General features: G+C 43.1%; 98 protein-coding genes and 1 other RNA gene (1 of these 99 running past the window's edge). 71 read left to right on the top strand and 28 right to left on the bottom strand.

What is annotated here, in order from left to right; translation table 11 throughout:
* Positions 1–268: 268 nt before the first annotated feature.
* Together mepA and OCW38_RS11940 are read left to right on the top strand one after the other, a co-directional pair.
* Positions 269–1,108 carry a penicillin-insensitive murein endopeptidase gene (gene mepA / locus OCW38_RS11945; RefSeq protein WP_010440429.1) on the top strand — a complete coding sequence of 280 codons (840 nt, stop codon included), beginning with the start codon at positions 269–271 and terminating at the stop codon, positions 1,106–1,108.
* Positions 1,109–1,382: 274 nt separating this feature from the next.
* Entirely contained in the window at positions 1,383–1,691 is a 309-nt protein-coding gene (locus tag OCW38_RS11940) for a hypothetical protein (protein ID WP_010440431.1), read from the top strand.
* 40 nt (positions 1,692–1,731) lie between these two features.
* On the opposite strand, the gene OCW38_RS11935 is transcribed toward OCW38_RS11940, so the two are convergent.
* The 3 genes from OCW38_RS11935 to rdgC all read right to left on the bottom strand — a co-directional run bounded on the left by OCW38_RS11935 (position 1,732) and on the right by rdgC (position 4,559).
* The gene (locus tag OCW38_RS11935; RefSeq protein WP_004735061.1) at positions 1,732–1,986 is read right to left on the bottom strand and encodes a YfhL family 4Fe-4S dicluster ferredoxin; all 255 of its coding nucleotides are present in this window, start codon (positions 1,984–1,986) and stop codon (positions 1,732–1,734) included.
* A 34-nt stretch (positions 1,987–2,020) separates the two neighbouring features.
* Positions 2,021–3,439 carry a prephenate-dependent tRNA uridine(34) hydroxylase TrhP gene (trhP, locus tag OCW38_RS11930; protein WP_010440433.1) on the bottom strand — a complete coding sequence of 473 codons (1,419 nt, stop codon included), beginning with the start codon at positions 3,437–3,439 and terminating at the stop codon, positions 2,021–2,023.
* Positions 3,440–3,644: 205 nt separating this feature from the next.
* Entirely contained in the window at positions 3,645–4,559 is a 915-nt protein-coding gene (gene rdgC, locus OCW38_RS11925) for a recombination-associated protein RdgC (protein WP_010440435.1), read from the bottom strand.
* A 194-nt stretch (positions 4,560–4,753) separates the two neighbouring features.
* Here rdgC and phoB point away from each other — a divergent pair, with 194 nt between their 5' ends.
* From phoB to OCW38_RS11910, 3 genes are read left to right on the top strand one after another with little or no spacing between them, the layout of a single operon-like run.
* Positions 4,754–5,443: a phosphate regulon transcriptional regulator PhoB gene (gene phoB, locus OCW38_RS11920; RefSeq protein WP_004735064.1), complete on the top strand. Its 690-nt coding sequence runs from the start codon at positions 4,754–4,756 to the stop codon at positions 5,441–5,443.
* 33 nt (positions 5,444–5,476) lie between these two features.
* Entirely contained in the window at positions 5,477–6,775 is a 1,299-nt protein-coding gene (gene phoR / locus OCW38_RS11915) for a phosphate regulon sensor histidine kinase PhoR (RefSeq protein WP_010440437.1), read from the top strand.
* A gap of 17 nt (positions 6,776–6,792) precedes the next feature.
* Positions 6,793–7,749 (top strand): PstS family phosphate ABC transporter substrate-binding protein, encoded by a 957-nt coding sequence (locus OCW38_RS11910; RefSeq protein ID WP_010440438.1) that lies wholly within the window; start codon positions 6,793–6,795, stop codon positions 7,747–7,749.
* A gap of 74 nt (positions 7,750–7,823) precedes the next feature.
* Here OCW38_RS11910 and OCW38_RS11905 read toward each other — a convergent pair whose 3' ends face one another.
* Complete coding sequence (locus OCW38_RS11905; protein ID WP_016788428.1) at positions 7,824–9,335, bottom strand: Ppx/GppA phosphatase family protein; 1,512 nt, start codon at positions 9,333–9,335, stop codon at positions 7,824–7,826.
* Positions 9,326–11,431 (bottom strand): polyphosphate kinase 1, encoded by a 2,106-nt coding sequence (gene ppk1 / locus OCW38_RS11900; protein ID WP_016796701.1) that lies wholly within the window; start codon positions 11,429–11,431, stop codon positions 9,326–9,328. Before ppk1 ends, OCW38_RS11905 begins: the two co-directional genes overlap by 10 nt.
* A 200-nt stretch (positions 11,432–11,631) precedes the next feature.
* Between ppk1 and OCW38_RS11895 the strand changes: the two genes are divergently transcribed.
* The 4 genes from OCW38_RS11895 (at position 11,632) to phoU (ending at position 17,274) form a co-directional block, all read left to right on the top strand.
* Positions 11,632–13,848, top strand: a complete 2,217-nt coding sequence (locus OCW38_RS11895) for an ABC transporter permease subunit (RefSeq protein ID WP_261894169.1) — start codon at positions 11,632–11,634, stop codon at positions 13,846–13,848.
* A 123-nt stretch (positions 13,849–13,971) separates the two neighbouring features.
* Positions 13,972–15,681, top strand: coding sequence for a phosphate ABC transporter permease PstA (gene pstA / locus OCW38_RS11890; protein ID WP_010440449.1), 1,710 nt, complete (start codon positions 13,972–13,974; stop codon positions 15,679–15,681).
* The gene (gene pstB, locus OCW38_RS11885; RefSeq protein WP_010440452.1) at positions 15,682–16,500 is read left to right on the top strand and encodes a phosphate ABC transporter ATP-binding protein PstB; all 819 of its coding nucleotides are present in this window, start codon (positions 15,682–15,684) and stop codon (positions 16,498–16,500) included. It abuts the gene before it with no gap.
* Positions 16,501–16,575: 75 nt separating this feature from the next.
* Positions 16,576–17,274, top strand: coding sequence for a phosphate signaling complex protein PhoU (gene phoU, locus OCW38_RS11880; protein ID WP_009848270.1), 699 nt, complete (start codon positions 16,576–16,578; stop codon positions 17,272–17,274).
* Between the two features lie 9 nt (positions 17,275–17,283).
* Here the strand turns inward: phoU and OCW38_RS11875 are convergent, their stop codons facing one another.
* The 5 genes from OCW38_RS11875 to OCW38_RS11855 all read right to left on the bottom strand — a co-directional run bounded on the left by OCW38_RS11875 (position 17,284) and on the right by OCW38_RS11855 (position 21,385).
* Positions 17,284–17,775, bottom strand: a complete 492-nt coding sequence (locus tag OCW38_RS11875) for a hypothetical protein (RefSeq protein WP_248388172.1) — start codon at positions 17,773–17,775, stop codon at positions 17,284–17,286.
* Between the two features lie 222 nt (positions 17,776–17,997).
* Positions 17,998–18,555, bottom strand: a complete 558-nt coding sequence (locus OCW38_RS11870) for a porin family protein (RefSeq protein ID WP_010440457.1) — start codon at positions 18,553–18,555, stop codon at positions 17,998–18,000.
* 126 nt (positions 18,556–18,681) lie between these two features.
* Entirely contained in the window at positions 18,682–19,611 is a 930-nt protein-coding gene (locus tag OCW38_RS11865) for a LysR family transcriptional regulator (RefSeq protein WP_261894164.1), read from the bottom strand.
* Between the two features lie 93 nt (positions 19,612–19,704).
* Positions 19,705–20,457: a copper homeostasis protein CutC gene (locus OCW38_RS11860; protein ID WP_261895669.1), complete on the bottom strand. Its 753-nt coding sequence runs from the start codon at positions 20,455–20,457 to the stop codon at positions 19,705–19,707.
* 319 nt (positions 20,458–20,776) lie between these two features.
* On the bottom strand, positions 20,777–21,385 hold the full coding sequence (locus OCW38_RS11855; RefSeq protein WP_009848275.1) for a peroxiredoxin C: 609 nt from the start codon (positions 21,383–21,385) through the stop codon (positions 20,777–20,779).
* 209 nt (positions 21,386–21,594) lie between these two features.
* Here OCW38_RS11855 and OCW38_RS11850 point away from each other — a divergent pair, with 209 nt between their 5' ends.
* Positions 21,595–22,500 (top strand): hydrogen peroxide-inducible genes activator, encoded by a 906-nt coding sequence (locus OCW38_RS11850; RefSeq protein WP_010440478.1) that lies wholly within the window; start codon positions 21,595–21,597, stop codon positions 22,498–22,500.
* A gap of 107 nt (positions 22,501–22,607) precedes the next feature.
* Here the strand turns inward: OCW38_RS11850 and OCW38_RS11845 are convergent, their stop codons facing one another.
* On the bottom strand, positions 22,608–24,548 hold the full coding sequence (locus tag OCW38_RS11845; RefSeq protein WP_016794101.1) for a HAMP domain-containing methyl-accepting chemotaxis protein: 1,941 nt from the start codon (positions 24,546–24,548) through the stop codon (positions 22,608–22,610).
* Between the two features lie 275 nt (positions 24,549–24,823).
* On the bottom strand, positions 24,824–25,267 hold the full coding sequence (locus OCW38_RS11840) for a CBS domain-containing protein (protein ID WP_261894160.1): 444 nt from the start codon (positions 25,265–25,267) through the stop codon (positions 24,824–24,826).
* A gap of 334 nt (positions 25,268–25,601) precedes the next feature.
* On the opposite strand from OCW38_RS11840, the gene queA reads away from it, so the two are divergent.
* The 5 genes from queA to secF all read left to right on the top strand — a co-directional run bounded on the left by queA (position 25,602) and on the right by secF (position 31,264).
* Positions 25,602–26,654 (top strand): tRNA preQ1(34) S-adenosylmethionine ribosyltransferase-isomerase QueA, encoded by a 1,053-nt coding sequence (gene queA / locus OCW38_RS11835; RefSeq protein WP_010440488.1) that lies wholly within the window; start codon positions 25,602–25,604, stop codon positions 26,652–26,654.
* Between the two features lie 193 nt (positions 26,655–26,847).
* On the top strand, positions 26,848–27,984 hold the full coding sequence (gene tgt / locus OCW38_RS11830) for a tRNA guanosine(34) transglycosylase Tgt (protein WP_010440490.1): 1,137 nt from the start codon (positions 26,848–26,850) through the stop codon (positions 27,982–27,984).
* A gap of 111 nt (positions 27,985–28,095) precedes the next feature.
* Entirely contained in the window at positions 28,096–28,425 is a 330-nt protein-coding gene (gene yajC, locus OCW38_RS11825) for a preprotein translocase subunit YajC (protein WP_010440492.1), read from the top strand.
* Between the two features lie 20 nt (positions 28,426–28,445).
* Positions 28,446–30,302, top strand: coding sequence for a protein translocase subunit SecD (secD, locus tag OCW38_RS11820; RefSeq protein WP_080572723.1), 1,857 nt, complete (start codon positions 28,446–28,448; stop codon positions 30,300–30,302).
* A gap of 14 nt (positions 30,303–30,316) precedes the next feature.
* Positions 30,317–31,264, top strand: a complete 948-nt coding sequence (gene secF, locus OCW38_RS11815; RefSeq protein ID WP_016788422.1) for a protein translocase subunit SecF — start codon at positions 30,317–30,319, stop codon at positions 31,262–31,264.
* Between the two features lie 234 nt (positions 31,265–31,498).
* Here the strand turns inward: secF and suhB are convergent, their stop codons facing one another.
* Entirely contained in the window at positions 31,499–32,302 is an 804-nt protein-coding gene (gene suhB / locus OCW38_RS11810; RefSeq protein ID WP_010440508.1) for an inositol-1-monophosphatase, read from the bottom strand.
* A 181-nt stretch (positions 32,303–32,483) separates the two neighbouring features.
* Here suhB and trmJ point away from each other — a divergent pair, with 181 nt between their 5' ends.
* The 34 genes from trmJ (at position 32,484) to ureG (ending at position 64,927) form a co-directional block, all read left to right on the top strand.
* Entirely contained in the window at positions 32,484–33,212 is a 729-nt protein-coding gene (gene trmJ / locus OCW38_RS11805; RefSeq protein WP_010440509.1) for a tRNA (cytosine(32)/uridine(32)-2'-O)-methyltransferase TrmJ, read from the top strand.
* A gap of 116 nt (positions 33,213–33,328) precedes the next feature.
* Positions 33,329–33,850: a Fe-S cluster assembly transcriptional regulator IscR gene (gene iscR, locus OCW38_RS11800; protein WP_010440512.1), complete on the top strand. Its 522-nt coding sequence runs from the start codon at positions 33,329–33,331 to the stop codon at positions 33,848–33,850.
* A 27-nt stretch (positions 33,851–33,877) separates the two neighbouring features.
* Positions 33,878–35,092, top strand: coding sequence for an IscS subfamily cysteine desulfurase (locus tag OCW38_RS11795; RefSeq protein ID WP_010440514.1), 1,215 nt, complete (start codon positions 33,878–33,880; stop codon positions 35,090–35,092).
* A 33-nt stretch (positions 35,093–35,125) separates the two neighbouring features.
* The gene (gene iscU, locus OCW38_RS11790; RefSeq protein ID WP_004735094.1) at positions 35,126–35,503 is read left to right on the top strand and encodes a Fe-S cluster assembly scaffold IscU; all 378 of its coding nucleotides are present in this window, start codon (positions 35,126–35,128) and stop codon (positions 35,501–35,503) included.
* A 98-nt stretch (positions 35,504–35,601) separates the two neighbouring features.
* Positions 35,602–35,925, top strand: a complete 324-nt coding sequence (iscA, locus tag OCW38_RS11785) for an iron-sulfur cluster assembly protein IscA (RefSeq protein WP_010440519.1) — start codon at positions 35,602–35,604, stop codon at positions 35,923–35,925.
* Positions 35,926–36,009: 84 nt separating this feature from the next.
* Entirely contained in the window at positions 36,010–36,525 is a 516-nt protein-coding gene (hscB, locus tag OCW38_RS11780; protein WP_010440522.1) for a co-chaperone HscB, read from the top strand.
* Between the two features lie 22 nt (positions 36,526–36,547).
* Complete coding sequence (gene hscA / locus OCW38_RS11775) at positions 36,548–38,398, top strand: Fe-S protein assembly chaperone HscA (RefSeq protein WP_016793719.1); 1,851 nt, start codon at positions 36,548–36,550, stop codon at positions 38,396–38,398.
* Between the two features lie 20 nt (positions 38,399–38,418).
* Positions 38,419–38,757, top strand: a complete 339-nt coding sequence (gene fdx, locus OCW38_RS11770; RefSeq protein WP_010440525.1) for an ISC system 2Fe-2S type ferredoxin — start codon at positions 38,419–38,421, stop codon at positions 38,755–38,757.
* Between the two features lie 147 nt (positions 38,758–38,904).
* A complete protein-coding gene (gene iscX, locus OCW38_RS11765) occupies positions 38,905–39,105 on the top strand; it encodes a Fe-S cluster assembly protein IscX (protein WP_010440526.1) in 201 nt (66 codons plus the stop codon).
* A 206-nt stretch (positions 39,106–39,311) separates the two neighbouring features.
* Entirely contained in the window at positions 39,312–40,607 is a 1,296-nt protein-coding gene (pepB, locus tag OCW38_RS11760; protein WP_016793720.1) for an aminopeptidase PepB, read from the top strand.
* A gap of 106 nt (positions 40,608–40,713) precedes the next feature.
* Complete coding sequence (gene ndk / locus OCW38_RS11755; RefSeq protein ID WP_010440533.1) at positions 40,714–41,148, top strand: nucleoside-diphosphate kinase; 435 nt, start codon at positions 40,714–40,716, stop codon at positions 41,146–41,148.
* Positions 41,149–41,542: 394 nt separating this feature from the next.
* Positions 41,543–42,685 carry a bifunctional tRNA (adenosine(37)-C2)-methyltransferase TrmG/ribosomal RNA large subunit methyltransferase RlmN gene (locus OCW38_RS11750; RefSeq protein ID WP_010440536.1) on the top strand — a complete coding sequence of 381 codons (1,143 nt, stop codon included), beginning with the start codon at positions 41,543–41,545 and terminating at the stop codon, positions 42,683–42,685.
* 441 nt (positions 42,686–43,126) lie between these two features.
* Positions 43,127–44,062 carry a cytoskeleton protein RodZ gene (rodZ, locus tag OCW38_RS11745; protein WP_261894150.1) on the top strand — a complete coding sequence of 312 codons (936 nt, stop codon included), beginning with the start codon at positions 43,127–43,129 and terminating at the stop codon, positions 44,060–44,062.
* A 7-nt stretch (positions 44,063–44,069) separates the two neighbouring features.
* The gene (gene ispG, locus OCW38_RS11740) at positions 44,070–45,191 is read left to right on the top strand and encodes a flavodoxin-dependent (E)-4-hydroxy-3-methylbut-2-enyl-diphosphate synthase (RefSeq protein ID WP_009848294.1); all 1,122 of its coding nucleotides are present in this window, start codon (positions 44,070–44,072) and stop codon (positions 45,189–45,191) included.
* Positions 45,192–45,261: 70 nt separating this feature from the next.
* Entirely contained in the window at positions 45,262–46,530 is a 1,269-nt protein-coding gene (gene hisS, locus OCW38_RS11735; RefSeq protein WP_016784836.1) for a histidine--tRNA ligase, read from the top strand.
* Between the two features lie 79 nt (positions 46,531–46,609).
* Positions 46,610–47,224, top strand: coding sequence for a YfgM family protein (locus OCW38_RS11730; RefSeq protein ID WP_010440549.1), 615 nt, complete (start codon positions 46,610–46,612; stop codon positions 47,222–47,224).
* Between the two features lie 10 nt (positions 47,225–47,234).
* Positions 47,235–48,395: an outer membrane protein assembly factor BamB gene (bamB, locus tag OCW38_RS11725; RefSeq protein ID WP_261894146.1), complete on the top strand. Its 1,161-nt coding sequence runs from the start codon at positions 47,235–47,237 to the stop codon at positions 48,393–48,395.
* A 158-nt stretch (positions 48,396–48,553) separates the two neighbouring features.
* Positions 48,554–50,035, top strand: coding sequence for a ribosome biogenesis GTPase Der (gene der, locus OCW38_RS11720; protein WP_010440555.1), 1,482 nt, complete (start codon positions 48,554–48,556; stop codon positions 50,033–50,035).
* Between the two features lie 133 nt (positions 50,036–50,168).
* Complete coding sequence (locus OCW38_RS11715) at positions 50,169–51,071, top strand: alanyl-tRNA editing protein (RefSeq protein ID WP_261894144.1); 903 nt, start codon at positions 50,169–50,171, stop codon at positions 51,069–51,071.
* 289 nt (positions 51,072–51,360) lie between these two features.
* The gene (locus OCW38_RS11710; RefSeq protein WP_016793724.1) at positions 51,361–52,365 is read left to right on the top strand and encodes a sensor domain-containing diguanylate cyclase; all 1,005 of its coding nucleotides are present in this window, start codon (positions 51,361–51,363) and stop codon (positions 52,363–52,365) included.
* 40 nt (positions 52,366–52,405) lie between these two features.
* Positions 52,406–52,633, top strand: coding sequence for a zinc ribbon domain-containing protein (locus OCW38_RS11705; protein WP_010440564.1), 228 nt, complete (start codon positions 52,406–52,408; stop codon positions 52,631–52,633).
* Between the two features lie 295 nt (positions 52,634–52,928).
* Positions 52,929–54,215 carry an urea ABC transporter substrate-binding protein gene (urtA, locus tag OCW38_RS11700; RefSeq protein ID WP_010440568.1) on the top strand — a complete coding sequence of 429 codons (1,287 nt, stop codon included), beginning with the start codon at positions 52,929–52,931 and terminating at the stop codon, positions 54,213–54,215.
* Positions 54,216–54,450: 235 nt separating this feature from the next.
* On the top strand, positions 54,451–56,079 hold the full coding sequence (gene urtB, locus OCW38_RS11695; protein WP_010440570.1) for an urea ABC transporter permease subunit UrtB: 1,629 nt from the start codon (positions 54,451–54,453) through the stop codon (positions 56,077–56,079).
* A 10-nt stretch (positions 56,080–56,089) separates the two neighbouring features.
* Positions 56,090–57,271, top strand: coding sequence for an urea ABC transporter permease subunit UrtC (urtC, locus tag OCW38_RS11690; protein ID WP_016767140.1), 1,182 nt, complete (start codon positions 56,090–56,092; stop codon positions 57,269–57,271).
* Complete coding sequence (gene urtD / locus OCW38_RS11685; protein ID WP_016767142.1) at positions 57,268–58,110, top strand: urea ABC transporter ATP-binding protein UrtD; 843 nt, start codon at positions 57,268–57,270, stop codon at positions 58,108–58,110. The genes urtC and urtD overlap by 4 nt, the downstream gene beginning before the upstream one ends.
* A 1-nt stretch (position 58,111) precedes the next feature.
* Complete coding sequence (gene urtE, locus OCW38_RS11680; protein WP_010440573.1) at positions 58,112–58,807, top strand: urea ABC transporter ATP-binding subunit UrtE; 696 nt, start codon at positions 58,112–58,114, stop codon at positions 58,805–58,807.
* Entirely contained in the window at positions 58,804–59,751 is a 948-nt protein-coding gene (locus tag OCW38_RS11675; RefSeq protein ID WP_010440575.1) for an urease accessory protein UreD, read from the top strand. The genes urtE and OCW38_RS11675 overlap by 4 nt, the downstream gene beginning before the upstream one ends.
* 133 nt (positions 59,752–59,884) lie before the next feature.
* On the top strand, positions 59,885–60,187 hold the full coding sequence (gene ureA, locus OCW38_RS11670) for an urease subunit gamma (RefSeq protein WP_004735119.1): 303 nt from the start codon (positions 59,885–59,887) through the stop codon (positions 60,185–60,187).
* Between the two features lie 11 nt (positions 60,188–60,198).
* Positions 60,199–60,534: an urease subunit beta gene (locus OCW38_RS11665; protein WP_010440579.1), complete on the top strand. Its 336-nt coding sequence runs from the start codon at positions 60,199–60,201 to the stop codon at positions 60,532–60,534.
* 41 nt (positions 60,535–60,575) lie between these two features.
* Positions 60,576–62,279 (top strand): urease subunit alpha, encoded by a 1,704-nt coding sequence (gene ureC, locus OCW38_RS11660; RefSeq protein WP_010440581.1) that lies wholly within the window; start codon positions 60,576–60,578, stop codon positions 62,277–62,279.
* Between the two features lie 115 nt (positions 62,280–62,394).
* On the top strand, positions 62,395–62,847 hold the full coding sequence (gene ureE, locus OCW38_RS11655; RefSeq protein ID WP_016767144.1) for an urease accessory protein UreE: 453 nt from the start codon (positions 62,395–62,397) through the stop codon (positions 62,845–62,847).
* Positions 62,848–62,920: 73 nt separating this feature from the next.
* Positions 62,921–63,517 (top strand): HupE/UreJ family protein, encoded by a 597-nt coding sequence (locus OCW38_RS11650; RefSeq protein WP_010440587.1) that lies wholly within the window; start codon positions 62,921–62,923, stop codon positions 63,515–63,517.
* 41 nt (positions 63,518–63,558) lie between these two features.
* Positions 63,559–64,239, top strand: a complete 681-nt coding sequence (locus tag OCW38_RS11645; RefSeq protein WP_016767146.1) for an urease accessory protein UreF — start codon at positions 63,559–63,561, stop codon at positions 64,237–64,239.
* Positions 64,240–64,285: 46 nt separating this feature from the next.
* Positions 64,286–64,927 carry an urease accessory protein UreG gene (ureG, locus tag OCW38_RS11640; protein WP_004735125.1) on the top strand — a complete coding sequence of 214 codons (642 nt, stop codon included), beginning with the start codon at positions 64,286–64,288 and terminating at the stop codon, positions 64,925–64,927.
* Between the two features lie 121 nt (positions 64,928–65,048).
* Here ureG and xseA read toward each other — a convergent pair whose 3' ends face one another.
* Entirely contained in the window at positions 65,049–66,395 is a 1,347-nt protein-coding gene (xseA, locus tag OCW38_RS11635; RefSeq protein WP_010440592.1) for an exodeoxyribonuclease VII large subunit, read from the bottom strand.
* A 269-nt stretch (positions 66,396–66,664) separates the two neighbouring features.
* Here xseA and guaB point away from each other — a divergent pair, with 269 nt between their 5' ends.
* From guaB to OCW38_RS11610, 5 genes are all read left to right on the top strand, one after another.
* Positions 66,665–68,128, top strand: a complete 1,464-nt coding sequence (gene guaB, locus OCW38_RS11630; RefSeq protein WP_261894138.1) for an IMP dehydrogenase — start codon at positions 66,665–66,667, stop codon at positions 68,126–68,128.
* Positions 68,129–68,506: 378 nt separating this feature from the next.
* Positions 68,507–70,060 (top strand): glutamine-hydrolyzing GMP synthase, encoded by a 1,554-nt coding sequence (gene guaA / locus OCW38_RS11625; RefSeq protein ID WP_010440596.1) that lies wholly within the window; start codon positions 68,507–68,509, stop codon positions 70,058–70,060.
* Positions 70,061–70,348: 288 nt separating this feature from the next.
* The gene (locus OCW38_RS11620; protein WP_261894137.1) at positions 70,349–72,031 is read left to right on the top strand and encodes a chitinase; all 1,683 of its coding nucleotides are present in this window, start codon (positions 70,349–70,351) and stop codon (positions 72,029–72,031) included.
* Positions 72,032–72,366: 335 nt separating this feature from the next.
* On the top strand, positions 72,367–73,917 hold the full coding sequence (locus tag OCW38_RS11615) for a Na+/H+ antiporter NhaC family protein (protein WP_010440609.1): 1,551 nt from the start codon (positions 72,367–72,369) through the stop codon (positions 73,915–73,917).
* A 579-nt stretch (positions 73,918–74,496) separates the two neighbouring features.
* Positions 74,497–75,090 (top strand): acetate uptake transporter, encoded by a 594-nt coding sequence (locus OCW38_RS11610; protein WP_010440610.1) that lies wholly within the window; start codon positions 74,497–74,499, stop codon positions 75,088–75,090.
* Between the two features lie 159 nt (positions 75,091–75,249).
* On the opposite strand, the gene OCW38_RS11605 is transcribed toward OCW38_RS11610, so the two are convergent.
* From OCW38_RS11605 to OCW38_RS11590, 4 genes are all read right to left on the bottom strand, one after another.
* The gene (locus tag OCW38_RS11605) at positions 75,250–76,797 is read right to left on the bottom strand and encodes an alanine/glycine:cation symporter family protein (RefSeq protein ID WP_016767148.1); all 1,548 of its coding nucleotides are present in this window, start codon (positions 76,795–76,797) and stop codon (positions 75,250–75,252) included.
* Between the two features lie 469 nt (positions 76,798–77,266).
* On the bottom strand, positions 77,267–78,637 hold the full coding sequence (locus OCW38_RS11600; protein ID WP_016799075.1) for an MBL fold metallo-hydrolase: 1,371 nt from the start codon (positions 78,635–78,637) through the stop codon (positions 77,267–77,269).
* A 147-nt stretch (positions 78,638–78,784) separates the two neighbouring features.
* Positions 78,785–79,552 carry a 1-acylglycerol-3-phosphate O-acyltransferase gene (locus tag OCW38_RS11595; protein WP_016784816.1) on the bottom strand — a complete coding sequence of 256 codons (768 nt, stop codon included), beginning with the start codon at positions 79,550–79,552 and terminating at the stop codon, positions 78,785–78,787.
* A gap of 197 nt (positions 79,553–79,749) precedes the next feature.
* Positions 79,750–80,688: a hypothetical protein gene (locus tag OCW38_RS11590; RefSeq protein WP_261894134.1), complete on the bottom strand. Its 939-nt coding sequence runs from the start codon at positions 80,686–80,688 to the stop codon at positions 79,750–79,752.
* Between the two features lie 527 nt (positions 80,689–81,215).
* Here OCW38_RS11590 and OCW38_RS11585 point away from each other — a divergent pair.
* Positions 81,216–83,423 (top strand): DUF262 domain-containing protein, encoded by a 2,208-nt coding sequence (locus OCW38_RS11585; protein ID WP_146492993.1) that lies wholly within the window; start codon positions 81,216–81,218, stop codon positions 83,421–83,423.
* A gap of 45 nt (positions 83,424–83,468) precedes the next feature.
* Here OCW38_RS11585 and OCW38_RS11580 read toward each other — a convergent pair whose 3' ends face one another.
* From OCW38_RS11580 to OCW38_RS11570, 3 genes are read right to left on the bottom strand one after another with little or no spacing between them, the layout of a single operon-like run.
* Positions 83,469–84,368 (bottom strand): phosphoadenosine phosphosulfate reductase family protein, encoded by a 900-nt coding sequence (locus OCW38_RS11580; protein WP_146492994.1) that lies wholly within the window; start codon positions 84,366–84,368, stop codon positions 83,469–83,471.
* A 17-nt stretch (positions 84,369–84,385) separates the two neighbouring features.
* A complete protein-coding gene (locus OCW38_RS11575; RefSeq protein WP_261894132.1) occupies positions 84,386–87,742 on the bottom strand; it encodes a hypothetical protein in 3,357 nt (1,118 codons plus the stop codon).
* Between the two features lie 3 nt (positions 87,743–87,745).
* Entirely contained in the window at positions 87,746–88,705 is a 960-nt protein-coding gene (locus OCW38_RS11570; RefSeq protein ID WP_261894130.1) for a DUF4007 family protein, read from the bottom strand.
* 320 nt (positions 88,706–89,025) lie between these two features.
* Here OCW38_RS11570 and OCW38_RS11565 point away from each other — a divergent pair, with 320 nt between their 5' ends.
* Genes OCW38_RS11565 through OCW38_RS11540 form a run of 6 tightly spaced genes read left to right on the top strand, consistent with a single transcriptional unit; the run spans position 89,026 to position 97,336 of the window.
* On the top strand, positions 89,026–91,365 hold the full coding sequence (locus OCW38_RS11565) for a DUF262 domain-containing protein (RefSeq protein WP_146492997.1): 2,340 nt from the start codon (positions 89,026–89,028) through the stop codon (positions 91,363–91,365).
* An 11-nt stretch (positions 91,366–91,376) separates the two neighbouring features.
* On the top strand, positions 91,377–93,575 hold the full coding sequence (locus tag OCW38_RS11560) for a DEAD/DEAH box helicase family protein (protein WP_261894127.1): 2,199 nt from the start codon (positions 91,377–91,379) through the stop codon (positions 93,573–93,575).
* Positions 93,576–93,577: 2 nt separating this feature from the next.
* Positions 93,578–93,811: a hypothetical protein gene (locus OCW38_RS11555; protein WP_146492999.1), complete on the top strand. Its 234-nt coding sequence runs from the start codon at positions 93,578–93,580 to the stop codon at positions 93,809–93,811.
* Complete coding sequence (locus OCW38_RS11550) at positions 93,798–95,828, top strand: AAA family ATPase (RefSeq protein WP_261894124.1); 2,031 nt, start codon at positions 93,798–93,800, stop codon at positions 95,826–95,828. Before OCW38_RS11555 ends, OCW38_RS11550 begins: the two co-directional genes overlap by 14 nt.
* Position 95,829: 1 nt before the next feature.
* The gene (locus tag OCW38_RS11545; protein WP_261894122.1) at positions 95,830–96,297 is read left to right on the top strand and encodes a hypothetical protein; all 468 of its coding nucleotides are present in this window, start codon (positions 95,830–95,832) and stop codon (positions 96,295–96,297) included.
* Entirely contained in the window at positions 96,290–97,336 is a 1,047-nt protein-coding gene (locus OCW38_RS11540) for a cysteine desulfurase family protein (RefSeq protein ID WP_146493002.1), read from the top strand. Before OCW38_RS11545 ends, OCW38_RS11540 begins: the two co-directional genes overlap by 8 nt.
* On the opposite strand, the gene OCW38_RS11535 is transcribed toward OCW38_RS11540, so the two are convergent.
* Entirely contained in the window at positions 97,337–99,358 is a 2,022-nt protein-coding gene (locus OCW38_RS11535; protein WP_261894118.1) for a DNA phosphorothioation-associated putative methyltransferase, read from the bottom strand.
* 26 nt (positions 99,359–99,384) lie between these two features.
* Positions 99,385–99,912: a hypothetical protein gene (locus OCW38_RS11530; protein WP_261894117.1), complete on the bottom strand. Its 528-nt coding sequence runs from the start codon at positions 99,910–99,912 to the stop codon at positions 99,385–99,387.
* Between the two features lie 187 nt (positions 99,913–100,099).
* Between OCW38_RS11530 and OCW38_RS11525 the strand changes: the two genes are divergently transcribed.
* The 4 genes from OCW38_RS11525 to OCW38_RS11510 all read left to right on the top strand — a co-directional run bounded on the left by OCW38_RS11525 (position 100,100) and on the right by OCW38_RS11510 (position 104,764).
* Positions 100,100–100,894, top strand: coding sequence for a YeeE/YedE family protein (locus OCW38_RS11525; RefSeq protein WP_261894115.1), 795 nt, complete (start codon positions 100,100–100,102; stop codon positions 100,892–100,894).
* A 45-nt stretch (positions 100,895–100,939) separates the two neighbouring features.
* Complete coding sequence (locus OCW38_RS11520; protein ID WP_261894113.1) at positions 100,940–101,668, top strand: DUF429 domain-containing protein; 729 nt, start codon at positions 100,940–100,942, stop codon at positions 101,666–101,668.
* 82 nt (positions 101,669–101,750) lie between these two features.
* A complete protein-coding gene (locus tag OCW38_RS11515; RefSeq protein ID WP_261894111.1) occupies positions 101,751–102,578 on the top strand; it encodes a M15 family metallopeptidase in 828 nt (275 codons plus the stop codon).
* Between the two features lie 305 nt (positions 102,579–102,883).
* The gene (locus OCW38_RS11510; protein WP_102265521.1) at positions 102,884–104,764 is read left to right on the top strand and encodes an ATP-dependent zinc protease family protein; all 1,881 of its coding nucleotides are present in this window, start codon (positions 102,884–102,886) and stop codon (positions 104,762–104,764) included.
* Between the two features lie 191 nt (positions 104,765–104,955).
* Here OCW38_RS11510 and ssrA read toward each other — a convergent pair.
* Both ssrA and smpB read right to left on the bottom strand, forming a co-directional pair.
* Positions 104,956–105,322: a transfer-messenger RNA gene (gene ssrA, locus OCW38_RS11505) on the bottom strand.
* 66 nt (positions 105,323–105,388) lie between these two features.
* Complete coding sequence (gene smpB / locus OCW38_RS11500; protein WP_004735156.1) at positions 105,389–105,874, bottom strand: SsrA-binding protein SmpB; 486 nt, start codon at positions 105,872–105,874, stop codon at positions 105,389–105,391.
* Between the two features lie 119 nt (positions 105,875–105,993).
* Here smpB and OCW38_RS11495 point away from each other — a divergent pair, with 119 nt between their 5' ends.
* Entirely contained in the window at positions 105,994–106,422 is a 429-nt protein-coding gene (locus OCW38_RS11495; RefSeq protein WP_010438915.1) for an SRPBCC family protein, read from the top strand.
* 3 nt (positions 106,423–106,425) lie between these two features.
* Complete coding sequence (locus tag OCW38_RS11490; protein WP_010438916.1) at positions 106,426–106,737, top strand: RnfH family protein; 312 nt, start codon at positions 106,426–106,428, stop codon at positions 106,735–106,737.
* Positions 106,738–106,936: 199 nt separating this feature from the next.
* Here OCW38_RS11490 and bamE read toward each other — a convergent pair whose 3' ends face one another.
* From bamE to nadK, 3 genes are all read right to left on the bottom strand, one after another.
* On the bottom strand, positions 106,937–107,296 hold the full coding sequence (bamE, locus tag OCW38_RS11485; protein ID WP_010438918.1) for an outer membrane protein assembly factor BamE: 360 nt from the start codon (positions 107,294–107,296) through the stop codon (positions 106,937–106,939).
* Between the two features lie 167 nt (positions 107,297–107,463).
* Positions 107,464–109,128: a DNA repair protein RecN gene (recN, locus tag OCW38_RS11480; RefSeq protein WP_016794135.1), complete on the bottom strand. Its 1,665-nt coding sequence runs from the start codon at positions 109,126–109,128 to the stop codon at positions 107,464–107,466.
* A gap of 282 nt (positions 109,129–109,410) precedes the next feature.
* The gene (nadK, locus tag OCW38_RS11475; RefSeq protein ID WP_010438923.1) at positions 109,411–110,295 is read right to left on the bottom strand and encodes an NAD(+) kinase; all 885 of its coding nucleotides are present in this window, start codon (positions 110,293–110,295) and stop codon (positions 109,411–109,413) included.
* A gap of 143 nt (positions 110,296–110,438) precedes the next feature.
* On the opposite strand from nadK, the gene grpE reads away from it, so the two are divergent.
* From grpE to OCW38_RS11455, 4 genes are all read left to right on the top strand, one after another.
* Positions 110,439–111,020 carry a nucleotide exchange factor GrpE gene (gene grpE / locus OCW38_RS11470; protein WP_261894106.1) on the top strand — a complete coding sequence of 194 codons (582 nt, stop codon included), beginning with the start codon at positions 110,439–110,441 and terminating at the stop codon, positions 111,018–111,020.
* Positions 111,021–111,379: 359 nt separating this feature from the next.
* Positions 111,380–112,654, top strand: coding sequence for a dicarboxylate/amino acid:cation symporter (locus OCW38_RS11465; RefSeq protein WP_010438926.1), 1,275 nt, complete (start codon positions 111,380–111,382; stop codon positions 112,652–112,654).
* A 798-nt stretch (positions 112,655–113,452) separates the two neighbouring features.
* Positions 113,453–114,736, top strand: a complete 1,284-nt coding sequence (gene ltrA / locus OCW38_RS11460; RefSeq protein ID WP_140150525.1) for a group II intron reverse transcriptase/maturase — start codon at positions 113,453–113,455, stop codon at positions 114,734–114,736.
* A 272-nt stretch (positions 114,737–115,008) separates the two neighbouring features.
* Positions 115,009–115,343 carry the start of a polysaccharide lyase family 7 protein gene (locus OCW38_RS11455; RefSeq protein ID WP_010438927.1) on the top strand. 703 nt of this gene lie beyond the right edge of the window, so the window shows 335 of its 1,038 coding nt (coding positions 1–335); it begins with the start codon at positions 115,009–115,011; its stop codon lies off the right edge, out of view.

Genomic DNA, 115,343 nt, shown 5'->3' with positions numbered 1-115,343 from the left:
TTTAAGGCTCTAGACTGCGCGTCCCGGCAGAAATGCTAGGGCCTTTTTGCTTTCTGGAGCTTGATAAATTATAGAAAGTAACCTGGTCTAAATAGCTCATTACGCTTCAAAATTCATCTATACCGAGATTTTTCTGTTTTCTCTTTTCCTACTTTATAGCTTTAACCCGTCTCATTCACTGGCTAGCACCAAAAATTTAAATACGATATGCACCTAATCCTAAATGACGACTAATATAATGAGTAAGCGTCAGTAATTTAGGATTATTATGAGGTTTTTTTTCGCACTGTTTGTATTCTTTTGTTCCTTTTCTTCATCAGCAACTTCGTGGGAGAAAGAGAGTCACCCTACTAATAACTCACCCTCATCAATTGGAAGTTATGCTAATGGCTGTCTTGATGGTGCGCAGGCTTTACCTATTAATGGTTTGGGATATCAGATCATTCGTCCTCAAAGAGGGCGCTATTATGGCCATATAGAAGCTATAAGGTTTATTGAAAGGTTAGGTGGAACGACCAGCGAGAAACTCAATACTAATTTATTGGTCGGTGATATTTCACTTCCTAGAGGAGGGCGCTTTTCTTCGGGTCATTCAAGTCACCAAACTGGATTAGATATTGATATCTGGTTAAGGTTGACGAATAAAAGGCTATCTGAGAATGAACTTGCTGTCCCCAAGCCAATGAGTGTCGTGGATCTCACCAACTACAAGTTGCGTGAGTCGAATTGGACTGATGAGCATTTTCAGGTGATTCGCTATGCAGCTAGAGATGAAAAAGTAGTGCGTATATTTGTCCATCCAGTTATTAAACAAATCCTGTGTAACCAAGAGTCCTCAGATATGAAAGACAGAGCTTGGTTGGGGAAAATTAGGCCTTGGTGGGGGCACCATTCACATTTTCATGTACGCTTAAAGTGCCCCGAAGGTAGTTCGAACTGTATCGCGCAAGCAAACCCTCCAAAAGGTGATGGCTGTGGAGATGAACTTGCAAGTTGGGCTCCGAAAAATATTCCAGTCTCCCCCCCAAAAAAAGTCGCTAAGACTACTAAAAAGAAAAAAATAAAAGTGATGCCTAGTCAGTGTTTAGCTTTGATATCCAAGAAGTAATTTTAGTTACTAGGCTCAACTAGAGTGGTAATGCCATTGGTTTTCTCATTTCTAAAACTGGAGAAATGTCACACTTTTGTCTAGAGTTTATAAACACAAGATTAAGAACATCGTTTGATATTAAGAAGAACAATAATGAGAATAGTACGAGTAGTTACGAATTTGATAACGTTTGGTCAGGAATGGAGTGTTTTTGGGGTGAAAGATGCGGCTTATGTGCAGTATGCGAAATCAGAGTCTGATGCCCGTCGATAGATAATTCAAGGATAAGACTATGACTATGATTTGTGCAAAGGAATTTTCAGAATGGTTAAGACATAGATTCAGTACAGAAAATTCAGGTATTTCTATTTCAAGAGATGACATTAATCACCTGACTGGTAGACAACGCTTAGACCCGAGTTTTGTTAATGATGTCCATTATGAGTTGATGCAGTATGGAATGGCATTTGTGACAGATACCAGTAGGGAAAATTTCTATCTTATTCCTATCGCGCAATCGATAAATTGGCGAGAGAGACTTGAATATCAATTTGAAAAGGAGCTCTTTTGCAATATTTATCCAATCGGAAAATCAGGTTAAAAAAAAGGTTCAGCTTATAATAAGTTGAACCTTTTCTTTATTAGGTCAAGCCTTGAATAATGACAAACTTTTCTAGCAGCTCGTCATCAGTTTCAATATGGTTTGGGTCAGTGATGATGCATTTTGTAATGGGGCACACTGACTGACATGTTGGCTTCTCATAGTGACCTTTACACTCAGTACATAAATCAGGATCGATCTCAAAGATACTGTCGCCCATAGTGATTGCACCATTTGGGCATTCAGGATCACACATATCACAGTTTATGCACTTGTCGGTAATTAACAGAGCCATATATTATTCTCAGCAAAAGTTTCTCAAGTAAAGGTTATTTACCTGATGCGTTACGTGTATCTTGACCTGCGCTTAAGTTACGCATCAGTAAGCCGTACTCTAAATCCAAATCTGCTGGTACAGGGATAAATACAAAGTGACCGTTACCTTTTGCATCGTCTACTGCTTCAGATTTACGGTTTTCCATAACTTCTAGTTTGAAAACAATGTTACCTTTCGGTGTCATCATTTCTAGGCTGTCACCAACTAGGAATTTGTTTTTCACTTCTACTTCAGCGAGATCGCCACGGCGTTTACCTGTGAATTCACCAACAAACTGTTGAGTATCAGAGATAGAGTAACCGTATTCGTAGTTTTGGTATGAATCGTGAGTGTGACGACGAAGGAAGCCTTCAGTGTAACCACGGTGAGCTAGGCTCTCTAGTGTACCCATTAAGCTTTCGTCGAATGGTTTGCCTGCTACAGCATCGTCGATAGCTTTACGGTAAACCTGGGCTGTACGTGCACAGTAGTAGAAAGACTTAGTACGGCCTTCGATTTTTAGAGAGTGAACTCCCATCTTAGTTAGGCGCTCAACGTGTTGGATTGCGCGAAGGTCTTTCGAGTTCATGATGTAAGTACCATGCTCATCTTCAAACGCCGCCATTTTCTCTTCAGGTTTGTGTGATTCAGAAAGTAAAACGACTTCATCAGTTGGCTTACCAAGGCCTAGTGTGTTGTCAGGGCGCTCGTCTTGAACTTCAATACCTTGAGTTTCGACTTCTTGAATAGCAACGCCTGTAGGGTTAGCTTCAACGATCTGACCGTTTTCGTCTTCTTTTGCTGCTTCTGTCTTGTATTCCCAACGACAAGCGTTAGTACAAGTACCTTGGTTTGGATCGCGTTTGTTCATGTAGCCAGAAAGTAGGCAACGACCAGAGTAAGCCATGCATAGTGCACCGTGAACAAAGATCTCTAGTTCTGTTTCTGGACAGTGTTCGCGAATCTCTTCGATCTCTTCAAGTGAAAGCTCACGAGATAGGATCACACGCTCAACGCCTTGAGTTGACCAGAACTTAACGGTCGCCCAGTTTACGGCATTTGCTTGAACTGAAAGGTGGATCGGCATTTCAGGGAATGATTCACGTACCATCATGATAAGACCTGGATCTGACATGATAAGAGCGTCTGGGCCCATCTCAACAACTGGCTTAAGGTCGCGAATGAATGTTTTTAATTTAGAGTTGTGTGGCTGAATGTTACATACAACATATAACTTTTTGCCTTGAGCATGAGCTTCATCGATACCGATTTGTAGGTTTTCGTGATTGAACTCGTTGTTACGAACACGAAGGCTGTAACGTGGCTGGCCAGCGTAAACTGCATCTGCGCCGTAGGCGAATGCGTAACGCATGTTTTTAAGGCTTCCTGCCGGTGATAATAGTTCAGGTACAAATGGTTTTTGTGTAGTCATTGCTTCGTTCTCTAATCTGATCTCAAGTCAGGTTGATACCACCAAGTGATATCAAAGGGGCGCAAATTTTACGCTAAAATGAGTTTGGTTGATAGCCCTAAAGATAACAATGGTATTGCGAAGAGTGTTGTTAGGTGTTGATAAGCGGGGTGGAGAAGAAAACAAGCTCAGATATCGTCGACACCTGAGCTCTAAATCGAAACAATTAAGCGTTAGGTTGAGTTAACCCGCCTAATGATTCAAATAGGTTTGGAAGGAAAACACTGAACTCACCACAAAGTAGAGAGAAGTCTGCATCAAAACGTGCAGCTTGATCTTCACGAGGAATATCGTCGTTCTCATCTTTTAGTTCATCACTGAATTTCAGGCGCTTGATGCTGCCATCTTCAGCAAGGATGAACTCAATGCGATCTTGCCAGTTGATAAGAAGCTTAGTCACAACTTTGTTGGCTTCAATGTGGTTTTTAATCTCATCCGTTTCTAGTTCTTGTTTCTTAACTCGGACAATACCGCCGTCTTCTTGGATTGATTTTAGTTCAGCTTCATCAAGCATGGTGATTCCTTTAGGCGTATCACCTGATTTCACCCACTCTGTCAGAGTCGTTTCAATCGCTTGCTCTGGAATAGCTGGCACTACTGGTAGGCTACCCATAGTTTTACGTAGTAATGCCAATACGTCTTCAGCTTTTTTGTAGCTGCTAGCATCAACCACAATAAAGCCTTCTTTCGGCATGATCAGCGCGTAAGTGAAGTTACTGCGGCTGAAAGCTCGAGGAAGAAGGTCGATGATAATGTCTTCTTTTAGGCTATCTTTCTCTTTCTTTTTCAGAGGAGTACCAGACTCCGCTTCAAGTGTTTCTACTTTTGCATTTAATGAATCTTTGATCACAGAAGCAGGAAGCATTTTTTCTTCTTTCTTTGCACAGATTAGAATGCGGTTTTCTGATACGTGCGTCATCATATCGCCGTGTCTACCCATCGCATTTACCCAACCAAACTTCTGTTTGTCTTGGCTACCACAAGGGGTAAAACGGAACTCTTCAAGTTGTTTCTCTAGCTGATCTGCATTGAAATCAATATCACGGTTGAAGCGATAGACTAGGCAATTTTTAAACCACATAAATTTTTCTCATACCTTTTTAGAAGTGCCTCATGATATGAGATCTAAGTTGATTTGTCCCTAGCTCTGTATCAAAAGTTATAAAGTGAATTGTTTGAGACAGTTATATGAAAATTTGTTTTCAAAGGTCACAAAAGTGTCATAATTAACTCAGATAATGCAATGCGTTGATTAAATACAAAGGCTATTCAATTATGTCGAGAAGGATTCTGGTCGTTGAAGATGAAGCACCTATTCGTGAGATGCTGTGTTTTGTCCTTGAACAAAAAGGCTACCAAGCAGTAGAGGCTGAAGATTACGATACAGCGGTAAACAAGCTATGTGAACCTTTCCCAGATCTAGTATTACTAGATTGGATGCTACCTGGCGGTAGTGGGATAAACTTTATCAAGCACATGAAGCGTGAAGAGTTAACTCGCAACATCCCAGTAGTGATGCTGACGGCTCGTGGTGAAGAAGAAGACAAGGTTCGTGGATTAGAAGTCGGCGCTGATGATTACATCACTAAGCCATTTTCGCCAAAAGAGTTAGTGGCGCGTCTTAAAGCCGTTATTCGTCGTGTAACGCCAACTGCACTGGAAGATGTGATTGATGTTCAAGGTCTTAAGTTAGACCCTGTATCTCACCGCGTTACCGCAAGCGAAGGTCCGGTTGATATGGGACCTACAGAGTTCAAAATGCTGCACTTCTTTATGACTCACCAAGAGCGTGTGTATAGCCGAGAGCAACTATTGAATAATGTTTGGGGCACCAACGTTTACGTTGAAGATCGTACTGTTGATGTACATATTCGACGCCTGCGTAAAGCACTTGAGTCCGCAGGTCACGACAAGCTAATCCAAACGGTTCGCGGCGCGGGCTACCGTTTTTCTACAAAGGCTTAGTGTGGCTTCGCTACCCAGTTTACGGAGTCCTGAATGGTTGAAAAGTTAACCTGGAAAAAGCTGGCTTGGGAGCTGGCTTTTTTTTACGCACCTTGGATTTTAGTCGGATGGATATTCGGTTACTTACCATGGTTACTGCTGGCTGCTACGGTATTGCAGCTCGGCTGGCATCTACACAATCAAATGCGTTTGTCCGCATGGTTGTGGGATGAGAAGCGTCTAACGCCACCATCAGGTTCTGGAAATTGGGAGTCTCTGTTCAATGGTATATATCGTATGCAGCAGAGGCAGCGTCGCAAACGCAAAGAGTTGACTAACCTAATTCGCCGTTTCAGAAACGGTGCGGAATCTCTGCCCGATGCCGTTGTGGTATTTCGCGGTGAAGGCAATATCGTTTGGTGTAATAAGCTCGCTCAGTATTTACTGGGCTTTCGCTGGCCAGACGATTCAGGGCAACCTATTTCCAACTTAATCCGCACGCCGGACTTCATCAAGTACCTTAACAAACAAGATTTCTCAGAGCCGTTAGAAATGCCATCGCCACTCAATGTGGAACGTATGCTTGAGCTGCGTATCGTGCCTTACACTGAAGGTGAGCACTTGATGGTAGTACGTGATGTTACTCAGCTAAAACAGCTGGAAGGCATGCGTCGTAACTTCTTTGCTAACGTTTCCCACGAACTGCGTACTCCAATGACTGTACTTCAGGGCTATCTTGAAATGACGGAAGATCCAGACATGATCGTTGGACCTATGTGGCCTAAAGCCCATGGCGTGATGACTGAACAACTGAATCGCATGAACAGCCTAGTGAACCAGCTCTTAACACTGTCAAAAATTGAAGCTGCTCCGATGCATGAGTTGGATGAAGTCGTCAATGTACCGGCTATGTTGGAAGTGCTTGAAAAAGAAGCCGCAAGTCTAAGTGGCGATCGGGAGCACAAGCTAGAATTTGATATTGATAAGAGTTTACGAGTTCTAGCTGATGAAGATCAGCTAAGAAGTGCTATATCGAATCTTGTGTACAACGCAGTCAAATACACACCGCCAGGCGCTACAGTTAAGGTTCGTTGGTATCAAACTAGCCAAGGCGCATGTTTGGACGTATCAGACACCGGAGACGGAATCGAGCCACAGCACCTGCATCGACTCACAGAGCGTTTTTATCGTGTTGATAAAGCCCGCTCACGCGATACGGGTGGTAGTGGGCTTGGGTTAGCGATTGTAAAGCATGCACTTAGTCATCATGACTCGCATTTAGAAATTCAAAGTGAAGTTGGTGTTGGTAGCCGATTCCATTTCACGCTTCCAAATAGACTAACCGTGTCATGAACAATTTGATACGCAGGATGCGTTTACCCATTAGTACATTATTAGCGTTTGCTGTGGTTAATCCTAGCTATGCTGAACAGAGCGTTGAGTCGCTTCCTAATTATTCTAAGGTACCAGGTATTTCTGGGAGCTTATTATCGGTAGGCTCGGATACTTTGGCTGGTATGACAACGTTATGGGTTGAAGAATTTAAATCTTACTATCCGAATGTTAACGCTCAGGTCCAAGCTTCAGGTTCTGCAACGGCACCTCCTGCTCTAACGGAAGGCACGGCTCACCTTGGTCCTATGAGTCGACCAATGCGCCTAAGAGAAGTAGAAGCATTCGAAAGAGAGCATGGCTATAAGCCAACAGCGCTTCGAGTTGCTATCGATGCTATTGGTTTGTTTGTACACCGTGATAATCCAATTGAAGGGCTAAATTTTCACCAGATAGACGCCATTTTTTCTGAGACATTACGCTGTGGTGCGACGAAACCTCTGAACAATTGGCAAGATCTAGGCGTAGACCAACCTTGGGCAAAACATCGATTCCAACTGTTTGGGCGTAATTCCGTTTCGGGAACCTACGGCTATTTCAAGCAAAACGCATTGTGCGGTGGTGACTTTAAGAATCGAGTCAATGAACAACCAGGTTCTGCTTCAGTGGTTCAATCTGTCGCATCATCCGTCAGTGGGATAGGTTATTCAGGCATTGGTTATCGAGTCGCTGGCGTTAAATTAATTCCGATTGCAGAGCAAGGTTCGCAATTTGTTGAGCCTACTCGTGTCAATATTTTAAGCGGTGACTATCCATTGTCTCGCTTTTTATATGTATACGTGAACAAGCATCCCGATAAGCCGCTTTCTCCTGTTGAGAGAGAGTTTCTTACTTTTATATTCTCAAAGCAGGGGCAAGAGCTTGTAGAAAAAGATGGTTACTTAGCGATACCGTCTGAGTTTGCAGAGAAAGAGTTGGCAAAAGTCGGGCTCTGATTAAGGCGACTGGACGTAGAAAAAACGTATGAACAGCTTGCGAAGTCGCAGGCTGTTTTTGTGTTGAAGCTCTATCATTTAAGTATCAATGACCATCCTGCACACCCCCAGCGTTTTTGTTCTTCTCTGAGTTCATAATTAAGCAGTTGATTTTCAGCTAACCAGTTGCTGCAGGTGCCTTTTAATTCCCAATCTCCATGTAGTTCAATCGTTAGGGTGACGTCAGGGACTAGTGCTTGACTTCGCTGTCGATTGAGTAAAATTGCGAGTCTTAATATGCGGATTAGCAGCGTTATTTGTTGTGGATCAAACAGGGAAAGTTCCGGTAAATCTTGTGGCTTGAGTGCTTTTCTTTGGTAACGAACCAATGTTGAGATCAGGCGTTGCTGCTCGGTATTGAAACCGGGCATTGTCGTATGTTTGAGTAGATAAGCTGAATGGCGGTGATAGCCTTGAAATGCAATGCTTTGTCCAACCTCATGAAGCAATGCTGTCCAACCAACCAGATCATATAGCTCATTAGTGACTGTAGTAGTCACTTGAGGCTGCACTTGTTTCAATAATGCAAGAGCGAGTACTTTGACTTTCTGGCCATGGGCTACGTCAACATGGTATCGAGAGACTAGCGTTTCGGCAGTTCTTGTTCGAACATCAATATCTTTAAATCTATCCTCCATGTCATAAAGAACGCCTTCTCTCAGGGCACCATCAGAAAAATGTAACTCCTTGATGTCTAGCGTATCCATGGCTGCTGAAAGAATGGTGACACCAGCTGCAAACACTGACTTTCTCTCATCATTTAGACCTGATAGGTCTAATTTCTCAGATGATGGAAATTCACATAAGTGGTTTTTTAAATAGGACAAACGTTGCGGCGTAATGAGGCCGTCGTTAAACCCTAATTCAGTGAGTACCTCTTTGATTGATTTAGTAGTACCCGATGAACCAAAGGCGATATCCCAAGTTAAAAAGTGGAAGTCATCAACCAAAGGAGTTAATAGTTGAATAGCTGCAGAATAGGCTTCGGAGAACTGTTGCGATGAGAGCTTACCATCAGCAAAAAAACGCTGAGTGAAACTGACACACCCCATTGATAAGCTATGCGTAATCTTGGGTGTAAAGCCTTGCCCCGCAACTATTTCGGTACTTCCTCCTCCGATATCAATCACGAGCTTAGTGTTGGAGGTTACTTGTGTATGCTCGACACCATTATAGATAATCCGAGCTTCTTCTGGGCCTGAAATTATTTCTATAGGAAAGGGGAATATGGTCTTCGCTCGTTCCAAAAATTCTTTTGAGTTCTTCGCTTTTCTTAGCGTGTGTGTGCCAACCACTCTGACATCATCAATTTTAAAGTCAGTGAGCCTTTCGGCAAAGAGTGTCAGGCATGCCAAGCCTCTTTCGATAGAACTTTCGGTTATACATTGATGCTCATTGAATCCGTCGGCTAATTTGACTTTTTGCTTATGTCGACTAACCAATTGTAGGTGTTGTTCAAAAACTTGAGCGACCACCATATGGAAGCTGTTCGAACCTAAATCGATAGCTGCGATACATCTGGGGCGTTTACTTTCGATTAACTGCATGATTTGTTCTCTTGCTTGTATTTCTTACGAGCCAGTTTCTCAATATGTTTAATATAGTGGTAAGTCGCAAGCTGTGACGTTGAATCATCTAAGCGGTTAGATTGTGGTGCTAAGTAATGGTTGCTCATTGTTCGGTCAAGTCTTCGGGCTTTGTTGCAGTCGTCAAAATGAAACTCAGTGATGTCGATAATAGTTTGCTTGATCTTTGGATCTAAAATTGGCGTCGCCACTTCGATTCTACGGTCAAAATTTCTCGTCATCCAATCAGCAGAAGATATATAGACTTTGGGATTATCATTATTACCAAAGATCATTACTCTTGGGTGTTCAAGAAAACGGTCTATCACGCTAATGATCTCTATATTGTCACTGACGTTGGGGAGCCCTGGAACCAAAGAACACATACCACGAATGATCATTCTCACTTTTACGTTTGCCTGACTGGCTTGATACAGTTTTTCGATGATCTCACGGTCGACTAAGTTGTTTAATTTCAGAGTGATCGATGCTGGTTTGTCATTTGCCGCATTCTGAATTTCATTGTCGATCAACTGATAAAGACGCTTTCTGGTATTTTTGGGTGAAACAATAAGCTGCTTAAATTGTACTTTTTGATAAGGGTTTTCAATGTATCTGAATACTTGCCGAACCTCTTGCGTTAACTCTTCATTTGCAGTCAGTAAAGAGAAGTCAGTATAGACGCGAGCCGTCACTTCGTGAAAATTGCCCGTTCCAATATGAGCATAATGTTCCAGCGCTTTGCCGTTTTTTCTTTTAATGAGCAGTAGCTTGGAGTGAATTTTTAAACTTGGTAGGCCATGGAGTACTTTGACACCAGCGTCTTGAAGAGTCTTCGCCCATTGAATATTGGCTTGTTCATCAAAGCGGGCTTGCAGCTCAACCACGACCGTCACTTTCTTACCATTATGTGCAGCATCAATAATGGAGTTAAGCAGCTTTGAGCCTTTAGCTACACGATAGACATTGATCTTTATAGCCTTTACCTTCGGGTCAAATGAGGCTTGTCTAACCAGTTCCGTGATGTGGTCAAAGGTGTGATAGGGATAATGTAATAAGATATCGCGTGCTTTGATAGCTTCAAAATAGTTAGGGTAATGGTTGAATTGAGCGCATTTAATTGCTGAGAGGGGGCGATTAATTAAGTCGTGTCGATTGAGGCTTGGGAACTCAGAAAAGTGTTTGAAGTTATGATATCGCCCACCTGCAATGACGCTGTCATAATCTGATAGCTTGAGCTTTAGTCGCAAATAACTCAGCATCTTTGATGGCATTTCAGATTCATAAATGAGGCGAATTGGCAGTGCTGTGAGACGCTGTTCTAAGCCTAATGACATTGCCTCTAGTAGGCCGTTGCTTTTCTGAAAATCGTAGTCTTTTTGCAGATCGTAATCGGCATCGCGAGTCATTTTAATGGCAAAGCAGCTCAACGAATCATAATCAAAGAACCCTTTTAGCAGGTCGTCTAAACAGAATCGAACTATATTATCTAATAAGATCAAAGTTGTACGTTGTGAATCTGAAGTCTCTGGAAGTTTGACAAAACGAGGGAGTTGTTCAGATGGGATCTCTAGTAAGGCATATTGAGAAGATCTATTACGGTTGATGTCGATGGCTAAATAGCTCTGATCATCTTTTAGGGTGTTGAGCAACAAGCTATCTTCGTTTAGCAATAAAGGGGTTAAGTGCGGGAGTATTTTCTTTCTAAAATATTTTCTAACCCATTCACTTTGTTCTGTGCTGATTTGCTGTTCGTTGACCAAAAAAATACGGTTACGTGCTAGTTCCAATAATAAATCATTATAAAGTTCATGGAAGTGAACCTCTAGATCTCTGGTTTTGTTCTGCATTTGGGTCAGCAAGGTTTTGGGAACATTTGTTGACGGTGGATCTTTTAACAAGATCTTACGTTTTACATCAGCAAATCGGACTTTGTAGAACTCATCGAGATTTTTGGAGTAAATGCCCAAAAAACGGACCCTTTCGATCAATGGAACCGATTTATCTGCCGCTTCTTGCAGTACTCTTTCATTGAAAGATAACCAGCTAAGTTCTTTTGTGACATAGTCTTTTTCCATCGTTATGATTAGTCCTAGAATGCAGGTTATTGAGGCGGTATTTTAATTTAGAACAATAAGATTCACAAAAGGCACGATCTTATTTTAAGAAATAAGGTGAACAAACTTGTTATTAGTATCAGTTGTTTAACGTTACTTGTAATATAACTGTCATCTAAGGTACATATTATGTCAGTAGCTAAAAAAAGGTAGATAAACAGATGGCTTCAGCCCAATTTTCATTGAAAGAACGCGACAAAAAAAGATGGTTGAAAGATCGTCTCGTCCGTTTTTCCGTGACATGTGGCGGCGTCAGTGTTTTAGCTGCTTTGGTTTTGATCTTTGTTTACTTGGCGATGGTTATTTTACCCGTATTTTCTGATACCGGTTTAGAGACGGCTCAAGTCGTTAAAACCGTTGCTGTAGAAGAGCCTATCGCTTTATCTGTTGATGAATATGGCCAACATGCATTTACCATCGAAAAATCTGGTTTGGTACAATTTTGGGATTTAGACTCTCAAAAAAAACACTCTTACTTTGAGCGTAGTGTTGTAACCAATCCAATAGCTTTTTCTCGAAATACCCCTTCTGAAAATTGGTTTGCCTTTGCGGATGGCGCAAGCAACATGACTTTTTTCTACCCAGAGTATAGTGCGCCTGTGCTGCAAAAGGGCACAGAGACAGAGCCAAAAATAGAACAGATCACGCTCCCTGAGCCTTTTTTACACGATGAACCTGCAAATGGTGCTGTGATCGAACAATTCGCGTTTTCTAAAAGTGGACGTGATATCACCGTTATTGCTCAGTTAACAGATCAGCGAGTCCTTGTTAAGTGGTACCAGAGTGATCTTGCAGGTGCATATACTTTTAAAAAAAGCCAATGGCTATCGGACAAGCTAGGTTTACAGCAACAGCTGCTCATTACCCCTGATGGGCAAACTCTATACCTAAGATCTCAATCTGATCTCGTGATATTAAAGCGATCGGACGTTGGTTTTGATGTTCGCGAAGTCATTGATCTTAGTTTGAATGATGCGAAGCACGCCGTTAAAAGCATCGATTTATTATCGGGTGCTTACTCCCTGTTAGTAACGCATCAGGACGGACAAGTTTCCCAATGGTTTGATGTGCTGAAAGATGAACAGCGTAGTCTGACTCACATCCGCGATTTCCAACTGGCTGAAGAAGTGCAATTTATTTTGCCGGATACTTACCGAAAGGGTTTCTACAGCTTCTATAAGAATGGCACATTACAAAGCCATTATACGACCAGCGAGAAGCTCTCTCTATTTGAACGAGCATTTGATAAATCACCTACATTAGCAGCCACGTCTGCTAATGAATTACATCTGGCAACGCTAATTGACAACAAAATAAGCGTGGCTAAGGTCGACAATGAATACCCACAAATTTCGTTTTCATCGCTGTGGCAAAAAGTTTGGTATGAAAGCTATCCAGAGCCTCAATATGTTTGGCAATCAACGTCTGCCAATGATGATTTTGAAGAGAAGTTCAGTTTAATCCCTATCACTTTCGGTACCATCAAGGCGGCTCTGTTTGCCATGATGTTTGCAGTACCGGTTGCTGTACTCGGGGCTATTTATACCGCTTACTTTATGTCTCCACGGATGAGAAGAGTAGTGAAGCCTTCGATTGAACTGATGGAAGCTTTACCGACAGTTATCATTGGCTTTTTAGCTGGCTTATGGTTTGCCCCAATCGTTGAAACCCATTTAACGGCTGTATTTTCATTAATGGTGTTGCTGCCATTAAGTACGCTATTGACTGGGCTAGCTTGGTTCTGTTTACCTAAGGTGGTGACGAGTCGCTTCTCTAATGGCTGGCATGCGCTGATTTTGATACCCGTTTTGATTGTCACTGTGGTTGCGGTATTTGCTGGTGGCAGCAGCATTGAAGCTTTGTTGTTTGATGGTGATATTCGAACTTTCCTGGCTAGTTATGGCGTCGATTTTGATCAACGTAACGCGTTGGTCGTTGGTTTTGCTATGGGCTTTGCGGTCATTCCTACGATTTTCACCATTGCAGAAGATGCTATTTTCTCAGTACCTAAGCACCTGTCAGATGGATCATTAGCTTTAGGCGCAACAGCGTGGCAGACCCTGATTTACGTCGTATTACTCACGGCCAGCCCCGGTATTTTTTCAGCAATTATGATGGGGCTAGGGCGTGCTGTCGGTGAAACGATGATCGTTTTGATGGCAACAGGTAATACACCGATCCTCGATTGGAATATTTTGGAAGGGATGAGGACGTTATCGGCAACGATCGCTGTCGAATTGCCAGAATCTGAAGTGGGCGGGTCTCATTTCCGCTTGTTGTTCTTAGCTGCACTCCTGCTGTTTATTTTTACGTTCGCGGTGAACTCAGTTGCTGAGTGGGTAAGACAAAGATTGAGAGATAAATATCGTGCTCTGTAGTTTTGATGTTTTGTCTCATTGCGTGCTTGAATCTCGTTGTTTCACTAAGGACACTGAGCGTTGTGCTATTCATGAAAACGATGACAGTTTTGTTTATGTGGACAACGTTCGAGGTTGGTGGTGATGGATAAGCTAAAATCATTAATATCTTGGATTAAATCTGGCTCTCCATGGATCTGGTTAACCGGCGGTGCAGTGAGTATTAGTATGCTTTCTGTTCTTGGTTTAATGTTATTGATTGGCTGGAAAGGGTTAACTTATTTTTGGCCGGCCCCGCTGTACCAATGGCAAGTTGAGTCTAAAGATCTATCTTTGGTTGTCGACCTTGATGAAACGGTGTCAAAGCAAGATGTGCTAATTGGTCAGTTGTATGAACGAAAATACATTCCGATAGAACAGGTACCACAAGCTCATGATCTTTTATCGCCACAAAACATTTCTACTGGGTTAATACAGCGCTTAAATATCAAAGTCGCAAACAGAGAACTTTACCCTGCTGATTTTGTATCAATACTGGATGTGAATTTACTAGAGCCAACCACCCCCTCTGAATGGGCTGTGATTGAACGCAGTCGTGGTGGGTATTTCTTTGGTAAACCCGTTGGCTTTAAAACGGCTTCTGGAACCTTTTACTCGAACATTGACCAAAAGCTTGAAGACGGTTTGGCGTTTGCCGATACATTGCGTGAAGAAACGTCACGTGTTGTAAATCAAGAGATACGTAACGTTAGTTGGCAATTAGAAAATTTACGTTTAGAAAAGCGTAAGCTAGAGCTAAATGAGTCAGTGAGTGATGACTATCTTAAAACATATACAGAAACCAAACTTGAATTAAACCGTCAATTAGATGAAGCCGAATTAAAGCTGGAGCATCTCAGAACGCAATTGAATGTGGAAAGTTTGCTGGTGGAAGATATGACAGGCGAAAAGGTAGAAATACCGCTCAGTCATATACTGGATTACTGGTATCCCAATAAAATGTCTTATCCTGAAAAGGTCGGGCATTGGGGTAAGCAAGTTTGGAAATTCTTATCTGAAAATCCGCGAGACTCCAATTCTGAAGGCGGGGTTTTTCCTGCTATTTTTGGTACTGTGTTGCTTGTAATACTGATGTCGATCGTAGTGATGCCTTTAGGCGTTGTTGCGGCTATTTACCTACATGAGTACGCAAAAAGTAACGCATTGACTCGTTTAATTCGTATTGCCGTGATCAATTTGGCGGGTGTTCCATCGATCGTATATGGTGTTTTTGGTTTAGGCTTTTTTGTTTATACCATTGGCGGATCAATCGATAGCTTATTTTATGCAGAGCGTTTACCTGCTCCAACATTTGGGACTCCTGGACTGCTTTGGTCTGCACTGACTTTAGCGGTATTGACGCTTCCGGTTGTTATTGTGACAACAGAAGAAGGTTTGACGCGAATTCCTAGCTCTGTAAGACATGGCTCTTTAGCGCTTGGTGCAACTCAATTTGAGACGCTATGGCGTATTGTGTTACCGATGGCAAGCCCTGCGATTATTACGGGGTTAATATTAGCGATTGCTAGAGCTGCGGGAGAAGTTGCCCCATTGATGTTAGTAGGGGTTGTTAAACTCGCATCAAGTTTGCCTGTTGATAGTCAGTTCCCTTACATACACTTAGATAGAAAGTTCATGCATTTAGGCTTTCATATCTACGATGTTGGTTTTCAGACTTCGAATATCGAAGCGGCACGACCTTTAGTGTATGCGACTTCATTTTTACTGGTTACGGTGATCGTTGGTTTGAATTTAACAGCCATCAATATCCGTAATAACTTGCGTGAAAAATATCGAACCTTAGGACAAGATTAAATGTTCTCAATTAATGAAACCTTGGGTTACCAAGCTCCACTAGATGTTCATAACCTAACTGACGAGCAAACCGCTATCTCAATTGAAGGGTTGAATCTTTATTATAAAGAAAGCCAAGCGCTCGATGATATCTCAATGCAGATTCCTAAAGGACAAGTGACCGCATTTATCGGCCCATCTGGGTGTGGTAAGTCGACCCTATTACGCTGTATTAATCGTATGAACGATTTGGTTGAGGGGTGTAAGGTTTCAGGGAAAGTAAAACTTCATGGTAAGAATGTCTATCACCCTAAGGTTGATGTGGCTACATTGAGACGTCGTGTTGGAATGGTTTTTCAACGCCCAAACCCTTTCCCTAAGTCTATTTATGAGAATGTGGTTTACGGTTTGAGACTACAAGGCATGAGTAACAGTCGAGATCTCGATGATGCTGTTGAACGTTCTTTGCGCGCAGCTGCGCTATGGGACGAAGTGAAAGACCGATTGCATGAGAATGCCTTTGGTTTATCTGGCGGTCAACAGCAGCGTTTGGTCATTGCCCGTGCAGTGGCGATTGAACCAGAAGTTCTGTTGTTAGATGAACCGACATCAGCATTGGATCCTATCTCTACGTTGACCATTGAAGAGTTGATTAACGATCTGAAAACCCAGTATACCGTAGTGATTGTTACTCATAACATGCAGCAGGCTGCTCGTGTTAGTGATCACACTGCCTTTATCCATATGGGAAAATTGATCGAGTACTCAGATACGGATTCAATCTTTACGTCTCCATTGAAAAATCAAACAGAAGACTACATAACAGGTAGGTACGGCTAACGTTTAATCGGAGCCACTCAGAGCTAAGCCACTCTTATATCAATGGCTTGTTTCATTTCTTTTCAAGGAGCTGATATGCATTTCGGTCGTCATATTTCAGGGCAATTCAACGTAGAACTAGAGTCTATCCGTACTCATGTACTTACCATGGGCGGGTTGGTGGAGCAGCAACTTTCGTTTGCGATGCAAGCTCTCCATAAAGATGACGTGGAACTGGCCAAAAAAGTGATTCGTGACGATCACAAAGTGAATGCAATGGAAGTATCTATTGATGAGGCTTGCACTCGTATTATCGCCAAACGTCAGCCTACGGCGAAAGATCTACGTTTGATTATGGCGATCATCAAAACAATTACTGATCTCGAAAGAATTGGTGATGTTGCTTCTAAGATCGCTCAAGGCGCGATAGAGATTCCATCGACCAAAGAACAAAAGTTCCACGTATCGCTAGAGCCACTTTGTAGACAAGCGATCACTATGCTACATCAAGTCTTGGACGCATTTGCTCGAATGGATGTTGATGCTGCGGCTGAGGTTCATAAGCTTGATGACAAATTGGATGCTGAATACGAAGCGGTGATTCGTCAGTTAATGACTTATATGATGGAAGATCCTAAGAACATCCCCAACATCCTGCAAGTGATGTGGTCAGCTCGCGCGATTGAGCGAGTGGGCGATCGTTGCCAAAATATCTGTGAATACATTATTTACTTTGTGAAGGGCAAAGATGTACGCCACCTTGGTGATCAAAGCTTAGATGACGCACTGAAGTAGGTATTAACTTTAGAAGCGAATTATTGCACCGAGGTTAAGGTTGATTGTTGTGTCGTAAGGCACAAAGGTCTTATTGTGATCAAAAATATTCATATCAACACCAGCTCGTAGCCCAAGCACTGGCGTTGCTTGGTAAACGTAGGCTCCACCAAGACTTAACCCATGTGCTGTCTTCTCTTCAACTTCGCCATTGCGCGTTTTTGTTCCGTCATAACTCGCTACACCAATCTCCGCCTGAAAGCCGTGGTTCTGGTTTCTTCCAAACATATTTTGAATACCAACGCGGTACGCATCGACAGTTTCATCGTATCGATCGCTGTCATACCAGAGGTGAGAATAGCTCAGGTAAACTGCGCCTAGATTCGCCACATCAGTAATACCTGCTTGCATTCCAAAGCCATGATAAGAACCAATCTTTAGTTCTGGGGATAAATGAAGACCATTTGAAAATGCAGAGGTTGAGAATAAAGCAGAAGCTAAAAGAAGTGTTTTAAATTTCATGGTACCACCGAAGTAATTGTTTGCTCTCCTTAGCATTATGTCGCTCCATGTGTAAAACCAGTGAAGCAATTGAATAACACTCATATTGTAATATTTTAGAAAGAGTAGGCTAATTCGTATTGGTTATATCGGTGATAATGCCTACTTATTGGTACGCATGATTACTTTGCTCACAACCCAAACAGATTGTGAACAAAGTGTTTAATTGATGGAAAGCTATTCTTAGAACTTGTATCCGACAGTGAAAGATAACTGATCGATGTCATAGTCATCCATCATGATGAAGTTGAAGCGTAGGTCGGTATAAAGACCGAAATCAAAATTTGCTCTAACTCCGGTGCCTAGCAATAGAGAAGTATTGTTGTCTTTGATACTTGCACTACCGTCAGGCGTATTTAACGTGATCTTTTCCTCTACACGAGCAAAACCAATAGCACCGTATGGCTTTACATCAAAGCCATTGAGGAAGAATGCATAGCCGATGTCTGTGTCTATTTTGAAGGTTGAAACTTTAGTCTCATATCCATAGCCTTCAAAATTTTCATCTTCTTTACTCGTATCTGATGAGATATTCACACCAAAGATTCGGTTAATGTCATAACCATATTCGAGCTTTAACCCATTACCTAAATCGCTTCGAGAGAAATTTGAATCTAGATGATCGACTTCACTAGAAACAATACCGAAACCAATACGATGTCCAGAATAGTCTTTCTGAGCATAAGCTGATGAAGCAGAAGTGATTGCGATAACGGTTAGTGCTGTAGTTAGTAATTTCATATAAATAACGCTCTTAATGTTTAATTATTGCATCCTTATATTTGATTGACTCCCTGTCGATGGAGTGAATATTAAACAGTGTTATATTTTTAAGCTAAATAGGTTCTCGTATATCTGTAATAAGCATTACTTATTAATTTGTTGTAGTAGCGCATCTTTGATTACATCGAAAAGCCAGGATATGAGAGGGTTATTGCGGTTTTTAGTGTGTATGTGGCTGTAAACGCTGATATTTTTGTGTTTAGTGTCAAGATCTACATCTATAGCTCGCAGCGTTGGGTAGTTATCTATGGGGAATAGGTTGGAATGTGGCATGTACATATCTGAGTTCGCCACGACATCGATGATAGCCATCAAAATCTCGGAACGAAAGCCAATACTGTGTGGAATTGAACGTGACTCTAATATGTTGGCTGCATGGCTAAAATTGTCGTTCCAGCCAGGAGATATCATTGATGCTATTTCATAACCTGCTAACTCTTCGGGACTGACTGAAGCTTGCTTTATCGGATGATCCTTTCTTACAAATAATCGGCCGGTAATTTCCACCAGTTTTTTTACATAAATCTCTTTTGATGTAAAAGGAAGCTCGTAAGCAACGCCTAATAGAACCTCTCCTTTCTGTATATCTTCACAAGATGAGGTAGACCAACTTACAAGCTCGAGTTTTGAATTTGGTGCTTGTCTCATAAGCTCTTTATATAAGGTACCGGATAAACAAGCTAGTACTACAGGTGATAACGCTATCTTTAAGGGGTAGTCAATTTCACTTGGATTAAATCGATTGGATGCATTCACAGCGGTCATTAGGCCATCAAAGTGTGGTGTTATTTCATTGATGAGTTGCTCACTGAATGAGGTAGGTTGCAGGCCACCATGAACCTTTACGAAGAGGTCATCATTGAAGTGATATCTTAGCTTCTGTAGGGCTTGGCTGACTGCTGGCTGTGAAACAAAGAGTCGTTCCGCAGCCTTTCTGGTGTTTTTTTCTTGATAAACAATAAGAAATGTTCGTAACAGGTTTAAATCAAGAGAGCTGAATAAGTCTTTAGCCATATCTGTCCATGAAAGGTTTACTGCGTTATTAAATCTAATATACGTCAGTCAGTTAGATTAGTCAGCGTGGTTCTCTTCGATTTTTGGTAGCGACTATTGTCCTAAAGCGGTGAGGGCTGCTCTTACATCGGATATCTTATTCGCATCAGTCACGGGGATCTGATAATCATCAATATCATCACTGCCCATTTGAGCACTTGAGTTGCTTTCCATTAGGCTCGGTCTTGTCGATTTACCTGAAAGGTGAAGTGCAGGTACTTGGGTGGTGCTTTGAATCATTTTCGCATTTGTTGCGTTGACGCCAGCGCCAGCCATGATGTCGATTCTACTATCGGCCTGTTTAACCATATCTGCCAAGACATTGATGCCTTGCTCTGCATTAACAGCAAGCCCCGATGTTAGGATCCTTTCACATCCAAGTGCGATGACCTGTTCTAAGGCTGTTTGGTAGTCAGAGCTTTGATCAATAGCTCTGTGAAACGTAATCCCAAGCTTTAATGAGTGTGCTTTGTCAGCCAGTTGTTGCATTTTTGGCATATCAATACTTCCATTAGGCGCTAACACGCCAAGTACGACCCCATTCAATCCTGCACTTGCACAAGCTTCAATATCTTCAAGCATACAGAGCATATCGTCATTATCGAAAATGAAGTCGCCCTGTCTTGGTCGTATCATAGCGTAGACAGGAACGGACGAAATTTTTGCCGCTTGCTTCATCATACCGAAGCTAGGAGTTAATCCGCCAAGTGCTAGTGAGGAGCAAAGCTCAATTCGATTTGCGCCGCCAGACAGCGCGTTGTGTAGAGATTCTAAGTTATCGATACAGACTTCAATTTCGATGTTCATCATGTTTATCCGTTTAAAAAGATACTGATGAAATCATAGCAACCTAGATACGGATATGAATAGGTGGTAGCAGAGGAAAATAGGGGTAAAGTTTGTTTTTGTAACTACCTCAATTAAGTGATGCTGAGGGAGCTTAGGGGAAATGAAAGGCCGTCGAATAGATATGAAAAAAGCCCGAAGCGTTAACTTCGGGCTTTTAATAGGACTTTACTTCTTAACTGATTGGCGGTGCGCTTTGCGCTATTAGCTTATGCTTTATTTCTCTTTATAGAGAGTCTTCCAACCATTAACCCGCGTTGAGTTCGGGCTTAAGAGGTAATTACTTGCTTAGGTCGTCAGCGTGCTCAGATAGGAATGCTGCAACACCTTGTGGAGATGCGTCCATACCTGATTTACCTTCTTCCCATTGTGCAGGACAAACTTCACCGTTCTTCTCGTGGAAGTTTAGTGCGTCTACCATACGTAGCATTTCGTCGATGTTACGACCTAGTGGAAGATCGTTAACTACTTGGTGACGTACAAGACCGTCAGCATCGATTAGGAAAGAACCACGGAAAGCAACGCCTGCTTCTGGATGCTCAACATCGTATGCTTTGCAGATCTCGTGCTTAACGTCAGCAATTAGAGGGTACTTAACTTGACCGATACCGCCATCAGCGATAGCAGTGTTACGCCATGCGTTGTGAGAGAATTGAGAATCGATTGAAACACCGATTACTTCAACGCCTTTAGCTTGGAAATCTTCTAGACGGTTGTCGAAAGCGATTAGCTCTGAAGGACAAACGAAAGTGAAGTCTAGTGGGTAGAAGAAAACTACCGCTTTCTTACCTTTAGTGAATTCTGCGAAGTTGAAGTTATCAACGATCTCGCCGTTACCTAGAACAGCTGCTGCAGTAAAGTCAGGGGCTTGACGACCTACTAGTACCATTTGGAATCTCCTAAAAAATTAGTTGGCCCAACACATCTTTGTTTGGGCTCCGTTTCTACGGGACAAACTATAGTACAATCGGTACTATAGAAAAAAGCGAATTAAATAGATTAAGTTAATCGAAAAAAGCGATAAGCTTATTCTTTGCTCAGTCCTTAGGTCTGCTGACCTTTGTCCAACTTATCCTACTCATATTACAAAGTAATTTCATGAATAAATGGCCAAGTCTTAAGCAACTTTATTATCTCGTTACTCTTCACGAAACACGCCACTTCAGCGATGCTGCTGATCGCTGTTTCGTCAGTCAATCCACGCTAAGTAAAGGTATTCAAAACCTCGAAGAGCTGATTGGTTGCCCTTTGTATGAGAAAAAAGATAAAAAGAGCCCATTAGTATTTACACAAGCGGGTGAGCTGGTGGTTAAGCATGGTCGAGAGCTACTGGCGAAAGGGCAAGACCTTGTCGAGCTCGGAAACTTATGCAATGGGGATGCAATGCAAGGGCAGCTACGAGTAGGGTGTATTCCTACCATCGCGCCGTTCTTGTTGTGCGATTTAGTACAAGAAGTTAACCAACGCTTTCCACAGTTAAATTTGCTGTTACGTGAAGACACAACAACTAACTTATTAGCAGCGCTGCGTCATGGTGAGTTGGATGTTTTGATTTTGGCTTTGCCTGTCGATATCGACAACATGGAGAGCCAAGTTGTCGGGCAAGACCCGTTCAGAATGGTGATCAGTCGTAATCAAGCTGATGGCATTCGTGTTCCGATTAAATACGATGACTTGCCAGATGAGTCTGTATTTTTGCTGGAGAACGAGCACTGCTTAACCGAGCACGCGGTATCAGCGTGCAAGTTAACGGATAAAGAGAAGATAAACCCATTTACCGCCACAAGCCTACATACATTGGTACAAATGGTGGCCAATGGTTTAGGAACTACCTTTATTCCACAAATGGCGATCGATCATGGCTTGCTGGAAAATCAAAACCTAGTGGTTATTGATCCTCCTGGTCAGCAAGCGTACCGAGATATTGGTCTTGTGTGGCGACCGAGCTCATCGCGCCGTGAAACATTCCATCAGTTAGCGGATGTGGTGTCTGAGTTGTTATAAAAAACCTAGAACATCAAAACAAAAAGAGCGGCCATTTTAGCCGCTCTTTCTATTTATTTTAGAAGAAAAACGCCACAAACTGTGGCGTTGGAAATTTATTTACAGCGTTAGATTTTGAAAAAACTCAGTAAGTCTTTTTGTTTCACTGCTAATGAAGATAACTCCTCACTCGCTTGTTTGCTTTGTTCGATTCCTGAAACATTTTGGTGAACGATATCAAAGGTTAAAGAAACATTTTGTGAAATATCCTGTGTGACTCCTGATTGCTCTTCAGATGCTGTTGCTACTTGTGTATTCATATCTGAAATCAGGCCAACAGACTCCGTTATTGATGCGAATGCCGTTCTAAGCTGTTCGCTGTAATGACGCGACTCGACGGCTAACGATAGGTTAGATTGCATGAACTGGTTGGCATCTTTTGCCTGTGCTTGAAGTCGAGAGATTATCTCTTGAATATCGACAGTTGATTGTTGTGTTTTAGCGGCCAGAGAACGAACTTCATCAGCAACGACAGCAAAACCACGCCCTTGCTCACCAGCTCGTGCTGCTTCAATTGCCGCATTTAACGCAAGCAAATTCGTCTGTTCGGAAATCGAGTTGATCACTTCAATAACAGTCCCGATCTCTACCGAGTACTCTTGCAGTTGATTGACGATGTTTGATGTTTCTTCGATTGAGTCTTCAACCTTGCGAGATATATCATCGGATGCATCGAGTGAAACTCCCCCCTCTTTGACATTGGAAGTTGCACCCGTTGCCGCGTTCTCAGCACTAGCAGCGTTGTGGCTGACTTCATTCGCAGTACTAGAGAGCTCATTGATGGCAGTTGCTATTTGTTCCATTTGACTCAGCTCTTGTTGAGCGTTCCCCTCGGTTTGGCTCATTACGGCTGTTAACTCGACTGAAGCTGCTGAAACGTTGTCTGAAATTTGGTGGAATCCATCGATGATGCGACGCAGTTCTTGGCGCATTTCTAAAATGTTGGCGTATATACCCGTTTCTTTACCTGTTACTGGAATCTGTTTTGAAAGATCGCCTGAAGCAACTTCTTCGACAATCGATTGAATCTCGCTAGGCTCCCCTCCTACAACTTTCCATACGCTTCGGTAAATGGAGATTGCAATGCCAAGGGCGATAGCGATAACAATGATTGAAAGTGCACCTAAGATAAATTGAGCATTTGAAAATCGTTCAACCATGCTTGGTCCTACAGAGTCTTGTTTTGACTTTGTGGATAGTTTGATTTCTTCAATTGTTTTTGCTGCGTTGCTACCAGCAACATCAAGGGTGCCAGAAACGATGCGGTTTCGTTCATTTATCGTGTCAACGACTTCTGAAAATGTCAGACGGTAGGCTTTAAAAGCGGTATTAAAATCAGTTAAGTATCGAATTTGCTCGTTCGACATTAGTTGAGATTCTATTGTTTCCACAAGCAACGCTGCTGATGCAAATTCTTTTTCTGCTCGCTGAGCATCTTCTGTGTTGTTACTGGTCAGAAATTTAGAAGCATATAATCTTGATAGCAATACGTGTTGTTGAAGTTGTCCTGAACTGACTGCAACCTCTAAATCCTCTTCAGCAGATGCTTGAGTCATCAAGTTAGTCACTGCTTGTCGCATTTTTAAACCTGATGGGTCTAAGCTCTCTTTTACTAAGCTATTTCTAGTATTGACCAGTTGAACAACTTGGCTAAACCCTTGGCTATACTGTTTAAGCTGCTTCTCTATCGCTAAGAACTCATTTTTATGGAGGTCGTCAAGATGAGCCTCTAACACTTCATCGATCAATTGAATTGATGTAGTGATGCGCTTGTCCAGTTCTGAAGCATGCGATGCAACAGGGTCCTTTATATATTTTAATGCAGATAAACGAGCTTCCAATATGTTGGCTTGGATTCGCCCTGTGGATACGCTTGTTAATGCGAGGGAACGATAGGTGTTAAATCCATCACTCGATTGATAAAAGCGCAATGAAGCAACGACTGAAATAACCAAAATTAGCGCAAGAATTACGCCAAAACCCAAGGACAGCAATTTCTTTAAACTCATAAGTATCATTCCCAGAAAGGCAGTTTGTTTTTATTGTTAACAAATTTTTACATTATCCAAACGATAGATATATCAATAAATCCAATTAGAGCCTTACATTCTCATATATAAGAACAATAAGTGAGTTCGGTTTATTGAGAGGCTTGAACTTTGGAACTGGTCTCTAAGAAGAAATGAGGGATACAGTGAGTTTCACAGTGAATATGTGATTGTTGGACATGTAAAGAGCCTTGGATTGAAAGGCTCTAGGGGGATAGCAGATAGAACAACGTTGGCTAACTTTCGACTTCTTCCGGTTCTACTTCTTCTTGGAGTTCGAGTAGATTGATCGCTATCGTGACGAAGTCGCTATCAGTGATAATCCCTATTAATTCGTGGTCATCGACAACAGGTAAACAGCCCACTTTGTGCTTTTGCATATAAACAGCTGACTCTTTCAATCCAGCTCGCGGCTCTACCGACATAACGCTTTTGTGCATGATATCGTTGAGTGGTGTCGCAAGAGTAAATGATTGAGCTTGTGGGATGTTTTGTAGACTAGATTCTTGAGCGGCAAGAACGTCACGTTGTGTTACGATGCCTAATAATTTTCTGTCGGCATCTACAACTGGGATATGGCGGATATCAAGCGCTTCCATCATGTGCTTAGCATCGGCCAGTGAGTGTGAGCGCAATAGGGTATGAGGGTTGCGAGTCATCATATCTTCAACCTTGATCATACGAACCTCCTTCTTTTTTATTTGTTGCTATTACTATAGTTTTTTATCCAAAAAATAACTGAGATCTGACGCATTTTTGGGCGAGTTTTATGCAACTAATTCTTTAGTTTGAGGAGGTGAATCGTTAGCTTTATTTTACGCCTCTTTACAATAATCCAGTGCTGTAAACCTTGCTATTGCGGCTCGTGTGCCTATACTAGCCCGCTGCGAAATTTTTAGTCGTGTTTGTCATCAGTTCCCGGTAATGAATTACTTATCGTAACGATCGATTAGCAAGCATGATTTATTATTCGTCAACGGCACGAATCTCATCAACTAAGACAAGACTAGACACATGCAAGTTTCAGATTTTCACTTTGACCTACCAGATGAACTTATTGCTCGTTACCCTCAAGAAGAGCGTACAGCAAGCCGCCTGCTTAAATTAGACGGCAATAATGGCAACCTGACGGATGGTTCGTTTAAAGACGTTTTAGACTTGGTTGAGCCGGGCGATCTTGTCGTTTTCAATAATACTCGAGTTATTCCTGCTCGCGTGTTCGGTCGCAAGGCATCAGGCGGTAAGCTTGAAGTGTTGGTTGAACGAATGCTCGACGAGAAGAGTATTCTAGCCCACGTTCGTTGTTCTAAATCTCCTAAACCAGGCACTAAATTGTTTCTTGGTGAGAATGACGAGTATGAAGCTGAAATGGTAGCGCGTCATGATGCGTTGTTTGAAATCCATTTCACTTCCGACCAAAGCGTATTAGAAATTCTTAACAGTGTTGGTCACATGCCACTGCCACCTTACATCGATCGTCCTGATGAAGACGCAGATAAAGAGCGTTACCAGACGGTTTACAATGAGAAGCCCGGTGCCGTTGCTGCGCCAACAGCTGGCCTTCACTTTGATGACAAGCTAATGGCTGACATGAAAGCTAAAGGTGTAGAGTTTGCTTACGTGACACTTCACGTAGGTGCGGGCACATTCCAACCAGTAAAAGTTGATAATATCAATGATCATCACATGCATGCTGAGTACGTTGAGGTACCGCAAGAAGTGGTTGATGCCGTTGCTGCAGCAAAAGCTCGTGGCGGTCGTATTATTGCCGTTGGTACAACATCAGTGCGCTCACTAGAAAGTGCAGCGCAAGATGCACTGAAGAAGGGCACCGAATTAGTTCCTTTCTTTGGCGATACAGAAATTTTCATCTTCCCTGGTTATGAATATCAGTTGGTGGATTGCTTGATTACCAATTTCCACTTACCAGAATCAACACTGATTATGTTGGTGAGTGCATTTGCTGGCTACGACAATGTGATGGGCGCATACGATCACGCAGTGAAGAGCGAATATCGCTTCTTTAGCTACGGTGATGCGATGTTCATCAATAAGAAAACGAGCTAATCTAACTCGTTATAAACGATATAAAAAGAATTTACGGGTGCTAGCAGTAAGCTAGGAGTTGGACAGAGTGTCTGTCTAATCTCTCGCAGGGAATACGCGACCGCTCCTCATAGAACTCGCGAGATTGAACTTATGTTTAGCTTAAGGTTCTGAATTATCAGTCAGATTGTTTCTCTGGCATATTGGAGGCTTCGTGAAATTAAAATACGAACTTAAAAAAACAAACAGCGGCGCACGTCGTGGTCAACTTCAGTTTGAACGTGGTACCGTTGAAACACCAGCATTCATGCCAGTAGGTACTTACGGTACGGTAAAAGGTATGACGCCTGAAGAAGTGAAAGACACCGGTGCTGAAATCCTACTAGGTAATACGTTCCATCTATGGTTACGCCCTGGTCAAGAAATCATGAAGCTGCACGGTGACTTGCACGATTTCATGAACTGGAAAGGACCTATCCTGACTGATTCAGGCGGTTTCCAAGTATTCAGCCTAGGTGCGACGCGTAAAATCACTGAAGAGGGTGTTCACTTCCGTAACCCTGTAAACGGTGACAAGATCTTCATGGACGCTGAAAAGTCGATGGAAATCCAAAAGGATCTAGGCTCAGACATCGTAATGATCTTTGATGAATGTACGCCTTACCCTGCGACGCATAAAGAAGCTAAAGACTCGATGGAGATGTCTCTTCGTTGGGCTCAACGTTCACGCGATCACTTTGATAAGCAAGAAAACCCGAACTCACTGTTCGGTATTGTACAAGGTGGCGTATACGAAGACCTTCGTGATGTGTCCGTTAAAGGCCTAACAGAAATTGGTTTTGACGGTTACGCTGTTGGCGGCCTAGCTGTAGGCGAACCAAAAGAAGACATGCACCGTATTCTTGAGCACACATGTCCTCAATTACCTGAAGATAAGCCACGTTACCTAATGGGCGTAGGCAAACCTGAAGACTTGGTTGAAGGTGTTCGTCGCGGTATCGACATGTTTGACTGTGTAATGCCAACGCGAAATGCACGTAATGGCCACCTATTTGTAACTGAAGGTGTGATCAAGATCCGTAATGCGAAGCATAAAATGGATACAACACCACTAGATTCAGAGTGTGACTGTTACACTTGTAAGAACTATAGCAAGTCGTACTTACACCATTTGGATCGTTGTAATGAGATCCTAGGTGCTCGACTGAACACGATTCATAACCTGCGTTTCTACCAGCGAGTAATGTCAGACATTCGTCAGTCTATCGATGAAGATCGCTTTGAAGAGTTCGTTGCAGAGTTCTACGCAAGAATGGGGCGTGAAGTGCCACCACTAGGTAAAGAATCTTAGTATTTCTTTTTTTGCGAGCCCCATCTCTCTTCCGAGAGTTGGGGCTTGAAAATAAAGGGGTGCAACCCAATTAGACAAACAATTACGAAAATAAAATAGAGGATGTTTTAAATGTTTATTTCTCAAGCTCACGCAGCAGCAGAAGGTGCACCAGCAGGCGGCGGTTTCGAAATGCTTATCATGCTAGGTATGTTTGCTGTGATCTTCTACTTCATGATCTACCGTCCACAAGCTAAGCGTGTTAAAGAGCACAAGAACCTTATGTCTTCAATGGGCAAAGGCGATGAAGTTCTTACAAGCGGTGGCTTAATCGGTAAGATTACTAAGATTGCTGAAGACAGCGACTACGTTGCTATCGAATTGAACGCAAACAACGAAGTAGTTATCAAGAAAGACTTCGTTACAGCAGTGCTACCAAAAGGTACTCTGAAATCTCTATAAACAGCTAGAGGATCCTCGCTGTGCTAAACCGTTATCCGTTATGGAAGTATTTGATGGTGATGTTTGCCATCGCTATTGCTGCGTTATACGCACTTCCAAATATATACGGTGAAGATCCGGCAGTTCAAGTTACAGGGGCGCGCGGCGCCTCTGTAGATCTGTCTACGCTGGATGCTGTCACCGATGCTCTTGAAGCAGAGAGCCTTTCTACTAAATCCGTTGCTCTAGAGAACGGTTCCATTCTTGTTCGCTTTAACGATACAGATACGCAAATTAGTGCCCGTGATATCATCACAGAAGCACTAGGTGATGATGTTATCGTTGCTTTAAACTTAGCGGCTTCAACTCCTGATTGGCTTGAATCTATTGGTGCTGCACCAATGAAGCTCGGTCTTGACCTACGTGGCGGTGTTCACTTCTTAATGGAAGTGGATATGGATGCTGCAATGGAAAAGCTGGTTGGCCAACAAGAAGAAGCGTTCCGCAGTGAACTTCGTGAAGAAAAGATTCGTTACCGTGCAATTCGCCCATCAGGTAAAGATGCGGTTGAAGTGATTCTGCGTAACGAAGAGCAGCTTGCTGAAGCGAAATCGCTACTGCAATCTAAACACCAAGACATGACGTTCGTCGATTCTGCATCTAACGGTCGTTTTTCTTTGGTTGCAAACTTCACAGAAGCTCGTCTTCAAGAAATCCGTAACTACGCGGTAGAGCAAAACATCACTATCCTACGTAACCGTGTTAATGAACTTGGTGTAGCTGAGCCTTTGGTTCAACGTCAAGGTGCTAGCCGTATCGTAGTGGAATTGCCTGGTGTTCAAGACACGGCGCGCGCTAAAGAAATTCTTGGTGCGACGGCAACACTTGAATTCCGTGAAGTGGATAGCAGTGCTGATTTAGCCGCTGCCGCTTCTGGTCGTGCCCCTGCGGGTAGCGAAATCAAGCAAGATCGTGATGGTCGTCCAGTTGTACTTCAGAAGCGCGTTATCTTAGGCGGTTCAAGTATTACTGACGCAAGCTCAAGTGTTGATGAATATGGTCGTCCACAAGTTAACATCTCGCTAGACAGCGAAGGTGGTAGCAAGATGTCTGCGTTCTCTCGTCAGAATATCGGTAAGCTAATGGCAACGGTATTTGCAGAGTATAAAGACAGCGGTCGTAAAACGCCTGAAGGCCGAGTGATTCTAAGTAAGCACGAAGAAGTGATTAACCAAGCGACGATTCAATCTGCACTTGGCCGTAACTTCCGTATTACAGGTATCGACTCAACGGCTGAAGCTCATAACTTGGCACTTCTACTACGTGCTGGTGCATTGATTGCGCCTATCTCGATTGTAGAAGAACGTACGATTGGTCCATCTATGGGGCAACAAAACATCGATATGGGTATCATGGCGATGGTTTGGGGTATGGCTGCAGTAATGCTGTTTACACTGCTTTACTACCGAACTTTCGGTCTGATCGCGAACGTCGCTCTGATGGCTAACCTTGTGTTGATTATTGGTGTCATGTCGATGATTCCTGGCGCGACAATGACGCTACCAGGTATTGCCGGTATCGTATTGACGGTTGGTATGGCAGTCGATGCCAACGTTCTTATCTTTGAGCGTATACGTGAAGAACTTCGAGATGGACGCAGTCCACAACAAGCAATTCACCAAGGCTATGCAAACGCATTTAGTACAATCGCCGATGCCAACATCACCACACTACTGACAGCAATCATTCTGTTTGCTGTAGGTACAGGTGCGATTAAAGGCTTCGCGGTAACGTTATCAATCGGTATCTTGACTTCAATGTTTACAGCTATTGTCGGAACACGTTGTATCGTGAACCTGATGTATGGCGGCAAACGCGTTAAGAAACTGTCGATCTAAGGCTAGGAATTAATATGTTTCAGATTCTAAAAGCAGAAAAAATGATCGACTTTATGCGTTGGTCAAAGGTTGCCTTTGTATTCTCTATCTTGATGATTGGTACTGCTATCTTCACCTTAACAACGAAGTCGTTGAACTGGGGTTTAGATTTTACCGGCGGTACGCTGATTGAAGTGGGTTTCGAGCAACCAGCAAACCTACCTGACATTCGAAGTGCACTAGAAGCTGAAGGCTTTGGTGATGCTACGGTTCAGAACTTTGGTTCTGCGCGTGAGGTAATGGTTCGTCTACGTCCACGTGACGGTGTTGCAGGCGAAACGCTTGGTAACCAGATCCTGACTGCAATTAAAGATGGTACTGGTGAGCAAGTTGAAATGCGCCGTATCGAGTTCGTTGGTCCAAACGTGGGTGATGAACTAACAGAAGCTGGTGGCCTTGCTATTCTAGTTTCTCTTATCTGTATCTTGATCTACGTGTCAGTGCGATTTGAATGGCGTTTGGCTGCAGGTGCTGTATTAGCCCTAGCACACGACGTTATCATTACACTAGGTGTGTTCTCTCTAATGCAAATTGAGGTAGACCTTACTATCGTAGCAGCCTTGTTGACGGTGGTCGGTTACTCCCTCAACGATACCATAGTGGTATTTGACCGGATTCGTGAGAACTTCCGTAAGATGCGTAAGGGTGAAGCACCTGAAGTACTGAACAGCTCAATCACACAAACATTGAGCCGTACATTGATCACTTCTGGTACAACGTTATTCGTAGTTATCGCACTGTTTGTTCAGGGCGGCGCTATGATTCACGGCTTCGCAACCGCACTTCTACTGGGTATTACGGTTGGTACATACTCTTCTATCTACGTTGCATCTGCACTGGCTATGAAGTTGGGTATTACGCGTGAACACCTAATGCCACCGCAAGTGGACAAAGAAGGTGAAGAGTTTGACGAGATGCCTTAGGCCTTGGCTTAATAAGTTTCGCTAAACAAAAAAACCGCTGCCTAGTCAGCGGTTTTTTTACGTCTGTATTTTGTCGATAAGCTCAATGCAATTCATCAGCGAAGTGCGTTGTGCTCATCGCGACTAACCGCCATCTTGCTCGTAGCTCGTATCACAGATACAAAAAAGCCCCGCAATAGCGAGGCTTTGAAAATCTTCTGCTCTTAACTAAAGAGCATTAACGTAAGGTCTGAATTACTTCAGCATACCTTCGTTAGAGTTTTCACGAACGTGCTTAAGAATAGACTTAACACCACGAGCGCTTGAAGCAACAACATTACCAGACGTCATGTAGTCAGTGCCGCCAGCAAAGTCAGTCATGATAGCGCCAGCTTCACGAGCGATTAGATCGCCAGCAGCTAGATCCCATGGCTTAAGACCAAGTTCTAGGTAACCGTCAACACGACCAGCCGCTAGGTAACATAGGTCAAGAGCTGGAGAACCAGTACGACGGAAGTCAGCGCAATCTACGAATAAAGCTGAGATGATTTTCATGAAAGATTCAGAGTGTTGTTTTTGCTTGAATGGGAAACCAGTCGCTAAAACAGTACCTTGAAGGTCTTTAAGTTGAGTAACACGCATACGAGCGTTGTTAAGTTGAGCGCCAGCGCCACGTTGAGCAGTGAATAGCTCGTTTAGCATTGGGTCATAAACACAAGCAACTTCTGTACGACCGTTCATACGAACAGCAATAGATACAGAGAAGTGAGGGAAACCTTTTACAAAGTTGTTGGTGCCATCTAGTGGGTCAACGATCCATTGTACGTCAGAGTCTTTACCTTCAGTCAGGCCTGACTCTTCAGAAATAATGCTGTGCTCTGGGTAAGATGATTTGATTGTCTCAATAATCATGTACTCAGCTTCTTGAGCAATGTTAGTAACGTAATCGTTGTTACCTTTTAGAGATGTTTCGATCTTATCAGTTGTTTCAAGAGATTTAGCAATATGGTTGCCAGCTTTACGCGCAGCGCGTATCGCAATGTTTAGCATTGGATGCATATGGTTTTTCCCACAAGATGTTAAAGAACAATTTAAAGCGGCGGCGAGTATACCAAAGTTTCCGTAAAAGGGAAGTGGTTATTTTTTGAACTCTTGGTTTCACATTCCGTTAAGGGTCTGACCATTTTACTTTGCTATGTGTTAATATCTCGCGATTATTTTTAAAGTGGTGTCATATAGCATGTTAGACAATGTAAAAGTCGTTCTGGTTGGTACGTCTCATTCGGGAAATATCGGCTCAGCAGCTCGCGCAATGAAAGTGATGGGTTTGAGTCAGTTGGTTCTTGTAGACCCTCAATGTGAAGTTGACGAGCAGACCTTAGCACTGGCTGCGGGTGCAGGTGACATCGCAGAAAACGCGACCATTGTTTCTACTCTAGAAGAAGCAGTAAAAGACTGTGGTTTGGTTGTAGGCTCAAGTGCTCGTTCTCGTACGCTTGAGTGGCCAATGCTTGAGCCTCGCGAGTGTGGCGAAAAGTTTGCCGTTGAAGGTCAAAAACATCCAGTCGCATTAGTGTTCGGTCGTGAACGTACTGGCTTAACGAATGACGAGTTGCAGAAATGTCACTATCACGTGTGTATCCCTGCTAACCCAGAATACAGCTCATTAAATCTAGCGATGGCGGTACAGACTCTGAGCTACGAAGTTCGTGTTGCACACCTTGATATGGTGGCTAGCCAATATCAGCCACAACAACAAGATGACTACCCACGTCACGAAGAACTAGAAATGTTCTATGAGCACCTTGAAAAAGTGATCATTGATACCCAATTTATCTCTAAGGATAAGCCGGGTCAGGTGATGAACAAGTTACGTCGTCTATTCAGCCGAGCTCGGCCAGAGCTTCAAGAGATCAACACTTTGCGCGGTATTTTAACTTCGATTGAGAAGAGTAAATCGGGCAAATAAATCCCACACAACCTCTAAGGATGAATACTTGACTAAAATAGTCAACTAAATACTTGACCAATTTAGTCGGGTATGGGAAAATTCCAACCACATAAACAATGTGGATACGGTGTGATATGAAACTTACATCTAAAGGAAGATATGCGGTAACAGCTATGCTAGATGTAGCACTGCATTCGCAAAAAAGCCCAGTTCCTCTGGCTGATATTTCAGAGCGACAAGGCATCTCGTTATCTTACTTAGAGCAACTCTTTTCTAAGTTACGTAAAGCTGGCTTAGTTGCTAGTGTTCGCGGCCCTGGTGGTGGTTACCGCTTAGGTGCTGAAGCGAGCGACATTGCTGTCGGAACTGTTATTGCAGCAGTAGACGAATCAGTGGATGCAACCAAGTGTCACGGTCGAGCAGATTGCCAAGGTGGTAGTCGTTGTTTAACTCACACTCTTTGGCGTGATTTAAGCTCCCGAATCAGCAGCTTCTTAAATGACATTACGCTCGGTGAGCTAATGAAAGATAACGAAGTTTTAGAGATTTCTGATCGTCAAGATATCGATCTTGCGGTTAATAATGGTTTTGCACATAAAAATACGAGCACTACAACGATTAGTGCAGCACCTCACGGTGTTAATGCCCGCTCTTAGCGGTCAGTTTTTACATTGGAGTAGAAAATGAAACTGCCTATTTACTTTGACTATTCAGCTACATGCCCAGTCGATCCACGTGTTGCTGAAAAAATGGTTCAGTGCATGACGATGGACGGTAACTTCGGTAACCCTGCATCTCGTTCACACCGTTACGGCTGGCAGGCAGAAGAATCAGTAGATAATGCTCGTGAGCAAATTGCCGATCTACTAAATGCAGACCCACGTGAGATTGTTTTCACGTCAGGTGCTACAGAGTCAGACAACCTTGCTATCAAAGGTGCAGCGCACTTTTACGAGAAGAAAGGTAAGCACGTAATCACGTGTAAAACAGAACATAAAGCGGTTCTTGATCCATGTCGCCAACTAGAACGTGAAGGTTTTGAGGTGACTTACCTTGAGCCTGAAGCAAACGGCATCATTGATTTAGACAAGCTACAAGCAGCAATGCGTGAAGATACGGTTCTTGTTTCTATCATGCACGTAAACAACGAGATTGGTGTAATCCAAGATATCTCTGCAATCGGCGAATTATGTCGTTCACGCAAGATCATCTTCCACGTTGATGCGGCTCAGTCTGCGGGTAAAATCCCACTAGATGTAAAAGAGATGAAAGTTGACCTTATCTCTCTTTCTGCACACAAAGCATACGGCCCTAAAGGCATTGGTGCTTTGTACGTTCGTCGTAAGCCACGTATTCGTCTTGAAGCACAGATGCACGGTGGAGGTCACGAACGTGGTTTCCGTTCTGGTACGCTTGCTACTCACCAAATCGTGGGTATGGGTGAAGCTTTTGCTGTCGCTAAACAAGACATGCAGAAAGATTATGACCACGCACTAGCACTTCGCGAGCGTCTATTGAAAGGGGTTCAAGATCTAGAAGCAGTAACGGTAAATGGCGACTTAGATCAACGTGTACCACATAACCTAAACGTGAGCTTTGCTTTCGTTGAAGGTGAATCTCTGCTTATGTCTTTAAAAGACTTAGCGGTATCATCAGGTTCTGCATGTACATCAGCGAGTCTTGAGCCTTCATACGTTTTACGCGCTCTTGGCTTAAACGATGAACTGGCACACAGCTCAGTACGTTTTTCATTCGGCCGTTTCACTACGGAAGAAGAAATCGACTACGCGATTGCACAAATCCGTGTAGCAGTAAATAAATTACGCGACATGTCTCCTCTATGGGATATGTATAAAGAAGGGATTGATTTGAACACTGTTGAGTGGGCTCATCACTAATCTCACGGAAATAGAGGATTCGAGGTAACTATCATGGCATATAGCGAAAAAGTAATTGATCACTACGAAAACCCACGTAACGTAGGTTCGTTTGATAAAGAAGATCCAAGTGTAGGTAGCGGCATGGTTGGCGCACCAGCTTGTGGTGACGTAATGAAACTGCAAATCAAAGTATCTGCAGAAGGTATTATTGAAGACGCAAAATTCAAGACTTACGGTTGCGGTAGCGCAATCGCTTCTAGCTCACTAGTAACTGAGTGGGTTAAAGGTAAAAGTATTGATGAAGCAGCTGCTATTAAAAACTCTGAAATCGCAGAAGAGCTAGAGTTGCCACCAGTGAAAGTTCACTGTTCAATTCTTGCTGAAGATGCAATCAAAGCAGCGGTTGCGGATTACAAAAAGAAGCACTAATCGTTTCTACAACGTAATCACTTCAAAAAAGTAATATTTGGGAGCACCCTTTGTGCTCCCCCTGAGTTCTCAATTTATATAAAACACAAGGTTGTAGTATGGCCATCACCATGACAGATACGGCAGCAAGCCGAGTTCAAGCTTTCCTAGATAACCGAGGTAAAGGTATCGGGTTGCGCTTAGCGGTAAAAACTACTGGCTGTTCGGGTATGGCGTATGTACTGGAATTCGTTGACGAGCTCAACGAAGAAGACGAAGTGTTCGAGCATTCAGGTGTTAAGGTCATCATTGATCCAAAGAGCCTAGTTTACCTAGACGGTACTGAGCTTGATTACGTAAAAGAAGGCCTAAACGAAGGTTTTGAATTCAACAACCCTAACGCGAAAGGCGAATGTGGTTGTGGTGAGAGCTTCAATGTATAAACGCCTCAATCGTTGAGCGTTTATAATGAGCGAAGAATAAAATTAGGCTCTAAGTAAAGAGCCTAAACTTAGGACCACCGTTACATGAATCATTTCGAATTATTTGGGCTACCACTTCAGTTTCAACTGGATGGTAGCCTTCTTTCTTCTCAGTTTAGAGATCTGCAACGCCAATTCCACCCTGATAAATTTGCCACGGCTTCTGAGCGAGATCGCTTGCTGGCTGTGCAAAAAGCTGCGCAAATCAATGATGCGTACCAGGTGTTGAAAAATCCAGTCAGCCGTGCTGAATACCTGTTAGTTCAACATGGTGAGGATATTCGTGGTGAGCAGCAGACTATGCAAGATCCTATGTTCCTGATGGAGCAAATGGAATTGCGTGAAGAGCTGGAAGATATCGCCGACAGTTCTGATCCTGAAGATGCTTTGTTTGCATTTGAAGGAAAGGTTAGCAAAATGTATAAACAACAATTAAGCGCTATCCAACAAGAACTCGACAGCGAAGCTTGGTTAGAAGCTGCAGACCGAGTAAGAAAGCTTAAGTTTATTGCAAAATTAAAGAATGAAATCGAGTTAGTTGAAGATCGTTTGATCGGCTAGTTCGTATAACAAGGACACATCCATGGCACTACTTCAGATTGCAGAACCAGGGCAAAGCGCCGCTCCTCACCAGCACAAGCTTGCAGTGGGTATTGATTTAGGTACAACAAACTCATTGGTTGCGTCAGTGCGCAGTGGTGAGGCGAGCACGCTTGTTGATCAACAAGGTCGCAGTATTCTCCCTTCCGTTGTTCACTATCAGTCAGAGTCGTACACCACTGGTGATGAAGCGCGTGTAAATGCACAAACTGATCCTAAAAATACCATTATCTCAGTTAAGCGATTAATCGGTCGTTCACTGTCAGATATTCAACAGCGATACCCATCTCTGCCATATCAGTTTGAAGAAAGTGATAATGGCCTGCCTGTGATTAACACAGCGCAAGGAAATAAGAACCCAATTCAAGTATCTGCAGATATTCTTCGTGCACTCGGTCAACGTGCTGAGTCGACGTTAGGTGGTGAATTGGCTGGTGCCGTGATTACCGTCCCTGCGTACTTTGATGATGCACAACGTGCAGGTACCAAAGACGCAGCGCAACTTGCTGGTCTTCATGTGTTACGTCTTCTTAATGAACCCACTGCAGCTGCGATTGCTTATGGCTTGGATTCAGGTAAAGAAGGGGTAATCGCTGTTTATGACTTAGGCGGTGGTACGTTTGATATCTCTATCCTACGCCTGTCTAAAGGTGTCTTCGAAGTTTTAGCAACCGGTGGTGACTCTGCATTAGGCGGCGATGACTTTGACCATTTAATTGCGGATCATTTCCAAGAGCAAATGGGCTTGTTAGAGCTGACAGCAGAACAGAACCGTATTCTTCTAGACGCAGCAACAGAAGCGAAGATTGGCTTATCTGAAGCTGAAAGCGTTAATGTTGAAGCACTAGGTTGGTCTGGCTCATTAACTCGTGAAGAGTTCGAAGAGCTCATCAAGCCACTAGTTAAGAAAACGCTGCTTTCGTGCCGCCGAGCACTGAAAGATGCGGAAGTTGACGCGGATGAAGTACTAGAAGTCGTGATGGTAGGTGGTTCAACTCGTACCTTACTTGTTCGTGAAATGGTCGGTGGCTTCTTTGGTCGTACTCCATTAACCAGTATTAACCCTGATGAAGTGGTTGCGATTGGCGCATCGATTCAAGCGGATATCTTAGTTGGCAACAAGCCTGACTCTGAGATGCTGCTATTGGATGTTATCCCTCTGTCACTGGGTATCGAAACCATGGGTGGCTTAGTCGAAAAGATCATCCCTCGTAATACCACGATCCCAGTTGCTCGTGCACAAGAGTTTACCACGTTCAAAGACGGTCAAACTGCAATGACAGTACACACCGTGCAAGGCGAGCGTGAGATGGTTGATGACTGTCGTTCACTGGCTCGATTTGCTTTGAAAGGCATCCCGCCGATGACAGCAGGTGCTGCTCATATTCGCGTTACTTACCAAGTGGATGCTGATGGTCTACTGTCGGTTACCGCAATGGAGAAGAGCACTGGCGTTCAAGCTGAAATCCAAGTTAAGCCTTCTTACGGTCTAAGCGATAACGAAGTGGCCAGCATGCTGAAAGATTCGATGACGTTTGCAAAAGAAGACATGCAAGCGCGTGCTCTTGCTGAGCAACGCGTAGAAGCGGATCGAGTTATTGAAGGCTTAATTGCTGCGATGCAAGCCGATGGTGATGAGTTGCTGGATGAGCAAGGCAAGCAACAACTTGTTCAAGCCATTGAAGCACTGATTGAAGTGCGCAATGGCGACAATGCCGATGCCATTGAACTAGAAATTAAAAATATCGACAAAGCGAGCCAAGACTTTGCTTCTCGTCGTATGGATAAATCAATTCGTGCTGCACTGTCAGGTCAGTCAGTCGATAATATTTAATAGTTAGAGAATAGATAAACATGCCAAAGATTATTGTTTTACCTCACGAAGATCTATGTCCAGAAGGCGCTGTTTTAGAAGCAAAAACTGGTGAGACGGTTCTTGATGTTGCATTGAAGGCCGGTATTGGTATTGAACACGCATGTGAGAAGTCGTGTGCATGTACTACATGTCACGTTGTGATTCGTGAAGGCTTTGATTCTTTAGAAGAGAGCGATGACCTAGAAGACGACATGCTAGATAAAGCATGGGGCTTAGAGATGGAATCCCGCCTAGGTTGCCAAGCTAAAGTTGCTGATACGGATCTTGTTGTAGAGATTCCAAAGTACACGCTGAACCTAGCTTCTGAAGATCACTAAGAACTTGTTTTTAGTAACGGTTTCTATGGTTATAACTGTGTAATTATTATTTAGACAGCCATTACTAGAACAGCCATGTTAAGAAACAGGCCTAGAATATAGATCATAAAGGTGACAGAGCGTCGCTGATAAAAATAAGGAAGTGTTATGAGCTTGAAGTGGATTGATTCGCGAGATATCGCAATTGAACTATGTGATTTGTACCCAGATACTGACCCTAAAACGGTTCGTTTTACCGATTTGCATCAGTGGGTGTTAGACCTTGAAGAGTTCGACGACGCGCCGAACAACTCTAATGAGAAAATCTTAGAGGCTATTATTTTGTGCTGGATGGATGAGATGGATTAATCCTCTTGTCTAATGATTAGGTTGTGGGTTGGCATCAGTCCAATATAAAACGCAGCCAAGTTAACAATTCTTACTAAAAACAGCGGACCTTATGGTCCGTTTTTTTATCAAAATGACATTTTACTCCTACATAATGCTAACATCAGTGCGCTAATAAAAAATAATCAGAACCACTTAATAACGGTGGTTCATGACAAGGAGAAATCATGTCTACACAGATGTCAGTATTTTTAAGTCAAGAAGCTGCCCAGCCTCAGTGGGGAGCTAGAGCTATTTTATCGTTTTCTGAAGCAGGAGCGACAATTCATATTGGTGAAGGTCACGATTTAGGCGCAGTTCAACGTGCTGGTCGTACGCTTGACGGACAAGGTATCGCATTCGTTTCACTTCGTGGTGAAGGTTGGGATCTAGAAAGCGTTTGGGCTTTCTACCAAGGCTACCGTGGACCAAAGAAAAAGAATGCATTGGAATGGGATGCACTTTCAGAAGCTGATCAAGTAGAGCTAGAAGCTCGCATTCGTGCTACTGATTGGACTCGTGACATTATCAACAAAACCGCTGAAGAAGTGGCACCTCGTCAATTAGCGACAATGGCTGCTGAATACATCAAGTCAGTGGCGCCAGCAGGCACAGTGAAAGCGAAAATCGTTAAAGATAAAGATCTACTAACTGAAGGTTGGGAAGGCATCTACGCAGTAGGGCGTGGCTCTGAGCGTACATCAGCAATGCTTCAATTGGATTTCAACCCAACAGGCGACGAAAATGCACCTGTATTTGCTTGTCTAGTCGGTAAAGGTATCACTTTCGACTCAGGCGGTTACAGCATCAAGCCAGGTCAATTCATGACAGCAATGAAGGCTGATATGGGCGGCGCTGCAACCATCACTGGTGGCCTTGGTCTTGCAATTGAACGTGGCTTGAACAAGCGTATTAAGCTTATTCTATGTTGTGCAGAGAACATGATCTCTGGTCGTGCATTGAAGCTTGGCGACATCATTACCTACAAAAATGGTAAGACGGTTGAGATCATGAATACTGACGCTGAAGGTCGCTTGGTTCTTGCTGATGGTTTGATGTACGCAAGTGCACAAAATCCAGAATTGATCATTGATTGCGCAACGCTAACTGGCGCAGCGAAAAATGCACTAGGTAACGACTACCATGCACTATTAAGCTTCGATGATGAACTGTCTCACCAAGCGCTAACGGCTGCGAACCAAGAGAAAGAAGGCCTATGGCCACTGCCTCTTGCTGATTTACACCGTGGTATGCTGCCTTCAAACTTTGCTGATCTTTCAAACATCAGTTCAGGAGATTACACGCCGGGTGCAAGTACCGCTGCTGCATTCCTTTCTTACTTTGTAGACGACTACAAAAAAGGTTGGATTCACCTGGATTGCTCAGGTACTTACCGTAAATCTGCAAGTGATAAATGGTCGGCTGGTGCAACGGGTATGGGTGTTCGTACGCTCGCTCGCCTTCTTATCGATCAAGCAAAATAATAATAAGAATGTGCGGTATTTCGATGCCGCTCATTCAGAAACTAAGATCGAATGATCTCAGTAATTTCAGTATTTAATAACAAAAAAATGAAGTGAAGGAATCCCTATGGCTCTAGAAAGAACGTTCTCAATTGTTAAGCCAGATGCAGTTAAGCGTAACCTTGTTGGTGAAATCTACCACCGCATCGAAAAGGCAGGCCTAGAAATTATTGCTGCTAAAATGGTTCGTCTTACTGAAGAACAAGCAAGTGGCTTCTACGCAGAACACGAAGGCAAAGAATTCTTCCCGGCTCTTAAAGAGTTTATGACTTCTGGTCCTATCATGGTTCAAGTACTTGAAGGCGAAAACGCGATTGCTCGTTACCGCGAATTGATGGGCAAAACAAACCCAGAAGAAGCAGCATGCGGCACTATCCGTGCTGACTACGCTATCAGCATGCGTTACAACTCAGTACATGGCAGTGACAGCCCTGAGTCAGCAGCTCGTGAAATCGAATTCTTCTTCCCAGAATCTGAAATTTGCCCGCGCCCAGCTGAATAAGCAGACAACAGCAAGTATCAATAAAGGCTTCACTTCGGTGAGGTCTTTATTGTATCTGATGGATTGTGGGAAAAGAGGTGCAGTTAAAAGAGAGATTCCAGATACCTCGTCCCTCGGTTCTGGAATGACGAGGTTTGAGGAACTCGTGACCTGATGACTATGAATGGAAAGTTACTGAGTAAGTTTTTACGTTATTCCCGATAGCGACGGAGGAGCGTAATCGAGAATCTCGCTTTGAATTGGCCAAACGTAAGCAGGTAAATTTGGTTGTGTGAATTTTAATCACTTAAGTTTGAATGTCTTAGTAAACACAAGGTTTTACAGTACTTGTTGAAGTTGCGTAAAGCCTGTACAATTCGCGCCCTTAATTATTGTTCCGTCACTGAGAGGCATCATGACCACAGCTAAAGTCAATCTACTCGATTTTGATCGTAAAGGTCTTCGTAAATTTTTCACAGAAGAACTGAATGAGAAAGCGTTTAGAGCAGAGCAAGTGATGAAGTGGATTTATCACTTCGGTGTCGATGACTTCGAACAAATGAACAACATTAACAAAAAGTTACGTGAGAAACTTCAACGTCGTTGTGAGATTGTTGCACCTGTTGTTTCTGAAGCTCAGCACTCTACAGATGGCACAATTAAATGGGCTATGAGCGTTGGCGACCAAGACGTTGAAACCGTATACATCCCAGATGGTGACCGTGCGACGCTATGTGTATCTTCACAAGTTGGTTGTGCACTTGAGTGTAAATTCTGTTCAACAGCTCAACAAGGCTTTAATCGTAACCTAAAAGTTTCAGAGATTGTTGGTCAAATTTGGCGTGCATCTCGTGAGATTGGTCTAGAGAAAGAAACAGGTCGTCGCCCAATTACTAACGTTGTAATGATGGGTATGGGTGAACCTCTATTGAACATGAAGAATCTAATTCCATCATTAGAAATCATGCTTGATGATCTTGGCTTCGCACTGTCTAAGCGTCGTGTAACGGTATCAACTTCTGGTGTTGTATCTGGCCTTGACCAAATGACTGATAACATCGACGTAGCACTTGCGATTTCTCTACATGCACCAAACGATGCACTACGTAGCCAAATCATGCCGATCAACGACCGTTGGGATATCCAAGACTTCCTAGCGTCTGTTCGTCGTTACATTGCTTCTTCAAATGCTAACCGCGGTAAAGTAACCGTTGAGTACGTTCTATTGGATCATGTGAATGACGATATGGACCATGCTCGTGAACTTGCTGAGCTAATGAAAGATACGCCATGTAAGATTAACTTGATTCCATTTAACCCTTACCCAGGGTCACCTTACAAGAAGCCAAGTAATTCTCGTATTGATCGCTTCCAAAAAACGCTGATGGAATACAACTACACAGTAACGGTTCGTAAAACTCGTGGTGATGACATTGATGCCGCATGTGGCCAATTGGTGGGGGATGTTATTGACAGAACCAAGCGTACCAAAATGCTGAAAGCCGCCTCAGAAGCTAACCTCATTGCAGGTGGTGTGATTGAAGTAAAAGCGGTTTAAACGCGATTGGAATTTAAACAAGCCAGAAGTCTAACTTCTGGCTTGTTGCTTTTTGGGAGAGTTAATTTCCAATTTTTAGACTTTTTTCCCATGCTTTCTTACATTTTTCGTCAAATTTTGGACAAAACCATGAGCTGACGGTAAATTTTGTTTAAAGTGTTTTTGCCTTGTAATGGCATTAGCTTATGATTAACTAATCTTAAATTAATTTTAAGTGCTCGCTTGTTACTGATCATCAATATGTCTATTTAGGTTGGCTACTTGATAAACTAGCTTCCTGAGAGCGTCGTTCATAACGGTATGACCGATGTTTGTCTTTAAGGGTTGATGATTTAAGTAACAGGAAAAATTCCACATAAAGTGGGTTGCTAGATTGAGCTTAAACGACAATAAAAACATGCTCTCATCAACCTGCGATAATACTTTAGAAGTTCACTCTCTATGAACACAGAACACGACACAAAAACACCTGAAATAGTTGCACCGACTTTAGAAGCAGGAACACTGCTTAAAAATAAGCGTGAATCTCTTGGTTTAACACAAAAGCAGATCTCTGATCGCTTGAAGCTTCGCGTTACTTTGATTCAACAAATCGAAGAAAACCAGTTCGAATCTGACCAAGTGGCAACGTTTATGCGTGGCTACATTCGCTCATATGCGAAGTACGTTAATCTTGATGAGAAAGTGGTTTTAAATGCGCTTCATCATTCTGGTGACGCTCAACATCAAGAACAAGAAATGCTGAGCTTTTCTCGTAAGACCAAAACCGAAAAGCACAATAGCCGTATTATGTTCCTAACTTGGAGTATTTTCGCGGTGATTGTAGGCATGTCTTCATTGTGGTGGTGGCAGAACCAACAGCAAGACACCTTGTCTCAATCTCTGGTTAATACCGAAAGCTCAGAAGAGCTAATGGTCGATGAGTCGCTAGACCCTGAATTAACGTCATTAGAAGTGATTGAAGCTGAACAAAACACAGAGACATCTTTTGTTACTGAAAACTCTGATGATCTGACTTCTACAAATACAGCTGAAACTTCAGAAACTATTGAACTAGTTGAACAGATGGAAGAAGCACAACAAGCTGCAGACGTCGCTTCTGTTACGGCAGAATTAGAAACGGTAGCTCCAGAATCTGTGGTTAACGAGCTAGTGATGCAGTTTTCTGCCGATTGCTGGATCCAAGTGAAAGATGCTTCGGGTAAAACGTTGTCTACTGGCATCAAAAAAGCAGGCCAGACCTTAAATCTTTCTGGAGCTGCACCATATAAAGTGATTCTGGGTGCGCCTGAAGGCGTATCGATGACATTTGCAAGTGAACCTGTCGACCTTTCTGGGTATACTTCAGGCAAAGTAGCTAGAATAACCTTACCTTAGAGTTAATATGCAACACGAATCTCCTATTATTCGTCGCAAATCAACCCGTATTTATGTGGGTGATGTGCCGATCGGTGATGGTGCACCAATTGCTGTGCAATCCATGACCAACACAAGAACAACTGATGTAGCCGCGACCGTTGCTCAAATTCGAGCTTTGGAAAAAGTGGGTGCTGATATCGTTCGCGTATCTGTTCCTACTATGGATGCCGCTGAAGCGTTTAAGTTAATCAAGCAGCAAGTATCTGTTCCTTTGGTTGCTGATATTCATTTCGACTACCGTATCGCCCTTAAAGTGGCTGAATATGGCGTTGACTGTTTGCGTATCAACCCTGGTAACATCGGTAATGAAAGTCGTATCCGCTCCGTTGTTGATTGTGCTCGCGATATGAATATTCCGATTCGTATTGGTGTTAACGGCGGCTCTCTTGAAAAAGAGATCCAAGAGAAATACACAGAACCGACAGCCGAAGCGCTTGTTGAATCCGCAATGCGTCACGTCGATATCCTAGACCGTTTGAACTTTGATCAATTTAAAGTCAGCGTTAAGGCTTCTGATGTCTTCCTCGCCGTCGGCTCTTACCGTTTGCTGGCTAAGCAGATTGACCAACCACTTCACCTTGGTATCACCGAAGCGGGCGGTGCTCGTGCTGGCTCTGTGAAGTCAGCTGTGGGTCTAGGTATGCTTCTTTCTGAAGGTATCGGTGACACGCTGCGTATCTCGCTAGCGGCTGATCCTGTTGAAGAGATCAAAGTTGGCTTTGATATTCTTAAATCTTTGCGCATTCGCTCGCGTGGCATCAACTTCATTGCGTGCCCGAGCTGTTCTCGTCAAGAGTTCGATGTTATTAACACCGTTAACGCCCTTGAAGAGCGCTTAGAAGACGTTATTACCCCAATGGACGTATCAATCATCGGTTGTGTGGTTAACGGCCCTGGTGAAGCTGAAGTGTCTCACTTAGGTTTAGCCGGTAGTGCACGTAAAAGTGCCTTCTACGAAGACGGTAAGCGTCAGAAAGAGCGCTTCGACAACGATGATCTTGTCGACAAACTTGAAGCTAAGATTCGTGCAAAAGCGTCAGTGCTTGATAAAGCAAATCGCATTGATGTAGAAAACTTAGAAGATTAATACAACGCGATGGGGTGTGACTGTCTATTCGCACTAACACCTGGTCGTGAGAAATTACGGAATAAATACTGTGGCTAAAAATATCCAAGCAATTCGAGGCATGAACGACTGCCTTCCAACTCAATCACCACTGTGGCAGAAAGTAGAAAGCGCAGTTAAAAACGTGGTGAGTGCATACGGTTACAACGAAGTACGTATGCCTATCGTTGAAGAAACAAACCTATTTAGCCGTGCCGTTGGTGAAGAGACAGACGTTGTTTCTAAAGAGATGTACACCTTTGACGACCGCAATGGCGATAGCCTAACGCTGCGTCCAGAAGGCACAGCTGGTTGTGTACGTTCATGTATTCAAAATAGCCTTATCAACCGTGATGAACAGCGCCTATGGTACATGGGCCCGATGTTCCGCCACGAGCGTCCTCAAAAAGGTCGTTACCGTCAATTCCACCAATGTGGTGTTGAAGTGTTTGGCTTAGACGGTCCAGACGTTGACGCAGAACTTATCATGATGACAGCTCGCCTATGGCGTGAGCTAGGTATCGATAAGCACGTTCGCCTAGAGCTAAACTCAATCGGTTCTCAAGAAGATCGCGTAAGCTACCGCACTGCGTTAGTGGCTTTCCTTGAGCAACACATTGATGTGCTAGATGATGATTGTAAACGTCGTATGCACACTAACCCTCTACGTGTACTTGATACTAAGAACCCTGATGTTCAAGCTATCTTAGGTGACGCACCTCGACTATCTGAATATCTAGGTGAAGAATCGAAGCAACATTTTGCTGGTTTGTGTGAACTTCTTGACGCTGTTGGTATCGAATACCAAGTTAATGAGCGTCTAGTACGCGGCCTAGATTACTACAACCGTACCGTATTTGAGTGGATCACAGACAGCCTTGGTGCTCAAGGTACAGTATGTGGCGGCGGCCGTTACGATGGTCTTGTTGAGCAACTGGGCGGAAAAGCAACCAATGCAGTTGGCTTCGCAATGGGTCTAGAGCGTCTGGTTCTGATGATGGAAACGCTAGAACTAACAGAAGTTCGCCGTAGCGTTGATGTTTACATGGTTGCGGCTGGCGAAGGCACTATGATCGCAGGCATGCAACTAGCGAATCAATTACGCGACACTGTAGAAGGCGTGCGTGTGATGAACCACTTTGGTGGTGGTAACTTCAAGAAGCAATTCAAACGTGCTGACAAAGTAGGTGCCGTTGTGGCGCTAGTGCTTGGTGAGAACGAAGTTGCTGATAATACCGTTGTACTAAAAGATTTGGTTGGCGGCGAGCAAGAAACCGTGTCTCAAGCGGAAGTTGCAGAGAAAGTTGCTGCGCTAATCTAATTAGCCATTGAGCAAACGCTCATAATGAATATTAACGTCAGCACTATGCTGGCGTTTAAAGAATTAAAGAGGACAGGAAGTGGAACTTTACGATAGCGAAGAGCAACAGGTTGAAGCCATTAAAGATTGGTGGAAAGAGAACGGTAAAGCCGTAATCTTTGGTGCGGTTATTGGTTTAGGTGGTCTATTTGGTTGGCGCTATTACCAAGATTCAGTCCTTGAAGCGCGTGAAGCTGCTTCAGAAAGCTATACCTCTGTCATTTCAGCTCTTGATGCTAAGGGCGTTGATGCTCAATCTGACATTCAAGCTTTCATCGACGCAAATAAAGACGCTGAGTATTCCGTTCTTGCTGCTATGCAACTAGCAAAAGCACAAGTACAAGCGGGCGAACTTGCAGCGGCACTTGAACAGCTTGAGTGGGCAAAATCGGCAACTAAGGATGCGGCTCTAGCGCCACTTCTTACTTACCGTGTTGCACGTATCAAAGCTGAGCAAGGTGAATTTGACGCAGCATTGACTGATCTTGAAGCGATGACTGACGAATCCTGGAAAGGCCGTGTTGCTGAACTACGTGGTGATATTTCACTTCGTAAAGGCGATACAGACGCAGCATACAGTGCTTACACAGAAGCACAGCAAGCTGTTGATGCTAGCCAAACGCTTCAAATCAAACTTGACGACCTAGCTAAATAAGGCGCTTTGAATGAAGAAGATGTTTCCCAAAGCGGCGTTGTGTGCGATTGCTCTTGGCCTGTTAGTAGGCTGTGCGGGTGAAGAAGACACAGTCATTATGGCTCCAGTACCAACAGTAAATAGCGAGTTCACTCCTAAACAGGAATGGTCTACGTCAGTTGGTGATGGTGTTGGTCACTACTTTTCAAAACTATCGCCAGAACTGGCGTACGACAAAGTATTTGTTGCAAGCCGCGAAGGTTTGGTTAAAGCGCTTGATCCTGAAACGGGTAAAGAGCTCTGGAAAGTCGATCTAGAGAAAGACGTACTGGCTCGTTTATCGGGTGGCTTAACGGCGGCTTACGGCAAAGTATTTGTTGGTTCTGAGAATGGCGAAATGATCGCGTTGGACGAATCGACGGGTGAAGAGCTATGGCGTGTTTCAGTGAATGGCGAGGTGCTTGCATCCCCAGCGACTGAAAACAATATGGTACTGGTTCATACTAGTCGCGGCATGATGATTGCTCTAGACCAAGAGACCGGTGAGCAAAAGTGGACAATCAGCACTGAAGTTCCAAGCCTAACACTCCGTGGTGACAGTACGCCTATTGCTGTTTCTGGTGGTGTTTTCTGGGGTACGGCAAATGGTCGTCTAGCTGCCGCTATTGTTGACCGTGGCCAGCTTATTTGGCAACAGCCAGTAGGTACGCCAAAAGGTGCAACGGAAATTGATCGCTTAGTGGATGTTGATGCATCTCCAGTTGTTCTTGGTGGTACTTTGTATACCGTTGGTATCAATGGTCAATTGATTGCTATCGATCTTCGAGCTGGCAAGCCAATTTGGAAACGTAACTATTCGTCAGCGATTGATCTCGCGAGTGATGGCAGTCGTTTGTTTGTGGTTACCGATAAAGACCATGTGGTTGCAGTTGATGCTCGTAGTGGTACTGAACTTTGGAGCACTCCATTGTTAGAAAACCGCTTACTGACAGCACCTGCTATTATTAATGGTTATGTTGTCGTGGGTGACACCGAAGGTTATCTGCACTGGTTAGATCGTTCATCTGGTGAGTTTGTTGCTCAACAGTTAGTCGATGATAGCGGCTTTGCGGTAGCACCAATTGAATTGCCTGAAGGCTACTTAGTGACGACTCGCAATGGCGATGTAAAGAAACTAACGATTAGCCAATAAAAGCGTGATACAATTCACAGTCGGCTCCTGGTTGGTAACAGCCAGGAGCCGTTTTGTTGTTAAAAATTAATAAACCGTGTGGTTATAGGTAAGAGTTTAAACTTGCGAACAAGTGCTTACCTATAACTACATTTAGAGAAGAAATTGTAGAGGTTGTTATGGTACCTGTTGTTGCTCTAGTAGGGCGTCCGAACGTAGGTAAATCTACGTTATTTAACCGATTGACTCGAACTCGTGATGCATTGGTTGCGGATTTTCCTGGCTTAACGCGTGACCGTAAATACGGTCATGCTCATTTTAGCGAGCATGACTTTATTGTTATTGACACTGGTGGTATCGACGGTACCGAAGAAGGTGTTGAAACTAAAATGGCTGAACAGTCGCTAGCGGCGATTGATGAAGCTGATGTCGTTCTATTTATGGTAGATGGCCGTGCTGGTCTAACACCTTCAGACGTAGCGATTGCTAAGCACCTTCGCCAACTAGAAAAGCCTTCAATGCTAGTAGTAAACAAGGTTGATGGTATTGACCCTGATGCGGCAAGTGCTGACTTCTGGCAACTAGGTGTAGAAGACATGTATCAGATCGCTGCTGCGCACGGTCGTGGTGTAACAGCGTTGATTGATCTTGCTCTTAACCCATTTGCGGAAGCGCTTAAAGCTGAGAATGGCGAAGTAAGCGATTTGACTGAGTTTGAAGACGAAGAAGAAGAGCAAGTTGATTTTACTGAAGAAGAAGCGGAAGAAGAATTCAAGCGCCTTCAAGATCAACCGATCAAGCTAGCGATCATTGGCCGTCCTAACGTAGGTAAATCAACATTAACTAACCGTATTCTTGGTGAAGAACGTGTTGTTGTTTACGATATGCCGGGCACAACCCGCGACTCTATCTACATTCCAATGCAGCGTGATGAGCGTGAATACGTTCTAATTGATACTGCGGGTGTTCGTCGTCGTAAAAATATCAACGAAACGGTTGAGAAGTTCTCAGTGGTTAAAACACTGAAAGCGATTGAAGATGCAAACGTTGTATTGCTGCTTATCGATGCTCGCGAAAACATCTCCGATCAAGATCTAAGCTTGTTAGGCTTTGCATTGAACGCGGGTCGTTCAATTGTTATTGCAGTAAACAAATGGGATGGCCTAGATAACGACGTTAAAGATCGCGTTAAGAAAGAATTAGACCGTCGTTTAGGTTTCGTTGATTTTGCACGTATTCACTTTATTTCTGCACTTCATGGTACAGGCGTTGGTCACTTGTTTGAGTCTGTTCAAGAGGCTTACAAGTCAGCAACGACTCGTGTTGGTACTTCTGTGCTAACTCGTATCATGAAAATGGCAACCGATGATCACCAACCGCCTATGGTTCGTGGCCGTCGTGTGAAACTGAAATACGCGCACGCTGGTGGCTACAACCCACCTATTATCGTTATCCACGGTAACCAAGTTCGCAACTTGCCAGATTCATACAAGCGATTCTTGATGAACTACTATCGTCGTTCACTAGAGATTATGGGTACACCTATTCGCATTCAATTCCAGAACAGCGAGAACCCATTTGAAGCGAAAACAAACAAGCTGACAATCTCTCAAGAACGTAAACGTAAGCGCATGATGAGCATGGTTAAAGGTCGTAAGTAAACCTTTCCAATAGATTTGATACCCGAGCCTGTCTCGGGTATTTTTTTAAGCAAAATTCACGTTAAGCCACAAAGACACATTTTTGTTTCGCTGTGGCTTAACGAATCAGACTCGATTTCAAAAGAAGAACAATATGACCACTAGCGATTTGATTACACAAGCTGAAGCAATCCCACCAACCATTACTCAATTTTGTCATCAAGCGTGGCAACTTACGGCGAAAGCGCTGTATGTAGAAAGCGACAGCAGTAAAACTTACCTGATCACTGATGTGACGCCTTTTCATCCTGTGAGTCATATTTGGCCCGATCACCCAGCAGACCAAGGCTTCGTCAATGTTGGTAACGAGCAATATCCTGTGGGAGACTGCCTTGTTGGTGCAATAGAACAATCTACTGGAAAACTTCACATCGCAGCCGATATTCCTGTTAAACGTGATACGGAAGGCTGGGCGTTTGTGGTTGTCCACCAGCTACCTGTATTAGTTTCTATGATTAATGTTAACGACGAAGTGCTGTTGTCGGTTGATAAAGAGTACCAAGCCAGTTTGAGCCGAGGTCACAGTGCTGGCCACATTGCTTTCTTAGCGTTGAATAAAGTATTGGCTGAGAGCTACTGGCGGAAAGATGCCGACAGAAAAGATCCGCTCGGCAGTTACGACTTTAATAGCTACGCACAAGTGACTAGCTTTGTGACTCCTGAGTTGTGTACTGATAAGTATCGTTTGGGCAAAACCCTGAAGAAGCGTGGTTTGAACGTAGCAGATATGCTAACCAATATTGATGGTATCGAAGCTGACATCAATCAGATGATTAAAGGTTGGCTCGCAGATTCGACGCCAGTGGCAATGAGATTGGAAGGCGAGGCATTAACAGACTCTCGTTATTGGGAATGGCAATTGGATAGCGATACTTTAGTGTCGATTCCGTGTGGTGGTACTCACATAGATAATACTTCAGAGCTTGGGGCGTTATCGGTTAAGTTAACTCAGCTAGATGAGCAACATATTGAAATGCTAACGCATGTAATTCGATGATTTCGGTTACAGATCGAAATTACTTATTCTGTTTAACCTGTTTTTATATGTAATTATCAAAATAAATAACCATTTAAAATTGAAATGCAGCACATGTAACTTATGCTTTCGGTGTGTGGTGATATAAATATTCTTTTTGGGGTAGATCGCTGATCAAAATAGATAAAGCAAAAGATCAACCTATGATCTTCGATTGTGTGTTGTGGTTATTTAGTGTGTTATTATTAACCAACAGCAAGCTTGCATAAGAACAGGCTGCACCCGACTACACAATTGAAAGCTTTAGTGAATGGAACAACAATTTTTATTAGAAGGCCACCGAGCAGTGAATCGTTTGCTTCGAAAGCTTGCACTTGGAATGGATCGTAAGGATTTAAACCATAAGATCATTCAGCTTACAGAGCAGCTTTTTGGGCAACGTATGGCCTCAATATTACTGCTTAACTCAAAGTCGAACACTTTACACATCGAATGCGCGCCTAACTTGCCCGATTTTTATAATCAGCAGATAGAAGGTATTGGAATTGGCGTTGGTATTGGTTCTTGTGGAGAGGCTGCTGCGCTTAAGAAAGCTGTTATGGTCTCTGATATTAATACTCACTCAAATTGGGCGCCTTTCTTAACCTTGACCAATCAAGCCAACTTACACGCTTGTTGGTCGGTGCCCATCATCTCTTCGCATGGCCACGTGCTAGGTACATTTGCGATTTACAGCCGATGCATTTCAGAACCTCATGAATTTGAACTCGAGATCTTGGAGCTGCTTGCTTCTTTGTATTCAGTAGCGCTAGAGAAATACGAGCTAGAGAATCAACTCAACTTTTTTGCCAGTCATGATTCGCTGACGCATTGCTTGAACCGCCGAGCATTGTTAAGTGAAGCTAAGAAGGTTTTAGTTAAACGATGTTTTGCGGACAAAGTGATGGCCTGCCTGTTTGTTGATGTTGATAAATTCAAGTTAATCAACGATACGTATGGCCATAGCTTTGGCGATGATGTTCTGTTAGCCGTTGCAAAAGTTCTCGATGAAGCGACTACGGCATGTGCCAAGGTAGGTCGTTACGGCGGTGACGAGTTTGTAGTGTTTTCTTGCTTTGATACCGAACAAAAAGTGTCAGACTTTTATCACAGCTTAGAAAAAGCGTTGGATAAAGCTCTCTATATTAATGGCGTTCAGTTTTCAGTCAGTGTTGGGATTGCTTGTGAAAAGTCGCCTAAAGGGCTCGATCAGTTGATTGCGTCAGCTGACAAAAGCATGTATCAAATCAAGCAAGCCAAGGCGAAGAAAGAGTAGATTGCTTATTAGTACTGAAAGTAAAAAGTTAGGATTTCCTATGAGTGAAAATATCTGCCCTAAATGCCAGTCAGAACTTAGCTGGGATGGTAAATACCACTGTGAAAGCTGCCAAGATCACTTTACAAAAGTGGGCTTTTGTCCTGAGTGCAGCAGCCAATTAGAGAAGCTTCAAGCTTGTGGGGCTGCGAGCTATTTCTGCAATGGTGATTGTAACGAGCTTAAATCTAAGTCGAGAGTGAAATTCGAGTTTCAACAAGCCGAATAGTCTTACCTCTCAATGGCAAGACGATAATCTGAGGTGTTTTTTGTAGGTCTAGTATGAAAATATTGGGCCTTTTTTGTATTTAGCGAATATGCGTGTGTCATCTTGGTTCAATCTTATCGTCACTGCACCAGCATGAAACATAGTAACCTTGTCGCTATGCACTGCATTGGTGTTAACTTAGTTAAAGTACTATTAAATACAAAGGCTTAAAACTTTGTTGGTTATGTTTTAAGTTTGGCACTCTTCTTGTAACTCTGTAATTGAATAACAAAAATACAATTATGGAGTAACAATCATGAACAAGGTGTTCAATTTATCGCTAGCTGCACTGTGTACAACACTTTCATTTTCTTCTGCAACAGTGCTTGCGGCTGACGATACCATTAAAGTCGGCGTTCTACATTCATTGTCAGGCACTATGGCGATCAGTGAAACAACGCTAAAAGATACCGTTCTTATGCTCATCGACGAGCAAAACAAAAAAGGTGGCTTACTTGGTAAGAAGCTTGAGCCTGTAGTTGTTGACCCTGCGTCAAACTGGCCGTTGTTTGCTGAGAAAGCACGTGAGCTTATCGAGAAAGAAAAAGTGGATGTGGTATTTGGTGGTTGGACATCGGTATCACGTAAATCCATGCTGCCAGTTTTTGAAGAGCTAAACAGCATCCTTTTCTACCCAGTACAGTATGAAGGCGAAGAGTCCTCTAAAAACGTTTTCTACACCGGTGCTGCGCCAAACCAACAAGCGATTCCTGCCGTTGATTACTTAATGGATGAACTTGAAGTGGAACGTTGGGTGCTTGCAGGTACCGATTACGTTTATCCACGTACCACCAATAAGATCTTAGAGGCCTACCTAAAAAGTAAAGGTGTCGCAGAAGAAGACATCATGATCAACTACACACCGTTTGGTCATTCTGATTGGCAATCTATTGTTTCAGATATCAAGAAGTTTGGTGAAGCTGGTAAGAAAACCGCCGTTGTATCTACTGTGAATGGTGATGCAAACGTACCTTTCTATAAAGAGCTTGGTGCTCAAGGTGTTTCATCTGAAGACATTCCGGTGATTGCATTCTCGGTTGGCGAAGAAGAGCTATCGGGCATGGATACTGAACCTCTAGTGGGTCACTTAGCGGCATGGAACTATTTCATGAGCGTCGATACCGAAGTCAATGAAGAGTTCGTTGAAACATGGCAGTCATTCATTAAGAGTGACAAACGTGTAACGAATGACCCGATGGAAGCACACTATATTGGTTTCAATATGTGGGCTCAAGCTGTGACTAATGCGGGCACAACCGATGCCGAAGCGGTGCAAGATGCATTGATTGGTGTGTCTGTTCCAAACCTATCTGGTGGCTACTCAACCATGCTACCAAACCACCACATAACTAAACCTGTATTGATTGGTGAGATTCAAGATGATGGCCAGTTTGACATCGTTTGGGAAACCACAGGCCTTGTTGCAGGTGATGCTTGGTCTAACTACTTACCTGAATCAGCAAAACTATTCTCTAGTTGGTCTAAGCCATTCTCATGTGGTGCGTTCAACGTTGAAACTAAAAAGTGTTCTGGTGGTAACTAGAGTTATTCGCTCTTGGCTGATAACTAGTTACTGGTTATCAGCTTTCGTTACTGGGTGTTAGCTATTACCGGTAACTACTAGCTATGAATATTGAGCCTTCTCTTTAGGGAAGAGTGCTTCTGCATGGAGGCGCAACGAAAGAGAAGGCTCAAATTAGTTTCAAGTCACAACAACTATCCAAACATCCACCAAGTAAAAAATAACAATATCTAACTTGTTGGTTAAGGAAGCAGGGATGAAGAACGTATTAAACGTATTTAAGGCGCTGTTGCTCATGGCTATCAGTGCTCAGTTGGCTTTTGCTGGAATAACGGATGAAGCTAGCTTTACCAAGGCGCTAGTTGGTAAAAAAACATCGGATAAAGAGCTAGCCATCGATTGGATCATTGAGACACAAACGGAAGACGTGTCGAAGGCTATTTTAGATGGATGGTTAAACGGCAATCTCTATTACTTCAATGATAAAAAAAACGAACATTATAAACAGCTCTATCTCATTCAAAACACCAAAACAGCCACTTCAGTTCAGTCTGTATGGGATGAATCAACTCTCAATATCGACAATGCTAAGCTGTTTAAAAAGGTGCGCGTAAACAACAAACTTCGCGGGATCTTACGGGGTGAAATTGCCTCTATTGGATTAAATAGCAGTAACCCAGATGTGCGTTATCAAGCGGTTCTCGATCTACTGGGAACTAAGGATGCCACTATCATCGATCGTTTATCCGAACTTAGAGAAAATGAGACCGATGGTAAAGTCGCTGAACTAATGGATTTGTCATTAGCTATTTTTACCTCGCTTGATAACAGTGCAACAACTGAAGCTCGAGTAACATCGATTGAACGAGTGGGCGACTTTAAGCATTCAGTCGTTCTAAAAACACTGAACCAACTACTTAACGGTGAGCAAGAACCAAGCATTTTGGCTGCAACAGAGCGTGCGATGGACGATTATCAACAAAGCCAAGCTCTGTACTCAGGTGTTGAAACCGTATTCTTTGGCTTGAGTTTAGGTTCGGTATTGGTACTAGCGGGCATTGGCTTAGCGATCACCTTTGGTGTGATGGGCGTTATCAACATGGCTCATGGTGAGCTGATCATGATTGGCGCTTACACCACCTATGTATTGCAACTTCTGATGCCGAATCATATTGGTTTAGCGCTAATACTTTCTATTCCTGCAGCATTCATCGTTTCGGGCTTAGTGGGTATTGCGATTGAGCGAAGCGTGATTCGTCACCTTTATGGGCGTCCATTAGAGACCTTGCTCGCCACCTTTGGTATCAGCTTAATCTTGCAGCAAGCCGTTCGCTCTATTTTCTCTCCGCTGAACCGATCAGTGAGTACACCTGAATGGATGTCTGGTGCGCTTCAATTGAATCCTATGCTATCGCTGACTTATAACCGTCTTTACATCATCTTGTTCTGTGGCTTGGTGTTTATGGGGTTATTGATGGTTCTGAAAAAGACACCGTTAGGCCTTCAGGTTCGTGCCGTTTCTCAAAACCGTGGTATGGCTCGTGCGATGGGGATTCGATCGGAACGTGTTGATGCGATGACCTTCGGTTTAGGCTCTGGCGTCGCAGGTGTTGCGGGTGTAGCGCTTTCTCAACTGACTAACGTTGGCCCAAATATGGGGCAGGCGTACATCATTGATTCTTTCATGGTGGTGGTGTTTGGCGGGGTTGGCAACTTATGGGGCACACTAGTCGCAGGGCTCAGCCTTGGCTTATTTAATAAGATTTTAGAACCATGGGCTGGTGCGGTTCTCGCCAAGATCCTAGTACTGGTTTTCATCATTCTGTTTATTCAAAAACGTCCACGCGGACTATTCCCGCAACGTGGCCGTGCGGCTGAAGGTTAAGGACAACATCATGCAGTCTAAATCATTTGTACTTTCGGCGATGCGTGGTGACAAAGGTGGTCAACTGACCATCCTTGCCATTCTTGCGGCCGTCATTCTTATTCCGCTGGCTAACACCATGTTGCCAAGTGGACACCCGCTTCATGTTGAGACTTTTACAATCTCATTAATGGGCAAATACCTGAGTTACGCAATGTTGGCGTTGGCGCTCGATCTTGTGTGGGGCTACCTCGGAATCTTGAGTCTAGGCCATGGCGCTTTCTTTGCGCTTGGTGGCTATGCGATGGGCATGTACTTAATGCGCCAGATTGGTGACCGTGGGGTATATGGCGACCCAATCCTACCTGACTTCATGGTGTTTCTTGATTGGTCGGCGTTGCCATGGTTCTGGCAGGGCTTTGATCAGTTCTGGTTCGCCTGCCTAATGGTGGTGTTGGTACCGGGCGCATTGGCTTATTTGTTCGGTTATTTAGCTTTCCGTTCTCGAGTGTCAGGGGTGTATCTTTCTATCATGACTCAAGCGTTAACTTACGCATTGATGCTGGCGTTTTTCCGCAACGAAATGGGCTTTGGTGGTAACAATGGATTGACGGACTTTAAAGACATCATCGGTCTGAGCTTGCAAAGTGATGCAGTCAAGATAGGTCTGTTTGTTGCGACTGGTATTGCGCTAATCCTCAGCTACATCGCGTGTCGCATGGTGGTGACCAGTCGATTAGGGCGAGTGGCTTTAGCGATTCGTGATACTGAATCTCGCACTCGATTCATGGGTTACGACGTCGATGGTATCAAGCTGTGGGTCTTCGTTCTATCTGCGGTTATCGCGGGTATTGCTGGTGCTTTATATGTGCCTCAAGTCGGTATCATCAACCCGGGAGAGTTTGCTCCGCTTAACTCGATTGAGATAGTGGTTTGGGTTGCCTTGGGTGGTCGTGCCACTCTGTTTGGTGCCATCGTTGGTGCCCTGATCATCAACTACGCCAAGAGTTGGTTTACGGTTGAATTCCCAGAGGTGTGGTTATTCGCCCTAGGTGGTCTATTTGTACTTTCAACCATGTACTTCCCACAAGGTGTGATTGGCTTTGTTAGCGAGAAATGGCAACAACTGCGTAAGGCGTCGGGTTCACGAGGCAAGGGACAAGGAAAATCAGATAAGGATGATCAGTCAGAAAACAAGGAGGTGATCGTATGACCACATTTAGTAACGTTAAGGAATCGGTTCAAGCCTTCACTCGCCGAGACGAAGTCTTTGATTATCTCAAGCCTGATGTTCATCCTGCCATCGATACCCGTCATAACGTGTTGTTGTACGTGGAAGGCGTTAACAAAAACTTCGATGGTTTCCAAGCGATCAACGACCTCAATCTTTATATCAAAGAAGGCGAACTGCGCTGCATCATCGGTCCTAATGGCGCGGGTAAAACCACTATGATGGATATCATTACGGGTAAAACAAAGCCAGATACTGGTGATGTGTGGTTAGGCTCGAACATTAACTTATTGAAGATGAATGAAGCAGAAATTGCCAATGCTGGAGTTGGGCGTAAGTTTCAAAAACCGACCGTGATTGAATGTCTAACCGTTTGGCAAAACCTTGAATTAGCCATGGCGGGCGACCGCTCTGTTTGGTCTACTTTCACTGCGGTGATGTCTGGTGAGCAGAAGGACAAGCTCACCTCGGTACTTGAACTTATTCACCTAAAAGACGAAGCCGCCAACTTGGCTGGCAATCTCTCTCACGGACAAAAGCAGTGGTTAGAGATCGGCATGTTATTGATGCAGAACCCCAAGCTGTTACTGGTGGATGAGCCCGTTGCAGGTATGACTCACCAAGAGATGGATCGTACATCGGAGTTACTTAACTCACTGGCAGGCAAACACTCTGTAGTCGTGGTTGAACACGATATGGATTTCGTTCGTTCAATCGCTAGCCATGTCACCGTACTTCATCAAGGTCACGTGTTGGCCGAAGGCACCATGGATCAAGTGCAAGCTCACCCTGAAGTTAAACAAGTTTATCTCGGAGAATAGGATGCTAGAGGTTAAATCAGTTAATCAATATTACGGTGAGAGCCACACATTGTGGGATTTAGACATGCAGATCCCAGAAGGCAAATGCACGGTATTGATGGGACGCAATGGCGTTGGTAAAACGACTCTTCTGCAATGCATCATGGGGCTAGTTAAAGTCAAAAGTGGTGACATTTCGTTATCGGGTGAATCGCTTTTGAAAACCGATGCCGAAGATCGTGCTCGCCAAGGAATCGGTTATGTGCCGCAGGGACGTCAGATCTTTCCGATGCTTACTGTGCAAGAAAATCTAGAAGTCGGTTTACCGATTCGCGACAAGGGTGACCGTAAGATCCCAGAGTTTATCTTCGATATCTTCCCTGTATTAAAAGAGATGCTGCATCGACGTGGTGGCGACTTATCTGGTGGTCAGCAACAACAGCTCGCGATTGGTCGTGCGTTGGTGGTTAACCCTAAGCTATTGATCTTGGATGAACCGACAGAAGGTATTCAGCCCAATATCGTGCAAGAGATTGGCGACATCATTCGTATGCTTAACGAGAAGATGGGACTCACGGTTCTGCTTGTAGAGCAAAAGCTACCATTTGCGAGAAAGGTTGGTGATCGCTTCTGCATTCTTGACCGTGGACGTCAGGTCGCGGAAGGAGAAATGAAAGGGCTCAATGAATCCTTGATCAAGGAGTACCTGACCGTATGAGTGCTTTATTTTCTTTGAGCGAAGAAAGGGACGCTTCTCTAACCGAGGCTTTGTCTCTGAATGAAACCATTGAACAAGATATTCGAGACGGCTGGCAGGCGAGCTTAAACCTCAACTTTGTCGACCGTGGTGATAAAACCGTTTTAAAGAATCGTCAGCAGTCTGGTCCGCTTGCGGTGCAACGCCCCTTGTATCCTGATGGGGAAACGTGTCACACCTACTTACTCCATCCCCCCGGCGGAGTAGTAGGTGGTGACACTCTCAACATTGAAGCGACCATAGAAAGTGGCGCTCATGCGCTAATTACCACCCCCGGTGCCACTAAGTTTTATCGTTCTAATAATAAGTACGCCAAGCAGAAGCAGACCTTGCGAGTGAAGAAAGATGCGCGCTTGGAATGGATGCCGCAAGAGAACATTTTTTTCCCTAATGCACACGTACGTTTAGACACTGAAATTCGGCTAGAAAAGGGCGCACAGTTTTGGGGTTGGGAGATGCACTGTTTTGGGCGACCTGCACAGAATGAGGGATTTGAGCATGGTCACCTTGTAGGGAAAACAGAAATCTATCTTGATAATCAAAGGCTTCTCACTGAAGGTTTTAATTTTCATGGTGGCGATAAGTTAATGATAAATATGGGGTTACTTGATTTCTCAATGATGGGAACCTTTTATCTTACGTCAAATGAGAAGCAAGATTTAGAGTTGGTACAGAGCTTGCTCTTATCTATTACACAGCAAGCTTCACAGCAATCAGTCACATCGAAAGTGCCGAATGAGCCCACATTAATAATGGGTGCGACGCAAATAGAGGGATTGATTGTGGTGCGAGCCTTGGGTAATTGGAGTGAAGACATTCTCCAAGCCTTTGGTCAGATATGGCAAGCAACTCGCTCTCATTTGTGTGGTACGACTCCTGATTTACCAAGGATTTGGGCGACTTAGCGATTAGCCCTTTTTGTACCGAGGGCGACTTCCGGCCCTCGGTACATTTTTTAAAGCTTGCTGTGTTTGAATCCCACTTACTGCTCATGCGTTTTTGAGCACTAAGAAAACAACACTAACAGCGGGCGGCTAAATGGAATTAACACCAAGAGAAAAAGATAAGCTACTTATCTTCTGTGCAGGAATGCTGGCACAGCAGCGCAAACAAAAAGGCTTAAAACTCAACTATCCAGAATCTATTGCACTGATCAGCAGTGCCATTCTCGAAGGTGCCCGCGAGGGTAAAACCGTTTCAGAGTTGATGGATTTTGGACGCACACTTCTTACTGTCGATGACGTTATGGAGGGGATCCCTTCCATGATCCCTGATGTACAAGTCGAAGCCACTTTTCCTGATGGCACCAAGTTGGTGACCGTTCATGAACCTATCGTGTAGGGAGAAGTAAGATGGCTGGTTCCACAAAAAAATACTCAGGTTTCGTTCCCGGCAAAGTAGAAACCGCTCCCGGTGACATCACCTTAAATGAAGGTCGCGAGACAACGTCAGTTAAAGTTCAAAACATTGGCGATCGTCCTATTCAAATTGGCTCTCATTACCACTTCTATGAAGCAAATCCTTCGCTGATCTTTGATAGAGAAACCACTAAAGGCTTTCGACTCAATATCCCTGCGGGCACTGCAACTCGATTCGAGCCGGGTCAGTCGCGTAGCGTCGAGTTAGTACGTTATGCCGGTAAGTTAGAAATTTACGGCTTCCAAGGAAAGGTGATGGGCAAGCTTTAAGAGCTCCTCACGGAAATAATTAAAACAACAAAGGATTGATCATGGCGACGATATCCAGACAGGCTTACGCCGAAATGTTCGGGCCAACAGTTGGAGACCGAGTGCGTCTTGCTGACACCGATTTATGGTTAGAAGTTGAAAAAGATTACACCGTTTACGGCGACGAAGTGAAATTCGGCGGTGGCAAAGTCATCCGTGATGGACAAGGGCAAAGCCAACGTCCAAGTGCTGAGACACCGGATTTGGTGATTACCAACGCCATCGTATTAGACTACTGGGGCATCGTGAAAGCCGATGTCGCAATTAAAGATGGCCGAGTTCAGGCATTAGGTAAAGCGGGCAACCCAGATGTTCAACCGGGTGTTGATATTGTGATTGGCCCAGGCACCGAAATTTTAGCCGGTGAAGGCTCTATTCTGACAGCTGGTGGCATTGATTCACACATCCACTTTATCTGCCCGCAACAAATTGAAGAAGCGCTAGCTTCAGGTGTTACCACCATGATTGGCGGTGGCACTGGGCCAAATACGGGTACTAACGCAACCACATGTACGCCAGGGCCTTGGAACATGCACCGCATGTTGGAATCACTCGATCAATTCCCAATGAACTTTGGTTTGTTAGGTAAAGGCAATGCAAGTCAGCCAGAAGCTCTACGCGAACAAGTCGCAGCAGGTGCAGTCGGTTTGAAGTTGCACGAAGACTGGGGAACAACCCCCGCTTCAATCGATACCTGCTTAAGTGTTGCTGACGAGATGGACGTACAAGTTGCGATTCATACCGACACTCTGAATGAATCTGGTTTTGTTGAATCGACACTTGGCGCAATCGGTGACCGCGTGATTCATACATATCACACCGAAGGTGCGGGTGGTGGTCACGCTCCTGATATTATTCGTGCTGCAGGTGAACCGAATGTTCTGCCTTCTTCGACTAACCCTACACGACCTTACACCATAAACACCGTCGATGAGCATTTGGACATGTTGATGGTATGTCACCACCTTTCCCCGTCTATTGCTGAAGATGTGGCGTTCGCCGAGTCGCGTATTCGTCGTGAAACCATTGCCGCTGAAGACATTCTTCATGATTTAGGTGCGTTTTCTATGATCGCTTCGGATTCTCAAGCGATGGGGCGAGTGGGTGAAGTAATAACTCGAACTTGGCAAACCGCGCACAAGATGAAAGTTCAGCGCGGTAGCCTAAAAGAAGATTCAGACTACAGCGATAACTTCCGTCTAAGACGTTATGTCGCTAAGTACACCATCAACCCTGCGATTACTCATGGTATGTCTCATGAAATCGGTTCTATCGAAGCCGGAAAATTAGCAGACTTAGTGTTGTGGAAGCCCGCTTTCTTTGGTGTGAAACCAAGCGTGATTTTGAAAGGCGGCATGATCGCCATGGCACCAATGGGTGATCCCAATGCTTCTATCCCAACCCCTCAGCCAGTTCACTATCGCTCTATGTTTGGTAGCTATGGCAAGGCGTGTCAGAACACATCGATGTTGTTTGTTTCCAAGGAAGCCAAGGCGCAGAACATCGATAAGCAGTTGGGGCTGCAGAGTTTGATTGGCGTAGTGAGCAACTGCCGAAACATCAGTAAAGCTGACATGAAGCTTAACGATTGGATGCCGAAGATTGAGGTCGACTCTCAGACTTATCAAGTGCGCGCTGATGGCGAGCTGCTTACGTGTGAACCTGCTGAAGAACTGCCAATGGCTCAAAGATATTTTCTATTTTAATAGCTCGGCTGAAGGCTCTTATCTTAGACCTTTAGCTGAAGCTCGTGTTTTAGCTCTTGGCTGAGGGCTCTTATTTTGAACGTTATAAATCTCACAAGGAGATTGAGGTAATAGCATGATTGAACTAACTCATATTCAAGAGGAGTTAAACACGACTCCTGATGGCTTTCTAAGTCTACCGATCGATAGTCGTATTAAGAGTCGTCTTAAAGTCACACTCGATGACGGGCGCAATGCAGGGCTGTTTCTACCACGAGGTCATATCTTGCGTGGCGGTGAACAACTCTCAAGTGAATGTGGCTTGGTCGTGGAAGTGAAAGCGGCACCTGAAACCGTTTCGACTGTTTACTGTGAAGATCTGCTCCTACTAACGCGAGTGGCTTACCACCTTGGCAATCGACATGTTCCGTTGCAAGTGGAAGCTGGCTGGGTTCGTTATCAACACGACCATGTTTTGGATGAAATGGTTGAAGGCTTAGGCGCTAAAGTGACCACCGAGACACAACCGTTTGAACCTGAAGGCGGCGCTTATGGCGGTCGCTCGGGTGGTCATCACCACCATCATTAATCGAGTCATTTGAGACTCACCCATTTATAGATACAACCACGATATTAATAACTATAAACGCAAGGAACTCGCGATGAACTTTAAAACAGCTGCAGGCTTATGTACTTTCACAATAGCTTCTCTAACAACATCGACATTGGCATTGGCTCATCCAGGTCATGGATCTCACTCGGTTCATGAGTCTCACTCATTTATGTCTGGCTTAACTCACCCTGTGACAGGCATGGATCACCTGATCATGCTGATCGCTTTTGGTCTATTAATTGGCGCACTGTCATTTTCAACCAAGATCAAAGCAGCTTTGATTGGGGGTGGATTAGTATCGTTAATGCTTGGTCTTATCGCAGGCCAAGCCTTGGGTTTCTCTGTGATTGTTGAACCAGCGATCATCGCTTCTCTGTTTGTAGTTAGTTTATGTTTATGGCATGTATTCTCACCATCAACTAAGCGTGTAAACAGTGTATTAGCGGCTTCGATTGGTATGTTGTTTTTCCATGGTTACGCACACGGTGTTGAGGCGGCAAGTAATCTGACTCAGTTTGCAGCAGGCATGGGCATCAGTGCTTTGGCATTAATGGTTATCGGCACTTTGGTTGGCCGTGCGGTTTACTCTAAATGGCTGTCGGTTGGCGTGGCTTCAGCAAGCGCACTATTGATTTTAGGCGCGTAAGCTCTCGAACTTTTTGATTCTAGAAGGCAGAGAGCAAGAGTATGACCAAAACAGAAAATATCGCTATTTATCGTCTCTTTCAATTGATCAGCCCATCGTTGCCGATTGGTGGTTTCACTTATTCGCAAGGGCTAGAGCTTGCTGTAGAAGCGGGGTGGGTGACCGATCGCAACAGCATGGAACAGTGGCTCAATACCATCGTCAGTTCCAGTGTCGCGACTTTGGAATTGCCCATCTTAGAGCGCCTTTATCACGCGCTAGAAAAAGGCGAGCTCGATGAGATTGAGCACTGGTGTAACTATTTGTACTCAAGTCGTGAAACCAGTGAATTGCGAGCGGAAGAGAAACAGCGTGGACAAGCCTTGAATACTCTGTTGAAGCGTTTAGACATCGATATTTCGTTGGTGGACTCTGTTGATAGTCATCCTAACCAACTGTTGGGCATGTGTATGGCTGCTCAACATTGGGGCATTGATTTAGAAAGTCTCAAGCAAGGTTATTTATGGAGTTGGCTTGAAAACATCGTTACCGCAGGGGTCAAGTTAGTTCCTTTAGGTCAAACCGATGGTCAGTTGGCACTGATTAATATCACCAACACGTTTCCCGAGATCATTGAGAAAGCACGCACGATAGAAGATTGGATGATAGGCAGCTTTTCGCCATCAATGGCATTAGCAAGTTCACTGCACGAAACACAATACACGAGACTATTTCGTTCGTAGCGGTTAGCACGAACGATGTAGTAAAAAGAATATAAGGAAGTAGACAATGGAAAGTTATAAGCAACCCCTTCGAATTGGTATTGGCGGCCCGGTAGGCTCTGGTAAAACAGCATTGTTAGAGGTGTTGTGTAAGGCGATTCGCGACAAGCTAAACATTGCTGTGGTAACCAACGACATTTACACCCAAGAAGATGCAAAGATACTCACACGTGCTGAAGCTCTCGAACCTGACCGCATCATTGGCGTAGAAACCGGTGGTTGTCCGCACACGGCTATCCGTGAAGATGCTTCGATGAACTTAGCTGCCGTAGAGGAGCTTGCTAAGCTACATAAGAACCTTGATGTGGTGTTTGTTGAAAGTGGTGGCGATAACCTGAGTGCGACGTTCAGCCCTGAGTTAGCCGACCTTACTATCTACGTGATTGATGTTGCTGAAGGGGAGAAGATCCCACGTAAAGGTGGCCCAGGTATTACACGATCTGATCTGTTGGTTATCAATAAAATCGATTTAGCACCGTATGTTGGCGCGTCACTTGAAGTGATGGAGCAAGATACGCAGCGCATGCGTCCAACCAAACCATACGTGTTCACCAACCTAAAAGAGAGCCAAGGTTTGGACTTCATCATCAACTTTATTGTGACGGAAGGTATGCTGACTATGAAGGAGCCTTCTACGACTGAGTCGTGAATCATGAATAGGGAGTAGAGTTTAAATCCGTTCGCTTTCTAATTTATTAGACACAAAAAAGCCCTGTCGATTATCGATAGGGCTTTCTGATTTTAAAGGGCTTTTAACGTTCGAGTCGAATCTAAAGCTCGCTCTTAGCGACTCTTGTTGTCACTTGTGATTCAATCACGCCATCTTCAACTTGAGTGGTGATCACTTCACCTGGTTCGACATCGTTAATTGATGACACGGTATTGCCCGATGTTGAATGGGTAATGCTGTAGCCTCGCTTCAAGGTTGCCAGTGGGCTCACTGTCTCTAACTTCTCTGCAGCCATGGCTAGCTGGTGGCGAGTGGTTAGCAGTGTTTTATCCATCGCATCCAATAGCTTCTGTTCTGAGCGTTGTAGATGCAACTTCTGTTCGCCAAGGCGCTTCACTGGCGAGTTCAACTGAAGCTGATGTTGTTTACGTTCAACACGCTGTGCATGCTGCTTTAGGTATTGAGCCATACCACGACGTAAGCGCATGTCTAAGTCATCAAGCTGCTGACTCTGTTTTTGCAGTTGGTAGCTAGGGTGTTGTTTCTCTAAGCGGTATTTCAACGTTTGAGTTGATTGCGCTTGTTTGATTAGTACATGACGAATTGCACTGACTAAGCGAGCGCGTTTAGAGACAAAAGCTTGTTCTTTATGACTGTTATCACGGCTAACCAGTTCGGCTGCTGCTGACGGTGTTGGTGCACGCATATCTGCGACGAAATCAGCTATAGTGACGTCAATTTCGTGGCCAACTGCGCTGATAATCGGGATCTGGCTTGCTGCAATTGTGCGAGCAACGATCTCGTTATTAAAGCACCATAAGTCTTCTAATGAACCGCCGCCACGACCCACGATCAACACATCACATTCATTGCGTTCGTTAGCTCGTCCAATCGCTTGAGCTATCTGAATTGCAGCCTCTTCGCCTTGAACCATGGTTGGGTAAACCACAACCGGTAATGAAGGATCGCGTCTTTTCAGTACATCAAGGATGTCAAACAGTGCAGCACCGGTTTTTGAGGTGATCACGCCAACGCGCTTTGGGTGTTCAGGAAGCGGTTGCTTGCTTGATTGAGCAAATAATCCTTCTGCGGCGAGGTTCATCTTAAGCTTTTCAAACTCTTGTTGAAGCTTACCATCACCTTCTGGCTGCATGCTTTCGATGATTAGCTGATAGTCACCACGCGGCTCATAAAGAGACAGACGTGCTTTGACTAAAACTTGATTACCGTTCTGAGGCTTAAAAGTCACACGACGGTTATTGCCACGAAACATAGCGCACTTAACTTGAGCGCGAGAGTCTTTAAGGGTGAGGTACCAGTGACCAGAGACAGGTGCTGAGAAGTTTGAGATTTCACCAACGAGCCAGACTATCCCCATTTCGTTTTCTAATAGGAGACGAACCTCTGAGTTGAGGCGAGAAACAGTAAAGATGTTTGGATTAGTCATAGAAGCACTATCTTTCCTTGAAGGAAGGTCTTTCTTGGAATCTCACAGGGCGTGAGTATGGAAGATAGCGGCAATATAATACATAGCAAGGGGGTAAATGCAAATTAAAAATACAAAAATGTGTAGCCAAGCGATTTCGTTGGCCGTATAATCCGTCCGCAATATCTAATCCAAATGCAGTTTAATTTTCCTTAATTGGCTGCCCTCATTAGGCGAAACGATGAGATTGGATTGTTTCTTTTTACTCCTATTATTGTGAGATATTGCAAATGCTAAGAATTGCCAAAGAAGCGCTGACATTCGACGACGTACTGCTAGTGCCAGCACACTCCACCGTTCTCCCTAATACAGCTGATCTTCGCACTCAGCTGACGAAGAATATTTCCCTAAACATCCCTATGATCTCTGCATCGATGGATACTGTGACAGAAGCTCGCCTAGCGATTGCACTGGCACAAGAAGGCGGAATCGGCTTCATTCATAAGAACATGTCTATTGAACAGCAAGCTGAAATGGTTCGCCAGGTTAAAATTTACGAAGCAGGTGTGGTTTCTCACCCTGTTACTGTAAACCCTGACGCGACAATCGCTGATGTTGTAGCTCTTACTCAAAAACACGGCTTCGCTGGTTTCCCTGTTGTTACTGAAACAAACGAACTTGTTGGTATTATTACTGGCCGTGACGTTCGCTTTGTGACTGACCTTTCTAAGAAAGTTGACGTAGTAATGACACCTAAAGCTCGCCTTGCTTCTGTTAAAGAAGGTGCAACTCGTGAAGAAGTTCAAGAGAAAATGCACGAAGCGCGTGTTGAGAAAGTTCTTGTTGTAAATGATGACTTCCAACTTACTGGAATGATCACTGCAAAAGATTCCCACAAAGCAGAACGTAAACCAAACGCTTGTAAAGATGAGCGCGGCAGCCTACGTGTAGGTGCAGCTGTTGGTGCTGGTGCTGGTAACGAAGAGCGCGTTGCTGCTCTTGTTGAAGCTGGCGTAGACGTTCTACTTATCGACTCTTCACACGGTCACTCTGAAGGCGTACTTAACCGTATCCGCGAAACTCGTGCTGCCTACCCTGATCTACAAATCATCGGTGGTAACGTAGCAACTGGCGCTGGCGCTCGTGCTCTTATCGAAGCTGGTGTAAGTGCAGTTAAAGTGGGTATCGGCCCGGGTTCAATCTGTACGACTCGTATCGTTACTGGTGTTGGTGTTCCTCAAGTAACAGCAATCGCAGACGCAGCTGAAGTAGCAAACGAATACGGTATTCCAGTAATCGCAGATGGCGGTATCCGCTTCTCTGGTGATATCTGTAAAGCGATCGTTGCTGGCGCATCTTGTGTGATGGTTGGTTCAATGTTCGCGGGTACTGAAGAAGCACCGGGTGAAGTTATCCTTTACAACGGTCGTTCTTACAAGTCTTACCGTGGTATGGGTTCTCTTGGCGCTATGTCTCAAGGTTCTTCTGACCGTTACTTCCAATCTGACAACGCTGCAGACAAGCTTGTTCCAGAAGGGATTGAAGGTCGTATCGCATACAAAGGTCGTCTAAAAGAGATCGTTCACCAACAGATGGGCGGTTTACGCTCAAGCATGGGCCTAACGGGTTCTGCAACTGTTGAAGATATGCGTACTAAAGCTGAGTTTGTTCGTATCTCTGGTGCGGGCATGAAAGAATCTCACGTACACGATGTTCAAATCACGAAAGAAGCACCTAACTACCGTTTAGGTTAATAATACGTCCAAACGTTTGAATAATGTGCTGATTTAGTCGGCACATTAATATACCAATCGTAGTAAATAACGGGTCATCCTAGCTTGTTAAAAAGCTCGATAACTTCGTTAGAATTTTTGATTGTAGAATAACTACTTATCAGAACTCTTTGTCGAATAGAGCAGCCTTGTTCTCAAGCTTTTTTCCTGCGCTATTCCTGAACACTTACTTACTGTGATTGGTATTATATCTACCGCTTGTTTTGTTTAGAGAGTGATTCTCACAAAACATCGCCTTACAGATAACCTACGAAAACGTTTGCTTTATTTCTTGAAGAGTTAATCAGAGGTGAGTAAACTCGCCTCCGTTTTATCACATAGCCAATAAGACTACTTACAATGACTAAAAATATTCATGACCAACGTATTCTAATTCTGGACTTCGGTTCTCAATACACACAGCTAGTTGCTCGTCGTATTCGTGAGATCGGTGTTTACTGTGAACTTTGGAGCTGGGACGTAGAAGAAGCGGATATTCGTGAATTCAATCCAGACGGCATTATCCTATCTGGCGGCCCTGAAAGTGTAACGGAAGAGAATTCTCCACGTGCACCTCAGTACGTATTTGATTCAGGTGTTCCTGTCTTCGGTATTTGCTACGGCATGCAAACTATGGCTGAGCAACTTGGCGGTAAAGTAGCGACGTCTACTGAACGCGAGTTCGGCTACGCAGCTGTACAAGTGACTGGCGAATCAGCACTTTTCGCTGACCTTGAGACGACTCAAGATGTTTGGATGAGCCACGGTGACAAAGTGGTTGAGATCCCTGCTGATTTCACAAAGATCGCTGAAACAGACACTTGCCCATACGCTGCAATGGCAAATGAAGATAAGAAGTACTACGGCGTACAATTCCACCCAGAAGTAACACACACTAAGAACGGCCTAAAAATGCTTGAGAACTTTGTTCTTAATGCATGTGGTTGTGAAGGTCTGTGGACTCCAGCTTCAATCATTGAAGATGCAGTTGCACGTATTAAAGAACAAGTAGGTGACGACGAAGTTATCCTTGGTCTTTCTGGTGGTGTTGATTCATCAGTAGTAGCAATGCTTGCTCACCGAGCGATCGGCGACAAACTAACATGTGTATTTGTAGATAACGGCCTTCTTCGTTTAAACGAAGGTGAGCAGGTTATGGAGATGTTCGGCAATAAGTTTGGCCTAAACATCATCAAAGTAGATGCTGAAGAGCGTTTCCTTAACGCTCTTGAAGGCGAAGCTGAACCAGAAGCGAAACGTAAGATCATCGGCCACGTATTCGTAGATATCTTCGATGAAGAATCTAAGAAACTGAAGAATGCTAAGTGGCTTGCTCAGGGTACTATCTACCCAGACGTAATCGAGTCTGCTGCATCTAAGACAGGTAAAGCACACGTAATCAAATCTCACCACAACGTTGGCGGCCTTCCTGATGATATGGAAATGGGCCTTGTTGAGCCTCTACGTGAGCTGTTTAAAGATGAAGTACGTAAGATCGGCTTAGAGCTTGGTCTTCCATACAACATGCTTTACCGCCACCCATTCCCGGGTCCAGGTCTAGGTGTTCGTGTACTTGGCGAAGTGAAGAAAGAGTACTGTGATTTACTGCGTCGTGCTGATGCTATCTTCATTGAAGAGCTTCACGCTGCTGACCTTTACCACAAAGTATCTCAAGCATTCACGGTATTCCTACCAGTACGTTCAGTTGGCGTAATGGGTGATGGCCGTAAGTACGATTGGGTTGTATCTCTACGCGCAGTAGAAACTATCGACTTCATGACTGCTCACTGGGCACACCTACCATACGACTTCCTAGGTAAGGTTTCTAACCGTATTATCAACGAAGTTAACGGCATTTCACGTGTTGTTTACGATATTTCTGGTAAGCCACCAGCAACTATCGAGTGGGAATAATCTTTTAGAGATTTAACCAGCTTTGATTAAGATCTTAAGCCTCGAACTCAGTTCGGGGCTTTTTTCTTTTTGATTCAGGGTATTAAAGAGCCATATCTAACCTCTAGAAACCAAATGGGTTGGAAATTAGATATCAGCTCAAGAAACCATGAGACGCTTTGTTGTATGAGCTATATATCAAAAATATCACTCGCAATTTTTATAAATTCATACAGCAACGGCTATGGTATTTCGCGTGTGAAGCATACTCTTTGATGGACTTATTAAGGACAGATAAGAGAATCCATCATGTTAAAAATCAAATATCTGGCGACAGTGCTCGGCTGCACATTGGCTGCGCAAAGTCATGCGTCTTTGAATATCCAACCTGATCCGCAAAACCCGAATGGTTACCTTGTTGAAAAGTCGGCATTACAAGCTGCTGAACAAGCGAAAACATCCGATCCTATGTATGCGATCTGGTCGCAGGCCCTTCAAACTCGCCCGAACACAATCGTTGAAGCGATTGAACCCGGTTCCCCCTCTAATCCTGAAAACGTAAAACGAGTCGAACGTGTATTCCCTCAATCTGAATGGAACTTCCTCACTCAGATGGCTGCACCAGAATACACCTACACTCGTTTCTTACGTGCGATTGGTAAATTCCCCGCTTTCTGTGGAGAGTACACCGATGGTCGTGACTCCGACGCTATCTGTAAAAAATCCATTATCACGGCCTTTGCTCATTTCTCACAAGAGACGGGTGGCCACATCGCGATAGACAACACCTCTGATAACCCATTAGCGCTAGAAGAGTGGCAGCAAGCGTTGGTACATGTTCGTGAAATGGGCTGGTCTGAAGGCCAAGAGGGCTACACTACGGGTTGTGGTCAGAACGATTGGCAAAATGCTCGCTGGCCATGTGCCGCGGGGCAGGGTTACTTTGGGCGAGGTGCCAAGCAGCTTTCTTACCATTTTAATTACGGTGCGTTCTCTGAAGTGATGTTCGATGGTGATGCAACGGTGTTACTGAATAATCCGGGCTTAGTCGCTGATTCTTGGCTGAACTTGGCTTCTGCTATCTGGTTCTTCCTTACTCCTCAAGCACCTAAACCAGCAATGCTGCACGTTATCGACCGCACTTGGACGCCATCTCAGCGCGAATTAGATGCGGGCATTGGTTATGGGTTTGGTACCACGATCAATGTGATTAATGGTGGTATTGAATGTGGGGAGCAGAACAAAGATAAAGGCCAACCGGTTAACCGTATTCGTTATTGGGAAGGGTTAGCAGCGCACTACGAGATCCCTGTAGAAGCGGATGAAGCCAATACATGTTGGCAGCAAACGCCTTACGGAAGCTTGAACCTTAACGGTGCGACGGATGTGCTGTATACCAACTGGGATGGCAACTGGAAATATTACGCAGACCGCCCAGAAGGCTACTCATTTGAATGTGAGTTGGTTGGATTCCAAACGGCATATTCAGCGCTGGTGGCTGGCGATTACGAGAAGTGTGTGACCAACTTTTATGGTTCTCATGCGAGCTGGCCTGAAGTGAAAGTGGTCGACAAGCTTGATCCGGTAGATCCTGGTACTGATCCCGGTGGTAACGGTTGGAGTGCGACGAAGGTTTATAACGCGGGTGACCAAGTGACTCACAACGGTGCAACCTACGAAGCGAAATGGTGGACACAAGGGGATGACCCTGCCAATGGTGGCCCTTGGAAGTTGCTTACTGGAGATCCGACACCACCCGTTGTCACAGACCCGTCGCCAGTCGATCCAGTTCCGGTAGAACCAACACCGGTTGAGCCGCCTGTCGTCGTTGACCCATCGGTATTTATTACATGGCAAGCAGGTGTCAGCCAGGTGAGTAATGGTGAAAAGGTGACACATAACGGCAAGTGTTTCGTAGCTAAAAACGGTCCGGGTGTTTGGGAAAGCCCCGTACAGTCGAATTGGTTCTGGGATGAAATTAGTTGTCAGTGATCTGTCATTATTAATCAACCTCTGCTTTAGATTGGCTTACTAAGCTGACCCGTGTTGTTCAAAAGCCGAAAGTTATGACTTTCGGCTTTTTTATTGCGCCTTCTCACCATGAGAGTTGAGAAGCCACACTATCCACACTATCAAACACTGAGTTGAATAATGACTCCTACTTTCTTTCATTAAGGAAATCGTTTCAGGTAGGTTGCTCTGCACTCTCGTTAATAAGAGGATTATTTAACTAGTTATGAAATAAAGTTCTGTACAAATGACTCTTGTGAATTTATATTCATTTTTTAATTATATTTATTCTTCTATTTTAGGGTTAAGGTGTACCTATGGAACAGACAGATATCACGTCACTCATCCCCATTGTGATTACTTTGGTGTTGTCATTGGCGACAAGGAATGTAGTGATCGGCCTTTTTGCTGGCGTATTGAGTGGTGTAGCAATGCTCACCGGTATGTTTAGTGAACTTAATCCTCTTGATACGTTTGGCACTATGGTGAAAGGCTATCTGGTACCTCAACTGACCGATAGCTATAATGCAGGTGTGATTATGCTTTTGATTTTCATCGGCGGTTTTGTTGCTTTGATGGAAAAGTCCGGTGGTGGTGTCGCATTCGCAAAGCGGGTGACTCAGTGGGTAAGCAATAAATGCCAAGCTCAAGTGTCTGCTTGGTTAGGTGGAATTGTTATATTTTTCTCAGACTTAGGCACTCCTTTAATTGTCGGCCCTGTTTTTCGTCCCCTTTTCGATAAACTGAAACTTTCAAGACAGAAGCTAGCATTCATTATTGACTCAACCTCCTCTCCCGTCGCGATTCTTATCCCTTTTATTGGCTGGGGTGTTTATATCATGGGGTTGATTCAAAAAGAGTTTACCGCTTTGAATGTCAACATGTCGGATTGGGATGCTTTCATCGGCGCGATTCCTTTTCAGTTCTACGCTTTCTTAGCGATCTTTATTGTTCCTTTAGTTTCTTTTAAAGGTTTAGACTTCGGACCAATGGCAAAGGCAGAGCGTGATTGCCAAGCGGGTCTTTGTTCTGGTGCGAATAATGAGTCGTTGAATCCTTTCTCGCATAAAAATGCAAAAGCATCTTTTGTTTGGGCACCGCTACTCGTGATGGTCGTTGTATTGTTCACCATGTTGGTTCCGCAAGGCTTCCCGTTCCAAAAGGTTGCAGGTTCGTCATTCAGAGCGGCTTTATCATCGGCTTATTTTTTTGCTGCGATTACCTTGATCTCGCTAATGGCTTATTACGGTGTAAGAAAATTGTCTGATGGTGTTTCGGTGTATTTAAAGGGCATGGGAAATATGATGCCTGTAGCGATCATTCTTGTATTGGCATGGGCGTTAAGCACCGTCGGTAAAGAGTTAGGCGCCGCGGCTTATATTGCAGAACAAGCACAAAGTGGCTTTCCTTACTGGTTAGTGCCTGCCGTCGCTTTTTTGTTGTCGGCGATTATTTCATTCGCAACGGGATCGTCGTGGGGAACCTTCGCGATTATGATGCCATTGGTTATTCCAACCGCTTTTGCGATTGATGCGCCTTTACTAGTGGCAATCGGTGCTGTGTTGTCGGGAGGTTTGTTTGGGGATCACTGTTCACCGATCTCTGAAACAACCATTCTTTCTTCAACTGGCGCAGGGTGTGATCAATTTGAACACTTTAAGACTCAACTTCCTTATGCGTTGATGAATGGCTCTATCGCATTGGTGAGCTTTGTTGTGGCAGGCTTTACGGGAAGTACATGGGTTGTGCTAGGAGCTCTGATTGCTCAGCTTATCCTTGTGACTCTGTTAGCCAAGTACGATGCGAGTAAAAACACTTCTTCAGAAGTTCAACCTCAAGTGTCTGAATCTAAAACACAACAAGCGTAATTTAAGATTACAGAAGAGGGCGAGATTCCAGATATCTCGTCCCTCGATTCTGGAATGACGATCCAATGAGTAGATACGGGATGCGAGTAAACGAGTAACGAAAAGCTCGCCATCTGTTGCCTACGTTTGCTATTAAGGGTGCGCTTACTCAAATCTAAAGACTCTTTTCGCATCCCCATCTCGTTTATCGTACCTAAAAAAACCTCGTCATTCCCCACAGTAAGTAACGAACGTGACAGAGGGCTTTTGTGTGCCGCAAGTGCTCATATCGAAGAGTAGATTCCAGATATCCCGTCCCTCGATTCTAGAGTGACGTAGCACCAGGCTTTGTCTCATTGCCTCAACACTTACCTCACTCGTCATTCCTTACAGTGAGGAACGAACGTGATAGGGAATCTGTTTATTGATAGTTTCGGTGAATTGAATAGGTTCATTATGAAACCTATTTTCCATAAGATCATTTGTACAATCTTAGTTTTCGATAACTGGATTACCTAGTTGTACGGTTTATAGATTAAAATTTTCTGATAATTTTTATCGTTTTTTTTTAATCAACCACTTTAATAAGGTAAATTCGTAATGTCGACCAAACTAGCTAACCCTGCGCCACTAGGCTTAATGGGTTTCGGTATGACCACCATTCTTCTTAATATCCACAACGCAGGTTTCTTCCCAATCGATTCTATGATTCTTGCAATGGGTATTTTTTACGGTGGTTTGAGCCAAGTTATCGTGGGCACTATGTGTTTCAAACGTGGTGACACGTTCGGTACAACAGCGTTTACTTCTTACGGCCTATTCTGGTTGTCTTTGGTTGGTTTGATTGTAATGCCTTACATGGGCCTTCCAGCAAGCCCTGCTGCATTCATGGGTTGGTACCTATTACTATGGGGTATTTTCACAGGCTTCATGTTCATCGGTTCTCTATGTTACCCAGTTGCGAAGCAAGTAGTATTCGGTTCACTAACTATCTTGTTCTTCCTGCTAGCCGCTCGTGATTTCACTGGCAGCGAACTAATCGGCACTATCGCTGGTTTTGAAGGTATTTTCTGTGGCGCTTCAGCTATCTACTTTGCAATGGCACAAGTAATCAACAACGAATACGGCCGCACAGTACTGCCTATCGGTGAGAAGAAAGCACCTCAAATGGCAACACAAGAAATTGCTGCTTAATGCTCTAACTCGGGAACAGTTAGTTTGTTATAAGCTGTTTATTGGTTATGAACAAAACAAAAGGGGTTAGCCGAAATGGCTAACCCCTTTTTTATGCGTTATTAATAGAGCCAGTTAAAGAGGTCTATTTGTTAAAGCAATCTATTTGTTAAGGCGAGTTTAAGCTGAAGGTTGCTCTACAGGTTTAGTGTCTGCAGTTTCAGCTTCAGGAGATTTTCCTGTTTTACGCTTGTACTTCTCTTCCCAGTAGGTAGCACCTTTAATGCCTAGTTTTACAGGGTTGAACGTGTACTCAGTGACGCCTTGTTTCTGCTGTTCTTCGTAGTCTGCAAGAGCTTTAAGCGCAGGCTTAGACATGAAGAAGATGATCAGAATACCGACAATGTTTAACCACGCCATCAAACCAACACCAACATCACCCATTGCCCATGCAAGGTTAGCTGTTTTAACTGTGCCATAGAAAACGGCAGTAATAAGAACAAGCTTAAGTACGAACATCATGCCAGGAATTTTGATAGTACGACGTAGGTAAGCAATATTCGTTTCTGCGATGTAGTAGTAAGCAAGAATTGTTGTAAATGCGAAGAAGAACAGAGCAAATGCGATGAACGGCTTACCAATGCCTGGTAGTGCACTTTCAATAGCAAGCTGTGTAAATACAGGACCGTTGGCACCAATGTTTGCTGCTAGGTTCTGAACAAGGAACACACCTTCAGCGCCGCCGTGAACGTTGTAAGCACCAGTGATGATGATCATGAACGCTGTAGCTGAACATACTAGAAGTGTATCGATGTAGATAGAGAACGCTTGTACCAAACCTTGCTGAGCTGGGTGATCAACACTTGCAGCCGCAGCCGCGTGAGGACCTGTACCTTGACCCGCTTCGTTTGAGTAAACACCACGCTTAACACCCCAACCAATTGCAGCACCGAAGCCTGCCATAGGTGTGAATGCATCGCCAATGATCATTGCGAAAACCGTTGGCACTTGGCCGATGTTTAGCAGAATGATAACGAACGCGATGATGATGTAAGCCAGTGCCATGAATGGAACAACGATTTGTGTGAAGTTCGCAATACGTTTAACACCACCAAAGATGATGAACGCTAGGATAATAGCAACTACAGTACCAGTGAAAATTTTAGCGAAACTGAATGTACCGATAGCTGTTTCAATCATGTCACCTGAGCCAAATGCAGCTTCTACAGCATTACCAATACTGTTTGACTGAACACCTGGAAGCAAAATACCACATGCAAAAATAGTCGCGATAGCAAAGATCCAAGCGTACCATTTTTGACCCATCGCTTTTTCGATGTAGTAAGCCGGACCACCACGAAACTGGCCTTCATCTTCTTCTTTGTAGATTTGCGCTAGCGTTGATTCTGCGTAAGCTGTTGCAGCGCCAAAGAAAGCCACTACCCACATCCAGAATACTGCACCTGGGCCGCCGAAACCGATAGCGGCAGCAACACCAGCAATGTTACCTGTACCGACACGGCCAGATAGAGAAACGGCCAGAGCTTGGAAAGACGAGATGCCTTTTGACGAGCTTTTACCCGATAGTAGCAAGCGCCACATTTCAAAGAAGTGACGGATTTGAACAAATCGAGTCATGATGGAGTAGAACAAACCTGCACCTAAACATAGGTAGATAAGTACTGGACTCCAGATTATTCCATTCAAAAAATCAACGAATGACTGCATGAGTATTTTCCCTGTTAGTTTTGCTTATGATTGTTTTTCGAACAACACAATACTTCACTTGTAACCCGAGTGTTAAATTATTTAACTGCTTATTAGGATTACTGTGACATAAAGCATGTTACAGGGAGTGTTTGTTAACGCTTAGTGCTAATTTGATAATCGTTTCATTAAAATTGATATGCAATTAGTTGTTTTTAGTGTCGGTTTGTAAAGTGAATAAATAGTGATTAATACAAATTTTCGAAACTCACAATATGTGTCAGAAGGGAAAGTAGAAGAAAAATGAGAGGAAACGTTGTTCAGTACTAATGACTGTTAACACATTACGACGGTAAAGACGCAAGAATATATCACCGATATAGTGAAATTACGCAGGTTTAAGGGGAGGTATTATTTAAAATGTCAGTAGTAATTTTAGAACTTTCCGTAAGGATTACCGCAATCAGAAATCGTGAATCAATCGCCTGTTTTAAACGACTTTAAATCCTTTCCCAACCAAAGCTTGAGCGAACTCAGACTGAGTGTTTGGATCTCCGTGAATCAAATGTACCTCTTTGGGTGGCACGGTTATTTCTTCTATAAATCGATTGAGATCATCTTTATCAGCATGGGCAGAGTAGCCAGACATGCCATGAATTTGAGCATTGACCTCAACGTGTTGGTTATCGATGGAAACCTGTTTCTCTCCTTGTTGTAGCTCTCGCCCGAGCGTTCCGTGAGCTTGATAGCCTGCTAAAATTACATCGGTGCGTTTATCGGGAAGTAAAGCTGATAAGTAGTTCATTATCCTGCCGCCCTGACACATCCCAGAAGCTGCGACCACAATTGCGGGTTCACCTGTCGAACGCAGGCGATTGACGATTTTCTTGTGCATTCTATGCCCATCAACAGTAATGCATTGCTCAAAAGCGAGTGGGTGACGTTTTAGTTCAAGACGTTGCTTTGCTTCTTGTCCCCACAGCTCTTTAAAGCGTCGGTAGGATCGCGTTACTTTCTCTGCCATAGGCGAATCGAGGATAATAGGAATATCGGCGCTGAGTTGATGTTCAAAGATCAGATTTTCGATATCAAACAGCAGTTCTTGTGTTCTTCCGATACTAAATGCCGGGATCAGGATGACACCACCATCGAGTAGTGAACGGTCAATAATTGCTTTGAGACGCTCAGAGCGTGTTGCAATATCGTCGTGCGTGCTGGTGCCATAAGTGGATTCAATAAATAGGTAATCGGCTTGTTGTGGTGGTTTCGGATCCGGCAGCAGTGGCGTGTTACTTGGACCCAAGTCGCCAGAAAAGACCACCACCTCTTGGTTGGGTAACTTAATCTCAATATAGGCGGAGCCTAAGATATGCCCGGCAGGTTGAAAACGGGCATACAGAGTATTTGGCCTATGATGATCCTTTCCGTCGTTTTGCTGTTTAGAGACAATTGGAAACCACTCTCCATAAGGCTTGGGAGCAATCAACGAATGAATCTTTTTGAGTATCAGCTTCGACTGTTTATTGCTGAGTCCTTGCAGCTTTATACCATCTTCAATCATTAAAGGAGCGAGTTCAGCCGTCGCCTGAGTGCAATAAATCGGTTGGTTAAAGCCACTGGCGAGTAACCAAGGTAATCGACCAATATGATCAATGTGAGTATGAGTCAGCAGCAGAGCGTTAAGGTGGGACGTTTCAAATTCAATATCAAGAGGGCGTGCGTCTTCCCCTTGAAGCTTTTTACCTTGAAGCTCTAAACCTTGAAAAAGGCCACAATCGATGAGTACCGCTTGGCCTGAATCTCTTAATTCGTGACAAGATCCTGTGACGGTATGTTTGCCGCCATGGTGAATCACTTCCATCGTTTACTCCCATTGCTCTATAAAGCCATTAACGCCTGTTTTTATTTTGCGGATAAGCGCCGGCATGTAAAACAAGAACAATGAGAGTTGCGATCGTTGAGTGTCTTTTTAAGTCATTGAGCGATGGCTCAGTGTGTTCGTTGTGAGTTAGCTCGTAGAAGAACGGTCTGAATCCAGCTCTGGGTGTTGTTGTTCCTCTAAACGAGCCACTTCGGCATCAAGTTCTGCGATTTTCTCTGCCATGAGTGCGTGACAGCGATTGGCTAACTCTCTTGCGTCGCTGAGCTTGTATCCAGACACATCGATAGGTTCCAGCATCTCGGTGATCACAATGCCATTATTAACTCGGTTGAGGTCAATCTTATTGTGCGTAGTGCTGGTACACATTGGGGTAATAGGTACGCCGGCTTCAATCGCCATCCGGAAAGCCCCTGTTTTGAATGGCAATAATCCACGCCCTTTACTGCGTGTTCCTTCTGGGTAAACCCAAACAGACAGATCTCTGTGATGGATCGCTTCTGCCACTTGCTTGATGGTATCACGTGCTTTGGACTTATCTTCGCGGTTAATCATGATGTTACCGGTGATCCAATACAGCAGACCAAAGAAAGGCACATACAACAAATCACGCTTGCCCAATGAAACAGTGCGAGGCCTTAGCATTCCTGGGTCGGTCACAAAGTCCAATATGCTTTGGTGGTTAGAGATGTAGACGCTTTTTTCTGACGTTGGCGCATTGTCTAGGCCGCGCTGCACCAGTTTTACACCGACGATCTTTTGTAGCTGGTTGAACCAACGACAGAAAACGTACACATGCTTGGGGTTCTTGGGGCTAAACAAGCAGTAAACAAAAGCAAATAGGGTGGTGATAATAATAAACACCGTAGCCAAAATTATACGAAGAACAGCAAGCACAACTCACTCCTTACTCACTACAAAATTGTAATGGTTAAATCGTTTTAGGTCGTTGAAGTTTTTACCCTATTTAACCAAATTGCAACAATTTACTGTAATAGAAGCGTGTTTTTAGATCTGTATATAAAACAAGGACTAACAATGGGTGTTTGACACAGTTATCGAGCTTACACGTGTTCACCAGTAATGGTTAATGATCACCAATATTGTTTATTTGGATCTGACTTTTCCACCCATTCCGGATCTTGACGCGATTCTAAGTAGAGCTGTAGGCCGTTATAAGACATGAAAGCCGCAGGACCTCCTAAGTGTTCGAAATAGTCAAAATAATCATCTTCGAGTGAACAAAGGTGAGCTAAATCTTTAACGTTATTCATCATTGCCCATTGAATAGCGAACACCGGAGCCGTCGAACCTGAAATCGTGACTTCTTCAACATTTGGGTTAAACAGTGAGTTAGCTTGTTCAAGCAATATCTCTTCTTGCTCAGACTCTTGCTGTAAAACCTCTTCGATGATCTCCGAGCGCTTGGTATTGGAGACATTCTTGTTCAGCTTGGCGATTCGCAGTGCGTAGCTAAATCGGTCTGATGAAACGATGTCGACAAGTTGCGATAGCAGTTCTTTATCCACCCCTGCCGCCTTGGTGAAGTAGTCGATACACGAATTGATTGAAGCATAACGAGTACCGTCGAATTCAAAGCCACTGGTTTCGTCGTAGGCCTCGATTACAATGTCATCAACCGACAAAGGCCAACCTTTATAGTCAATTCGCTGCTTGGCGATTTGATACATCTTCCAAGCACTGCGCCCAAACCCGCCAAGCGTCGAGCCAGAGAAATCTGAATCAATAAGCTCTTGCTCCGTCCAGTTCTCACCAATCCCTAAGTGCTTTGCGTATTTATCGATGAGTGCGTGTTTTATCTGATCGCGCACAGCCCAAATTGAGGTCAGATTCTTTGAGTAGTTAATTCTCGCACACTCATTACAAGTCGGCAGTGCTATCGGTGAGTGACCAATCTTGGCAACAGCTTGCGCTGTCTTAGGAAATTCAACAACATCATTGGAAGGTTCACCACAAAACCAACAGGTGTGGCGTAGGTTGAACGGGGTATCTATATGTGAGTATGTGTTCATTAGTCTAATTCTGCAGGGGGTGAGGTTGGGGTAGCATCAAAATAATTATCCTTGTTCACGTGTCACCTTGCACCTGGTTTGTTTCATTTTCCGTGGAGTTTAATTTTAAGTCGTAGATTACAGGAATCGTCCTATAGATATATATTGATATAAAACAGTGACTAACGATGAATGTTTATGGATGTAGCTGAAGTTACATGTGCCGCTAGTAATCCTGTATGGCCGCCATTACTATGGTGTTAATTTTCTTACTCCAATAGCGCATATGTCCTCATCGATTCCTTTTTGCGATAAAAATGCTGATCAAAATCAGTAGATGTGGACTGAATTGAAGGGAATATCGATTTGGAGAAATAGAGTCATTTAAGTCCACTTAGTTTATATAGCGAAATTAGCATTGATTCCCGCTATTTTTGTATAGCTTTTTCAATATAGGATTCTACTCATGGAAAAAAACAAATGTATATGGTAGAAAGTTCATAAAATTTCGTATAAAAGCCCCCTGTCAGTTTGAGGTGACACGTAGTATGGATCGTTCGTTAGTTGATACATTTAGCCTTATCAAGGCCCATGAATTATTACTTCCAGATTTTCAGAGAGACTATAAATGGAATATTCCAAAACAACAAAGTCTCATGGCTTCAATTTTGCTCAACTTTCCTGTGGGGAGCTCACTCATTCTTAAAGGTCATTCTGATGATTTTGCTTTAAGAAAAATTGGTGAAACGGGGCAATTTAGCACTGGTTCTTCGGATCCTTGTGAGTACCTTTTAGATGGGCAGCAACGTACCACTACGTTATATAATGCTTTTAATGATGTATACAACTTCTCAAAGTTTTCGACACTAGAAGAACTGACTGAATTCGTTTCGTTAAAAGCTAATCCAATGAAGGTGCGTTGGTTTATTCGAGTTCCTGTTTTAGGAACTGTTAATGAATCTGTTACTGATTTGTTCGGGGCAAGTAAGGTTAAATTTGACAAGGAGACTGCAGACCTATTTGAACCTGATGACATTATTGATGTTTTTAATGGTGAAACTTTTAATGAAAAAAACAACAAAGGTGTTAGTAAGTGGTTTTCTCCCTACTATCAATTAAAACTGCTTCTTGAAGGTAAAACAGAACCTCAAATTGCCACTCAGTTTGTAGAAGATTGTGTTAACAGAGGTATGATTCCTTTGTATTTAGTTGGCTCTAAACCCGCCTTGGTCAGTCGAATATTAAAAGGTATTGCGGAAAAGAATGCACAAGCTATTCGAGATGAGTTCGAATTAGACTTTGAGCATATTAAATCGAATTATGATAGCGCTCAAGTTTTCGATGGCTACTCTTCGATAGAGGAATTCGAAAGTGATGGGTTAGTTTATTCAGATGAGTTGGATAACATCTTTGTGAATTGCAAAAATGATTGGCAAAACGATGTAAAAAACTATCTCATTAAAGATATTTATGAAACATACTCTTTAAGCAGCATTGTTACTGATGATATTCGACGTGCAATCCCAATATTTTGTCATCTGAACGACGGTGGAATGCCCCTTGATGATTTTGATTTGGTTTCAGCAAAAGCAGCGAAGAAGCTTCCAACTGATACTGTAACTTATTCAATGAGCACAATCGTTCGTAATATGTTTAGTCATCCATTTATCCTTTGTGACACATTGAAATATGACACCAGTTCACGCTCAGGTTTATTGGATTTTTCTAACTTTGACCTGTTAGAGGACGGGCTACCTAAGGGCTATGTATCGAAAGCGATTCTTGCAATTTGTACAGCGTTAGCAATTAGAGAAAAGTCTAACTCAGGTGATTTCATAGTTAAGAAAAAGGATACTAGTTCAAAAACCTTATTGAGCTTGGACACTGAGACTATTCGAGAGTATATGGAAATAGCAACAGAAGCAGTACAACGTGCTATTTCATTCTTAATATGTAGATGTGGTGTATATAACGGGAAGAAATTACATTACAAGTTGATGATTCAACCTATAGCCTATGTGTTAGCTGATGATGGTATTTGGAATAGTCAGTCTTCTTTAAAACGAGTGGAATATTGGTATTGGTCTAGTGCCTTTTCTGGGCGTTACTTATATGACCAAAGTGCAGTAGTTATAGAAGATATCAACCAGCTCTACGATTGGGTTAAAAATGATGAAGGTTCTATTATATTGGGTAGAGAATCTAAGATTTTCGATGATGATAAATATTGCTCTAAGGATCTTCTAACACAGAAATTAAATGAATACCCTAAAGAAGGCATTCACTCTTTAATTTTGCAGTATGTTTTAAGTGAATCTTCTAGTTATGACTTACTCGCTGATAGAAATGAGCCTCTAAATAGTTACCAATTGAATACTAATGGAGATGTAACGCTATGGCCTACAGGTTCTTCTGGTGGATTGAATGATCATCATATTATACCTTTGGGAATGATTACTGGATTAGGAGAGAAGACTGAAGAAATTAGAAAAGATCCTAACCATAAACTCAACACTCCATTAAATCGAGTGTTGATATCTAGCGATGCTAATAATGCAATTAGTTCTATGGATCCATCCCGATACTTCGCTGATATACCGTCAAACAGTATCGTTTTACAGTCTTTATTGATTGGTTCTACTTTTGGAACGATCTCGACGTCTTCTAGTGAATCTGCTATTTCGACTGCTTTAGAAGAAAGGTTTGACAATTTGGTTAAATCGGTTGGTTCAAGGCTATTAAAGCTTAGAACTTAATCAATATATAAAAATGAGTGGCTGCTGCCACTCATTTTTGAAGGTCTATTTATAACACGTCACACAAGCACCACCACCTTCATCAAGGTCGTACATTGCATCCATATCTAATGTGTCAATTAGCATACTTTCATCTACCATAGCATGCATACCTAAACGACGCTTACGCTCGCGAGCTTTTTTCTTCTCAAAGCGTTTCTGCACTTTTTCGTGGTTTGCTTTAATTTGAGCAATACGAGTAGGGTCTTCTAAAGACTCTAGAGGTTCGTTTGGACCCATCCAAAAGAATGTTTCACCATTCGCACTTGTTTCTGCTCGCTTCTCATAAGATTTTGCTTCAGCAAAAGCTTCTGGGTGTCGTTCCATAAGACGAACCCACTCAATTTTACGTTGGAAGAAACAAAATGTGCATCCTGAACGAGAGCGCCACTCATAATATTTTGGCAAACCGAGTCCTGCACTATCAAGAATATCAAGTACGCCTTGCTTCTTAATACCGTCATCAGCAAAAGGCATTTTTATCTTCAAGTACTTTTGACTTTCATTAGGACGGTAGCCGTCTCGCCAAGGTTCATCAGCACGAATGCCTACATAAGACACTACTTCATACCCTTCGTCTAAATAAGGCTTAATCCACTTTTCAAATGGTTCAAGCTTCATACGAATAGTGCACCAGCGTTGCTGTCCTGCAGGTAAGAAATTGTTGTGCTGTTCTAGCCAGTAATCAAACCCTTTTTTGTCATTTATATGAGATATTGGTTTGCCAAGAACAATTTCTAGTTGCTCTAGATAATCGTAAACTTCTGGTAGTTCTTTTCCGGTATCAGTAAAGAAATAATCGATGTCGATCTCAGGGTAATTTCTTGCCATGTAAACCGCTAGGGCAGCACTGTCTTTGCCACCAGAAAGCCCGAGAACATGTTTAACTTTACGTTGTTGACTCATGATTAATACCTATTCATTTAACCTTGAGCTTCCAGTGCTTGTTTCAATAATGTTTGTAAAACATGTATGCGCTCGAATTCATCCATTTCTAATTCTTTTAAGGTGTGCTCTACATGCTTAATTCTTTTATCGGCATTGGCTTGCTCTACAATGCGAACTTCTTTTTTATATGACTGTAGTTGACCGTCATTACCTTCCAGGACGAGAGATACTAATTTAGTTTTTATCTCTTTTACCTGATTACCTGGCGCTGTATCGGACGATTTAACGACGCTTAAGAAGTCTTGAGCAAATTCACTAATCTTTGTTGATGCAGTAAGCAGCAGGCCTTCATTCCAACTTTGCTTACCACGGCCAATTACGATCTGAATCATGCTTTCTAGCCACTCAAGTAGACCTTCTTCGCTTTTTCCTAGCTCTCGAGCAAAAGCTTTCAGGCGAATATCTCCCGCTTTTTGTTCAACTAGCTGGCACATAGATTTAAGTTCTTTTCCGCTCTCTGGGAATAATGTTTTTACCTTTTGCTTGATATCTTTGAGCATCAACTCGTGCTTGCTACGCAATAGTTTGAAGTGATGCTCCAATACATCTACTTTTTGAGTAAACGTAAGCTCACTTTTAGGATCGAGGTATTTAGGTAAATCTACAATCAACAAAGCATGAGGATCGTTAGCTTGCAAGAACAGATCTCGAACTGAGATTAACTTCTTATTTTCAGTATAATCAGCGTCGAAGTCGTGCGCGTTCTTAACCCAATTAGGTAAGTTGTGCATAGTTGTAACTAACGGGCTAGCAACAGATAAAATATTATTTGTTACATCTCTGTTAGTTTCAGCTGCAGCAAATGAAGCTAAAAATTGCAGCCACTCTTGCTCTGATTTATCTAAAACAATGAATTTAACGGCTAGATCTTGTGGAGACTTAATTAACTTATGTACATAATCAACATCAGGCTCTGCGATAAATGCATATTCACCACCAAGATCTTTTTCATAAAAAGCAACTTTATCACCCAGTGATTTTAAGAATGCGAGTAAGAAAATCGGTGTAACACCTTGCGTAATCCCATAAGGTGTTTTGCTCCATAGAGAAACTATTTCTGATAAGCGAACGTTGCGACCTGAGTTTTCTATCAAGTAATCACTTGCTGCATCGAATAGGGCTTTTAGCTTCGGGTCAATATTAGCATCATGGTGCCAATGTTTTTCATTTTCAGCTTCAAACGTATGAATAGCTGTATTTTTTAGACAGCTAATATACATAGACATCTCTGGTGGATGACCAGTAATCCCCAGACTCTCTTCACCTTCTTGATCTAACATTGCTTCAAGCAATTTCTTTAGAGCGGAAACAGCAGTACCTGATAGCTTATTACGGTTCACAAGCTCGTTCATTATTACTGGAGTTGCATTGAATACTTTTTCTGCAGTGTCACTTACGATAGTACTCAATGTCTTTGTGTCACTTTTTTGCCCAAAGCAATACCAATCAGCATTACTAAACGCCTCATTGATGGCATTATCTAAAGCAATTTCGGCATTGATCAAGCGACCATTGTACTCTTTTTGAGCGACATTATCGTGCTGTAAAGTTGCGCCAATCTCCTTGTCTGATTTTATCAGCTCAAGTGCATATAGTTCTTTTGCAAGGGCGGTAATTTCATCAGAGCTCTTAGCGCTAGCTAGGATGAGGGTCGGATATTGTTTCGAAACGTCTTGTAGTTTTTTTTCATTAGTTTGGTTTAGTAGCAAAACCAAGTTTGCAAACTCACCTTTACGCTCGGCAATTAGGTGTTGTGCAAATTCATCATCAAAATTATCAGAGATAGATTGCTCAGCCCAACGCAAAGTGCCGACTTTGTGGTAGTAACCTTTTGCAATAATCTGCTTTGAGAAAACAATATGATTAATGGCTTCGTTACTCGTACCTTGCTGCTCAATTTTCTCTTCGATTAAACTTGGAATATCTAAGTCAGAGCCTTCAAATACGACCCATGAAGACAAGTGCTTACGGTAGATGATACAGGATGCATTTTTTAGACTGTGCAAATATTCATCCAATTCTTCCTGATCATGTACGCTTGAAGCTGCGAGCAGCATTTCTTCTGTTGCGGATAGGTTTGCCGGTTTTCCAAATAGAGTAATGAGTGCAATAGACTTCAGTATCTCAATTGCCTTCTCTGGTACTTGCTTTTTAGTTGCTTGGCGAATTGATTCTGTAGCTGCAGCCCAACCATGACCATCCGGAGAACCAAGGATTGCGTGCTCTAAGTTTACCTCTAGGTAATCCCAAAGGTGTTCTAGAGTATACCGAGCATCACGATTTACATTCTCTTTCAGAAACATCTGGAAGCTATTTTGCTCATGGGAGTTTAAGAAGCTAAACGTACTACGCTCGTTCTGACTGAATCGGCGCTTTGAAATTGGTCCAAGAATTAGAGCCGTTAAAGGGTGCAGAGGTACACATTGCTCGAGGCGCTGTTTCAACTGTTTCTTACGATCAGATTTATTTTTATCCAATGCTTCCAGTACTTGCTGGACGACACTATCATCTGAGTTGTCGATAGACTCAGAATGAGTGATAGACTTACCTATTAAAGCAACGGTTTCATCCGTTGAAACATTGTAAAGAATGTCATTATAACGACCTTGGATCTTCCCCCACTCTTCTTGGAGTTTTGTGCCACGATCTTTCGCGTACTCACTAAATGCTTGGTGAAGAAGACCAACAAAAATTACAGGTGTATCAATTCGGCCTAGTACCTCGGCTAAATCTTGAAAAAGGTGAAGTTCACCACGATTTTTGTTGATGAATTCAAGGCTTTTCCCCATTTCATCTGCAAGCAACAACACACCATCAACCAAGCTATTAGCTTCATTGAAAAGTGACTCCCAAGTCTCAATCAGATGAGACTCGCTTTTTATTTCCACTTTACTGTACTTGCTATGGAGCTGCTTTGTTGCAGAATGCTCCAAAAGAGCCTCAAGAGTGGCATCCCAAAATGTATTTACAGGGTTATTTACACCGCCAACGGAACGAATCTGTAGCCAACCTTTTGAATAAACAACGCTTTGATCTAGTAAATCTTTTGATTCCGAATTGATAACCTCAATGGCGGCATCTCTCACCTCTGCATCTTCATGCAATAGGCCTGTAAGGAGCAAGGCGATAGTAGATTTACCTGAACCATAAGGACCAGTCAGGGTGTATGCACTCTGACCAGTCTGTGAGTACTGTCTAAAGAGTGTTTCTAGAGCCGACTGTGCTGTACCGTGATACACTAGTCCTTGAAAGAACTCCGGGCTAAGATCGCTATCAATACGTGTAGAACGTTGTTGTCTGGTTGCGATTGAGTATTGTTTGATAAGCGTCACGTATTATTCCCCGTGATAGTAGTTTTCTAGGAACATCGCAGGATCTACACTCTGTAAATCGTCAAAGTTATGTTGCACTTGTCTTAGTCCTTGAGTGTCGGTCCAAGCAATATTACCTTTGCTTAGAATCTCCAATTCGTCTAATTTTTCACTCAACCCGCTTGTTGTTAAACGGAAAACACGTCCAGGAGAGCCTACGTCGTTTAGCAAAGAGTCGAATGATAAAGTGTTGTTATTATTTATTTTTTTACCATCACTATCGAGTTGCTTACGCATAATGTAATCGATCAGAGCATATCCAAAAACTGCCGTAGGTAGCGATTTATGTAGTGATAGTTCAGCACGATAATCTTTAGCCGACTCTTGTGAAATGAGTCCTAGTTCAGTGAAAGGTGAGGTAAAGCTATCTTCATTTACTTTGCCGGAAGCCGTAGTTTTAACGGCGTACATCTGAAACAAGCAGTCGATATCTTTTTTTAATGTTGCTTCAGTTAGATCTTTCTCATGATTCTCCAGTGACAATTGAATATCTTTTGCCAGTTGAAGCTTATCGATTCTTACGCCGTTGAAATAGTTAAAGAACCAGCGTGCAGTGTTCAGCTCAGCATTTTGACTATCTATTGATTGCATCAGCCAGTGAAGTAACCACACAGTTCCCGTATTATCTAAATATTCATCGAGCGCGTTTTCACCAACAAAAAGCCTCTCTGCTAGATCAGTCAGCTTATAGGTCTGCTTTTTTTTATCTGTGCATTCAACAAGGTTAAGTGCGCGAATCCAGTGTCTTACAGATAACACCATGTTCTTACCCATACCCATTGAAGTCATCTGTTCTTCGATGTTTTCTTTGCTAGAAAGAGAGTTGCCTTTGATAACTTCTTGAATTATTTTATAAATCCAACCATATCGGATCGGGAAGGTTTGATGTCCTGAGAACTTTAGACTGCTAGATTCGATTGACAATTTGTGTACCTTTGCTGTTTGGAGATTTTATCCAGTTTTAGATTCTACCCGTTTGAATCAAAACTTCTACAGGTAAGAAAAGCATTCTGCATAATTTTTTATGGTACCATGTTCGGCATGCATTTAAATTCATTTGGCGGAAATTGGTAAGAAATCAATAACCCTAGATGATAATCTTATGACCTTGGTCACTGTGTGGATGCATAATGTCTACTATTTTTCACTAAAAATCATTATCTTAGTGGACTAATTGTTAGAGTTACATAAATTACGACTACTTGTTGTTCAGCTATCATAGTCAGGTGTTTGAGAAAATTTTTATGAAAGAGTTAGCGAGTATCTTTACTGCAAAACCTAAATCAGTGTTTGATATGCTTTGTCAGGATGAAAAAACAGGCTTTTACATGCCTGCATATCAGCGTCCTTATTCATGGACAGACAGAAATATAAAAGACCTGTTCAATGACCTTGATAATGTTTATCGTCGACTTATTGAATTCGATGACGCAATCATATTCTTAGGCTCTTTGTTAGCTGTAAATGATGACGGTTCTGCAATATACCCTAAAGTAGAGAGACAGTACCCTTCGAGCATCAAGCTTGTGATCGACGGGCAACAGCGACTGACTACATTAACTATCATTACCTCAATACTAAACGAACAGTTGCAGTGCAAATTTTCTTATCTAAAAAATGATATAGAGAATAAACAGCATTCAGCTGACATGTATTCCGCACTTGAGCGACTTGAAGAGCTTGTTTTGGAAGCGATCTCTGACACAAGCAAGTTCGTTATTACCACATCTGCTCGCCATGATGTGTACAAATACCAACCCAAAATAATCCGATCACAAGTAGATTGTTGGGGCAAAGATGAGAAATCTGCACAGTACCAAAGTCCACTAGCGAACTTTTTGATCAAGTATCAAGCTCATATCATCGAACAATCTAAAACAACTAGATTTAAAGAATTTGATGAGAAGACACTTAAGTCCGAAGACAAGACTGAACAAAATGTTGTAGGTAATATCAAAGAAATACGAAAGCAGTTAAATCGAGTAATGGATGGTTTTTATTGTCCTAAATTAGATAAAAATTCGACGTCGAATGACTCTTATATTGAACTAAAGTCACTGAAAGTAGAGAACTTTAGAGAGAGTTTAGATTTTGTTGTTGATGATCTTCTTTATGATTATGCTTCCGAGTCAAAATACGTTAGTGAGTTGCTTTACCTGACTTCTTTTACCAAGTTTTTGTTAAATCGAGTGTGTTTAACTTACGTTGAAGTAAATAGTGAGTCTTACGCCTTTGATATGTTCGAAGCTTTGAACACTACGGGAGAGCCCCTTACTGCACTTGAAACATTTGTTCCGAAAATTATCGAACATATTCAAAACACAGAAGATGAAGAAGAGCGTGAGAATACTCTTAATAGTTTGAATTCTATTAATAGTCGTTTTGAAGGTATTACCAAACCAGCAGAGAAAAATAAGCTGACTAAGGCCCTCATTTTAGGTTACGTTCGCGCTTATGTAGGCAGTGCCAAAGTGACGCACCTAAGAGACCAAAGAGACGCTTTCCTTCAATCTTTCGCAAAATGTCCAGTTGCGCTGAGAAGTGACTATGTAGATCAGTTGTGCTTCACATCTGATTTTATTTTTGAATGTTGGCAGCCAATACAGCACTCCCCTCAGGTAAATGGCTTAGTTAAAGAGCCTGAACTGGATCTCGCAACTGTTTGTTTCCGTTATTTGACAGATATAAAGCATGATATTGTAATTAGCCTCTTAGTTCAGTTTGCTCTTAAAGATCAAAGAAATGAACGAAATGGTATAGAGTCTTCAGAGTTTCATGAAGCTTTAAAAGCTATCACAGCATTTAGTGTTCTTTGGCGTGCAATGAGCGGTGGTGCTGATGGTATTGATACAGTCTACAAACAACTACATGAAAGAACTTTAGAATTTAATGAGTCAGAATATCAACCATTTAAACTTCAAGACGGCTTTATCAACATTAAACTAGATGTTTTAAAGAAGTTCTTTGTACACAAACTAGAAGAAAAAATTGAAAAGAAAGAATCCGTACAAGTAAGCATAGTTGAGCAATGGCTTGACGTTTGTAGCTCTCAACTGCATCTAGCAAAACCAGGTAATCAAAAAATGCTTATTTTATCTGCATTTCATGGTATGGAATTTAGTGAGGGAAGTTTTGTTCGTTCCAACGAAGAAAGAAATAACTTCCTAAATCTTCCTATGTGGAACAAAATTTCAGAGAAAGACATGGTGGATACAGTTTTCTCCAAGAGCAAAGAAAACTTGAGTGAATGGAGTGCTGAACTTAGAGATATTGAAGTGAACCAGAAACTTGGTAACGTTTTGATTGATCCTCGAGGAACGCTAAAGCCAAAAGCCCTCTCTGGTTGGGAGCACTTAGCAGGAAGAATGCAAGATGCTCTTAACGATGATTTAATTGTGAACATCGATGAGTTCGTAGAAGCTAAGCATAGTACGGAAGGTGAGCTTCAGGCCGCTTCTCTAAAACTAATTCGAAAATACTCAGAAATTGTTTATTCACAACAGTGGAATGAGCAGGCGGTCAAACAAAGAACCATTGCGTTGTTAAACAATGCTTGGATTAACCTGCGTACTTGGTTGGATTAACGGGTAGATTTATGTTTAAAGATATTCAATGGAATTACACTTACTCAACTGAAGATGACAATATTTTAGCTGATTTTTATATTCCATTGATTTCTAGGTCTATTACTTATGATCGAGCTGTAGGCTACTTTTCAGCTGGAATACTGAACTATATTGGTGTTGGATTAGATAGCTTTATAACATCTAATGGTAAAATGAGGCTTATTATTGGCGAACCTCTTTCTGAAGAGGAATATATTGCTGTATTGGATGGAGAGAAAATCAAGCTAAACCAGCTTCAAGAACAACTTGCTAGTTTACTTTTAGAACGAAAAAATAACAGTTTAAAAACTTTATGTTATTTAGTTGCGACTGGAAAGCTTGAAATTAAGTTTGCTTTTCGTAGGCGTGGTATGTTTCATCAAAAGATTGGCATAGCGAAAGATATAGCATCTAATGTTATTGTTTTCGAGGGTTCTGCAAATGAGACTCCCAGTGCGTACAGTGATGATATAAACTCTGAGCAAGTTAGCCTTTACCCTAGTTGGACAAGTGCTTATGAATCCCACGGGAAAAAATATCAAGAAAATTTTGAAAATTTATGGAATAACTCAAAACCCAATACAAAAGTTATTTCCGTCACTAATTCTTTTTATAAGCAAGTTCAAGATAAGGTTGATCTAGAATATCTTTATAAAGAAATAGCTGAGTCTGAGAGTATAATAGATTGTGGTGAAATTAATGCTGAAAATGATCTTTCAGATGACTACCCTGAATTAGTATTTAGTTACACTTTTGACAAGGGGGTTCATGAGCCACCTCAGAAGTACTCTCCTTCAAAATTGATTAAAAGTATTGAACCGAGAACTCCAGAATTTATAGGGAGCAAGTCTTTTAAGTTGTTCCCTCATCAAAGGAAAGCCATTAATAGTTGGTTTAATAGTGATTGTGTTGGCTTGTTTAAGTTAGCAACTGGTTCGGGAAAGACGATAACGTCAATGTGTGCAATGGTAGAGTTGTATGAGAGTCGTATCAAACAAAGTAAAAGCACATTCGTGACTATATCTGTACCCTATATTGAGTTGGCAAACCAATGGGTAAAGGAACTCAAGAACTTCAACATTCACGCAATAAAATGTTTTGAGACAAGCTCTCAATGGACTAAAAAACTTGAGCGAGAAATTCAGCTATTTAATCTAGGCGATCTTAAATTTTGCTGTGTTGTTGCAGTCAATGCCACGTTTAGAAGTGAGTTGTTTCAAAGTTTGCTTGGCCGAATAAACTCTTCGGATCTTCTCGTTATCGGAGACGAATGTCATCATTTTGGATCTGAAAGTATGATGAAAGCTCTCCCTGACTCAAGATATCGACTAGGATTATCGGCGACGCCATTCCGTAGCGATGAAGACGAGCTAGACAGTCCATTCCCGGATATCGCTAGAAAAAACTTGTTAGAGTATTTCAACTCAATAGTCGCGGTCTATACGTTGCAGGATGCGATAAATGACGGGGTGCTTTCTAGTTATAGATACGATATCGTTCCTGTGTATCTTACTGAGTTGGAGCAGGAAGAGTATGACGAGCTATCTCAATCGATAACAAGGTTGGTACTCAAAAGAAAAAATGCTCCCCTTTCAAGTGATGAACAGATGTCTCTAACAACAATGTGTGGGTTGAGAAGTCGAATATTGGCTACATGCGCGCATAAAATTCCAGCCTTGATTAACTACTTGAAAGATATGAGGCAAGATAACCTGAAACATGCATTATTTTACGTGGGTGAGGGTAAGGCTCCGGGTACAGATGAACCTTATTTAGATTCAGCTACTAGAGCGTTGTTTTCTCTGGGGATAAAAGTATCTAAATTTACCTCGTCAGAAAGTAGCGAGCAGCGTAAGCGAATAATGGATGATTTTAAAGAGTGTATGATTGATGGCTTAGTCGCTATGAAGGTTCTTGATGAGGGCATTGATGTACCGGTGTGTCAGCATGCGTTTATATTAGCTAGTACAAGAAACCCGCGACAATATGTTCAAAGGCGTGGACGCGTACTAAGGAAAGCAAAGGGCAAAACGCAAGCTGAGATAATCGACTTTGTTGTACTTCCTAATCCCGATGTAGTTTCATCTTACGCTAAGCAATTGAAAAGTGCTGAAATGACTCGAGTTAGAGACTTTATGAATACAGCCTCTAATATTACCGAAATTCAAAAACGAATAGAGTATATTTAACCATGAGTTTTGATTTAGATAGCCTTAAATCTCTGTTTGATGAGATTGAAAAAGAAACAGAAGACCTGAAAGGTATATATTCAAATAAGTCGCCTGTTCATAAAGCTGCTTGTGAAATCATCGAACTTGAGCGTAGAAATTATTACGGTGACTCTCAAGAGTCTAGGATTCAAGGTAAGGTTAGAGATATTATTGATAAATATGCAGAAGAGATAAATAACCATGAAGTTGATTAGTATTGAGCTTAAGAACTTTCGTCAGTTCTATGGTAAACAAACTTTAGACTTTTCTACTGATGCACTCAAAAATGTAACCCTTATTCACGGCGAAAACAATGGTGGTAAGACGGCTTTGTTGAATGCTATGCGTTGGTGCTTGTATGAAGAACTGACAAAAAACCTTTTGGACAAAAAAGACTTAATAAATAAGCATGCAAAGGCAAAAGGTGAACTAAGTTTTCACGTGTTTATACAACTTGTTCATGATACTAAAATATACGAAGTTCGGCGCTTTATGAAAAATACTGGTAGGGTCGATTTTCGCGTATATCTCATAGAAAACGGGCAGTACACAGAACAAGCTCAACCACAGTATTTTATTAATACTATTCTGCCAAAAGAAATGTCTGGATTCTTTTTCTACCAAGGTGAAGGAGAGGGCACTTTAAATAGTGCGAATGATTTTAAGTACGTTACAAAGTCAATTGAAGAAGTTCTAGGCTTTACAGTAGCTACCAAAACGATTAAACATTTGAAAGCCGTAAATACTAAGTATCAAAAAACTCTTAAAGAGCTCGATACTTCAGGAGAGTCAGCTAGGCTCCTGAGGGATAAAGAACAAATTGATAAGCGTTTAACCGATGACATCAAGAAAGTTGATGAACTAGAGCATGAGGAAGTTAAACTCAACAAAGATATAGATGAGCTTACTAGGGTGATACTATCTTCGGACGTAGAGTCTGTTAAGAAGAAAGCCAAAGAAAGAGATATTGCTGAAAATAGCTTTAATCGCATTCAGCAAGAGAAAACCAAGCTGTTGAATGGCAAAGACATGAAATTAGCTTCCTGGTTTACTAATGCGTATACAGCGAAGCTAGAACAGCTTTCATTAGATGAAATTAATACAGAAGAACTTAAAGAAAAGTTGAAGTTCTCCGTAGATAGAAGGCTGCTTGAAGAAATATTTAGTAATGCTTCATGTATCTGTGGTAGTGAAGTTCATGAAGGCTCTGATGCTCATGCGATTTTAAGTAGTTTCTCAAAATATTCGGTTGACCCTGAGTTGAAAGTTAGGTGGAAAAGAACGCTAGAGTTGCATAATCAACTAAAGGGGCAGAGCTCTATGTCTTTCACTCATATGAGAGACTACCTAAATAGCATTAGTCAGTGTGAGAGAGATGAGGAAGAACAGAAAAATATAGTCAATGAACTGTCTGCGCAGCTGAAAAATATCAATATTGGAGATCTCTCTCAAAAAGAAGAACAACGAGATAGTTTAAAAGCTAAATTGAATTTCGTGACGCAACAGTTAGCAAGAAAGAAAAACTCTGTTCTGCAAGACAAGTTAGATATTCTTGATATCGATGAGAAATTGCACCGATTTTCAATGTCGCAGCCGCAGCTAGTGAAAGCAGAAAATCTGATTTCTGCTACCACTAAGATTCTCGAGTTATATAACTCTGAGTTGGCTAAAGCCTCAGAGGGCGTAGATGATATTCTTTTAAAGAAAATGCAGGATTTGTTTGCGAAAGTGGCATTCAATGGTTACACAGCAGCAAAAGACGGAAAGGGTGCTTGGAGAATAGTGGATGCGAATAATCAGCCAGTTGCCGCTGGTAATGGCTACCAGGCAATGTTAGCCATTTCTTTTATTGTAGCATTGATCGAGTTTGCGAAAGATAGAGCGACAAGCAGTCGTTATCTGTTAACACCTGGTACGATAGCTCCTTTTGTAGCAGATTCGATACTAGCTTTTATAGGCCCAGATAATGGTCGTGAGCTTGTTAAGTTTATTGCCAACTCGGTCGAGCAATGTGTGTTTATGTTTTCTCAAGCCCAGTGGACCGAATCCCATACAGACATCGGTTTAAGAGATCGAGTTGGAAAGGAGTACAACCTAGTTCAACACACAGTACTCACTGAAGATGAGTTTAAGGGGGCGTATCCAACCAAGTTGACAGTTGGTGAGAATCAGCATGATGTTGTCAGGTTCGCTAGTGAGTTTGACAAAGTGACTATCGAGGAGGTGCATTGATATGTCGGCTGAAACAGCATGGAGAGATTTAAACGTGTATCGAGATTCGAAGTATGACAATCTCGTCACTAGGTTTTGTAGTACTCGTACCAAAGCAACAGAGCAAGGTAGTCAGCAAAGTATCATCTTTAAAACAGTAAAAGAGCTAATGGTTTTTGCGGCTTTAATCGGGCTCGAAAACGAAAATTATAAGCCTATTTCTGGTGGCAAAAAGATACCAATAACGCTAGATACGTACAGTAGAACTAAACACGATGCATATATTTATCTAATAGCGTTAAGTAAAGAGCCGAGTTTAGATGTTCTTAAAAATGAAAATCTTCCTAATGCTATTAAGCATTTCGAAGCATACTGTAATGGTGGTCTAGAGATAGTAAGTAACTGGATTCTAGAAAACCTGAGTGAAGACATAGGTTCGAATACATTGTTCAATAGAGTTTTAGAACACCTTGCAGCAAACAATGACTAAATATTTTGATTATGCGGCATCAACACCGGTATCTACGGAAGCTTTAGAAGCTATGGCCTCTTGGCAAAATTACAACTTTGCCAACCCTTCTGCAGCTCATGTTGAAGCTGAAAAGGCCTCGAGTGCCATACAACAGGCTCGCGAATTAATTGCTGATAAAATAGCAGCTATGCCTAGTGAGATCATTTTCACTAGTGGAGCAAGTGAATCAAACAATTTGGCCATTAAAGGTCTTGCGTTTAAGCACTTAAATGAAAAAGGACATTTGATAACTTCTTCGATTGAACATAAGTGTATTTTGAATACTTGTGCTTACTTAGAGGAGCTTGGGTTTGAAGTTACCTATTTACAGCCTAACGTGGATGGGGTTGTTTCAGCGGAACAAGTAGAAAATGCTATAAGGCCTAACACTCTACTTATCTCAATACATCATGTGAACAACGAGTTGGGCACCATTCAACCAATTGAGGAGATAGGTGAAGTAGCGTTTGATCACGATATCCCCTTCCATACAGATGCAGCTCAGAGCTTTTGTAAGTTAGATATTGATGTAGATGATATGAATATCGATATGCTTTCATTGTCAGGGCATAAAATCTATGGCCCTAAAGGGATTGGTGTACTTTACGTTAGAGATGCTCGCGAATCTGAGCTAGTACCATTGATCCATGGTGGAGGCCAAGAGCTTGGCTTACGAGGTGGAACATCCCCAACCCCTTTAATTGTTGGTTTAGGGGTGGCAGTTGAACATTTTCCTTCCGAGGCATCTGATCAACAGATTGAGTTTGAAGATATAATAAGTAAATACTGTTTTAGCCGCAATGGTGGTGATAACGTTCTACCTACTACTTGGAACATTACGTTTGAAAGTGGTGATGAAGTGAAACTATTTACTAAAGAGCGAGACTGGCTAATTTCTCAAGGCTCTGCGTGTAATGCTATGTCTAACACTCCATCTCATGTTCTAAGTGCTATAGGCTTGTCAGAGGAAGAAGCTCGTCGTACATATCGTATTAGCTTACCCCCTTACAAAGTCTAGTTAACCAGCAGCCTTTAAAGTAAAGTTAGCGACTTGCTTTTGGTTTTTCTGCAACAATACATCGTATTCACTTCGATATAAGATAGCTTCCTTGTTCCAATTTATATCCATGAGCTTCGCCAACCTTTTGTCGAAGCTCTGTTGTTTCTTGTAGTTCTCGTGCTCGGTTGGCATATAAAGGTGCTTATTAAGCAGTGGCGGCCTGCGATCTTCATTAACGTAGTCGAAGAAATCGATGTCTTGCTCTGCCATCTTTATTTTTATGCGTTCTACTAAGAACGGCACGGATTTTTCAAAGTCATCATAGGCGGTGAGGGTGAGTTTCCCGGATGTGATATGAATTTTAATTAGGTCTATTTCTTCATCCAGTTCGCCATACATTTGCAGCCCTGCGCCTACGTAGACTCGTAGCAGTAATGGCAAATCATCAATATAGTCTCGATGTAGGATCAGTGAATGTCCTTCGTTGAGTAGGCTTGCTGGTAACTGGTTATGTGCTTTCTGGCACTGCTGCTGGATTAAGTCGATATCTGCAATCGCGAACAGTAATTCTGCAGCTAGGTTGATCGCGGTTTTGTAATCATCAAACAAGGCTTTGATGTCGCGCTTAAGGGGGTCTGGTTGCTGTGTATAGGGTTTTCTTTTCTCAAACAGTCCAATAGCAAAGTAGAGGAGAAGATCTTCTTTTCGGCTCTTTTCTGCTTGTTCAAACTCTTGGGTATCAAACATCTCTTGCAGCAAGTTGAACACTTTTTTGTGTGAGCCGATCAGCTCTCGGATTTTGTCAGAGTGTTCAAATTCGTCGTTGGCTGGAATACGCCCTAGCTCTAAGCAGGTATTCCAAAAGCTGTTGAACAAATCTTGATGCTGAGTGATAAGTAGCTTGGCTTTATCTTTAGCTTCTATAGGTTCTGGCGAAGTCAGTTGTTGCCACTTGTGGTGTCGTTTGTATTTACTCTGTAGGTATTGCTGTTCTTCGAGTTTGTCTTTGAATATATAGAAAATACCGGGCGCGACGGTAATTGCGTCTTCTTGAAGGCTTCTTTCTATGTATGCTTTGATCTCAGATTGCGCGTAGTACTTTTGGAAGGTGTTACGAGAGGTAATGACCCCATCTTTATAAGGTTTGAACTGAGCAATGTAGTTTTCGTTAGCCAGCATGACAGAAACCACCAGAAATTTATCTGCTAGCTCCCATGCGCCTAGTAGGGCATCGAGTCTTTCATCTTGATCTTCTATTACGTTAAGAACAAACCCTATGTTTACGATATCAGAATTGGATTTGTCGTTGTCGGGTTGAAAGTTCGGATCCCAACCCAGAGCGTCAAGGCCATGTGCTTCGAGCTCTCTTAAATCGTCTCCGCGGCCACAGCCATAATCGAAAATTGAGTGTTCGCCTTTTAAGTAACCATGTTTAACGAGAGTCTTCATTGGTGCAGAGAGTTCATGGCGCACGATGGCCGTTCTGTGCCTATCAATCCCAGCCTCTTCTTGCGTTGTCACAGAGGAGAATCGGAATAGTCGACCATCGACAAGCTCGTAACCATGGCGTGCTATTAGGTTTTCCCAAGAACGTTTAAAACCAATCAAACGGCTGTTTTCGTATAAGCCTGCATTCTCGCCTTCTTGTGTGAGTGAAATGAAGTGCTCGTAATATTCACTCGTTGGCAAAACCATGGTTTCTTTTCGATGTAAGATCGGCGGGTTTTCAGATTCGCGATAGCCTGTAATTTTGTGGCTTAGCTTAGAGAGGTCGACATTGAGACTTTGTTTTAATGCGGGATAGGAATCAGTATAAAAATCAGGGTAATGAAGAAGAGATAAACGGAACTCTTTTTTAAACAGCTTAACGAGGTTCCAGTCTTCTTCATTTAAGTTAACGGCTTTTGCTACGGCTGGAATGAACTGTGTTAATACTTTAGGCAATGCGCTGAATGCGTCTTTATGAAGATAAATAGCATCGGGAAGGTGTTTTCCAACTTTTATTTGAGAGGTAAGTTCAGTAAATAGCTCTTCGTTCATTCCTATTCCTTAGGTGTTTTTGAAGATTATAAATCATCAAACAATGCCTGTGTGGCGCTGCCTTTTACACTTTTTGTGTTTACGCGAAGCCCATCACTTCGGCGTTGTCGGATAAGGGCGTATTTCGAATTATCAGACCCAACGCTAATATGCAGAGGTTTATCTTTGCCATAAAAATAGAGGCGGTCGAACTCCAAATGCGTGCAGATAAATCGAGCGACCTCATCCATACGTTGCTCATACCCTTCAACATAAATATCACACGCAGCCCCATTGCGCTTACAGATACGGCTATCCCGGGAGTTGAGTTCCATAGAGGCATGTTGGTCAATATTGGGCGCCATATCTCCAGGGCTATTTTTCAATATCCACCTTAAAAGGGTATGGCTTGTATAACCATAGGTCACCGTTACTTCTCCTAGTGAGCGTTCGATAGGCTGTAAAATTTGAACCACTAAACACTGAAGCTCAGTGGCAGAAAGTTTATTAACCTTGTTGTCTCCTAAGTAATTAGGGTGCCGAGACTTATGCCAATCAATAAGCTTGTGGTGCATATTCTGTCCTTAGGGTTCTTGCTTCCTACTATATTTAACGGACGACGACAGCAAAATCAATGCAATTCGGGGGCTATGTATGTTGTTTATTCTTGCTTTACTCTGCATCTTTTTGTTGGGGTATCTTGCCCAAACTACGGGCCTTTGTATGGTGAGAGGAGTAAAGGAGGCAATAAACGGATCACCGATGTTCATCATCGCGATTGTGTTTAGTGGTTCGCTGGCTTGGGTTTCTATGGCTCTAGGTTCTGTCGTAGAAGGGCGGCTTTTATCCACTGCATTTTGGCCGAGTTTGTTCTCATTGCTTGGTGGCTTTCTGTTTGGTATTGGCGCGGCAATCAACAGTGGTTGTGGGGTTTCTACAGTGAGTCGGTTAGCTCGCGGCGAAGTGGTTATGTTGGCGACTATATTCGGTTGGTTTGTTGCTTGGTTGGTGTTTGCTCCAGTTTTGCCTTCGGAGTTGAAAGGAGCTAGGTTGGTACTGTCCGAATTTTCTAGATACGTATTCCTTGGAAGTATCTCGTTCACAATTGTGGTGAGTTGTTATTTCATGAATGCGGTAAATCGTAAGTTATGGTTATCAATGCTGGGGATTGGGTTAACGGCAGGCTTTGTATTCCTTTATGAACCACATTGGACGCCAAGTGGGTTGTTGAAATCTATGGGGACTTCACTCTGGCATGGAAGAGCTGAAGCTTGGCCAAGCAGTGAACGCTTTATATTGATGATCTCGCTGTTAGTTGGAATGGTTAGCGCCGCGTTATTTACTGGATCGTTTTCTTTGAGGCTGAGCTCTATACGTCGATTTGGCAAACACTTAGTTGCAGGGATGCTTATGGGCTTTGGAGCCGTAATGGCTGGTGGCGGGAATGATACTCAGCTGTTAGTGGCGATGCCAGTGCTTTCTCTAGCAGGTGGATTTTCTGTGTTGAGTATCATTATTGGCATATATACCGGAGTTAAGTTGATTCAAAGTCGATAGTTAGCGAAAGTACAAGCTAGTGTAAGTTTGCAATTTGAGAAAACAATGAAATACATCGGAATTGATGGCTGCAAGGCGGGGTGGATCGCTTGGATTGTCTCTGGCAATGAGCCACCTGAGTTCAAGGTGGTAAAGACCCTAGATGAGTTGCTTGACGATCTTACGGGAGCAACAACGTTAATCGATATGCCGATTGGTTTTAGCGATTCACAGACTCCGGATAGATTATGCGACAAAGCAGCAAGGCGTTTTCTTACCAGCAAACGTGGATCTTCGGTGTTTCCGGTACCGTGTCGTGAGGCGGTTTATCAAACCGATTACATTGCGGCGTGCAGTGCAAATGTGGAGCAGCTTGATAAGAAGTTTTCTAAACAGACTTGGGGAATTGTGCCCAAGATCCGTGAGCTTGATGAACTCATTGAAGCTCATCCAGATCTTTCTATAAGAGAATCACATCCTGAGGTCGTGTTTGCAGCTTTGAAAGGCGAACCGTTGACCTTTTCCAAACGAACACTAGAAGGCAAAGAGGAACGGCTTTCTATTATTCAGCAACTCGCCCCTCAATGGTGTGACGGCTTGTCGTTGGCCATTTCAAATACCAAGCGTAAAGACGTCGCGATAGACGATATTTACGATGCGTTCGTACTTATGTTGGTTGCCTATTACGCTCCGCAACTATCGACCTTACCTGAGCCTTCAGATGTTGGTGGAGAGGCGGATGTCGACCAGAACGGACGAGTTCGAGAGATTGTTTATTGGAACAAAACGCGCTAACAAAGCGTGCGCTCAACTTGGCTTAATATGTTACTTTCCAACTTCTGCTACTTTTCACTTTTACTATTTTTGAGTCTTTGATATGAAACGTTTTATTGTCGGCTTGCTGGCCACTGTGCTCAGTGCTGCGAGTTATGCCCAAGTTGCCCCTATATCTCAATGGCAATGCGACATGATGAAAAAGAACAACGTCTTGAGCAGTGGTGCGCCTGTCGGTTGTGAGCGATTATCCAAAGTGGATTTCGATTTCATTAATTTCAAAGGGGAAACGCAACAGGGCAATATGATTGTGCTCGATGTTATTGCACCTTCAGTTGAGCGAATCTTGTCAGAGTTAAAACAGCGTAATTTCCCGCTTCATTCTGCTCGCCTTATGCGTGAGTTTAACGGTGACGACAACGCCTCAATGGACGCGAACAACAGCAGTGCCTTTAACGCTCGGCCTATCACTGGTGGAGGTGGTTGGTCGAAACATGCCTATGGTGTGGCAATCGACATCAACCCAGTTCAAAACCCTTTCTTAGCGTTCGATAGCAACGGAAGAATCACGGTAAAACCATCACAATCTGCGACTCGCTATGTGAACCGTACTCGCTTTCGCGCACGTGATGAAATTGAACGTCGAGGCATGGCAGAAGATGTGGTTGAGCTGTTCGCCCATCATGGCTTTATGATCTGGGGAGGGGATTGGAATAGCCCAATCGATACTCAACATTTTGAGGTTGGATCAAGAAAGTTCGTTACCCAACTGCTCGATAAACCTCTACCTGAAGCAAAGGTGTTATTTGAGCGTTACGTCGAATCTTACCGACAATGTTTAAATAAGAACCACAGTGATTCAAAAAATAAAGGTGAGAACGCAGAAAAAGCTCGCGCTATCTGTGCAAAGAAAACAGTCGGGACTTTTTAGTGCTATGTTTATCTAGAACCGTTTGTGTTTTAGCAAGTTAAGCCTGCTTAAGGTGTGCTTTGAATCGCTAAGGTCAACGTATGTCGTTGGCCTTTTTTATATTCATTTCTTCAATATAACACCAGGCATTAAAAAGGTTATTGGGTATCCATTAGTCAATAATCGATAAGGTATTGCTCTGCAAAGTCATCGGTTTGTCATTGAAAAACTCATAGCGTTAACGTTATGTGAGAACCTGTGCTGGTAGGGGAACTCTTCGCCGAAACGCCAGTATTATTAGTGAACTGATCACAACGGACCAACTAATGAAAAAGATACCTTTGGCTCTAACTCTTCTAAGTACGCTACTTTTTTCACAATATGCTTTGGCTACAGACACTTCGCACACGACTCAAAACCCAACTTATGAATTGGATGGCAAGGCGGTATTAGGCCGTACTGAGAATGTATACCTCTCTAGCGTTCAAGGGCTAAAAGACGTTCCTTTCATTGGTAAAATCGATACTGGTGCAGAAACTACCTCTATGCATGCGGAAGACATTCATGTGAAGAGCACGAGTGCCGATTACAAGAACCTTAAAGACAAAGAGTTGATGGCGGCGTTAACCGAAGACCTGCTGAACAATTCCGATGTTGATTACGACGATTGGGATGGCAGCACCTTTACGAAATATGAAGCTGTGGTGTCTTTTAAGGTTCAAAATCCACGCACGGGAGACATGGTATCAATCGAAGCGCCTTTAGAGCGTGTCAGCATGATACGCAGCCGCACCAGCAGCACGCCTTTACTTCGTCCTACCGTAAAAATGTCGCTCACCATTGCAGACCAAGAGCTAAAAACCGATGTTAACCTGACCGACAGAAGCCATTTCTCTGCGCCAGTGCTGATTGGTAAAACCTTCCTTGCGGATAACGCGCTAGTGTTCGCAGGCTATGACTACTTGCAAGAGCAGGAAAAAGCGACAGTGGTAGGTCGAAAAGAGGTGGTGTCTATTTCAGGAATGGCGATGAATGCGACCTTCTCTTTAAAGAATCGATACAGTATTTTGCATTCAAAAAATATCGATGTAGACAAGAAAAACAATGAAGTCACGTTTGATATGGTCGATAACGACGGTAAGCAAAAAGGAATGACACTGCCATTAGTTCGTATGTTGAGCGTGAGTGGTAAGAAGAGACCTTTGGTGTATGTACCTGTTCAACTCGATGAAAACATCACTAAAGATGTTCTAGTGTACTTACGTGACCGTTCAAGTAGTGAGTCACAGTTGAGGTTTGGAACCAGCACCGCTAGCGAACTTTTCATGATTGATACCAACGCTGAAAATATTCTCTCTGAAGGCTCCGAGAGTTTCAGCGATGTCGCGAAAAAAAGTGAGCCACTGATCATCTCACCGGAAGAAGATATCACTTTAGATGGGTTTCCTATGAAGGCAGTTGCTTCATTCACCGTAAATACCCCTTTACTCAAAGTCGATAGTTTTGAAATGACAGGGAAGGGCAAAGACGCGTCCGTTGAATTCTTCCTTATTGATGCGAATGGTGAGCAACAGAAAGTCATTAAGAAAATAATCAAAAAGCTTCGAGTTGGGGATGACGTTCGCCCAGTTGTAAGTGGTGAATTTTTAGGTGCTGGTAAAGTTCGCCAACAAGAATTTGCTATCGACGTACTTAATAGCAACGAGAAAGAGTCCTACTTCGTGTTAGGCAAAAAGATGGCGAAAGATGGGGTATATGTGAATACTCGATCTGATTATCTTTTGAAATCGGAGCCTTTGTTTAAAGTGGGGCATATAGAAGTTGTTGAAGTCAACGGCATGAAGTTCCCGGCCAAGTTGGATACTGGCGCAGATGTAAGCTCAATGAACGCAGTCAACATCAAACGATTTAAGAAAGACGGCCAAGACATGGTGAGCTTTACCTATCAAAACAACCAAGGCGATAAGCAAGATTTCACTAAGCCAGTGATTGATGTGATGCGTATTAAAGCCAAGAAAGGCGAGAAGGTGAACATTCGCCCTGTCGTCGAAATGAAGGTTAAGTTAGGTGACTTAGAGAAAGAGGTAAGGGTAAACCTTCAAGATCGCTCTCGCTTTGAATACAGCATGATCCTAGGTAAGAACTTCTTAAAGCACGGCGCAGTAGTGAGCAGTAATGAAGATTACTTGCTGGGCGAGATGGATTAACGCCTGAACTTATCTAAGTTCGTAAGATAACAGTTCTAGACGGCCACACATTTCAGCAACGGGATGTGTGGTTTTTTATTGTTGACGTGCTAAAGGTAAGTCACTGTTAAAAAGAAACTTTCCTTGTTATGGCTAGTAAAATAAAGATAAAAAAAGGGCCAACTCTTTCGAGTTGGCCCTTTCCAAACGTTTGGTGGAGCTGGCGGGAGTTGAACCCGCGTCCAAAAATCATTCATCATTGGTACTACATGCTTAGTCGATCTTTAATTTCACCAGCAACCTGCGAACCGACACGCTAGTTAAAGGCTAACCTGAATTATAATTCGCGCTTTTCCTCTCAGGTGGGAGAATCCGCGCTAGCTAGTTTGGGTTTGATCTCTTATTGGTCCCCGTCTTACGAGCGGAAGCTAGGGTAAGAGAGCTCTGAGCAGGTTATTAAGCTGCTAGTGCGTAGTTTTCGTCGTTTGCGACTATTTTTTTGCGGCTTTTAACGTGGCCAACCGCCCCACGGCATGCACCTCAGACTTCAAAATTCCTGTCGAATCCTAAATCAGCCCCAAGTGTTATTTGCATAGTACCAGAAAAGCTTTGCCTGTCTAGCACTGTGCGTTTAAGTGCTTAAAATTAACGCAAATTACTCTTCATAATTCGTGCTTTATCTCTCGCCCAATCTTTTTCTTTCATATCAGTACGTTTATCGTGCAGCTTTTTACCTTTCGCTACGCCAACTTTAATCTTCGCCCAAGAGCGAGACCAGTAAAGTGCGGTTGCGACAAGTGTCATGCCTTCACGGTTAATACGACCGATAAGGTTGTCGAGCTCTTTTCTCGACATTAATAGTTTACGGATACGTGTTGGGTTCGCCACGATATGAGTACTCGCTTGAGTTAGCGGAGTAATCGTCATACCACTGATGAATGCTTCGCCATCTCGGATGTATACGTAGCTTTCTGCGATATTGGTTTTGCCTTCACGTAGGGATTTTACTTCCCAGCCTTGTAGCTCAAGCCCCGCTTCTATCTCATCATCGATGAAATATTCGTGGCGAGCTTTCTTATTAAGCGCAATGGTATTACTACCGGCTTTTGATTTTGATTTATTCTTTGCCATAATGGCCTCATTATACTGAATGCGCCCTAGATGGGGAATCCTTTTTATTTGCGCTCTGGCCCAATACAATTAAAATTGCAGTTTGTGTTAATGTAACGCTGTCTTTAACAGGAGTCTATATGCCAAAGGTTACTCGTTCAGCATTAGTGTCTTTTAGTGCCGACCAGATGTTCAGCTTGGTCAATGATGTTGCTCGTTATCCTGAGTTTTTGCCAGGATGTTCTGGTTCTCGTGTGATCGAATCTTCAGATTCCGCGATGGTGGCTTCGGTTGATGTCTCTAAAGCTGGTATCAGTAAAACATTCACTACGTCGAATCGAATGGCGGATGGTGCTGAAATTTTAATGGAGCTGGTAGATGGCCCGTTTAAGAAGCTGGAGGGGGGCTGGTATTTCACTCCTCTAGACGACCAAGCATGTAAGGTTGAACTTAAACTAGAGTTTGAATTTTCTAGTCGAATGATTGAAATGGCATTTGGCAAGATTTTCAATGAACTGACAAGCAATATGGTCAGTGCTTTTACTCAACGAGCGAAACAGGTTTACTAAGCCATGACTATTGAATCAGATATGATCCACGTAGAAGTTGTGTTTGCGCTTCCACATGAGCAGCGTGTATTTACCTTAGTGGTAAATAAGAACGCGACCGTTGAAGAGATTATTGCGCAGTCTGGTGTTTTAGAGTTGTATCCAGAAATCGACTTGGCGAAAAATAAAGTTGGCGTATATAGCCGCAACGTTAAGTTAGATGCGACGGTTCGCGATAAAGACCGTATCGAAATCTATCGAGCATTGTTAGCTGATCCCAAAGAGATTCGCCGTAAGCGTGCTGAACAAGCAAAAGCGGCTGCAGCTAAATCGTAATGCTAAACAAATTTGAGTAAGAAGAGAGCTCGCTATATTGGCGAGCTTTTTTGTGTCCGTTAGCCTGAAAATGAAGATTAATTTGTTACAGGATATTAAAAAGCCTGCTCATGTGAGCAGGCTTTTGCGATTCTTACTTTGTCGGCTGAGAGCTTTGTCGACTGATAGCTTTTGACTGGAAAGCTTTGTTGGTTGAAAGCTAGCGAAGGCTTTCGAAGAATTCATCACTGGCTTCAAAATCACCATTGATCGTCACTAAGGTGCCCGTTGCATCAAAGTTAACAACAAGATTTTTTTGAATCGAGTCTTCATGGCCTTTTGTGTGGTGGTAAATGTAGTACCACGTATCTGGGTAGCCATTTTCGATAAGCATAGGTGAGCCCATAACGTAACGAACTTGTGTTTTTGTCATGCCAAACTTCAGCTGATCGACAGCTTCTTGTTCAACATAGTTACCCTGATTGATGTCAATTCGATAAACCAACTTCTCTAGTAGAGAGCAACCGGTCAACATTGTTAGTGCAAGTGGAACTGCAACTAACCACTTTTTAATTCGCATAGTCTGAGATCTTTCTTCGCTAAAATACTGCCTGATAATAAACAAGCTCCAGCAAGAAGTAAAAAGCTCCTTGCGCTTTGAGCTTGTTATGACTGGCAATTTTGAATTAAGTTGCAAAATTGCCAAGATTTTTCGGTAAATTATCAGAAAGTTGCTGAATATGTAACCTAAGCAGCGATTAATAACTCTTTTGCGTTGGCCAGTGTCGATTCGGTAATCTGGCTGCCACCAAGCAGTCGAGCAAGCTCTGAGACGCGTTGTTGCTCATCAAGCGTGTGCATTTGGGTCTCGGTTTTACCTGATTTCGTGTTCTTCGCTACAAACAGTTGTTGGTGACCGCAACCGGCAACTTGAGGTAAGTGCGTCACACACATTACTTGTGTCGATTCGCCCAGCTTACGTAGCATTTTTCCGACAACTGCTGCTGTTGGCCCACTGATACCCACATCGACTTCATCGAAAATCAGGCTTGGTGTGTCCACTTTTTGCGCTGTGATCACTTGGATCGCTAATGAAATACGTGAAAGTTCACCACCAGAGGCTACTTTAGCAATGGGCTGCATTGGTTGGCCTGGGTTGGTCGAAACAATGAAGGTCACATTATCCATACCCAATGGAGAAGGGTGTGTGTTGGTGTTGTTCACTTCAATGGCAAACTGTGCTTTTTCCATGCTCAGTTCGTGCATGCTTTGCGTGATCAGCTTGTTGAGCTCTTTTGCGTAACGAGTTCGAGATTTATGAAGCTTCTCTGATTTAGCAACGAACGATTGGTATTGGTTTTCTACCTCGTTTGCCAATTCATCCAATTTTTCATCGGAACAATCAAGCGCTTCAACTTGTTGTAATAAATCTTGGTGATGCTTGTAAAGCTCTTCTGGCAACACGTGATGCTTGCGAGACATCGACATCACTTTTGAGAAGCGTTCTTCAACGTAAACCATACGACCTGGATCGACATCAATGCTGTCTAGGTAGGTTCTTAGTTCACTGTTGGTCTCTTCAATCTGAATGATGGCTTCAGAGAGTAAGTTGGGCAGATCAACTAACCTTTCATCAAGCTCAGCTAATTGAATTAGGGAGTGATTGGCCGATTGCAGAATACTAAGCGCATTAACTTCTTCGCCTTCGTAAATAAGCTCGATAGCCTGCTGGCAGGTTGAGGCCAATTCTCCGCTATTGGAGAGGCGCTTATGCTCTTGTTCGAGGTCTTCATATTCTTCCTCCCCAATAGATAGCTCATTTAACTCTTTGATTTGATATTCTAGAAGCTGTTTTTGAGCTTGGTTTTGCTGGCTATTTTCACGTAACTCTTTTAAGTAGTTATCGGCTTGTCTCCATGCTTGGTAAGCATTACGTGTCGATTTCAATAGGTTTAAGTGGCCTGCGTATTGATCAAGCATGGCCATTTGGTGGTCGCTTTTCATCAGCTGGTGGTGCGCGTGTTGGCCATGAATGTTGATCAACAACTGCCCTAGTGATTTCAATTGTGAAAGAGGGACAGGACTACCGTTGATGAATGCACGAGAGCGACCTTCTTTGGAGATGGTTCTGCGTAGGATGCATTCACTGCCATCAAGCAGTTCATTGTCTTCTAACCAGCGTGTAGCGTGCAGATTGTTCTCAAGTAAAAAAGCGGCACTGACTTCGGTTTTATCTTCTCCTTGTCTTACCATTCCTGCATCAGATCTTCCCCCAAGACATAAGCCTAAAGCATCGATAGCGATAGATTTACCCGCACCCGTTTCACCGGTGATTGTTGTCATGCCTTTAGAGAGTTCTAGCTGTAAAGACTTAACAATAGCGAAATTATTAACACTTAAATGAGCCAGCATTTTTATTTACCTGTATAACTGAACAACACTGTATATAAGCTCAGTATATACTGTTTCTTTATACAGTAAAGTCGACAGGTGAAATTTTTTTGTGACAGATCTCAGAATTGAGGTTGCCTGTAGGCTACTGAAACCGCTATAGATTCCCAACTTAGTCTGGGCGTGAAGGGGGGAGGTACATTAGGGCTATGAGGACTTATAAGGTTTCGACGGGCAAAAAAAAGGCTGACGAACATCGTCAACCTTTCAAATTTTCGTCTAATGCCAGAGTCGCTAATTCAATTAGAACAGCTTACTCGACCAGCCTAGTTTGTTACGTAGGACATGGTAGTAGTTGTAGTCTTTAGGGTGAATCAGCTTGAGTACATTCGGGCTTTGGTAAATGTGGATCTCATCGCCAGGAGAAACAGGCAGTGAAATTTGACCATCGCAGCTTACTTCCTGAGTGCCGCGGTTATCAGGCGATACGATAAGTTTAATACGACGTTTGCCATCAACCACTAATGGACGACTTGAAAGCGTGTGTGGGAACATTGGCACTAGCGAGATTGCATTGAGGCTTGATGACAAGATAGGGCCACCACCAGAAAGCGAGTAAGCCGTTGAACCCGTTGGAGTCGATACGATCAAACCATCAGAACGCTGTGAGAACGCAAAGCTGTCATCGATATACACTTCGAACTCGATCATGTGTGCGACTTGACCTGGGTGAAGTACGGCTTCGTTGAGCGCTGCGTTATGACTTTTTATTTGGCCATGACGATGAATTTCAGTCTCTAGTAGGAAGCGTTCTTCTTCCATGAACTCACCTTTGAGTACATCGATAAGTGCGCTTTGGAAGTTTTCAGGGTTGAGATCGGTTAGGAAGCCAAGGTTTCCTCGGTTCACACCGATGACTGAAATATCGAAACGCGACAATATTCTAGCCGCACCGAGCATATTTCCGTCACCACCCACAACAATTGCGAGATCGGCTCGTTTACCTAACTCAATCAGGCTAGAAAAATGTTCTTGTGGGATATCGTCCAAAATACTGGAGAGCCTATCATCAACAAATACTTGATAACCCTCAGTACTTAACCACTGATAGAGCTCTCTATGAGTCTGAATTGCTTGCTGATCTCGAGGTTTACCAATAATAGCGATGACTTCAAATGGCTTTTTCATAACGTTTCCAAACGAATTAGGCTTGAATCAAAATTCTTCATCCCCATAATAAAGGCAAGTTGAACGTCTATGCGAGTGTTTTATATCAATTTGAGGCGCAAACACGCCTGTCACTGGCATTGAAAACGAATTCTGGAGATATCATGAGCAACGAAGAAAACAAAGTAACCGAAGAAGAACTAGATCAGATCATTGCTGAAGCTGAGAAAGTTGAAGAAGCTGAACTGAATGAAGACGAGGCTGATGAGCAGGAATCAAAAATTGCTCAACTAGAAGCGGCACTGCTTTCTAGCGAATCTAAAGTGAAAGAGCAGCAAGATTCTGTTCTTCGCGCAAAAGCTGAAGTTGAGAACATGCGTCGTCGTAGCGAGCAAGAAATTGATAAAGCGCGTAAATTCGCTTTGAACAAATTTGCTGAAGGTCTACTTCCTGTGATCGACAACCTAGAGCGTGCAATGCAAGCTGCAGATGCAGAAAACGAAGTGGTTAAACCATTGTTTGAAGGTGTTGAGCTAACGCATAAAACATTCGTAGATACTGTTGCTAAATTTGGCCTTAAAGAGATTAATCCTGAAGGTGAAGTGTTCAATCCTGAATTCCACCAAGCGATGTCTATTCAAGAGAGCCCTGACCACGATTCAAACACGGTTATGTTCGTGATGCAAAAAGGCTACGAGCTAAACGGTCGTGTAGTTCGCCCTGCGATGGTAATGGTTGCTAAGTAATTTATCGTTAAGTGACTTTTAGCGGTCGCGAAATAATTCACTAATTAATGTGAAATGAGAAGAGAGGCTTATGCCTCTCTTTTTTTATGCCTATCACTTGAGAATCCACGTAAATAGTCATCATTGGTGCATTAAGAATGTCGTTCCTTTAATTTTACCCAGATTATTAATTTAGAGTTTTATATTATGAAACTAGTTGATATCTGTGAAATGTTTTGATGTCACATTTGTAATGTTTTTGTAAATAAATACTTTTAATTGTTATTGTTGTATGTAAAATCCACTGCAATATAGCGATTTTGGTCGCATATATAACTATAAAAGTACAAATTTCAAACACAACAAACTGGAGAAGAACGATGGATAAATCGCTCTCAAGTAAGATTTTTGTAGGCTTGTTTGCTGGCCTACTTATTGGTACTGCTATTCAGTACCTATTCAGCGGTATTGCGGTATTCGATACTTACCTGCTTGGTTTAGCAGAAGGTGTCGGTGGGATGTTTGTCTCTTTGATCAAACTATTGGTTGTTCCGCTGGTATACGTTTCTATTGTATGTGGAATCGTTGAATTGAAAGACATCCGTTCTTTCGGTCGCCTAGGTGGTAAGACTTTTGCTCTTTACATTATCAACACCATCATCGCGATTTCTGCAGCTCTCACTGTTGGCCTTATTTTCCAACCAGGTGCAGGCGCAGACTTAGCGGGTACGATTTCAGAGACAGTTCAACTAACAACAACTGAAACTCCAGATATCTTCTCTCTAGTTGTAAATATCGTTCCTAGCAACCCTGTTCAGGCGTTTGCAAGTGGCGACATGCTACAAATTATCTTCATGGCAATTTTGACAGGCCTTGCTATTCAAGCGCTTGACTCACGTGGTGGTCCAGCGATCAAAACGTTCAAGATGGCTAATGAAATCATGATGAAGCTTATCGGCCTAGTAATGAGCCTGGCTCCGTTTGGTGTATTCGCACTGATGATTCAACTAGGTGCAACACTTGATGCAGACACGCTAATGTCGGTAGCTGGTTATGTAGCACTGGTTGTTGCAATGCTAGTGTTCTGGATTTTCTTCTTCTACCCAATGATGGTTGGCATCGCGACAGGTATTACACCTAAGCAATTCCTACGTGCAATCCGTGAGCAAATCCTTTTCTCACTATCAACAGCAAGTTCGAATGCGACAATTCCTGTAACAATGCGCACCCTAACTGAAAAGCTTGGTGTATCTAAATCAGTGGCTGGTTTCGGTGTTCCACTAGGCGCGACAATGAACATGTCTGGTGTATCTATCTACATCGCACTAGCGACAATGTTCGTAGCAAACGCATTCGGTCAACCAATCAACACTGCTGACATCTTTACTCTTGGTCTAACTATCTTGCTACTGTCTATCGGTGCTGGTGGTGTTCCGGGTGGCGGTGTTGTAATGGTCGGTGTTCTTTTGCACCAACTAGGTTTACCACCAGAAGGTCTAGCTATCATTGCTGCAGTAGACCGTATCAACGATATGTTCTGTACTTCTTCTAACGTAGTAGGTGATACAGCGGTTAACACTATCGTTGCTAAGTCTGAAGGCGCAATCGGCGTTGAAAAGAACGAAGAAACTGAACTACAGAAAGCAGAAGCTTAATACCTAATTAAGATTTGATAATTGGAAGCCTCGCTCAATGAGAGCGGGGCTTTTTTGTTTGCCCAGCGAAGCTGGCAAACCCGTCAGGTTGAAAGAAACCTGAATCACCCCGACTGAGGGGAAGATAATCCGAATCGCAAGGGCGTTGTTGGCTAACGGCAGGGTCTGAAGGAAGCGATAGGAAGTTAGCAGTACACAACGCAAGTAAACCTGCTTCGGCAGTATAGGTGGGTAAGCGTCCGAAATAGCGCGAAGCCCTATACTCAGTCAGACCTATGCTGTGCTTGAGGGTGGCATTGTTAACAGGGAGCCAGTGCAGTAACTGGGGAAGCCTGACACCACATCCAGACAGTCTGGAAGCACAAACTCGAAGCGAAAGCTAAGAGGTGTGTTGGTGCGAGGTGGCAGATGAATCCGTAGTAGTGAGTAAGGCTAAGCCAGAGAAGCCCAGTAATGGTGTGGAGGAGAAAACTTAGCTGACCAGCAGCATCAAGTCTGATGGAGCACTGAAATGCCAAAAGCACTCAGTGTTGCGAAGGGAGGAAGTACACTTTAAGTCTGTGATGAACAGATGTTTTTTTTTTTTCAGTGATACCCAAACCGAATCGCTATCGGGGTATTCCTAGTTTGGTTGATTGTGGAAGCAAGATACTGCGCTAAGAAACCGTATAGGGGAGTAACTCTGACTCACTTCAGTAAATTGCCACTGAGCTAGAAGGCTGAACAGCAGAGAGAAATAACACCCACGCTGAAGATGAAACACCTGTCCCCACACAGCACACAATCCAAGGAGAGAAAGTGCGAGTTTATTACAGCTTATATGGTCATCTACTCAACAAAGAGAGGCTGTATAAAGGGTTTAAAAAGGTAAAGAAAGCGAAAGGCGCGGCTGGAATAGATGAGCAGAGCCTGAGCAACTACGCCGAAAATCTGAGTGATAACCTCGATCAACTCCTCTCTGAACTTAAAACCAAGCAATACAAACCTCAGCCAGTCAAACGGGTAGAGATACCCAAAGAAGACGGAGGGGTGCGATTGCTCGGGATCCCAACAGTTAGGGATAGAGTTGTCCAACAAGCGCTCAACGATATCCTCACCCCCATCTTCGAAGAGCAATTTCACCCATCAAGTTTTGGGTATAGGCCGAATCGAAGCTGTCACGATGCAATCAACAAATCCACGATGTTCATCCGGCGTTACGGGTTACAACACGTTGTAGATATGGACTTGTCGAAGTGCTTTGACAAACTCGACCACGAGTTGATTATCAAAAGCATCAGAAAACGAGTCACAGATAGCAGTGTATTAGAGCTGATAAAACAGTTTCTAAAAAGTGGGGTGATGATAGACGGTAGTTGGCAGGAGACAGAGCTAGGAAGTCCACAAGGTGGTGTTATCAGTCCTTTGATAGCCAATATCTACCTTGATGCGTTCGATCAGGAAATGCGAAAGCGCGGCCATAGGATCGTTCGTTATGCGGATGACATACTCATCTTCTGTCGTAGCAAGGCAGGGGCAGAGAATGCCCTTGCACAAGCGACGAAGATCTTAGAAGGAGAGCTTAAACTCACAGTGAACCAGACGAAATCACATATAGCGCACAGCAGTGATGGCGTGAAGTTTTTAGGTGTAGAAATCGGGAGTCAATTTACCCGCATTCAAACTAAAAAACTGAAAGTGTTCAAAAGCAAGTTAAAGCGAATGACGAAGCGAGGGTGCGGTAAGCCACTTGAGCAAGTCATAAAAGATCTAAACCCAGTGTTAAGAGGGTTCAGCCAATACTTCAGGATCACCAATAGCAGCAGGGAGTTCTCAAGACTAGCAGGATGGCTACGAAGAAGACTGCGTAGTATCCAGTTGAAACTTTGGAAGAAGCCTCAACGCTTACATCGAAAGTTAAAACAGTTAGGGTATAAGCCGCCGTTCCAGCATATCTCAATGACAAGTTGGGTCAGTGCAGCGAGTCCACTATCAAGCTATGCGATGCCAAATCAATGGTTTAATGACCAAGGATTGGTAAATCTTGGGACAATAAGGACAGGGTATGTGTTCAGCCAATATGCTGAATGGAAGTGTGCATGAGCCGTATACGAGGTCCGTACGTACGGTTCTGTGAGAGGGATGAGGCGGTAACGCCTCACCCTACTCGATGTGTCTGTCATAAAGTGCGTCGGATCTGTTGAATTGGTTAGTCAATCGATAGGGAGTATCTGGTGTAAGTCTCATTTTTTATTTTTTCTGGCACCGTAATAGGCCATCAATTTTCAATATTTAATCTCGATCACATATAATAATACAATATTATTTTATTGTTTTGACAACCTACATTCTGACGACATAAAGGAAACCCAATAATGAAGTTGTCTTACCTTAGCTTACTGACGGCCACTCTTTTAGCTGTTCCAGCTCTCGCTTCAAATATCAATGTTGGTCAACAATTTGATCTTGACCCTGCAAAAGCACCAGCACAAAACTTTGATTTATCTAAATGGAAAATTAACTTACCTGAGTTAACGACCGAAGGATCTAGAAAAGGCAAAACGCTAGAGATCGGTAAGAAAGAACTGTCGAATGTAGACACACCTTACGTTCACCCGAAATGGTTCTACACTGATGCAGAATCTGGGGCGATGGTATTTGTGGCTCCGAATACGGCACCAACGACACCAAACAGTAAGAACACTCGTAG

The sequence above is a fragment of the Vibrio cyclitrophicus genome (genome assembly GCF_024347435.1).
Taxonomy (GTDB): Bacteria; Pseudomonadota; Gammaproteobacteria; order Enterobacterales; family Vibrionaceae; genus Vibrio; species Vibrio cyclitrophicus.
This window is presented reverse-complemented; position numbering and strand designations above follow the sequence as displayed.

Bases quoted from the DNA above. Each gene is read 5' to 3' on its own strand.
- recN (WP_016794135.1), bottom strand. From the start codon at position 109,128: ATGCTGGCTCATTTAAGTGTTAATAATTTCGCTATTGTTAAGTCTTTA.
- OCW38_RS11610 (WP_010440610.1), top strand. From the start codon at position 74,497: ATGTCGACCAAACTAGCTAACCCTGCGCCACTAGGCTTAATGGGTTTC.
- suhB (WP_010440508.1), bottom strand. From the start codon at position 32,302: ATGCATCCAATGCTAAACATTGCGATACGCGCTGCGCGTAAAGCTGGC.
- OCW38_RS11710 (WP_016793724.1), top strand. From the start codon at position 51,361: ATGGAACAACAATTTTTATTAGAAGGCCACCGAGCAGTGAATCGTTTG.
- OCW38_RS11535 (WP_261894118.1), bottom strand. From the start codon at position 99,358: ATGAACGAAGAGCTATTTACTGAACTTACCTCTCAAATAAAAGTTGGA.
- hscB (WP_010440522.1), top strand. From the start codon at position 36,010: ATGAATCATTTCGAATTATTTGGGCTACCACTTCAGTTTCAACTGGAT.
- OCW38_RS11465 (WP_010438926.1), top strand. From the start codon at position 111,380: ATGGATAAATCGCTCTCAAGTAAGATTTTTGTAGGCTTGTTTGCTGGC.
- OCW38_RS11555 (WP_146492999.1), top strand. From the start codon at position 93,578: ATGAGTTTTGATTTAGATAGCCTTAAATCTCTGTTTGATGAGATTGAA.
- OCW38_RS11940 (WP_010440431.1), top strand. From the start codon at position 1,383: ATGACTATGATTTGTGCAAAGGAATTTTCAGAATGGTTAAGACATAGA.
- pepB (WP_016793720.1), top strand. From the start codon at position 39,312: ATGTCTACACAGATGTCAGTATTTTTAAGTCAAGAAGCTGCCCAGCCT.
- guaA (WP_010440596.1), top strand. From the start codon at position 68,507: ATGACTAAAAATATTCATGACCAACGTATTCTAATTCTGGACTTCGGT.
- trhP (WP_010440433.1), bottom strand. From the start codon at position 3,439: ATGACTACACAAAAACCATTTGTACCTGAACTATTATCACCGGCAGGA.
- OCW38_RS11530 (WP_261894117.1), bottom strand. From the start codon at position 99,912: ATGCACCACAAGCTTATTGATTGGCATAAGTCTCGGCACCCTAATTAC.
- ureC (WP_010440581.1), top strand. From the start codon at position 60,576: ATGGCGACGATATCCAGACAGGCTTACGCCGAAATGTTCGGGCCAACA.
- OCW38_RS11600 (WP_016799075.1), bottom strand. From the start codon at position 78,637: ATGGAAGTGATTCACCATGGCGGCAAACATACCGTCACAGGATCTTGT.
- urtB (WP_010440570.1), top strand. From the start codon at position 54,451: ATGAAGAACGTATTAAACGTATTTAAGGCGCTGTTGCTCATGGCTATC.
- ureE (WP_016767144.1), top strand. From the start codon at position 62,395: ATGATTGAACTAACTCATATTCAAGAGGAGTTAAACACGACTCCTGAT.
- OCW38_RS11545 (WP_261894122.1), top strand. From the start codon at position 95,830: ATGTCGGCTGAAACAGCATGGAGAGATTTAAACGTGTATCGAGATTCG.
- OCW38_RS11495 (WP_010438915.1), top strand. From the start codon at position 105,994: ATGCCAAAGGTTACTCGTTCAGCATTAGTGTCTTTTAGTGCCGACCAG.
- OCW38_RS11560 (WP_261894127.1), top strand. From the start codon at position 91,377: ATGTTTAAAGATATTCAATGGAATTACACTTACTCAACTGAAGATGAC.
- ppk1 (WP_016796701.1), bottom strand. From the start codon at position 11,431: ATGGAAAAAGACTATGTCACAAAAGAACTTAGCTGGTTATCTTTCAAT.
- smpB (WP_004735156.1), bottom strand. From the start codon at position 105,874: ATGGCAAAGAATAAATCAAAATCAAAAGCCGGTAGTAATACCATTGCG.
- OCW38_RS11645 (WP_016767146.1), top strand. From the start codon at position 63,559: ATGACCAAAACAGAAAATATCGCTATTTATCGTCTCTTTCAATTGATC.
- urtA (WP_010440568.1), top strand. From the start codon at position 52,929: ATGAACAAGGTGTTCAATTTATCGCTAGCTGCACTGTGTACAACACTT.
- OCW38_RS11705 (WP_010440564.1), top strand. From the start codon at position 52,406: ATGAGTGAAAATATCTGCCCTAAATGCCAGTCAGAACTTAGCTGGGAT.
- OCW38_RS11895 (WP_261894169.1), top strand. From the start codon at position 11,632: ATGGCTTCAGCCCAATTTTCATTGAAAGAACGCGACAAAAAAAGATGG.
- xseA (WP_010440592.1), bottom strand. From the start codon at position 66,395: ATGACTAATCCAAACATCTTTACTGTTTCTCGCCTCAACTCAGAGGTT.
- yajC (WP_010440492.1), top strand. From the start codon at position 28,096: ATGTTTATTTCTCAAGCTCACGCAGCAGCAGAAGGTGCACCAGCAGGC.
- pstA (WP_010440449.1), top strand. From the start codon at position 13,972: ATGGATAAGCTAAAATCATTAATATCTTGGATTAAATCTGGCTCTCCA.
- ureA (WP_004735119.1), top strand. From the start codon at position 59,885: ATGGAATTAACACCAAGAGAAAAAGATAAGCTACTTATCTTCTGTGCA.
- OCW38_RS11525 (WP_261894115.1), top strand. From the start codon at position 100,100: ATGTTCATCATCGCGATTGTGTTTAGTGGTTCGCTGGCTTGGGTTTCT.
- urtC (WP_016767140.1), top strand. From the start codon at position 56,090: ATGCAGTCTAAATCATTTGTACTTTCGGCGATGCGTGGTGACAAAGGT.
- bamE (WP_010438918.1), bottom strand. From the start codon at position 107,296: ATGCGAATTAAAAAGTGGTTAGTTGCAGTTCCACTTGCACTAACAATG.
- queA (WP_010440488.1), top strand. From the start codon at position 25,602: ATGCAAGTTTCAGATTTTCACTTTGACCTACCAGATGAACTTATTGCT.
- OCW38_RS11615 (WP_010440609.1), top strand. From the start codon at position 72,367: ATGGAACAGACAGATATCACGTCACTCATCCCCATTGTGATTACTTTG.
- OCW38_RS11585 (WP_146492993.1), top strand. From the start codon at position 81,216: ATGGATCGTTCGTTAGTTGATACATTTAGCCTTATCAAGGCCCATGAA.
- iscA (WP_010440519.1), top strand. From the start codon at position 35,602: ATGGCCATCACCATGACAGATACGGCAGCAAGCCGAGTTCAAGCTTTC.
- OCW38_RS11675 (WP_010440575.1), top strand. From the start codon at position 58,804: ATGAGTGCTTTATTTTCTTTGAGCGAAGAAAGGGACGCTTCTCTAACC.
- OCW38_RS11935 (WP_004735061.1), bottom strand. From the start codon at position 1,986: ATGGCTCTGTTAATTACCGACAAGTGCATAAACTGTGATATGTGTGAT.
- OCW38_RS11795 (WP_010440514.1), top strand. From the start codon at position 33,878: ATGAAACTGCCTATTTACTTTGACTATTCAGCTACATGCCCAGTCGAT.
- OCW38_RS11540 (WP_146493002.1), top strand. From the start codon at position 96,290: ATGACTAAATATTTTGATTATGCGGCATCAACACCGGTATCTACGGAA.
- bamB (WP_261894146.1), top strand. From the start codon at position 47,235: ATGAAGAAGATGTTTCCCAAAGCGGCGTTGTGTGCGATTGCTCTTGGC.
- OCW38_RS11715 (WP_261894144.1), top strand. From the start codon at position 50,169: ATGACCACTAGCGATTTGATTACACAAGCTGAAGCAATCCCACCAACC.
- OCW38_RS11840 (WP_261894160.1), bottom strand. From the start codon at position 25,267: ATGATCAAGGTTGAAGATATGATGACTCGCAACCCTCATACCCTATTG.
- OCW38_RS11910 (WP_010440438.1), top strand. From the start codon at position 6,793: ATGCGTTTACCCATTAGTACATTATTAGCGTTTGCTGTGGTTAATCCT.
- OCW38_RS11605 (WP_016767148.1), bottom strand. From the start codon at position 76,797: ATGCAGTCATTCGTTGATTTTTTGAATGGAATAATCTGGAGTCCAGTA.
- nadK (WP_010438923.1), bottom strand. From the start codon at position 110,295: ATGAAAAAGCCATTTGAAGTCATCGCTATTATTGGTAAACCTCGAGAT.
- iscR (WP_010440512.1), top strand. From the start codon at position 33,329: ATGAAACTTACATCTAAAGGAAGATATGCGGTAACAGCTATGCTAGAT.
- iscX (WP_010440526.1), top strand. From the start codon at position 38,905: ATGAGCTTGAAGTGGATTGATTCGCGAGATATCGCAATTGAACTATGT.
- phoR (WP_010440437.1), top strand. From the start codon at position 5,477: ATGGTTGAAAAGTTAACCTGGAAAAAGCTGGCTTGGGAGCTGGCTTTT.
- rodZ (WP_261894150.1), top strand. From the start codon at position 43,127: ATGAACACAGAACACGACACAAAAACACCTGAAATAGTTGCACCGACT.
- rdgC (WP_010440435.1), bottom strand. From the start codon at position 4,559: ATGTGGTTTAAAAATTGCCTAGTCTATCGCTTCAACCGTGATATTGAT.
- phoU (WP_009848270.1), top strand. From the start codon at position 16,576: ATGCATTTCGGTCGTCATATTTCAGGGCAATTCAACGTAGAACTAGAG.
- der (WP_010440555.1), top strand. From the start codon at position 48,554: ATGGTACCTGTTGTTGCTCTAGTAGGGCGTCCGAACGTAGGTAAATCT.
- pstB (WP_010440452.1), top strand. From the start codon at position 15,682: ATGTTCTCAATTAATGAAACCTTGGGTTACCAAGCTCCACTAGATGTT.
- OCW38_RS11590 (WP_261894134.1), bottom strand. From the start codon at position 80,688: ATGAACACATACTCACATATAGATACCCCGTTCAACCTACGCCACACC.
- fdx (WP_010440525.1), top strand. From the start codon at position 38,419: ATGCCAAAGATTATTGTTTTACCTCACGAAGATCTATGTCCAGAAGGC.
- ispG (WP_009848294.1), top strand. From the start codon at position 44,070: ATGCAACACGAATCTCCTATTATTCGTCGCAAATCAACCCGTATTTAT.
- urtE (WP_010440573.1), top strand. From the start codon at position 58,112: ATGCTAGAGGTTAAATCAGTTAATCAATATTACGGTGAGAGCCACACA.
- OCW38_RS11515 (WP_261894111.1), top strand. From the start codon at position 101,751: ATGAAACGTTTTATTGTCGGCTTGCTGGCCACTGTGCTCAGTGCTGCG.
- ndk (WP_010440533.1), top strand. From the start codon at position 40,714: ATGGCTCTAGAAAGAACGTTCTCAATTGTTAAGCCAGATGCAGTTAAG.
- iscU (WP_004735094.1), top strand. From the start codon at position 35,126: ATGGCATATAGCGAAAAAGTAATTGATCACTACGAAAACCCACGTAAC.
- OCW38_RS11845 (WP_016794101.1), bottom strand. From the start codon at position 24,548: ATGAGTTTAAAGAAATTGCTGTCCTTGGGTTTTGGCGTAATTCTTGCG.
- OCW38_RS11860 (WP_261895669.1), bottom strand. From the start codon at position 20,457: ATGAACATCGAAATTGAAGTCTGTATCGATAACTTAGAATCTCTACAC.
- trmJ (WP_010440509.1), top strand. From the start codon at position 32,484: ATGTTAGACAATGTAAAAGTCGTTCTGGTTGGTACGTCTCATTCGGGA.
- OCW38_RS11650 (WP_010440587.1), top strand. From the start codon at position 62,921: ATGAACTTTAAAACAGCTGCAGGCTTATGTACTTTCACAATAGCTTCT.
- OCW38_RS11665 (WP_010440579.1), top strand. From the start codon at position 60,199: ATGGCTGGTTCCACAAAAAAATACTCAGGTTTCGTTCCCGGCAAAGTA.
- OCW38_RS11565 (WP_146492997.1), top strand. From the start codon at position 89,026: ATGAAAGAGTTAGCGAGTATCTTTACTGCAAAACCTAAATCAGTGTTT.
- OCW38_RS11520 (WP_261894113.1), top strand. From the start codon at position 100,940: ATGAAATACATCGGAATTGATGGCTGCAAGGCGGGGTGGATCGCTTGG.
- OCW38_RS11870 (WP_010440457.1), bottom strand. From the start codon at position 18,555: ATGAAATTACTAACTACAGCACTAACCGTTATCGCAATCACTTCTGCT.
- urtD (WP_016767142.1), top strand. From the start codon at position 57,268: ATGACCACATTTAGTAACGTTAAGGAATCGGTTCAAGCCTTCACTCGC.
- OCW38_RS11875 (WP_248388172.1), bottom strand. From the start codon at position 17,775: ATGAAATTTAAAACACTTCTTTTAGCTTCTGCTTTATTCTCAACCTCT.
- OCW38_RS11850 (WP_010440478.1), top strand. From the start codon at position 21,595: ATGAATAAATGGCCAAGTCTTAAGCAACTTTATTATCTCGTTACTCTT.
- OCW38_RS11865 (WP_261894164.1), bottom strand. From the start codon at position 19,611: ATGGCTAAAGACTTATTCAGCTCTCTTGATTTAAACCTGTTACGAACA.
- OCW38_RS11750 (WP_010440536.1), top strand. From the start codon at position 41,543: ATGACCACAGCTAAAGTCAATCTACTCGATTTTGATCGTAAAGGTCTT.
- ureG (WP_004735125.1), top strand. From the start codon at position 64,286: ATGGAAAGTTATAAGCAACCCCTTCGAATTGGTATTGGCGGCCCGGTA.
- phoB (WP_004735064.1), top strand. From the start codon at position 4,754: ATGTCGAGAAGGATTCTGGTCGTTGAAGATGAAGCACCTATTCGTGAG.
- guaB (WP_261894138.1), top strand. From the start codon at position 66,665: ATGCTAAGAATTGCCAAAGAAGCGCTGACATTCGACGACGTACTGCTA.
- grpE (WP_261894106.1), top strand. From the start codon at position 110,439: ATGAGCAACGAAGAAAACAAAGTAACCGAAGAAGAACTAGATCAGATC.
- OCW38_RS11855 (WP_009848275.1), bottom strand. From the start codon at position 21,385: ATGGTACTAGTAGGTCGTCAAGCCCCTGACTTTACTGCAGCAGCTGTT.
- OCW38_RS11580 (WP_146492994.1), bottom strand. From the start codon at position 84,368: ATGAGTCAACAACGTAAAGTTAAACATGTTCTCGGGCTTTCTGGTGGC.
- mepA (WP_010440429.1), top strand. From the start codon at position 269: ATGAGGTTTTTTTTCGCACTGTTTGTATTCTTTTGTTCCTTTTCTTCA.
- OCW38_RS11905 (WP_016788428.1), bottom strand. From the start codon at position 9,335: ATGCAGTTAATCGAAAGTAAACGCCCCAGATGTATCGCAGCTATCGAT.
- OCW38_RS11620 (WP_261894137.1), top strand. From the start codon at position 70,349: ATGTTAAAAATCAAATATCTGGCGACAGTGCTCGGCTGCACATTGGCT.
- OCW38_RS11490 (WP_010438916.1), top strand. From the start codon at position 106,426: ATGACTATTGAATCAGATATGATCCACGTAGAAGTTGTGTTTGCGCTT.
- secF (WP_016788422.1), top strand. From the start codon at position 30,317: ATGTTTCAGATTCTAAAAGCAGAAAAAATGATCGACTTTATGCGTTGG.
- OCW38_RS11510 (WP_102265521.1), top strand. From the start codon at position 102,884: ATGAAAAAGATACCTTTGGCTCTAACTCTTCTAAGTACGCTACTTTTT.
- OCW38_RS11550 (WP_261894124.1), top strand. From the start codon at position 93,798: ATGAAGTTGATTAGTATTGAGCTTAAGAACTTTCGTCAGTTCTATGGT.
- hscA (WP_016793719.1), top strand. From the start codon at position 36,548: ATGGCACTACTTCAGATTGCAGAACCAGGGCAAAGCGCCGCTCCTCAC.